Source organism: Bradyrhizobium sp. SZCCHNR1053, assembly GCF_032381235.1.
Classification (GTDB): domain Bacteria; phylum Pseudomonadota; class Alphaproteobacteria; order Rhizobiales; family Xanthobacteraceae; genus Bradyrhizobium.
Genome location: NZ_JAUHJM010000002.1, coordinates 341,883 through 455,115 on the forward strand (window position 1 = coordinate 341,883; position 113,233 = coordinate 455,115).

Genomic DNA, 113,233 nt, shown 5'->3' on the forward strand with positions numbered 1-113,233 from the left:
GCATCGTCGAGATCGCCCGCGCGCTGTGCGTCGATCCGATGCTGCTCTTGCTCGACGAACCGGCCGCGGGCCTGCGCCACATGGAGAAGCAGCGCCTCGGCGCGCTGCTGCGCGACCTCCGCGCCGGCGGCATGTCGGTGCTGCTGGTCGAACACGACATGGGATTTGTCATGGACCTCGCCGACCGCATCGTGGTGCTCGATTTCGGCACCAAGATCGCCGAGGGCACACCAGCCGCGATCAAGACCAATCCCGAGGTCATCAAGGCGTATCTCGGAGCCACCGCATGAGCACGCTGCTGGAAGTCACCGACGCCCACGTCTCCTACGGCAAGGTCGAGGCGGTCCGCTCGGTCTCGCTCACCGTCGCCGAGAACGAGATCGTCACCATCATCGGCGCCAACGGCGCCGGCAAGACCACGCTGCTCAGTGCCATCATGGGCGTGTTTCCGCTGAAGGGCCGCGTCGCGTTCCTCGGCGAGGACATGGCCCGGCTGGAGATCGAGGACCGCGTCGCGCGCGGTCTCTGTCTGGTGCCGGAGCATCGCGAGCTGTTCGCCACCATGAACGTCGAGGATAATCTGCAGCTCGGCGCTTTCAGAATGTCGAAGGCGCACGCCGCACGCGGCTTCGAGCACGTCTACACGCTGTTTCCGAAGCTGAAGGAGCGGCGCAAGCAGCTCGCCGGCACGCTCTCCGGCGGCGAGCAGCAGATGCTGGCGATGGGCCGTGCCTTGATGGGCGCGCCGAAGATGCTGATGCTGGACGAGCCGAGCCTGGGCCTCGCGCCGATCATCGTCGCCGGCATCTTCGAGATCGTCGCCAAGCTGCGCCAGGAAGGCGTCTCGGTGCTGCTGGTCGAGCAGAACGCCAAGGCCGCGCTGAACGTCGCCGATCGCGCCTATGTCATGGAGCTCGGCGAGTTCGTGCTCAACGGCAAGGCCAGCGAGATCGCCACCGACGAGCGCGTGGCGGCGAGCTATCTCGGCTTTGCCGAGACGGCCGCGAGCTGAGCCTGATGTCGATGGGGTGAGGCGCTGCTTCAGGAGGGCGCCTCCTTCGACAGCAGGAAATCGACCATCACGCGCTCCAGCGCCCGGTACATGTCGGTGCCGGTCGCCGTCAGGCAGCCGCGCTGGCGCGCAGCGGCGATGAAGGGCGAGACCTCGGGCCGGGTGATGACACAGCCGCAATAGGCCGACGGGCTGACGGTCGTCATATCGACCGGCAGAGGATCGCCGGGCTGCATGCCTGCCGGCGTGGCGTTGGCAACCATGTCGAAGCCTGTTGCGTTCATCGAGCCGACAACGGCGCGGCCTTTGCCCCGCTCGTTGAGGCGCGCGATCAGCACATCGCGGCGTCCGGCATCGCTGTCGTGAATGGCAAGCTCGCGCACGCCGGAATCGATCAGTGCGAGCGCAATCGCCGAGCCGGCACCACCCGCGCCGATTTGCAGGGCACGCGCACCATTGGGATCAAATCCCCCAGCTTTCGCAGCACCGACAAAGCCGAGACCGTCGACCATGTCGCCATGCCAGCCGCCGTCCGGGCTGCGGCGCATCAGATTGACGGCGCCGATGAAACGCGCGCGCTCGGTCGCGGTTGCACAGGCGCGATAGCAGGCGAATTTGTGCGGAATGGTCGCGACGATGCCGTCGAGATTCTTCACGCGGGTCATCGTCGCCAGGAAGTCGGCGAGATCGGCCGGCGCAATCTGCACCGCGACCAGGATCGCATCGCTGCCGCGATCGGCAAAGGCCTGGCTGACGCCGGCCGGCGCGCGCACCTGAGCGATCGGATCGCCGATGATGATGTGGAGCCGGGTGACTCCAGTGGGCGCAGGGATCATGGCGGGCTTTCCGGCAAAAACTCTAAAAGTCATGGTCCTGATGGCCGAAAGGCCGGCTCACCGAGCCGGCCTTTCCTGATCGAAGCTATGGTCCCCGCAAGCTCACTTCGCCGGGACGTATTTTCCGTCCTTCACGGTCAGGATGATGCGGGCGCGGTCGTCGAGGCCGGAGCGATCCTTTTCGGTGAAGTTGTAGACGCCCTGCGAGGCCGCCAGGTCCTTCTCGGTCAGCAGCGCCTGGCGGATGGCCTCGCGGAACTCCGGCGTGCCGGGCTTGGCGGTCTTCAGCGCCACCGGAATCACGCGCTTGAGGATCTCGAACGCGTCGAACGAGTGGCCGGCGAACTGGCTGCGGCTGTTCGGGCCATATTTGCCCTCATAGGCCTTGTTGAGCTCCATGCCCGGCTTCTTGGTGAGCGCGCTGTCGTCCTGCGTCTCCGGCGACATCACCGGACCGGACGCCATGATCACACCCTCCGCCGCCTTGCCGGCGATGCGGATGAAGTCCATGCTCGCGGCACCGTGGGTCTGATAGATCAGGCCCTGATAGCCGCGTTCGCGCAACTCGGTCTGCGGCAGCGCCGCCGCGGTGCCGGAAGCGCCGACCAGGATGGCGTCCGGATTGGCGGCAACCAGCTTCAGCACCTGGCCGGTGACCGAAGTATCGGGACGCGCGAACCGCTCCTCATCGGCAATCGTGATGCCCATCGGCACCGCCTGGTTCTTCAGATCGTTGAACCAGAGATCGCCGTAGGAGTCGGAGTAGCCGATGTAGCCGACGGTCTTGATGTTGTGCGCCCTCATGTGCTCGTACAACACCTTGCCCATGATCGGCACCGGCTGCGGCATCACCACCGACCATTTGGTGCGCTCGGGCGTGACCGGGAACGGCGCCAGGCCGAAATGCGGAATGCCGGCTTCATTGGCGACGTTGGAGACCGCGATGGTCGGCGGCGTCAGCGCCGAGCCCATGATGATGTCGGCTTTCGACTCCGTCACGAAGCGCCGCGCATTCGTCGTCGCCGTGGTCGGATCGCCGCCGTCGTCGAGCACGATCACCTTGAGCGGCACGCCGCCGATCTCCTTCGGCACGAACTCGAGCGCATTGCGCTCGGGGATGCCGAGCGCCGCGCCCGGCCCCGTCGTGGTCGTGGTGATGCCGATGGTGATCTCGCTGGTCTGCGCCAGCGCCGGCGCTGATGCCAGCATCGCGATGACGCCAGCCGCCGCCAGATAGGCCTTCCTCATAAAATCCTCCCTCAATCTTTTCGGTTCAGCTCGTGATCCGCCGATCCTGTTTGCAGTCCAGCCCCGACAGGGGCGTCTTCCATCTCGGACGGCCGATGCGTGTCCAAACGTGATCATAGCATTGAACACGAGAAGATCACCTCTCACCAGTCGACCAAAGCACGACGACGATTCATCCTTAAGACGGCCGCATGTCGCACCCAATGCCGCGCGTCAGCCCTCGAGAAACTTGGCCCGCATCTCCTCTGGAAAAGGCGCCGATTTCAGCTTGTCCGGGTCAACCGGATCGCGCCCGACCAGCACCCGGGTCTCGAACCCCTCGAGCGCCAGCGCCTCGCCCTTGAACACCTTGTGGGTGACGTCGAACGAGGAGCGCTTGATGCTCTCGATCCGGCTCTCGATCGTGATCCAGTCGCCATAGGTCGAGGGGATGTAGAACTTGGCGCGGGTGTCGACCATGGGGATCCCGACCAGGCCGTAGCGGCGGACGATGTCCTGCTTGGAAAACCCGGCCGCCTCGAACATGACAGAGGTCGCATCGTCGAACATCGCGAAATAGCGCGGGTAGTAGACGATGTTGGCGGGATCGCAGTCGCCCCACTGGATCTGCACGTCGCGGCGGTGAACGAACATCGATTAAGCCTCGCTACGCCAACAACAACGATCGGTAGGGTGGGCAAAGGCGCGACGCGCCGTGCCCACCATTTTCCGGGCCGGTGGGCACGCTGCGCTTTGCCCACCCTACGGCTCTCTCCGTCATTGCGAGCGAAGCGAAGCAATCCAGGGCCGGGTCGGGACTCTGGATTGCTTCCGCCTTCGCCCGATGGGCTGCGGCGGATACGTCGTCGCTACGCTGCTCGCAATGACGGAAAATCACTTCGGCGCCATGCGCAGCGAGCCGTCGAGGCGGACGACCTCGCCGTTCAGATAGGCGTTCTCGACCATATGCAGCGCAAGTGCGGCGAACTCATCGGCGTGACCGAGGCGGCGAGGGAACGGGATCGCGGCGGCGAGCGAGTCCTGGGCCTCCTGCGGCAGGTTGGCGAGCAGCGGCGTCAGGAATAGGCCGGGCGCAATGGTCAGCACGCGGATGCCGAACTGTGCGAGCTCACGCGCGATCGGCAGGGTCATGCCGACAATGCCGCCCTTCGAGGCCGAATAGGCGGACTGTCCGATCTGGCCGTCATAGGCCGCGACCGAGGCGGTGTTGATGACGACACCACGCTCGCCGGTCGCCTGCGGCTCCAGCTTGGTCATGCCGTTGGTGACCAGACGCAGCATGTTGAACGAGCCGATCAGGTTGACCTTGATGACCTTCTCGAAATCGGCCAGCGGCATCGGACCGTCGCGGCCGACGACGCGCTTGGCGACGCCGATGCCGGCGCAGTTCACCAGCACGCGCGGCTGCTGGCCGAGCGCCTCGACCGCCTTGGCGACGGCGGCTTCCGCGCCGGCGGCATCGGAAACGTCGCAAACCACGGCCACGCCCTTGATCTCGGCGGCGACCTCCTCGGCCAGCTTGGCATTGAGATCGAACACGGCGACCTTGGCGCCCTGGGCAGCGAGCTTGCGGGCGGTGGCGGCCCCGAGGCCGGAAGCGCCGCCGGTGACGATGGCGGCCTGATCCTTCAACAACATGTCGTTTCTCCCTTGGATGCGTCGATCAGCCGGCGATGATGATGTCGTCGTCCGGCGTCGCGGCGTAGATGCGTTCGATCAGGTCCTTGCGGTGCTCCAGCACGGCGCGCTGGTTGATCGATCCCTTGTCGGTGACCTCGCCCTTGTCGATCGACAGCGGCACGCCGAGCAGGACGGCGCGCGTGATGCGCGTCGACGAGCCGGTCGCGGTCTGCAGGAATTTTGCGAAGCGCTCACGGAAGGCCTCGATGATCAGCGGATCGGCCGCCGTGGCGGCGAGATCGTCGAACGGCAAGGTCGCGTTGATCAGCCGGCAGCCGTCGGGATCGAGCACGACGATGGCAGCGATCTCGTCGCGGTTGATGCCGGCAATGATCACGTCGCGCGCCAGCGGCGCGCAGGCCGCGACGAAGCGCGCCCGCAACGGGCCGACCGAGACCCAGGTGCCGGACGCCAGCTTGAAGTCCTCGGCGACACGGCCGTCGAAGTCGAAGCCGGCATTGAAGTCGTCGGGATCGACGGGCTTCAGCGCGTCGCCCATCTTGTAGTAGCCTTCGTCATCGAAGGCCGCGGCCGAGACCTCAGGCAGGCGCCAATAGCCCGGCGTCACGTTCGGCCCCTTGGCCCGCACCTCCATCTTGCCGTTGTTGGGCACGAGCTTGGCCTCGTTGCCCGACACCGGCAGGCCGACATGGCCGGAGCGGCTGGTGCGCGGATTGACCGACATGAAGAACGGTGCGGTCTCGGTCGAGCCGAGGCCCGTCAGCATCGGCACGCGAGTGCCGGTCTCGGCCACCGAGAGCTCATCGAGCTCGTTCCAGACATGCGGCGCCAGCGCGGCGCCGGAGAAGAACATCGCATGCAGCCGCTGGAAGAAGGACTTCCGCAACGCCGCGTCCTCGCGGAAATAGGGCAGCAGCGACTCGTAGCCCTTGGGGACGTTGAAATAGACCGTCGGCGAGATCTCGCGCAGGTTTCGCACGGTCTCCTCGATCCCGCCCGGCACCGGCTTGCCCTGGTCGAGATACATCGAGCCGCCATTGAACAGCGTCAGCCCGATGTTGTGGTTGCCGCCGAAGGTGTGATTCCAGGGCAGCCAGTCGATGATGACGGGCGGCTCGTCCTTCAGGAACGCGAGCGTCTCGCGGATCATCACCTGGTTGGCGCAGATCATGCGCTGGGTGTTGATCACGGCCTTCGGGTTGCCGGTCGAGCCCGAGGTCAGCAGGAACTTCGCGATCGTGTCGGGGCCGATCTTGTCGTGGGCGGCGTCGAGGCCGGGGAACAGCGGCGATGCGATCAGATCGGCGAGCATCGTGATCTTGCGGCCCGGCACCGAGCCGAACGACGCCACGATCTCGGTGCCCTCGGGCACGTTGGCGACGAGCGCGTCGGCGAACTTGTCGGCGTCGTCGACGAAGACGAGGCCCGGCGTCAGCAGCTTCATCAGATAAGCGAGCTTGCCGTAGTCGCGCGACACCAGCGAATAGGCCGGCGACACCGGGCAGAACGGCACGCCGGCATAGAGCGAGCCGAACGCGACCAGCGCATGATCGATCGAATTGCCCGACAGGATCATCACCGGCCGGTCCGGCGACAGCCCGCGTGCGAGCAGCCCCGACGCGATGTGCCGGCTCGCCGCCAGCAGCGTGGCATAGGTCAGCTCGCGCCAGCCCTCGGGCCCGACGCGCTCGGCCATGAACACGCGCTGCGGCGTGGTCTTGGCGAAGTGATGCAGCCGATCCGTGATCCGCGGTGGATAGTCGCCGAGCGGCTGCTTCGGCCGGAGATAGATGGTGCCGTCGTCGCGGCGGTCGACCGTGACGGCCGGGTCGTTGAACGAGATCGCGCGCAACGGATGAACACTGGCGGTGCGCGCCGTGTTGTCCGTTCCTCCCTGTGTGCTTGTTATTGTTTGTGCGGTCATGTCACGTCGGCTTCACTTTTGCGGTCTTGTGATCGAGGAAGGCGCGGATGCGATTTTTGGCCTCCTTGTCGCTCTGCGCGACGGTGGCCATCAGCGATTCCATCAGCAGGCCGGTCTGCGGATTGGCCTCGGCGATCATCGGCAGCGCCTGCAGCACCGCGAAATTCGTCAGCGGCGCGTTGTTCGCGATCTTCGCCGCCAGCTCCATCGCCTTGGTCATCGAGGCGCCGGCCTCGACGAGATATTGCGCGAAGCCGTAGGACGAGCCTTCGGTCGCCGAATAGACCCGTCCGGTCAGCATCATGTCCATCATGCGGGCGACGCCGATCAGGCGCGGCAACCTGACGGAGCCGCCGCCGCCGACGAAGATGCCGCGCTGGCCCTCGGGCAGCGCGAAGTAGGCCGACGGCTCGGCGACACGGATATGCGCGGCGCAGGCGAGCTCGAGGCCGCCGCCGATGACGGCGCCCTTCAGCGCGGCGATCACCGGCACGCGGCAGTACTGGATGCGGTCGAACACGCGATGCCACATCTGCGAATGCACCAATCCCTCGGTCGCGTCGCGCTCGCGCAATTCGGAGAGATCGAGGCCGGAGGAGAAATTGTCGCCGATGCCGTGGATCACGACACAGCGGACGTCTTCGGGCAGGCTGGTGAAGCAATCGCCGATGGCGAGGATGATGCCGTCATTCAGCGCATTGCGCTTGGCCGGGCGGTTGAGCCCGATCGTCAGGACGGCGCCCTGCTGTTCGATCTGCAGCAGAGACGGATCGCCCGCTGGCGTGGCGGTGTCGGCGTTTCCCATCGCTTGATTGTGTCCTGTTCAGAATAGTTATGTTTTATAACGATCTTCGCGGGAGTCAACAAGCGGCGCCCGACATCATGTTGTGCGATGCAAAAGAACAAGCCGCCGAGGGGCTCGGTCACGCGCAGCATCGTAAGACCCGCCTGCGCGCAAAGGCAAATGACATGATCCGGCGTTCCCGCGGCGAAATCACGCCCGGGGCTTGCTGATATGGTTCGCCCTCTCATGCGGAGGGCGCAGGGAAGGCCAGGCGTCGGCTGACGCCTGCGGCCCGCCTGCGAGAAAAAATGCAGGCGGCAGGTACCACAGGTGCAGCCGAAAACGCCCGGCGGGCTCAAGCGGTGGTCTTCACGCTTATACGCAGTCTCCCTGGTGCACCGGCTTGTTGGCCACCATGATCCGCGCGGCGCGTTAGCGCCGTCGCGAACGTAACACCGGCAACGGGGTGTCAGGACGCTGCGACTTCACGTCCGCGACACATCGTTCGTCCGCGCGCCCGTAGACACGCTGCGACATGATCGCGGCCACCGCTCCCCGCCCCGCGTGTCGTGACGATCGCGCGCTACGCCCCTCGGCTTGGGACGGGATGCCGGTAAAGAACCATAATTTCCGATAAAGCGCAAGATATTTATTTTTATCAGAATATGCTGGGAGGATGCCGCTTAGGCCGAAGCCCCCGGGGGCGACATCCGAGATGAACGGCCAACAACATTGCATTCAGGCTGGCTTCAAAGCCCGCGATGTAGAACGTCCCTACACTTCCCAATGGAGGGGACCATGGTTTCGCTGAAGACATCTCTCGCAGGCGGCGTCGCCGCGCTCGCTGTGACCGCAACCCTGTTCGCCGCGCCGGCGCCCGCTCAAGCCCATGACGGCCGCAATGCGGCGTTGATCGGCGGCCTGGTGGCCGGAGCCCTCATCGGCGGCGCGCTGGCGTCGGAAGCGCAAGCGTATGAGGCGGCGCCGGTCTACCGCTCCCACTACCGCGACGCCACGTATGACGGCTACGGCTACGAGCGCTACCGTTACGTGCCGGCTCACCGCTATCGCGATTGCGACCACGGCGGCTACGGCCGGGTTTCGGATTGGGACGACGAGGATTAGTCGTACGTCTGCCCGGGATCCGGGCGTCCCGATTTTCTTGCTCGACGCCATGGCTTCCGGACGGCGCCACCACTAGCTGCGCTGTCGTCCCGGGTCGGCGCCTCGACCGCGCTGCGCGCCGCCGAGGCTTACCCGGGACGACAATGGTGTATGAGGCGAGAGCCCGCGGCCACAGATTCCGGTGTCGTCCCTGCGAACGCAGGGACCCACAACCACCGGCTTCGATGGGACGATGACTGGCAGTCATGCCTCACCGATCGATTCCGCGGTATGGATCCCTGCGTTCGCAGGGACGACAGCGGTGGTTGCAGCAACAGCTGGCGCCGCACCGTCATTGCGAGCGACGCGAAGCAATCCAGACTGCCTGCGAGGAGATACTCTGGATTGCTTCGTCGCTCTGCTCCTCACTATGACGAAGCGTGACGCAAGCCGCCCGGCCTACAGCACCACGTGCACGTCGATGACGACGCGATCGGCATGCCGGGCGGCGGAGCCTATGAAGACGTGCTCCATCAGCCAGCGATACTTCTCGTGGCCGGTCTCGAAGCGCGGGTGGGTGCGGAAGTAGATCAGCCTGGGGTCCACGGGCTCGCCGCGCTTAAGCTTCTGCAGGAGGTCGACCGGCCCGAAGCGGATGCCGCGGTTCTCGACATAGATGGTCGCGCCGTCATCGGTCTCGAAGGCGTACTTCGCTTCGAGGTCGATCAGCTCGTTGGGACGGATGATCTGGAAGTCGGCGCCGAAGTTGCAGATCTTGCCGCTGATGCCTTCGCCCCCGAGGCCCGGCCCCTTCACCTCGCCGCCATGGATCGGGATGATCCGGCGCACGCCGATGCCGGTCTCGCCGGCGGAGGTCACCTCGCCGATCATGACGGTGAGGGTGAAGACGTAGCGGGTATCGAGGATGGGCGTCGTCATCAGCGGTTCATCATCTGTTGCGGCAGCCAGGTGGCGAGCAGCGGAAAGGCGATCAGGATCACCAGCCGGATCAGGTCGGTGGCCACGAACGGCAGCACGCCCTTGAAGATCGTGGAGAAGGATACGTCCTTCACCACGCTCTTGATGACGAAGACGTTCATGCCGACCGGCGGATGGATCAGGCCGAGCTCGACCGTCATCACGATGATGACGCCGAACCAGATCGGATCGAAGCCGAGATGCGAGATCACCGGGAATATGATCGGCACGGTCAGGATGATCATCGCCATCGCGTCCATCAGGCAGCCCAGCACCAGATACATCACCATGATTAGCGCCAGCACACCGTACGGCCCGAGGCCGAGGCCGGTGAGGAACTCGGTCACCTTCTGCGGCGTCTGCGTCACCGTCAGGAAGTAGCCGAAGATCAGCGCGCCGATCAGCACGGTGAACACGGCCGCCGCGGTGCGCGTCGCCTGCAGCAGCGAGGCCAGGATCTTGTCCTTGTTCAGCCGTCCCGTAAACACGCCAATCAGGAACGCGCCGGTGGCGCCGACGCCGCCGGCCTCGGTCGGCGTGAAGCGCGGCAGGAACGGAAGACCATAGAGACCGCCGATCACGAACAGGAACAGCAGCATCGGCGCCCAGATGCCCTTCAATCCCTTGATGCGCTCGGCCCATGGCAGCGCCTCGCCCTTGGGCAGGAAATCCGGCCGGACGCGGCCGATCACCGTGATGGTGATCATGTACATGGTCATGGCGAGCAGGCCGGGGATGATGCCGGCGATGAACAGCTTGCCGATGTCCTGCTCGGTGATGATGCCGTAGACCGCGAGCACGGTGGAGGGCGGCAGCATCGCGCCCAAGGTGCCGCCGGCGGCGATGACGCCGGTGGCGAAGGATTGCGGATAGCCGAAGCGGCGCATCTCCGGATAGGCCACGGCCGAGAACGTCGCGGCGGTCGCCACCGACGAGCCGCAGATCGCGGCGAAGCCGCCGCAGGCCGCGACCGTGGCGATGCCGAGCCCGCCGCGCAGATGGCCGACGAAGCCGTTGGCGGCACGGAACAGCTCGCGGCTCATGCCGGAGTTGGACACGAACGTTCCCATCAGCAGGAACATCGGGATCACGCCGAACGTGTAGTCCGTGACCGTGCGCATCGAGGTCTGGCCGACCAGCTTCAACGCCGCCGTGCCGTTGACGAGATAGGCGAAGCCGGACACGCCGACGAGCCCCATCGCCATGCCCACCGGCACGCGCAGCAGCATCAGCGCAAACAGCGCAACGAAGCCGATGACGGCAACCGCATCCGTGCTCATGCGGCGCTACTCCGTGGGCTTGACTTGAGGGTCATGAATCTCCTCGGGGTGGAAAATCAGGCGATAGGTCCGGATGGCGATCAGGAGCACCGCCGAAACGTCGCCGATCCAGGCGATGGCGAAGAACGGCCAGGTCGGCATGTGCAGATCGAAGGTGAGGACGTTGTCCTCATAGGTGCCGCGCACCTTGTCGAACAGGGTCCAGGTCTGCACCGTGACGACGAACAGCAGCACCAGCGTTGCGAAGATGTCGATCCAGCGCTGATAGCGCGGGCCGACATTGCCCCAGATCAGATCCACGGTGATGTGGGTGCCGCGGTACGATGTCGCGGCGATGCCCCAGAAGATCAGGATGCCGAGCAGCATCCGCCCGATGTCGAAGGAATCGGGGATCGAATAGTTCAGCGTGTTGCGGAGCAGCACCGACAGGAAGATGTCGAGCGCGACGATGCCGACGAAGAACGCGGCGATCCACTCGATCCCGTCGATGATCCGGTCCATGAAGGCGCGCTGCATGGCGTCCCCGTTTGATCTTAGTCGTAAACCTGAAGATTGAGCGCGAGCTGTTGCTCAGCAGGCGGTGGGCCCCCTCGCCCCGCTCTTGTCCGCCGTAGCTCGAAGAGCGAAGGCGGATGCGGGGAGAGAGTTGGGGTGAGGAGCGCGCGTCGAGGGCGCGCCTGTTGCCGCATCCATCGGAATGAGGCGGGAGGCGCGGCATCTGCGATGATCTCGATCGCTACTGCGCCAGCGCCTTGTACTTGGCGAGCGAGGCCTTCAGCTCGGTCATGGCGGCCTCGGCGTCGACGCCGGTCTTCTTGACGCCATCGGCCCAGGTCTTGAACAGCGGCTCGGAGGCCTTTTTCCACAAGGCGGTCTGCTCCGGCGACAGCTTGTAGACCTCCTGGCCGGACTCGGCCTTGATCTTGTCGACGCCGGCGTCCTCGAACTTGCCCCAGGGCTCGCCGACCCGGCCGGCAGCTTCGGTGTTGCAATTGTCGTCGATCGCCTTCTTCTGCGTCGCCGACATCTGGTTGTACTTGTCCTTGTTCATGACGAAGACGAAGGTCGTCACGTAGAACGGCGCATCCATGTGGTACTTCGTGACCTTGTCGACGCCGAACAGCACCAGCGAGCCGGCCGGGAAGGTGACGCCGTCGGCAACGCCGCGCTCGATGATGTCGCGCACTTCCGGTGCCGACGACTGCACATTGGTGCCGCCGAGCAGGGTGACGAAATTGGCGATCGTCGCATCGGCCGGGCGGATCTTCATGCCCTTGACGTCGTCGGGCACGACGACCTTCTTGGTGCGGGTGTGGAAAGCCGACGGCGTGTGGACGAAGGCGAGGCAGTACTTGACGTCCTTCATCTCCTTCTCGGCATATTTGCGATACCACGCGTCCAAACCTTCCGAGCCCCCCTTGGCGTCGGAAATCAGGAACGGCAACTCGCCGGCGCCGATGATCGGGAAACGGCCGGGCTGATAGCCGGGATTCACATAAGTGACATCAGCGATGCCGTCGCGCGCCATGTCGTAATGATCGAAGGCCTTGCCGAGCTGCTGGGCCGGGAACACCTTGCCCTTGATGGTGCCACCCGAGGCCTTCTCCACCGACGCCGCCCAATCCTCCAGCGCCTTCTGCAGCGGATGGCTCGCCGGCACCCAGTGCGAGATCTTCAATTCGAATGTCTTGTCCTGCGCGAGCGCGGGGGTCACACCGGCGGCCAGAGCCAACGCCAGAAGCGTCTTCCTCATCGGGATCGTCTCCTCCATCAGTGGGCCTTCGAGGGCCCTTTGCTTCATTGTTATAGCATATAAGCATCATTGCAAGCGCGGCGGCAGGTTGGCCACCAGTGCACGCGCCAAGCGGAGCCTATCGCGCCCGCCAGCGCAAGTCTGGCAGACGAAAGTTGCAGGCACATGGCCATTTCATTAACACGTTAAGGATCTCGCCTGCACCCGAAATTGCACGGCGGGAGCATAGCACCACGAAATTGCCGCAGGGCCGCACCGGACGCCCGGCGACATCGCGCGCGGCCCATCCCGTGCATCCGATGCGCAACGTCAAACGCCCGCGCAAAAGACGTTTGAAACTTTGTAGGCGGTGCAAAATCCGCGCTGATGTCGTTGACTGCGGACATCGCCAGCAACGATCGAGACACGCATGAGCAGCATCCCCGCCGGATTCGAACCGCATTTCCGCAAGAGCCCGTTCACCGATCCCTGGGAGCCGCTCTATGCGAAGAAGACGGACAAGGCCGTCATCCTCGGCCTGCGGCTTGCCACGCCGCACACCAATTCGCGCGGGCTGATCCATGGCGGGCTGATCGCATCGCTGGCCGACAATGCGATGGGCTATAGCTGCGCCCAGGCGCTTGGCTGGGAGGCGTCGCTGGTGACGATCAACCTCGCGGTGGACTACATCGGCAGCGCCGGGACCGGACAGTGGCTCAGCGTCGAGAGCGACGTCATCAAGAGCGGACGCACCGTCTGCTTCGTGCAGAGCCTGGTGCTGGCCGACGACGCCGTGATCGCGCGTGCGAACGCGACCTTTCGCGTGGTGCCGAAGAAGGAGTGACCGAAACCGCCGGTCTTTCACATCAAGACGAGTGTCGCACCAAGGTCGGCGCAATCGCATCCACTCGTCATTCCGGGGCAATCGGCAACGCGCATCTGCGCGTTGTCGATTGAACCCGGAATCTCGAGATGATGAAGAACAGAGGCAAGACAACATCGGGATTCCGGGTTCAAGGCCTTCGGCCTTGCCCCGGAATGACGGGGTGTGGCGTTGTAGTCGCTTTCAGCCGAAGCGCCAGTCGCAGGTCGTGGTCACTAGGTCGATGAAGGCGCGCACTTTGGCGGAGAGGAGGCGGGAGCTCGGGAACACGATGTGGATCGGGAGCGGCGGCGGCTCGTATTTCGCCAGCACCCGCTTGAGGCGGCCGCCGCGCAGCATGTCCGCTGCCTGATAGGCCATCACCCGTGTCACGCCGCCGCCCGCCTCGGCATATTGGATCGCGGCGTCGGCATTGTTGGTGACAAGGCGCGGGCTGACCGCAATCCGCAGCTCCCTGCCCTCCTTGACGAAGCGCCATTCGTCGGACGGGCCGAACTGGATGGTCTGGTGCTTCGTCAGCGCCTCGGGCGTCCGCGGCTCACCATGGACCTTGAAGTAGGCGGGAGCGCCGACCACGATGCGGCGCATGCTGCCGACCTGGCGGGCCACGAGCGACGAATCGCCGAGATGGCCGATACGGACGGCACAGTCGACGCCGTCCTCCACCAGATTGATCTGACGGTCCTCGAGGCGCAGCTCGGCCGCGACCTCGGCATAGCGGCTCAGATACGCAGCCATGACAGGACCGACATGGAGCCGGCCGAAGCCGACGGGCGCCGAGACCACCAACCGCCCCACCGGCTGCAGGCGCTCGCTCTCCGCGGCGCGCTCCGCCTCTGCCAGATCGGCCAAGATGCGGCTAGCGCGCTCGAGATAGCGTCGTCCGGAATCGGTCAACGTCACCGAGCGCGTCGTCCGTTGGAGCAGGCGGACGCCAAGATGCGATTCGAGCGCGGCGACCAAACGAGTGACCGCCGATGGTGACAACTTGAGCCGGCGCGCCGCCGGCGCGAAGCCGTTCAGCTCGGCGACGGTGACGAAAGCCTGCATGGCGTCGATGCGGTCCATGGGATTATTGCAACATCTGCAACGATCCAATGTCAACTGGCCAGATTATTTCCCGGGGGGATTGGGACCATATTGACGTGATGGCGGCCGTCACTGCCGCAGCGACAAGGAGTCATTGCGATGACCCAGACATCCATCGAGGCACCGGGCAATGTCATGTTCTCACCCGCCGTGAAGGCGATCCAGGCGCGCAAGGGGTCGCGCGAGAGCTACGCGCATGTGGAGCAGAGCCGCGGCTTTCGCCACGCGGTCGACGCCGATCTCGCCGGCCGCCTCGCCGAGGCCACGAGCTTCTATCTCGCGACCGCCTCGGCCGACGGCCAGCCCTACATCCAGCACCGCGGCGGACCGAAGGGCTTTCTCAAGGTGCTGGACAGCCACACGCTGGCCTTCGCCGACTTCAGCGGCAACCGGCAATATATCACCCAGGGCAATCTGTCGGAGAACCCGCACGCCTACATCTTCATCATGGACTACGCGCATCGCCGCCGGGTGAAGATCTGGGGGACGGCGCGGGTGGTGGAGGACGACGCCGCGCTGACGGCCTCGCTGATGCCGGGAGGCTACAAGGCGCGGCCCGAGCACGTCATCCTGTTCACGATCAGCGCGTGGGACACCAACTGCCCGCAGCACATCCCGCAGAAGTTCGACGCGGCCGACGTCGCGGAAGCGCTGGCCTTTCGCGATGCTCGCATCGCGGAGCTCGAGGCCGAGCTCGCGAAGTTGAAGGGCGAGAGCAAGCCCTCCGCCTAGGTCCTGCGCGCTGCGGGCCGCGCCTTTGGCTTGTTAGTCATTCCGGGGCAATCGTCAGTGCGCAGCGGCGCACTGGCGATTGAACCCGGAATCTCGAGATTGTTAACAACGAACGTAAGACGACATCGAGATTCCGGGTTCAAGGCCTGCGGCCCTGCCCCGGAATGACGGTGAGTGGGACTCGACTGATCAGCTCACGCCGCCTCGGCTGCCCCGCCCCACTCGAACTCGGGGTAATATTGCGCCATCATCCGGTCGGCATAGGCGACGAGGTTGGCAAAGCCTTCGGTGCGCCGGCGCAGCTCGGATTCGAAGAACGGGGTGAGAATGCCGGCGATGACGGCGAACGCCGTCGCATCGGTGCCGCACAGACGGTCGCCCATCAGATAAGGCCGGTCGCCGAGCTGCACCGACAGCGCGCGCAGCGAGCGCGCGGCGAGATCGACGTCCTCGTCCGGCGCATGGCGGCCGAGCCCGGAGATCAGATAGTTCTCGGCGACGCGAAACTGCGCGTCCTCGCGCAGCTTCTCGCGCTTGTCGGCCGGCACGCCGTCGAAGAAATGCGCCGGCCCCTTGGCGAAGTTGACCGGGTCGACCCAGCGCGCTCCGACCAGCGCGAAATACAGGTGATGCTCGATCATGCGCTCGAACCCCCAGGCCTGCGCCCGCGCGCGCACGTCGAGTCCATGATCGAAGTCGAAGCCATATTTGCGCTCGACATGGGCGCGGATGAAGGTCGAATCGGCGATCAGCTCGCCGCCGTCGTCGATGAAGGGCAGTTGCCCCTTCGGCGAGGCCGGCGGCATCGCCCGCTGCTTCCGAAAAGCGAGGCCCGCCATCTTCAATTGCACCTCCGTCTTGGTGACGAAGGGGCTGATCTCCGGCAGGCCGAAGCCCGCGCCCAAACCGAACAATGTGATCATGACAGCACTCCCGACTTCCTGAGCAGACGCCGGACGCTACGAACATGCTGCTGCCACCATGGTGTCAGCAGCGGCAGTAGCGTGGTGGCAAGGCCAAGGCCATAAAACATCATCATCGACATCACCCCTTCAATCTCGTTGTTGACCCGGTATAAAGGCGGGCTGCTGCCAGCATCCTGTCAGCATCGGCGGGGGTGCTCGCCCATGCAGGACACACCATGAGACGCGCCGACCGGCTATTCCAGATCATCCAGGTGCTGAGACGCACGCGCCGCCCCTTGACGGCGGACGCGATCGCGGCCGAGCTCGAGACCTCGAAGCGCACGATCTATCGCGACATCGCCACCCTGATCGGCCAGCGCGTGCCGATCCGCGGCGAGGCCGGCATGGGCTACATCCTGGAGAAAGGTTTCGATCTGCCGCCCTTGATGCTGACGCCGGACGAGATCGAGGCGGCGGTGCTCGGGGCGCAATGGGTCGCGGTCAATGCCGACCCGGTGCTGGCGCGCGCGGCGGAGGACCTGATGGCCAAGATCGCCGACACCGTGCCGGAGCGGCTGCGGCCGTTCGTGCTGGAGCCGGCGAGTCGCGCCCCGCGGCCGTGGATGCGCGAGCCGGACCACATCGACATGGCGCGCACACGCTCGCAGATCCACGAGGGCCGCAAGATCAGGTTGCGCTATCGCGACGAGCAGGGCCGCGACAGCGAGCGCGTGATCTGGCCGATCGCAATCGGCTATCATGACGCCGTCCGCATCCTCGCCGCCTGGTGCGAGCTGCGCCACGACTTCCGCAGCTTCAGGACCGACCGTGTCGTCGAGGCGGACTATCTCGACGACAAATATCCGGAAAGGCGCGAGGCGCTGCGCGCCAAATGGCGGCGCAGCCTGGTGTGGGAGGTTCCCAAGGATGTCTGAACCGATGCCCGATGACCTTGACGTCAGCCCCTGTCAGAGCTGCGGCGCGTGCTGCGCCTATTCGTCGAACTGGCCGCGCTTCACCATCGAGGAAGATGCCGCGCTCGACCTCATCCCGGCGGAACTGGTCAACGAGCGGCTGTCGGGCATGCGCTGCGACGGCGACCGCTGCTGCGCGCTCGATGGCGAAATCGCGCGTTCCGTCGCGTGCCGGATCTACGCGATCCGCCCCGAGGTGTGCCGGACCTGCATGCCCGGTGACGCCGAATGCGCGATGGCCCGACGCAAGTTCGGGCTGCAAGTGCTCGCCTGAGCCAAAGGCGAGGAAGACGGGAAGTCAGGCCATGACCGGCTCGGGGCTGTCGTCGAGATCATCCTCGAACGGCTTCATCACCGAGAGCGGCTTGGTCGACAGCGAGATCGGCTTGCGACTCGAGGTCGTGCTGGCCGGACCCGCCCGGCCCCCGCGGGATTGCGCATACAGCGCCGATCCGACCCGGCCGCCGAACTGCGACAGGTCCTGCTCGCTGCAGGTGGATGCAATCGCAAGCGCCAGCGGGTGAAGATGCGTGCGCCTGTAGCAGAACAGCGCCAGCATGGCCCTCACATCGGCGGACACGCTCTCGACCAGCGTGGGCAGCCCGTTGGCGTCGGCACGGTAGAGCTCGCCGAGAAGCTCGTCGCCGACCGGGCACGAATCGCTGTCGAACGCATCGCGGCTTTGAAGCATCGGTTTGATTGCCATGCCGCGACGATGCAGCGCGAATCGCTAACGGTCGGTTAACCAAACCGAACGGTCGTCCCACCCCCGGTTTGACACGGGGGCTGCCGCGGCCGGCGCGCCGAGACGCGCCGTGGCCGGGCTCAGCCGTTCGCGGCCATGAAGATCGAGAGACCGAAGCCGGTGAGGTGATGCAGCGCCTGATCGACGCCGATCAGGGTCCAGAACCAGGGGTGCTCGGTATTCATGCCGAACCGCGACGAGCAGATGCCCTTCAGGCGATCGATGGTGATGTGAATGGCGAAGTCGATCACGGCGACGAACCAGAATCTCGGCGCGACGATCAGGATCAGGACCATGGCGACGGCGAGATGGATCAGGCAGTGCACCAACAGCGGCAGCGCCCAGCCCTTCCGCTGGTCCTTGCCATAGGCCATCCAGGCGTTCTGCAGCACGAAGTCGCCAATGATGTGCTTGAAGGTCAGCAGCAGCATCCAGCCGACCAGCGCACCAACCGGAACCTGCGACGACAAAGAGGGAAAAGACAAAGCTGACGCTCTCGCTACGACTGACCCTTGGAACCCAACCTTGGACGCACGGGGAACTGGAGGCGTTCAGCGCAATCTGATGAGAATACCCGGCCAATTCGACGCGTATGCGACGCTTATGACATCTCCGGTAGCGAATTGCACGCGAAAGGGAACTTCAAATCGCACCCTGCTACCCTTCGCGGCAATCCCGCCGGGGGTAAGGTTACCCACGCCGCGGCAACCGTCGCTGCGGCGGCGTCATTCCGCGGCGTTGGCCTTCGGCACTGAGAGCGCCCTCGCCCGGATCTGCGCGATGGTCCGCTTCAGCGCCCCCTGTCCCGGCTCTGCCAGCGCAACGGCGCGCGCCTCAGCGATGGCGGAGGCAAGATCCGAGATCGGCAGGACGCCATCGAAGGTGGGCTTGGCCAGGCCATCGATGATGGCATGCCAATCGGCGAGACCCTGCCGGTAGCCGTCGCCCTGCCCCTGGATCATGGTCGCCGTCGCGATCACGGCGGGCGCCGCCGCAGGCTGCTTGTCCAGCGCGCGCGCGATCATGTGCAGCCACCGCTCGGCCCAGGCGCGCTCCTCGCCATAGCGCACCGACTGCAGCCGCCAGCGCCGCAGGCCGGCCATCAGCTTGAGGCGGCGAATGGCCAACCGCGATCGGACCGAAAAGCGGACCTTGACCCGGCGCCGACCCAGCCAGCCGATCTGCTCGAAGACTGCCAGCAACGATTCCGCCACGGCTTGCGGCAGCGCACCGATCAGCTCGTCGAGGCGGAACCTCCTGACGTCGTCGCTCTCGCGCCCCCCCGGGCGCCGCCCCATGTCGAGGCTGATCAATCTGAGCTGGGCGATCCGGATCGGATCCTCATAGGCCATGCGGGCGGCCAGCAGCTGCGCGATCTCGGACAGCATGCCGGCATCGACGTTCGATCTGCGCACGAACCGCTTGATGCGATCGACATAGAGCTGCGCGTAGCTCGCGCCCTGATACTCCATCAGCAGATGGATGCCATCGCTCACCGCCGGCACGGCGGCGTCAGGAAGGCCCTGAGGCAGAAAAGGCGGCTCGCCATCATCGCCGCCGATGACGTCGGCGAAGAGATATCGCAGCGAGGACCGGACGCTTTTCACTGGGCTTCAGGCTCCCGGATCACGCCGGCTTGGCGACGGGCGCCGGCGCGGTGGTCTGTTGCGCCAGACGCCGCTCGAGCGTTTCGATGTTCTGGAACAGCCGGGCGCTGGCGAGGCGCAGGAAGTAGAAGGCGAAGGCGGGGTTCTGGACGTAGAGCTGCTCGACCTGGTCATAGGAGACCGACAGGATCAGGCCGCCCTCGACGCATTCCAGTGTCTGCGTGCGCGTATTGGACGGCGAGATCATGCCGAACTCGCCGACGATCGCACCGACCGGCAGCTCGATACCGGATTCGACCAGGCGGAAGCGGCCGCTGACGATGTAGTACATGCTGTCGGCCTTCTCGTCCTTGTAGAACAGCACCTCGCCGGGACCGCATTTGCGCTCGGTCATGAACGGCTTCAGCCATTCCATGGAGAGGTCGCTGTTGACCGACTGCTTCACGTCGCGGACCAGCTGCAGCATCTGGTGGAGCCGGTAGCTGTTGAGCGGCAGCAGCACCCCGTGCAGGATCAGGACCGGATAGTTGTGCATCGGCACCGCAGTCGCGATCAGGACGATGTTGGTGAGGATGGCGAAAACCCGCAGCGGAATCATCGTCCGCATCGACAGCGTGGCGACCACGAAGATCGAGGCGAAGAGGCTGCCGGCGGCGCCCGCATGTTCGACCAGGTGTGAGGTATCCATCGGGATCAACCAGACTCTTGGGACGCGGGAGGGCGGACGCTCGGTTCCGGCCTCCTTTTGCCTAATTTAGCGTGTCCATGCCGACCTCTGATATACGGCGATCAGACGACGTTTGAACCGGTATTTGAGCCGGCACGGAAAAATTCCCCGCTCGAAGTAGAACGGCTGGACCTGCCGGATGACGCTGCCCAACCGACCGACCCGCATCGTTGACGGGATTTCCCCGATCGGGGCACCTTGACGCCGCCGCGATCTCCTGCGGCTCTGAGACCAGCGACTGACGCCCGCCGCCCATGACCAAACCGCAGCACCCTGCCATGGCGGCATTCGTCACCGCGTTGGCCGGGCGCAACATGACCAGAGCGGCCTATGTGGCCGTGGCGCTCGGCATGAGCGCCACGGTGCTGTTGACGATGGACCCGGCCTACGAAGCTGGACGGCGCTGGATCATCGCCCTGCTGTGGGGATGCCTTGTCTTTTTCGTCGTCGAATGGGCCGTTCGGGTTCAGCAGGCGGCGCGGGCGCAGCGCGCCGCCGCCTACCTGATGTCGGGCCGGGGGCTGCTGGACACGCTCTCCGGCCTTGCCGTTCCGGTCGCGCTGGTCTCGGGCATGGAGGTACGCACCGCGTGGCTGCTGGCGGTCATCTGGGTGCTCAAGGTGACCTCCGGCGTCCCGGGCCTACGCCAACTCCGCCGGGTGCTCGTGGTCGAAGCACGCCCGCTGCTGTCGGTGCTGGTGCTGTTCCTGCTGGTGCTGTTTCTCGGATCGGTCGCCGAATACGCGCTCGAGCACGACGAGCAGCCGGCCACCTTCGGCACCATCCCGTCCGCGCTATGGTGGGCCGTCGCGACCCTCACCACCACGGGCTATGGCGACGTGGTGCCGATCACGCCGCTCGGGCGGGTGGTCGCCGCCACGGTGATGATCTCCGGCCTCGGCGTCTTCGGCCTGTGGACCGGCATCCTGGCCACCGGCTTCGCCGCGGAAACCCGGCGCGACAACTTTCTGAAGACCTGGGAATCGGTCAGCAGGGTACCGTTCTTCGCCAGCCTCGGGCCCTCCACGATCGCCGACGTCGCGCAGATGCTGCGCACCATCGACCTGCCGCCGCGCGCCACCGTGATCCGCAAGGGCGAGCCGGGCGACTGCATGTATTTCATCGCCTCTGGCGAGGTCGAGGTCGACCTTCCCGGCAAGAAGGTCCGGCTCGGCGAGGGCGCGTTCTTCGGCGAGATGGCGCTGCTCGGGAACAACCTGCGCTCGGCCGACATCAGCACGACCAGGCTGTCGAAGCTGCTGGTCCTCGACCTCATCGATTTCCGCGTGCTGTTGGCACGCCACCCCGATCTGGCGCAGAGCATCGATGCCGAGGCCAAGCGCCGAACCATGGAGAACAGGACATGACGACCGGACGAACCACCCAGGCCGATGACGCGCCGAGCAAGCCGCTCCTGACCATCGACGGCGCCCGCGCCACCATTCGGCTCAACCGTCCGCGCCATCTCAACCGGCTGCAGCCGGAGGATCTCGGCGCGCTGCTGGCGCTGTTCGACCAGGTCGAGGCCGACCCGGCCTTGCGCCTGCTGGTGTTGACCGGCACCGGACGCGCCTTCAGCGCCGGCTTCGACCTTGGCGCCATCGGCGCAACGCCGGCGGATACGGCCGAGGCTTCCAGCCCGGCATTCGAGGAGGTCGTCGACCGGCTGGAGGACCTCGCTCTGCCGACGATCTGCCGGCTCAACGGCGGGGTCTATGGCGGTTCGACCGATCTGGCACTGGCCTGCGATTTCCGGATCGGGGTCGATACCAGCGAGATGTTCATGCCGGCGGCGCGGCTCGGGCTGCACTACTACCCGAATGGCATCAAGCGCTACGTGTCCCGCCTTGGTATCGACAATGCCAAGCGTCTGTTCCTGACGGCGGAGAAGATCAACGCGGCTGAGATGCTGCGCATCGGCTATCTCACCGGTGTGGCGACGGCCGATGCGCTCGACGCGGAGGTCGACCGGCTGGCGGCCATTCTAGCCGGCAACGCCCCGCAGGCCATGCGCGGCATGAAGCGCGCCATCAACGAGTTTGCACGCGGAGCCCTCGACGATGCGGCGGCTCGCCGCAGGCATCGGGACAGCATGAGCGGCGCAGAAATCCAGGAGGGCATGAGATCGTTTGCAGAGAAGAGAACGCCGACATTCTGAGCGCAGCCGCGCCCCGAACTGATAAATTTTGCATGCAAACGTCTGTATCCAGCCGGTGTTCTGACACACGCTCAACGAACTATCGACCTAAACCTCCAATTTGCGGTTGACAGCTTTTTGTCCGTGGCTAGCTTGAACCGCGGGCGGAGACTTTCACATGCAAGTGATGGACGCGTATTGGGGACGACGAGCTCTGGAGTACGTCGATGCGATCGAGGCGTCGAAGACCAGCGCAAGCGTGCTCTCCCAGTTCGAGAAGATGATCAGCGACCTGGGCTTTCACGCCTACATCATGGCCGGCGTGCCGACCTCGGGCCAATCGCTGCAGCAGACCATTCTCGCCAACGGCTGGCCGCGGGAATGGTTCGACATGTATGCGCGCGAGCAATTCCACCGCTGCGATCCGATTCCGCGGCACTGCATCTCGACATTGAATCCATTCGCGTGGACGGAGGTGCCCTACAACCGCGAGGACGAGCCCGGCGCGCATGAGGTGATGATGCGCGCGAAGGACTTCCGGTTGAACGAAGGCTTCTGCGTTCCCATCCACTACGACGATGCCGTGGGCGCCGTCAGCCTTGCAGGCGAAAATCCGAATCTCGCCCCGGACGCGCGGGGCGCGCTGCACCTGATCAGCATCTTCACGCACAGCAGGCTGCGCGCATTGGCGCGCTCCGCCGCGAGCAACCAGAGCCGACGCCTGTCGCGGATCGAGGCCGAGGTGCTGAGCTGGGCGGCGCGCGGCAAGACCGCGTGGGAGACGGCACGCATCCTCGGCGTCTCCGAACGCAACGTCCGTTGGCATCTGGAGGAGGCGCAGCGCAAGCTTTCGACCAAGAACAAGACGGCGACGGTTGCGACCGCTCTTGTCAACGGCGAGATCTCGATCTGATCTGGCGTTTCTCCCACTGGATCAATTCGAGCGCATCGGCAATCTGCAAACCCCAATTTGATTCAGACGACCGGGGGTTTCGATGCCTGAGATTCATGTCGTTCGAAAAGATAATCGCGCTCTGTACGAGAAATATTTCGATCCGTATTACCGGCTGCGCCACGAGATTTACGTCAAGCAGCGCAAGTGGACGGCGCTCGATCGTCCCGACGGGCGCGAGATCGATCAGTTCGACACCGAGGATTCGGTCTATCTGTTCTGCATCGACAACGGCCAGTTGATCGGCTCGATGCGCGCGGTGCCAACGCTGATGCCGACGCTGATGAGCGACATCTTCCCGTATCTGAATCTGCGCGGCACGATCCAGCGCCCGGACGTCTACGAGCTGTCGCGCATCTTCGTGATCCCCGAGCGCCGCGGCGAGCATGCGGGCCCGCGGATCGACATGCTGCTGCTGACTGCGATCATGGAGTACGGCATCTCGATCGGGTTGACCGGCTTTTCGATCGTGCTTGAAACCTGGTGGCTGCCGCGGTTCGAGAAGTGCGGCTGGAAGGCGCGGCCGCTCGGCGTACCTCACATGATGGATGGGATGTCGGTAATGGCCGTGCTCGTCGACTGCGATGAAACGACGTGGAAGTCACTCTGCAAGCAGATCGGCCTGACGCGGCCGACGCTGACGTGGCAAGGACTCGAAGACGTCAGCCGCCAGGCCCTGCCGGATATCTTTCTTCATCTTCCACGAGCCGCTCAGCCAGCGCAATGAGCTGTTCCCGGTGCCGCTTCAGCCTGAGCTTATGGAAAGCCTTCAAGAGGCGGTGACCAAGGAGCGTCGCCTCATCCACCTCGAGGACGTAAAGGTTGGAGGGCGTATTCATGGAATCCATCGCTGACACTTCAGGTTTTGAGCCGTGACTGAACCTTCAATCGAGAAGATCATCGAGCTACTACAATTTTGCATCGTTGACGCTCGGGCAATGCAACTCAAAATGTTGGAGAGGATTTTGTCAATATCATTGCTTGAAGCCCACGAGCTCAGGGAAAAATGCGCGCCCAAATCGAGCAACAGCAACCACTAGCGCTCCTGCACCGACCCTCGCCACCCCTCCGGTCCCCGCAGCAGTGAGCCTCGATTGGCGGATTGCGGACAAACTGTTGATTTCAGAGCGGCTTTCGATGTGAAGGTCGGGCAGGAGAGCGCGAGCATCGTTGCCGAAACGCGCTCGCCGAACGTGGACGACAGCTCGGCAAAATCATGGCACCGCCGCCCGAGCTGCTCCCTGTTCAGCAAACTCGGTTTACAAAAAGGGACTCGTGGGTCGTCCTGCCCCGTCCGGAGTCCCGCAAAACGGAACTCCGCCGGCAACAAATACGCGCGCACGACTTACGGACGCGAAGTTATTCGTCGTGAAAACGGACCGTCTCGGCAACCGCGGCGCGGCTGGTGCGGTAGGAGTTCGCCTTGTGACCGAGATCGGGATAACCGAACGAGATGCCGCAGACCACCTTGCGGTCGTCACCTAATCCGAAATGCTGCCGCACCACGTCGGAATGAAATGCCAGCGCCGCCTGCGGCACGGTGGCGATGCCGAGCGCCTGCGCCGCCAGCATGAAGCTCGTGACGTAGCCACCGCAGTCGATCGCGCCGTAGGTGCCGAGCGCCTCGTAGCTGTGGATGATCGCCACATGCGGCGCGCCGAAGAAGTTGTAGTTCTGCAGCGCCTGCCGGGCATAGCCGGCCTTGTCGCCGCGCGGGATGTCGAGCGCGTTGTAGAGCTGGAAACCACTCTCGCGCCGCCGGTCCAGATAGACGCCGGTGTATTCGCGCGGAAACGGGAAGTCGCCTGACGCCGGCTTGCCGCTGGAGGCCGCCGCATACATCACCTTCCGGAAAGCCTCGGTCGCCGGGCCCGACGTGATCTCGACCAGCCAGGGCTGGCTGTTGCACCAGGACGCGGTTTTCTGCGCCGCCGCCAGGATGCGCTCGATGGTGGCGCGCGGCACGGGCTCCGCGCGGAAGCTGCGGCAGGAGAAGCGCGCGGCCATCAGCTCTTCGAGAATGGTGATGGGATCTTGCTCTGACTTTGGCGCCGCTGATGACATGATAACCTTCCGTACAGTTCGACCGGAGGCGCTCGCGTTGTGCTCGCCCTCCACACCCCGCCATTCCGGGGGCGGTCGCCGCGGCGACCGCCCCCGGAATCTCGACATTGTTCAGAATAAACCCGAGCCGACATCGAGATTCCGGGTTCAAGGCCTGCGGCCTTGCCCCGGAATGACAGTCGTCGTGATGCCGTGGATTAGCTCCGCCCCTTGGTCGGCACCTTGTTGAACGGCACGTCCTTGTCGACCCGGATGTCACCGGGCAGGCCGAGCACGCGCTCGGCGATGATGTTGCGCAGGATCTCGTCAGTGCCACCGGCGATGCGCATCGAGGGCGAGGTCAGCAGCATCTGCTGAAACTGGCCCTGCGTCACCGCCTCGTCCGCGCCGGTCAGCACGCCGGCGCCGCCTTCGAGATCCATCGCGTAGGTTGCGATATCCTGCAGCATGACGCCGGCGACCAGCTTGCCGATGGAATTCTCAGGTCCCGGCCGCTCGCCCTTGGACAGCGCCGAGATCGCGCGATAGCTCGTGTATTTCAGCCCGCTGGCCTTGACCGCCCACGACGCCAGTCTCGAGCGCGTGGCGCGATCGTCGATGGCGAGTCCGCTCTCGGTCATCAGATTGGCGCAGAACTCGAACATCTCCGGGAAGCCGGTGGCGAGCCGCGCGCCGATCGACATGCGCTCGTTCATCAAGGTGGTCAGCGACACGTTCCAGCCGTCGCCGACCGCGCCGAGCCGCTGGCTGTCCGGGATCACCACGTCGGTGAAATAGACCTCGTTGAACTCCTGCATGCCGTTGGCCTGCTTGATCGGGCGGACCTCCACGCCCGGGCTCTTCATGTCCAGGAAGAACATCGTCAGGCCCTTGTGCTTGGGCACGGTGGGATCGGTGCGCGTGATCAGCAGGCCATAGTCGGAATAGTGCGCGCCCGAGGTCCAGATCTTCTGGCCGTTGATGAGCCAGTCGTCGCCGCGCTTCTCGGCGCGGGTGCGCAGACCCGCGACGTCGGAGCCGCCCGCCGGCTCAGAGAACAGCTGGCACCAGATCTCCTCGCCGGAAGCGAGCTTGGGCAGATGGCGCCGCTTGTGGTCCTCACTGCCATAGGCCATCACGGTCGGGCCGCACATGCCCTCGCCGATCTGGAACGGCTGCGTCAGCTTGCCGTACACGCCCTCCTCCTGCTGCCAGATCACGCGCTCGATCGGCGTCGCACCGCGGCCGCCATACTCCTTCGGCCAGTGCAGGCAGGCCCAACCGGCGTCGGACTTCTTCTTCTGCCAGGCCTTGCCGACCTCGACGATGTCGGCATGCTTGAGCCGGATACGCCCGAGCGAGGAGCTCGCCAGCTCCTCCTCCAGCTCCTTCGGCGCGTTGGCCGCGATCCAATCGCGCGCGGTGTCGCGAAAAGCGGCTTCCTGCGGGGTATCGTCGAAATTCATGGTCTAACCCTCACTCCCGATGCGTAGGGCGGGTTAGCCGAAGGCGTAACCCGCCACTTGATCAGCGTTGTACGAGCTGACGGCGGGTTACGCTGCGCTAACCCGCCCTACGACTGCACGTGTTAGTTTCGTCCCCGGGTCGGCACCTGATTGAACGGCACGTCCTTGTCGACCCGGATGTCACCCGGCAACCCGAGCACGCGCTCGGCGATGATGTTGCGCATGATCTCGTCGGTGCCGCCTTCGACGCGGGTGCCGGGCGCGCGCAGCAGCATCGCCTGGAATTTTCCGGCGAGCTCAGCCTCCGGGCCGCTCAGCACGCCGGCGGCGCCCTGCAGGTCCAGCGCGTAAGCCGCGACGTCCTGGATCATTGGTCCGGCGACCAGTTTGCCGATCGAGTTCTCAGGTCCCGGCCGCTCGCCCTTCGACAGCGCCGAGATGGCGCGGATGCTGGTGTATTTCAGTCCGCTCGCCTTCACCGCCCAGTTCGCCAGCTTCGAGCGAACGTTGCGGTCCTCGATCGCGGGCCGATCATCGAGCATGACGTTCGAGCAGAAGTCGAACAGCTCCGGGAAACCGGTGGAGACACCGGCGCCGATCGACATGCGCTCGTTCATCAGCGTTGTCAGCGCGACGTTCCAGCCGTCGTTGACGGCGCCGAGACGCTGCGAATCCGGGATCACGACGTCGGTGAAATAGACCTCATTGAAATCGGAGTGACCGCTGGCCTGCTTGATCGGCCTGATCTCGACGCCCGGGCTCTTCATGTCCAGGAAGAACATGGTGAGCCCCTTGTGTTTCGGCACCGTGGGATCGGTGCGCGTCAGCAGGATGCCGTAGTCGGAGTAATGCGCACCGGATGTCCAGATCTTCTGGCCGTTGATCACCCAGTCGTCGCCACGCTTCTCGGCTCGGGTGCGCAAACCGGCGACGTCGGAGCCGCCGGCCGGCTCGGAGAACAGCTGGCACCAGACCTTCTCCCCCGACGCGAGCGGCGGCAGATATTCACGCTTATGCTGCTCGGAGGCGTAGGCCATCATGGTCGGGCCGCACATGCCGTGGCCGATGATGAACATGCCGGAGAGCTTACCGAACGGCCCCTCCTCCTGCTGCCAGATCACGCGCTCGATCGGCGAGGCGCCGCGGCCGCCATAGTCTTTCGGCCAATGCAGGCAGGCCCAGCCGGCCTCCGCCTTCTTCTTCTGCCAAGCCTTGGCGACGTCGAGGATATTGGCGTCCTTCAGCGCGACGCGGCCGAGCGAGGAGGCGCGCAGCTCGTCCTCATACTGCTTTGGCGCATTGGCCGCGATCCAGGCGCGGGCTTCGGCGCGAAATGCAGCCTCCTGCGGGGTGTCATCGAAGTTCATGGTCAAACCCTGCTTTCGTAGGGTGGGCAAAGGCGCAGCGCGCCGTGCCCACCGTTGCAATCACATGACGCGATGGTGGGCACGCTTCGCTTTGCCCACCCTACGAGTTCTCACCTTGCCTCACGCCGCATTGCGCTTGCGGTCGATCAGCTGGTCCTCCCAATAGGACAGACTGCCGAGACCGAGCGCGAGCGCGTTGGCGCGTCGGTAGTACATGTGACAGTCGAACTCCCAGGTGAAGCCCATGCCGCCATGAACCTGGATGTTGTTCTTGGCGCAGTGTTGAAAGGCTTGCGTCGCGCTGATGCGCGCTGAGGCCGCGGCCTCCGGCAATTCCGGCGCATTGGTCGAGAGCGCCCAGGCGCCATAATAGGAGTTGGAGCGCGCCAAGGTCGCCGAGACGTACATGTCAGCCAGCATGTGCTTGACCGCCTGGAACGAGCCGATCGGCCGGCCAAAGGCGATCCGGTCGAGCGCGTAGTCGCGGCCCATCTCCAGCGCGCGGTCGGAGCCGCCGACCTGCTCGAACGCCGTCAGCACCGCGGCGCGATCGAGCACCTGGGTGATGATGCTCCAGCCCTCGCCGGCGGCGCCCAGCGGCTCCGCCTTGCAGTTGGTGAAGGTGAGCTCAGCCTGGCCGCGGGTCGGATCTAGGTTGGTGAGTTCCTTGGCCGCGACGCCACCGGCCTTCACGTCGACCAGGAACAGCGAGATGTCGCTGTCACGGCCGGTGGACGCGGTGCGCGCGGCAACGATGACGAGATCGGCAATGGCACCGTCGGCCACCGGCTTCTTGGTGCCGTTGAGCACGCCGTTGGCGGCCTCACACTTGATCGCCTTGGGCGACGGATTGCCGGTGCCCTCGAACAGCGCCAGCGTGCCGATGGCCTCGCCATTGGCGATCTTCGGCAGCCAGGCCTGCTTCTGCGCATCGCTGCCAGCCAGCATCAGCGCTTCGGCGGCGAGATAGACCGTCGACGAGAACGGCACCGGCGCCAGCGCGCGGCCGACCTCCTCGGCGATCACACAGAGCTCGAGATGACCGGCGCCCGCGCCGCCGTACTCTTCCGGAATGGCGACGCCGAGGAAGCCCATCTCGGCAAAGCCTTTCCACAGCGCGCGGTCATACGGCTCCTTGCCATCGAGCACGACACGCACCGCCTTGGGCGGACACTTCTCGGCGAGGAATTTCCGCGCCTGGTCCCGCAGCTGCTTCTGGTCGTCGGAGAAATCGAAGTTCATGGCCTCACCTGCTTCCTGATCGTCATTCCGGGGCGATGCGCAGCATCGAACCCGGAATCTCGATCTGATTTATCTCTGGATTCCGGGTTCACTCGCTGCGCGAGTGCCCCGGAATGACGGTTTCAAAATGCGTCATCACAGCACGATCACGTCGCTGTCGGGCTCGGCCGCGTAGAGCCGCTCGACCAGCGCGGCGCGGCGTTCGAGACCGGCGCGCTGGTTGATGTAGCCCTTGTCGGTCAGCTCATGGCCGTCGATCGAGGGCGGCTCGACCATCAACATGGCGCGGCCGATGCGCCGGCTGGTCGCGCCCTCGCACTCTTTATTATGGGCTTCGAGACCGCGGCGGACGCAGTCGATGACGGCCGGATGCTTCACCACGTCCTCGAACGTCGCATTGGGATCACCGACCAACTGGCGGCAGGCGTGCAGATTGGGCCAGGCCAGGAGACCGACATATTCGCGGTCCTGCCCCGTCACCAGCGCATCGTGGATCGCCGGCGTTGCGGCTGCAATCGCATCGGTGCGCAGCGAGCCGACATGGACGAAGGTGCCCGTCGTGAGCTTGAAATCCTCGACCACGCGGCCGGCGAAGATGATGCCTTGCGCCGGGTCATTGGGATCGACGAACACGCCGGCATCGCCGATGCAGTAGAACCCTTCCTCGTCGAACGCCTTCTTCGTCAGCTCGGGCTGACCGAAATAGCCGGGCATCACGTTGATGCCGCGCAGGCGCAGCTCGTACTTGTCGCCGGTCGGCACCATCTTCAGCTCGACGCCGGGGAACGGCAGGCCGATGAGGCCGACCCGCTCGGTGTTCCAATAGGTGCCGGTCGAGGTCGGCGCCGTCTCAGTCGAGCCCCAGCCGGTGTAGAACACGATGCGCTCGCCCGTGGTCTTCACCGCCAGCGCCTGCATCCGCTCATAGAGATCGTCAGGCAGCCGCGCGCCGCCATAGGCCATGATGCCCAGATCCTTGAAGAAGGAGCGGCACAGCGCGTCGTCCTTTTCCATCGCCGCCGCGAGCGCCGCATAGCCGGCGGGGACGTTGGCGTAATAGGTCGGCGAGACCTCGCGCAGGTTCCGGATGGTTTCGTCGAACATGCCGGGCATCGGCCGGCCGTCATCGATGTAAAGCGTGCCGCCCTCGATCAAGAGCGGATTGAACAGCGCGTTGCCGCCCATGGTGTGATTCCACGGCATCCAGTCGAGCACGGTAGAGACCGGCGCATCAGGCCCGCGGGGCCGCGTCTGCATCATCATCGCCGCATTGGCGCACATCATGCGCTGGGTGTTGATGACCGCCTTGGGCATGCCGGTCGAGCCGGAGGTGAACAAGAGCTTGCCGACGGTATCCGGCGTGATCTGCGCGATCGAGGCATCGACCTCGCCGGTGACCGGCGTCGCGGCGAGATCGGCGAAGCTGACGCTGGGGATGCCCTCGCACGGACGCGCGACATGAATGACGGTGACGCCGTCGAGATCGAGCGCCTTCAACGCCTTCTCGAAGGTCGGGCCGTCCTGCACCATGACAACGCCCGGCTTCACCAGCCCGAACAGATATTTGAGCTTCAGATGATCATGGCTCATCAACGAATAGGCCGGCGACACCGGAGCAGCCGGCGAACGGGCCTGCATCGCGGCCATGGTGATGAGCGCATGCTCGATCGAATTGCCGGAGAGGATCGCGACCGGGCGGCCGTCGAGTTTCAGATTGAGCAGACCCTGCGTCAGCCCGTCAACGGTCCGTTTCGCCTCGGCATAGGACAGCTTGCGCCAACGTCGATCGGGGCCGCTGCGTTGCGCGAGCCAGGTCCGCGTCGGCGCCTCCTTGGCCCAGCGGGCGAGCGGCGCCGCCAAATGCGGCTCATAGGCCTGCAGCGGAATGCGCGACTTGATGACGATGACGCCGTCACCGCGCCTGACGACATCGATGTCGCGCGCCAGCCAATTGACCTTGCGGAATGCCGGCTTCTCCAGCACCTTCGCTGCCGTCCCGTCCATTTTGCGTCTCCCGAAATATCGTCCTTTGCGGATCTTGATATCTAGCGGTTGGTATAGACCGGCTTTCGCTTCTCAAGAAAGGCTTGAATACCTTCCTTGAAATCTTCGGAGCGGCTGCACAGCACCTGGTTGCGATCCTCCATGGCGATCACGGCTTCGATCGACGACGCATCGACGCTCATGTTGAGGCATTCTTTCGACAGTCGAAGACCGACCGGCGATGCGGTCATCATCGCCTCGATGAACGGCGCGGCCGCGCTCTCGAGCATATCGTCCTCGACGATCTCCGACACCAGCCCGACCATGAGCGCGCGCTCGGCGCCGATGAAGCGGCCGGTGAGAATGAGCTCAGACGCGACGGAGACGCCGACGAGGCGCGGCAGGAAGTAGCTGGTGCCGATGTCGCAGCCCCCTAAGCCAAGCTTGATGAAGGCGCAGTTCATCCGCGCCGAGCGCGACGCGATGCGGATGTCGGCCGCGAGCGCCAGGGCGAAGCCGCCGCCGGCGGCTGCGCCCTGCACCAGCGCAATGATCGGCTGCGGACAGCGCCGCATCAGCATCACGATATCGGCGATGCGCCGCTGCGAATCCAAGGACTCGGTGACGCCAGGGGGCTCATTGACACCGCCGCGCCGCTGCATCGCGGCTTTCAGATCGAGCCCGGCGCAGAAGTTCTTGCCGGCGCCCTTCAGCACGACGACCCGCGTGGTACGATTGCGCTGCAGGCTTTCGAAATAGGCATTGAGCGCGTCGATCAGCGCCGGATCGAGCGCGTTGAGGCTGTCCGGACGGTTGAGCGTCACCCGGTCGACACCATTGTCGTGCTCGATCAGCAGCGGTTGGGACATGACGCGCGCTCCACCCTTATTATCATCCCGGCGAACGCCGGGATCCATAGCCACCGGCTTGTGTTGTACCTACGGCGTCTGTCAGATTGCCTGTTTCAGACGCCGCGGAGTATGGGTCCCGGCGCAAGGCCGGGACGACAGCGGAGCTTGCCGCTAGCGCGGCGCCATGCGGATGGCACCGTCGAGGCGGATGGTCTCGCCGTTCAGCATCGGATTCTCGACGATGTGAACCGCGAGGTTGCCGTACTCCGAGGCGTCGCCGAGGCGGGCCGGATGCGGCACCTGGGCGCCGAGGCTCTTTCGCGCCTCTTCGTTCAGGCCCATCAGCAGCGGCGTCAGGAACAGGCCCGGCGCGATGGTGTTGACACGGATCTTCTGGCTGGCGAGGTCGCGCGCCGCCGGCAAGGTCAGGCCGACGACGCCGCCCTTCGAGGCCGAATAGGCGATCTGGCCGATCTGGCCTTCATAGGCCGCGACGCTGGCCGTGTTGATGATGACGCCACGCTCCTCGCCGATCGGCTCGGCGGTGACGAGGCGCTCGGCGAACAGCCGCAGCACGTTGAAGGTGCCGATCAGGTTGACGTTGATGATGCGGGCGAACTTCGCGAGCGGATAGACGCCGTCCTTTCCGACGATGCGCTGCGAGCCGCCGATGCCGGCGCAGTTCACCAGCACGCGGGCGACGCCATGCGCCGCCTCTGCCTTGGCGATGCCGGCCTTGACCTGCTCCTCGTCGGTCACGTCGGCATGAACAGCAACGCCCTTCAGCTCGGCAGCGACCTTCTCCGCGTTCTCCTTGCTCTGGTCGAGCACGGCGATCTTGGCGCCCTTGGCAGCCATGGCGCGCGCCGTGGCGGCGCCCAGGCCCGAGCCACCGCCGGTGATGAGAACGGCAACGTTGTTCAACTGCATGATACGCTTCCTCCTTGGACGTTTTTTGTTTGCGAATAGCGAATGGTGAGTAGCGAATAGGGCGAACCTCTATTCGCTACTCCCTATTCGCCATTCGCCCTCTTCAATATTCCGCCGCAGATCAGCGCCTCCATGTGGGCGATGTACTGACGGCAGACATCATCGGTGACCGGGCCGACGCCGATCGCGCGCGACATCGCGTGGCGGCCGAAGAACAGATGATCGCAGGCGCCGATCAGGCTGGTATAGAACAGCACCGGATCCACGGCGCGGAACTCGCCCCTGGCGACGCCCTCCTCGATCAGTCGGCGATGGAAATCCAACAGCGGCGCGACGAAGAACTTCGACACTTCATCCGCGGCTTCGGCGCTGCTCTCGTGCAGCAGATAGTGGATCAGCCGGTTCATGTAGGGAAACCGGTGATAGGCGCGGATGATGCCGCTGATGTGCAGCTTGAGCTTGGCCGTCGGCGCAAGTGGCTGCGCCAGCAGATAATCGAGATTGGCGACCTCGGTCGCAGCATCGCGGGCGAGCAGCGCCAGCAGCAGCCCGTCCTTGTTGCCGAAATGATATTTGACCAGGGCGGCGTTGGCGCCGGACTTCTGGGCGATGTCGCTGAGCGAAATTTCGATCGAGGACCTCTGAATCATCAGCTCGCTCGCTGCGTCCAGCAGCTTCTCCGCGGTGGCATTCCGTCCCGCGGGAAGTTTTTCCGGCACGCTGTTCTGAAGCTGAGGTCCCAAGACGCATCTCGCTGATGATCGCGGCAGATAAGCCGAAGCCGGAGTTCATCTCAAGAGTTAATTGATCGATTGACTAACCGACATCGGAGCATTTAAATCGCGCGCAATCACGAACACCAAGTCTAGGGAGGACACGTCATGGCGGAAGCCTACATCGTCGCGGCCGCACGCACGGCCGGCGGCCGCAAGGGTGGCCGTCTGGCCGGCTGGCATCCTGCCGATCTCGCCGCGAAGGTGCTGGATACGCTGGTCGAGCGCTCCGGCGCCGCGCCGGACCAGGTTGAGGACGTGATCATGGGCTGCGTCATGCAGACCGGAGAGCAGTCCACCAACATCGCGCGCAACGCGGTGCTGGCGTCGAAGCTGCCGGAGAGCGTGCCCGGCACCTCGATCGACCGGCAGTGCGGCTCGTCGCAGCAGGCGCTCCACTTCGCTGCGCAGGCGGTGATGTCCGGCGCGATGGATGTCGTGATCGCCGCCGGCGTGGAGTCGATGACCCGGGTGCCGATGGGTCTCTCCTCCACGCTTCCGGCGAAGAACGGCTTCGGGCACTACAAGAGCCCTGGCATCGAGAGCCGCTATCCGAACATCCAGTTCAGCCAGTTCACCGGCGCGGAAATGATGGCGGAGAAGTACGGACTCTCGAAGGATGAGCTCGACGAATACGCCTATAACAGCCATCAGCGCGCGATTGCCGCCACGCAAGCAGGCCAATTCAAGGACGAGATCATCCCGCTCGAGATCACCCGTGCCGACGGCTCGACCGACACCCACTACATCGACGAGGGCATCCGCTTCGACGTCAGCCTCGACGGCATCAGAAACGTCAAGCTGATCGCCGAGAACGGCAAGCTGACGGCGGCCACGGCCAGCCAGATCTGCGACGGCGCCTCGGGCGTGATGGTCGTCAACGAGCGCGGCCTGAAGTCGCTCGGCGTCAAGCCGATCGCCCGCGTCCATCACATGACCATGATGGGCGGCGATCCCGTCATCATGCTGGAGGCGCCGTTGCCGGCGACACAGCGCGCGCTGCAGAAGGCCGGCATGTCGATCGACGACATCGATCTTTACGAGGTCAACGAGGCCTTCGCCTCGGTGCCGACCGCGTGGCTGAAGGCAACCCGCGCGGATCCTGACAGGCTCAACGTCAATGGCGGCGCCATCGCGCTCGGCCATCCGCTCGGCGGCTCCGGCACCAAGCTGATGACCACGCTGCTGCATGCGCTGAAGGCCCGCAACAAGCGCTATGGGTTGCAGACGATGTGCGAAGGCGGCGGCATGGCGAACGTGACGATCGTGGAGCGGCTGTAGTCCTCGCTACAGCAATGGTGTCGTCCCGGCCTTGCGCCGGGACCCATACTCCCACGTATTCGTGGTCGAGCTGAGCTGGAGCTCCAGCTCGCTTCCCAATTTCATTCGGTGGTTATGGGTCTCCGCTTTCGCGGGGACGACAGCCATCCTGATCAAGCGGTGTGCCCTCATGACCCACCCCTCCATCCACGCCCGAAGCCATCCCGACAAGATCGCCTATCAGATGGCCGGCAGCGGCAAGGCCATCACCTATCGCGAGCTCGACGAGCTCTCCAATCAGGGCGCGCAGCTGTTTCGTGCGCTGGGCCTGAAAGCCGGCGACCATATCGCCTTCCTGATGGAGAACCGGCTGGCCTTCATGGAGATCGCCTGGGCCGCGCAGCGTTCCGGTCTCTACTATACCGCGATCAGCCGCTATCTCACCAAGGACGAGATCGCCTACATCATCAAGGATTGCGGCGCCAAGGTCTTCATCACCTCGCCGAAATGCGCCGAGCAGGTCCGCGATCTCGTGAGCGGCACGGACGGCCCGCTGTTCTTCATGGTCGACGAGCCCGAGCCCGGCTTCCGCTCCTGGGACAAGGAGGCTGGTGCCCAGCCGACGACGCCGATTGCCGACCAGGTCGCCGGCTATGACATGCTGTACTCGTCGGGCACGACGGGACGGCCGAAGGGCATCAAGAAGGACTTCGAAGGCAATCCGATCGATCAGCCGAACCAGTTCCTGCGCGTGCTCTGCGCCGACATGTGCGGCATGAACGCCGACAGCATCTACCTGTCGCCGGCACCGCTCTATCACGCTGCGCCGCTGCGCTTCAACATGATGGTATCCGTGCTCGGCGGCACCTCGATCATCATGGAGCATTTCGACGCCGAGGAGTTCCTGAAGCTCGTCGAGACATACAAGGTCACGCAGTCACAGCTTGTGCCGACCATGTTCGTGCGCATGCTCAAGCTGCCGGAGGACGTCCGCAAGCGCTACGACGTCTCGACCTTGAAGGGTGCGATCCACGCCGCAGCGCCCTGCCCGGTCGACGTCAAGGCCAGGATGATCGAATGGTGGGGTCCGATCCTGATTGAATATTATGCCGGCTCCGAAGGCAACGGCGTCACCGTCTGCACCTCGAAGCAGTGGCTGGAGCACCGCGGCAGCGTCGGCCGTGCCGTCGTCGGCAAGATCAAGATCCTCGGCGAGGACGACCAGGAGCTGCCCATCGGGGAGATCGGCTCGGTCTACTTTGCCGACGCACCTGTGTTCTCCTATCACAACGATCCGGAGAAGACGAAGCGCGCTTATAATGACAAGGGCTGGTCGACCCTCGGCGATGTCGGCTATCTCGATGCCGACGGCTTCCTCTATCTCACCGACCGCAAGTCCTACATGATCATCTCCGGCGGCGTGAACATCTACCCGCAGGAGACCGAGGACGTCCTCATCACCCACCCGGAGGTGGCCGACGTCGCGGTGTTCGGCGTTCCCAACGAGGAGATGGGCGAGGAGGTCAAGGCGGTGGTGCAGCCGCACGACATGGCGCGCGCCGGCAAGGCGCTCGAAGAGCAATTGATCCTGTTCTGCCGCCAGCATCTGTCGCCGATCAAGTGCCCGCGCTCGATCGACTTCGAGCCGGAACTGCCGCGCACGCCGACCGGCAAGCTGGTCAAGCGCCACCTGCGCGAGCGCTACTGGCCGAAGAAGGGCGCGGCATAGCTCCAATAACGGTAGCTGTCGTCCCGGCCTTGCGCCGGGAACCATAGCCACCGCAGCCGATGATGCGAAGGGTATAAGCTCCAGCTTGGCGCCACATGAGCGCCTGTGGTTATGGATCCCTGGATCCCGGCTCGCGCTCGCTTCGCTCGCTTGGCCGGGACGACGCGAGGAGAGTGCACGCCATGTCCCAGTCCCTTCCCCCGCTTCCCCTCCCATCCACGATCCGCTCGCGCTTCGTCGACGGCATCAACGGCCTGCGCATGCACGTGCTGGAAGCCGGCTTCGAGACGCCCGGCCGCCCCTGTATGCTGCTGCTACACGGCTTTCCCGAGCTGGCCTATAGCTGGCGCAAGGTGATGCCGGCGCTGGCCGCCGCCGGATATCACGTGCTGGCGCCGGACCAGCGCGGCTATGGCCGCACCACGGGGTGGAGCGCCGACTATGACGGCGATCTCGCGCCGTTTCGATTCACCAATCTGGTGCGTGATGCGCTTGGCGTGGTCTATGCATTCGGCCATCGCCATGTTGCGTCTGTCATCGGCCACGACTTCGGCAGCCCCGTCGCGGCGTGGTGCGCGGTGATCCGCCCCGATGTCTTTCGATCGGTCGTGATGATGAGCGCACCGTTCCCGGGGCCACCGGCAGCACCGTTCGACATCGCCGGTCATCCCCTCGTGCCGCAGGAGGATCCCGTGCATCGCGAACTGGCCGCGCTGCCGCGGCCGCGCAAGCACTATCAATGGTACTACGCGACGCGGCAGGCCAATACGGACATGCATCGGGCGCCGCAGGGACTGCATGACTTCCTGCGCGCCTATTACCATCACAAGAGCGCGGACTGGGCGGGCAACGCCCCTTACCCGCTGCAGGCGTGGAGCGCGAGCGAGCTCGCGAAGCTACCGACCTACTACGTGATGGACCTCGGCAAGACGATGGCCGGGACCGTCGCCGAGGAGATGCCGGATGCGGCGGCGATCACGGCGAATCGCTGGCTGCCGGACCATGAGCTCGCCGTCTACACCGCCGAATATGAACGAAACGGCTTCCAGGGCGGACTGCAGTGGTACCGCTGCGGCACGTCTGGCCTATTCGACGCTGAATTGCAGACGTGGTCGGATCTCACGATCGACGTTCCGTCTGCATTCATCTCCGGCCTGCAAGACTGGGGCATCTACCAACGGCCCGGCGTGTTTGAGGCGATGCAATCCCGAGTGTGCACCAACATGATGCTGTGCGAGCTGATCGATCGCGCCGGTCATTGGGTGCAGCAGGAGCAACATGAACGAGTCAATGAGCTCCTGTTAACGTTCCTGAACAGACTGACAGCCTGATTTCGGACGCCGTTTCGAACTATCAGGCGAATCGAGGAACGAACATTCGGGGTTGACGTTTCTGCATCCGGGCGATGCGCATCAGGAGATGATTTATGGATAAGAAGATCGCAGGCTTGTTGGGCGCGGTCGCCGCTGTCGGCGCGCTCGGCACGGCGCAGGCGTCGGCGGCTCCCGCCCCGACCGATGTCCTGAAGGCCAATTCCTACGCCGACCTGCTCGAGCCGATTCCGAACGCCGCCAAGGTGCTTCAAGCACTCGACGAGCAGGGACCGCCGACGGCCGAGCCGAAGGTTCAGCTCGCGCAATGGTACCATCACCACCATCATCATCACCATCACCACCATGGCTACTGGCGCGGCTATGGCTATGGCTACGGCTATGGTCCGCGCGTCTACGTGGTGCCGCCGCGGCGCTGGTATCACCACCATCACCATCATCACCACCATCACTGGTACTACGATCGCTACTGATCGCATCGCGATGATGGTTTGACGGGGCGCCGGCCGCGAGGTCGGCGCCTCTTTCATGTCAGCAGGGCGTCCTCACGATTTGCGCGCCTTCTCCTTCGCTGCGCGATGCAGGTGGCGGTAGGTGCCGTCGAACACCGTATCGGTGCTCGACACCCATTCGGTGTCCTTGGCGAGGACCGGCCGGCTGGCATGGATCCGGCGCGACTGCAGCTCGCGTTCCGCCGCTTCGTCGGGGCTCATCGGCTCGACCGTGAAGTTCGCCTCCTCGGGAATCACGATCACCTGCGCGAACGGCTCGCCGGGGTGGAAGATATGGGTCCGGCCCTCGGCAGGCGCCTTGAACACGCAGAAGAACAGCATCGGCCAGAAACTGCGCACCAGCGCCGGCACGGCGATCGGGCAGGTATCGGTGCGGTCGGTGTAGAATCGCGGATGCGGCTCGGTCCGGATCGCAAAGCCGTTGGGCACCTTGAGATCGAGCAGGATCTGGTAGGTGTAGAAGGCATCGCCGAAATTGCGGAATGGCGGCCATTGCAGGCTCGGGCTCGGCGGCTCGCCCCATTCGCCGGACAGCTCCAGCCTGCCGTCGCGCGTGGTGACCTGCAGCTCGAAGTCGTAGGGATAAAACAGCTCGATGCCATATTGCGCACCTTCCGAGAATGGTACGCAATGCCAGACCTGCTCATGCGAGCCATTCGCGCGTGGCTGGCGTTCGCCCGCCCAGCCCGGGATGTCCATCCGGGTGCGGCGCGGCGCCAACCCTGGATCGTTGAGCCGATATTTGACGCTATCCATTGGAACTCCTTAGGTGGCTGAGCGGAACGCGAACGACGGACTATCCTCGCAGTTCCATGACTGGAGCTTGAATGCGACGTCACGAAAGGGTTTCGCGACCAATCTGCGGCCGGAGTTTGACCGCGGTGCAGCAAATCCATATAGACTTTAGAAACGTTCTAAATACTCGAATGTTGAGAGCGAAAGATCCGGGGACCTTGGAATGAAGAACTTCGCCGACCTCACCGAGCGCGAGATCCTGGCAATCGCGATCTCGGCCGAAGAGGAAGACGGCCGCATCTATATGAGCTTCGCGGAGGATCTGGCGGAACGTTATCCGGATTCGGCCAAGCTGTTCGAGCAGATGGCCGAGGAGGAGAAGGGCCACCGCCACATGCTGCTCGAGCTCTATGAGGAGCGCTTCGGCAAGAACCTGCCGCCGATCCGGCGCGAGAACGTCAAGGGCTTCATGCAGCGCCGGCCGATCTGGCTGACCAAGAACCTGTCGCTCGACGCCATCCGCCGCGAGGTCGGCACGATGGAGTTCGAGGCCGAGCGCTTCTACGCCAAGGCCGCCGAGCAGGCCAAGGACGTCGGCGTGCGCCGGCTGCTCGGCGATCTCGCCGAGGCCGAGAAGGGCCACGAGAAGGTCGCGGCGAAACTGACCGACAAGATCCTCAGCCCGGACGTCCGGCACAAGGAGGACGAGACGCGGCGGCGCGTGTTCGTGCTGCAATATGTCCAGCCCGGTCTCGCCGGCCTGATGGACGGCTCGGTCTCGACGCTGGCGCCGCTGTTCGCCGCCGCCTTCGCCACACATCAGAACTTCCAGACCTTCCTGGTCGGTCTCGCCGCCTCGATCGGTGCCGGCATCAGCATGGGCTTTGCCGAGGCGCTGTCCGACGACGGCTCGCTGACGGGCCGCGGCTCGCCGTGGCTGCGCGGCGCCGTGTGCGGCGCGATGACGACGCTCGGCGGATTGGGGCACACGATGCCCTATCTCGTCCCGGACTCCTGGACCAACGCGTTCTGGATTGCGACCGCGATCGCCAGTCTCGTCGTATTCTTCGAGCTGTGGGCGATCGCCTACATCCGCGCGCGCTACATGGACACGCCGTTCCTGCAGGCGGTGTTCCAGATCGTGCTCGGCGGCATCATCGTGCTCGGCGTCGGAATTCTCATAGGAGCGGCCTAGCATCCGCACCCCGGCGTCTTGCGAAACGTCCAGCCGCGAGGCTGATGGCGCCAGACCGATCACAACGGAAAACTCGTCATGACGCCACGCCTGCATTACGGCACGCCCGCGAAGATCCTGCACTGGCTGGTGGTGGCGCTGCTCGCCATCCAGTATCCGATCGGCTGGCTGATGCCGGACCTGCATGCCAACACGCCCCCCGGCGCGCCGATGATCCTGCACATTTCGTTCGGTCTCACCATCCTCGCGCTGATCCTGGTGCGCTTCTTCTGGCGGCTCACCCACCCGGTCGCACCGGAACGGTCACTGCCGCCCTGGCAGCGGCTGAGCTCGGAGGTCGTGCACTGGATGCTCTATGTGATGGTGCTGGCGAGCACCATCACCGGCTGGCTGTTCGCCTCCTTCCGCGGCTGGAGCGTGTCGTTCTTCTTCCTGCTTCCGGTGCCCATGCTGGCCGCGCGCAACCCGGCCGGGAACCGCGCCATCGACGGGCTGCACCAGGCCTCCGAATGGCTGCTGCTGATCCTGATCGTCGTTCACGTCGCCGCCGCGATCGCGCACGTCTTCATCTATCGCGACCGCGTCATGCAGCGGATGCTGCCGGGCTAGAGGATAGTCCGCAATTTTGGTCAAGCGATCGCCATCCGCATCGGATAAGACTCCCGGCAAACATCGTACCGGGAGGATCGACCTTGGCCGCACCGCAATGGACGTTCGCAACCGCCGTCGACACGGCGAAGGCATTGGCAGATCGTCAGATCTCGTCGGTGGAGCTGACCAAGCTCGCCATCGACCGCATCGAACGTCATGACTCCGAGATCAACGCCGTCTGCGTGCGCGATTTCGAGCGCGCGCTCGCTGCCGCTGACGTCGCCGACGCGGCGCTGGCGCGCGGCGAACGGCGGCCCCTGCTCGGCCTTCCGCTCACGGTGAAGGAATCCTACAACGTCGCCGGCCTGCCGACGACCTGGGGTTTTCCGCAGCATAGGGATTTCATCGCGGCCGAGGATGCGCTGACCGTGACGCGCGTGAAGGATGCCGGCGGCATCGTGCTCGGCAAGACCAACGTGCCGCTCGGGCTCGGCGACTGGCAGAGCTACAACGACATCTACGGCACCACCAACAATCCCTACGATCTCGACCGCACGCCAGGCGGTTCGTCCGGCGGATCGGCCGCGGCACTGGCGGCCGGCTACGGCTCGCTGTCGCTCGGCTCCGATATCGGCGGCTCGCTCCGGGTCCCCGCGTTTCATTGCGGCGTCACCGCGCACAAGCCGACCTACGGCCTCGCGGCCTCGCGCGGCCACACGCCACCGCCGTTTCAGCCGCTGCCGGGCGAGGCAGACCTCGCCGTCGTCGGCCCGATGGCCCGCTCGGCCGCTGATCTGTCGCTGCTGCTCGATGTGATCGCAGGCCCCGACCCGCTCGAGGCCGGCAAGGCGTTTCGCCTCGACCTGCCGCCGCCGCGTCACGGTCGCCTGCAGGATTTCCGCGTGCTGGTCGTCGCGAGCGATCCGCTGCTGCCGACCAACAGCGCCGTGCGCGGCGCGATCGAGCGGCTGGCGACCGACCTCGCGCGGGCCGGCGTCAGCGTCACGACGGAGAGCCCGCTGCTGCCGGACTTCGCCGCATCGAGCCGGCTCTACATGCGCATGCTGCTCGGCTTCATCGGCGCCACCATGCCGGCGGAGGTCCACGCCGGCGCCAGCCACGCGGCCGCGCAATTGCCGAAGGAGGCAGCGAGCCTCGCGGCCGAGCGGCTGCGCGGCATCGCGCTCAGCCATCGCGACTGGGTGCAGGCCGGCGGGGCGCGGGCGCGGCTGCGCGCGCAATGGCGAACGCTGTTCGAGAATTTCGATGCCGTGATTTGCCCGATCATGCCGACGCCGGCCTATCCGCACGACCATTCGCCCGACCAGGAGCAGCGCCGCATCAGCATCGACGGCGTCGAGCACTGCTACACCGATCAGCTCGCCTGGCCGGGCATCGCCACCTTGCCCGGACTGCCCGCCACCGCGATTCCGCTTGGGCTTGCCGACGGCCTGCCGGTCGGGGTGCAGATCGTCGGCCCGTACTTCGAGGACCGCACGCCGCTCAAGCTCGCCGAGCTGATCGAGCGCGAGTTCGGCGGCTTCGTTCCGCCGCCGCTGTTTGCGGACTAGTTAGCGATCGGGCTTCTTCAACAACGCCTCGCCAAATTCCGCCGTCGTCCTACATCGTCATGGCCGGGCTTGACCCGGCCATCCATCTTCCAGAGAGGCTGGATGCCCGGGTCAAGCCCGGGCATGACGGGTAACTAATAGGCAGACCCGCCGAACCTCATCACCTGCCTCACACCCGACCACCCACCTCACGCGTCGAACATGATCACGCTGCGCAGCGTCTTGCCGGCTTTCATGTTGGCAAAGCCCTCGTTGATCTCGGACAGCTTCAGCTTGGCGGAGATCCAGTCCTCCAGATGCAGCTTACCGCGCAGATAGAACTCAACGAGACGGGGCATGTCGACGCGGAAGTGGTTCGAGCCCATCGACGAGCCCTGGATTCGGCGCTCGCGCAGGAAGTCGAAGCCGTGCAGCTCGATCTTCTGGCCGAACGGGATCATGCCGACGATGGTCGCGGTGCCGCCAGGCGCCAGCATCGCGAAAGCCTGCTCGGCGGTCTCCTTGCGCCCGAGCACCTCGAAGGCGTGATGCACGCCGCCCTTGGTGAGCTCGCGCACCTGCGCCACGACGTCGCCCTCAGCGGGATTGATGATGTCAGTCGCACCCAGTTTCGTCGCAAGCTGCAGCTTGGCCGGATTGGTGTCGATGGCGATGATACGGCCCGCGCCCGCGATCTCGGCGCCGTTGATCGCAGCCATGCCGACGCCGCCGCAGCCGATCACGGCCACGGTCTCGCCGGCCTGCACCCGCGCCGTGTTGACGACGGCGCCATAGCCGGTGATGACGCCGCAGCCGATCAGCGCCGCGAGGTCGAGCGGCATGTCCGGGCGGATCTTCACGATCGCATTCTCGTGCACCAGCATCTGCTCGGCGAAGGACGAGAGGTTGAGAAACTGGTGCAGCTTCTCACTTCGTCCCCATGACAGCCGGTTGGAGGCGCCGGGCGGCATCTTCACCGTCGTATCGGTGCACAACACCGGGCGGCCCGTCGTGCAGTTGTCGCAGGTGCCGCAGAACACGGACAAGCACGTGACGACATGATCGCCCGGCTTCACATAGGTTACGTCGGCGCCGACCTGCTCGACGATCCCAGCCGATTCATGGCCGAGCACGGCGGGCAGCGGATGCGGATACAGGCCTTCGATGAAGTGCAGGTCGGAATGGCAGAGACCGGCCACCGCCGTGCGGATGAGCACTTCCCGCGGCCCCGGCTTGGGCACACTGATGTCCTCGATCACCAGCGGCTTGTTGACCTCCATCAGCACGGCGGCTTTCATTGGCGTTCTCCCGATCTTGTTTGTTGTTGGTCGCGGCAAGCCTACGCCGCTGACAGCAGTTCGCCAACCTCCTCCATGTCAGCGGTACGTTCGCCGAGCAGCAGCGTGGCGATCGCATCATCCATCCTATTTTCCGCAAGCCGGAACGGATCGGACGGCGTCAGCCGGTGCGCGACGACGAGCTTCGCCAGCAACAGCCTGCGCGCGTCGCCGCGCATCACGTGGATGCGCGCGCTTTCCCAGGTCGTCGAGACGGCGCTCGCCACGTGATACAGCAGGCTGGTGGCGCGGCGCGCTTCGGACTCATTGTCGGCGCGTCCAGCGACCTCGCGCGCAAAGCCGACGGCACGATCCACGAGTCGATGCAGCTGATCGCGCCAGGCCTGCGGCACGGCGGCGCTGTCGTCGAGCCGCGCATGCAGGTCGGCTGCCAGCGCGGCCTCCGCACCGTGCCGGCCCACGGCGCGCTTCAGCGCATCGAGCGCGACGATGTTGCCGGTGCCCTCCCAGATCGAGCCGAGATGGGCGTCGCGCAGCAGCCGCGCGGTGACGAACTCCTCGACATAGCCGATGCCGCCGCGCATCTCCAAGGCATCGCCGCAGACCTTGCGCGCGTCGCGCGTGGCACGGAACTTCAATGTCGGCGTCAGGATGCGCAGCAGCGCCGCGGCCTCCTGGCTGCCGGCCTCGGCACGGTCGAGCGCGTCGGCGGTGAGGAAGCTCATCGACAGCGCCTGCTCGGTCGCGAGCAGGATCTTCAGCAGTTGCCGCCGCCCGAGCGGCAGGTCGACGATGCGTTTTCCGAACACCACGCGGTTGCGCGCGACCGTGATCGCGTCGTGCCAAGCCCGCCGCATCAGCGCCGTCGACTTGACGCCGTTGGAGAGACGCGACGAGTTGACCATCTCGGCCATCTGCGCGAAGCCGCGATCGAGCCGCCCGACCGCATAGGCGATCGCGCCCTCCAGCTTGATCTCGCCCGAGGCCATCGAGCGGGTGCCGAGCTTGTCCTTGAGGTGCACGATCCGATAGTGGTTCTGGCTGCCGTCATCGAGGAAGCGCGGCATCAAGAACAGGCCGACGCCGCGCGTTCCCGCTTCGGCGCCTTGCGGCCGCGCCAGCAGCATCACCACTTTCGCATCGGCATTGGAGCAGAACCATTTCTCGCCATGCAGGCGCCAATGGTCGCCCTCCGGGACGGCGACCGTCGTCAAGGTGCCGACATCGGAGCCGCCCTCCTTCTCGGTCATGAACTGGCCACCCTGGGTCAGCTTTCTCATGTCGGTCTGCGTCAGGCCATCGAGGTACTTGGCCTTGAGCCCGTCGCTGCCGAAGCTCGCCAGCAGCTTGGCGCAGCCATCGGTGACATTGATCGGACATCCCAGACCGAACTCCGCCTGGTTGAACAGGAAGGTGAAGGCGTGCTTTGCCGCGACGGGATATTTGCTCGGCCAGCCGAGAATGCCCTTGCGGATCGACATCGCATGAATGCCGAACTCGCCAAAGGCGGCGCGCTCCAGCTCGCGATACGCGGGATGATACTCGACCCACTGCACGTCGCGGCCGAAGCGGTCGCGCTGGTGCAGCACGGGGCCATGACGGTCAGCCAAGCGGGCGCATTCGTCGAGATAGGAGCCGGCGAGCTCGCCGAGACGGTCGAGATGCGGCACGAGGTGCCGAAACAGCGTCTCGGGCAGATGGATGCGCAGGAGATCGGTGAGCGCCGGATCGGCGCGATAGAAGTTCAGCCCCGTGGTATCGGGCGCCAGCAACTCCGGCCTCGCGCCGCCGGTCATCACGTCATCGCGTTTCAGGAACTGATGCATGATCGTTAAGCCCTCGTTCGTTTCCGCAAGTCTCTGATGGACTCTTCGACAGGTTGCGCCTGATCGGATACACAACAAGCAGCGGCGTGCGCCGAACCGGGAGCAGATCCATGACCAATCAGCCGACGGAGGTTTATCGCATCTTCGGGGCGGAGATGTCGCCCTATTCGGTCAAGGTGCGATCGTATCTGCGTTACAAGGGCATTCCGCATCAATGGATATTGCGCAATGCGGAAAGCGAGGCGGAGTTCGCGCGGCACGCCAAGCTGCCGATCATTCCGCTGGTGGTCGGCCCCGGCGAGGTGCCGATGCAGGATTCGACGCCGATCATCGACGCGCTGGAGCTCGACTTTCCGCAACCCACGCTTCATCCCGGCGACGCGCTGACGAGCTTCATCTCGGCCTTGATCGAGGAGTTCGGCGACGAGTGGGGCAACAAGTGGATGTTCCATTATCGCTGGGCCCGCGATCTCGATCAGCGCGCCTCGGCCGGACGCATCGCCCGCATCCGCGCCCCCAGGGCGGACGAGGCCGAGTGCGGCAAAGTGGCGGATAAAGTCCGCGCCCGCATGGTCGAGCGGCTCTGGTATGTCGGCTCGAACGAGATCAACGCGCCGCAGATCGAGCAGGGCTTTGCCGAAATGCTCGACCTGCTCGAACGACATCTCTCGGTCAGGCCGTATCTGTTCGGCCACCGTCCGGCCTACGGCGATTTCGGACTGTGGGGCCAGCTCTACGAGCTGTGGACCGATCCGACCGCCGGCGCCCTGATCGAAGGCCGCGCGCCGCATGTGCTGGCCTGGATCCACCGCATGCTATGGCCGCGCGCCGAAGGCGAGTTCGAGCTGTGGCCGGAACTGTCACTGACCTTGATGCCGATCCTGACCCGCCAGGTCGGCGCGCTGTTCATGCCGTGGACGCTCGCCAACGAGCAGGCACTGGCGGGACAGCGCGACGTCTTCAGCGTGCAGCTGGGTGACTTCACGTGGACACAGAGGCCGCAGAAATATCATGCGCGCTCGTTGGCCATGCTCCGCGGCAAATACGCGTTCCTGCACGATCGCAGCCGACTCGACGTCGTGCTGGAGGAGATTGGTTGCCTCGCCGGATTGCAGCCGCACCCCACCTGAGGGCGCGTGGCAAAAATGTGGGGACGAGCCGTAGGAAGTCGGCCGCCGGTGCATTAGCTTGATTCCTGCGGACGCTTTGGCCCAAGGACCTGCCCATGGATATCCCAGCCTACAAGATCGCCCTCATCGTCGGTGCCGGCGAAGGGCTCTCGGCCTCGCTGGCGCGGCTGTTCGCGCGCGAGAAGATCCGCGTGGCGCTGGCTGCGCGCAAGATCGAGAAGCTCGGCGCGCTCTGCAACGAGACCGGCGCCCGCGCCTACCCCTGCGATGCGACCAATCCGGAGGAAGTCGAGCGGCTGTTCGGCATCGTCGAGCGCGAGATCGGCGCGCCTGATCTCGTGGTCTACAATGCCAGCGCGCGGGCGCGCGGAGCGCTCACCGATCTCGTGCCGGCCGACGTGCAGCAGTCGATTGCCGTCAGCGCCTTCGGCGGCTTCTTGGTGGCGCAGCAGGCGGCGCAGCGCATGCTGCCGAACAAGCACGGCGCCATCCTGTTCACCGGCGCCTCCGCCAGCGTGAAGGGCTACGCCCAGTCGGCGCCGTTCGCGATGGGCAAGTTCGCGCTGCGCGGCCTCGCCCAGAGCATGGCGCGCGAACTGTCGCCGCAGGGCATCCACGTCGCGCACTTCGTCATCGACGGCGGGATCAGGAGTGCGGCAAGGCAGGAGCCCGCCGAGCGCCCGGACTCGATGCTCGACCCGGACGCCATCGCTGCCAGCTATTGGAGCGTGCTTCAGCAGCCGCGCAGCGCCTGGAGCTGGGAGATCGAGCTCAGGCCGTGGGTGGAGATGTTTTGAGGCGCGGCGTAGTCATTCGATTGCCGATGCTCGCCTCACAACGACTGTCATCGCCCGGCTTGACCGGGCGATCCAGTACGCGCAGCTCGCGGAGAGGAACGTGGACAGACCGCAGCGCATGGGATACTCCGCCTGCGCGTGGCATGACGGACGTCATATCATGAATGTGCTATGATGCGCGGCTCACGGTCCACTACCCTCAGGCCGCCGCTTGGCGATTCCGTAGACCGGTGCCTCAGCTCCTTCTCGAACCGCACCAAGGTCCAGTCATCGGGATACTGGCGAAGATCGAAGCCGGACTTCCTGGCGAGCGCAATCATCACGTCGTTGGTACGCAGCGCATCGCCCGATAGCGTGACGCCGCCGAGCGCAACCGCGCGGCGCTCGAGATTCGCGATCAGCGCCGGGCCGATGCCGTGGCCCTGCCAGCGGTCCTGCACCGACAGGCCGAACTCGACGCGGCCGGTATCGCGGTCGAGCGCGTAGCGCGCCTCGGCCACGATGCTCTCGACGCCGTCGTGATCCATCACGCCGATCAGGCTGTAACGGTCGTTGCGGCCGAGCGCGACGAAATCGTCGAGCACAGCCGGAGGCAGTTCGCTCAGCGCGCCGAGGAAACGCTTGTGACGCGAGCGCGGGCTCAAGGAGCGCACATAGGTCTGCAGCGCCTCGGCATCAGCCGATGTCACGAAGCGCAGCCGCACCTCCTCGCCACGCCGGGTGTGAATGGCGTTGGACGCGGCGGCGAAATCGGCAACGGCGGACGTCGGCATGATGGACTCCGGCGGAGATCAAATTGCCGGCGCCCTCCTTTGCGGAGCGGCGCCGGCGCGACGGGACGAGTGAGGGGCTCAACCCCGCCAGAACGGCTTGTCGATCTCGGCGGCGATATCGCTACGGGACAGGCCGAGGTCGTGCAGGTCGCGCTCCGACCATTGCGCCAGCTCGTGCCGTGTGCGGTAGCGGAAGCGCCAGGCGGCGAGCAGCTCGGCCACCCCCAACCAGAAGCCGGGAGTATGATGTTTCGTCATTGACGAGGAGACGTAGAAAGACATGAAAGCCTCCTGTATTGCACTGAGCCTGCACTATTGGAGGCTTGCCTTTCATCTACAAACGACATTTACTACCGCTTCGGATGATATAACGTCATGTAAACGGGAGACCCTGAGTGACCCGGCTGCCGTCGCTGAATGGATTGCGGGCGTTCGAGGCCGCGGCGCGGCATCTGAGCTTCACCCGCGCGGCCTCCGAACTGAACGTGACGCAGACCGCGATCAGCCATCAGATCAAGCGCTTGGAGGATGAGCTCGGGCTGCGCCTTTTCGTCCGCCAGAACCGTAGCTTGGCGTTGACGCCGCAGGCCCGCGACTATCTCCCGCTGGTGCGGGCGGCGTTCGACGATCTCCGGCTGGCGACCGAGCGGCTGGTGCGCAAGGACAACGCCAAGGTGCTGACGGTCTCCACCATCGCCTCGCTGGCCGCCAAATGGCTGCTGCCGCGGCTGACGGCATTCCAGGAAGCCCATCCCGGCATCGACGTGCGGATCACGACCTCGACCACCCTGGTCGACTTCCGCAAGGACGACGTCGACGCTGCGATCCGCTATGGCCGCGGCCACTGGCCGGGCGTCCGGGCCGAATGGCTGATGGCCGACGAGCTGTTTCCGGTGTGCAGTCCGGCGCTGCTGCAGGGCGACAAGCCGCTACGTTGTCCGGAGGACCTCGCGCATCACACGCTGCTGCAGGCGAGCGGCGGCTATGACGACGACTGGCGGCTCTGGCTGACCGCGGCGGGTCTGCCGGTGGAGATGTCGAGGCCGGGCCGGCTGAGCTTCGACCTGTCGCTGATGACCGTCCAGGCTGCGATCGACGGGCTCGGCGTCGCGATCGGCCGCACGGCCTACGTCCAGGACGACATCGCCAAGGGCCGGCTGGTGGTGCCGTTCAAGATGGCGCTGCCGAGCGACGCCGGGTTCTATCTGGTGACCCCGGAGGGACGAACCGATCCGCCGAAGCTGAAGGCGTTCCGGCAATGGCTGAAGGATGCAACGCAGCAGAAGTCGGCCGCCGGCAATTCTGTTCAGGCCTAGGGCGCCTTGAGCGCAAAGCTATTGGCCGCCAGGGCCTGGTGTGGCAGATTGTCGCACCTTTCCCCTCGGCCGGCGTAGAAATCCTCCGCACGAGCCTCTCGACGGTAGGAGTTTCCCCGCGTGTCCTCAACGTCAATCCCGCAGCCGGCTACGATCCATTCGCGCATCGGCGCGATCCTGCGCGCCACCAGCGGCAATTTCCTCGAGCAGTTCGACTTCTTCCTGTTCGGGTTCTATGCCCCGATCATCGCCAAGGCGTTCTTCCCATCGGAGAACGAGACTGCATCTCTGCTGAACGCCTATGGCGTGTTCTGGCTCGGCGCCCTGATGCGGCCGGTCGGCGCGATCGTGCTCGGTGCCTATGTCGACAAGATCGGCCGGCGCCAGGGCCTGATCGTGACGCTCGGCATCATGGCGGTCGGCACCGTTGTCATCGCGTTCTGCCCGACCTATGCGACGATCGGCATCGCGGCCCCGATCATCGTGCTGCTCGGGCGGCTGTTGCAGGGCTTCTCGGCCGGCGTCGAGCTCGGCGGCGTGTCGGTCTATCTGTCCGAGATCTCCACGCCCGGCAATCGCGGCCTCTACACCTCGTTCCAGTCGTCCAGCCAGCAGGTCGCGATCTTCGTCGCGTCGGTCATCGGCTATGTGCTCAACCAGGCCATGCCGGCGGACATGGTGGCGGCCTGGGGCTGGCGCATCCCGTTCTTCATCGGTTGCCTGATCATTCCGCTGATCTTCTTCCTGCGCCGCACGCTGGAGGAGACGCCGGCCTTCCTCGCGATGAAGAAGCACCCGACCGCGCGCGAAGTATTCGCCTCGGCGCTGGAGAACTGGCGCATCGTGATCCTCGGCATGATGATCGCAGTGCTGACCACGACGATGTTCTACTTCATCACCGTCTACGGTCCCGGTTTCGGCAAGGAGCTGAAGCTGTCGGCGGCGGATTCACTGCTCGTCACCCTGCTGGTCGCCGTAACCAACTTCTTATGGAATCCGGTTGGCGGTGCGGTGTCGGATCGGATCGGACGCAAGCCGGTGCTGGTGACCATCGCGGCTCTGGCGTTGCTGACCGCCTATCCCGCCTTGCACTGGCTCGCGGCGGCGCCGAGCTTCGGCAAGCTGCTCGCGGTCGAAATGCTGTTCTCGTTCTATTTCGGCGTCTACAGCGGCACCATGCTGGGCTGCCTGGTCGAGATCGTGCCTGCGCATGTCCGCACCACCTGCTTCTCGATCGCCTTTGCGCTGGCGGCTGGGCTGTTCGGCACCGCGACGCCGGCGGTCTCGACCTGGCTCATCAACAAGACCGGCGACAAGGCCTCGCCCGGCTACTGGCTGATGTGCGCCGCCGTGCTCGGTATTATCGCAGCGATGACCGTCTATCGCGGCGGCCGCCAAGCCGTCGCGGCGCGCGAGCCGGTCATTGCGTGATCGCTGCGAGGGGCAGCGCCTTCCTTGGCGCGCGCTTTCGGCGCATGATGGTGGGAATGAACAGCAGCCGGCGGCAGCGGGTGTCGACGCTGCCGAAGGATGACCGCCATGCAGCACCTCATCGCTGTCGCCGAGAAGGTCGCGGCGCGGCTGATCGCCAACAAGCAGACCATTGCCGTTGCGGAGTCCTCCGCCGGCGGCCTGATCGCGGCGGCGCTGCTCGCGGTGCCCGGCGCCTCCGCCTATTTCCTCGGCGGCGCCGTGGTCTATACGCGCGACGCCCGCCGCGTGCTGATGGACATTCCGGACGAGGCGATGAAGGGCATTCGCTCGGCGTCGGAGCCTTATGCGGAGCTGCTGGCGCGGCAGATCAGGACACGCTTTGCGACCGATTGGGGCTTGTCGGAGACCGGCGCGGCCGGCCCGACCGGTAACCGCTATGGCGACGCCGCTGGCCATGCCTGTTTCGCGGTGGTCGGCCCCGCGACCGCTGTGGTCACTCTGGAGAGCGGCCGCAGCGACCGCTTTGCCAACATGCAGCTGTTCGCGAAAAGCGCGCTGGAGCTGTTGCTGACGAAGCTCGAACAGTAAGTGCTCCGGTGTCGTCCCGGGCAAGCAGCGGCGGCGCGGCAGCGCGGCCGATGCGCCGACCCGGGACCCATACCGCGTGATCCCGCTTGGGGCACGCTGCGCGTTGAACCTGCGACGCAAGCCAATGTCCGCCGGTGGTTATGGATCCCCGCGTTCGCGGGGATGACACTGAGTTTGGGGCAGCGCCAATGGTCTCGAAGCAGCGGCGTGTCGCCCTTGCCTCACTTCTCCCGGAACGCACGCATCAGCTGGTCGTGCAGCGGCTTCATCAGGTAGGAGATCACGGTGCGGTCGCCGGTCTGGACGAAGGCTTCGACCGGCATGCCCGGAATCAGCTTGACGTCGCCGAGCCGGGCGATCTCCTCGGGCGGCATCGAGACGCGGATGGTGTAATAGCTCTGGCCGGTGCGCTGGTCGGTGGTGACGTCGGGCGAGACGCGGCTGACGACGCCATTCAATTCCGGCGTGGTGCGCTGGTTGAAGGCGGAGAGCCGCAGCAAGGTCTTCTGGCCGACCTGCAGCTTGTCGATGTCCTGCGGATTGACCTTGGCTTCGACCTGGAGGTCGTCGCTCTGCGGCACGATCAGCATGATGGCGTCGCCCGCGGTGATGACGCCGCCCACGGTGTGGACGGTCGACTGCAGCACCATGCCGTCCTGCGGCGCGCGGATGTCGACGCGGCGCAGCTGGTCCTCGGCGGTGACCTTGCGCTCGACAAACTCGCCGATCTTGTCGGTGGTCTCGCGCAGGTCCTTGGACACCTCGCTCACCATGTCCTTGTCGACCTGGATGATCTGCAGCTCGGTCTCGCTGATCTTGCCCTTGGCCTGGGCGCGGGCCGCGATGAACTGCGCGCGCTCGCCATTGAGGCGGGCGGCGTCGCGCTCCAGGGCGGTCAGGCGCGACAGCTGCACCAGATGCTGCTCATACAGCTGGCGCACGCCATCGAGCTCCTTCTGCACCAGCGCGATCTCCTGGTCCTTGGCGCTGACCTGCGCCGAGAGGCCCTCGATCTCCTCGTTCAGCTGGGTGACGCGCTCGCGCAGCTGCGCCTTCTGCCCGACGCGGCCGTTGACGCGGACCTCGAACAGCTTGGTCTCGGAGGCGAGCAGGCTGTTGACGTCGGGATCGCTCAACCGCTGCAGCAGCTGCGGCGGGAACAGGATCTTGGCCCAGCCGCGCTGCTCCGCCTCGAGCCGGGCGGCGCGCGCCTGCAGCGCGTCGAGATTCTTGGTGACGATGGCGAGGCTCGCCTTGGTCACGGTGTCGTCCAACCTGACAACGACGTCGCCGGACTTGACGACGTCGCCGTCGCGCGCCCTGAGCTCGCCGACCACGCCGCCGGTCGGATGCTGCACCTTCTTGACGTTGGATTCGACCACGATCTGGCCCGGCGCGATCAGCGCGCCGGAGATCTGCTGCGTCGCGGCCCAGCCGCCGAGCCCGCCGGCGACTGCAACGACGACGCCCATGCCGACCAGCAGGTGACGCCTTATCGACTCGCGCACGCTCTCCGGCTTGCGCGCCCTCGGAAGAGGAGCAGCGACGACCTGACTGCTCATGACTTCGTCACTCCGGCCTCCGAGACGATCTTGATCGGTGCCGGCGGGCGCGGCTGAAGCACCTGCGCCAGCACCGTCTCCTTCGGACCGAAGGCCTGCGCGCGGCCGTCCTTCATCACCAGGACCTGATCGACCGCCTCGATGCCGATCGGCCGGTGTGCGACGATGACCACGATCGCGCCGCGCGCCCGCGCCGAGCGCACCGCGCGCGACAACGCCTCGTCGCCTTCGGTGTCGAGATTGGAGTTGGGCTCGTCGAGCACGATCAGGAACGGATTGCCATAGAGCGCGCGCGCCAGCGCCACGCGCTGCGCCTGGCCCGCCGACAGCGCTGCGCCCTGCTCGCCGATCTCTGTATCGTAGCCGTCGCGCATCTTGATGATCATGTCGTGCACGCCGGCCTCCTTGGCGGCGGCGATGATGCCGTCGGCGGAGGCTTTCGGATCGAAGCGGCAGATGTTCTGCGCCACGGTGCCGCCGAACAGCTCGACATCCTGCGGCAGATAGCCGATGTGTCGGCCGAGCTCGTCCGTCGACCATTGGTCAAGCGCCGCGCCGTCGAGCCGGACATGGCCGCGCACCGGACGCCAGACGCCGACCAGCGCGCGGACCAGCGACGACTTGCCCGACGCGCTCGGGCCGATGATGCCAAGGCCGTTGCCGGCGGACAGCGCGAAGCTCACGTCCTGCACGATCGCCTTCTGATCGCCGGGCGCGACGATCGAGATGGCCTCGACCGAGAGCTTGCCGACCGGCGGCTGCAACAGGGTCGGCGCCGGTCGCTGCGGCATCGTCTGCAACAGATGGCTGAGACGGCGCCAGCTCTGGCGCGCGGCAACGAAGCTCTTCCAATGCGCGATCGCGAGATCGACCGGCGCCAGCGCCCGCGCGCTCAGGATCGAGCCGGCGATGATGATGCCCGCGGTCGCCTCCTGATGGATCACGAGATAGGCGCCGACCGCGAGCACCGCGGACTGCAGCATCATGCGCAGCACCTTGGCGATGGCGCCGAGGCCGCCGGCGACGTCGCTGGCGCGCTGGTTGCCGGCGAGATATTTCTCGTTGGTCTCGCTCCAACGCGACAGCATGCGCCCGGTCATGCCCATCGCGACCAGCACCTCCGCGTTGCGCCGGCTTGCGGTGGCGAGATCATTGCGGCGGGCGGCGAGCCCCATCGCCTCCTTGGCGGGAGTGCGGGTGAGGAATTCGGTGATCAGCGTCAGGGTGACGAGGATGATGGCGCCGGCCAGCGCGGTGACGCCGAGCATCACGTGAAAGGCGAAGCAGATTGCCAGATACAGCGGCAGCCACGGCAGATCGAAGAACGCGCCCGGCCCCTGGCTGCCGAGAAAGCTCCTGATGTTGTCGAGGTCGCGCAACGGCTGCAGCCCTTCGTTGCGACCGCCGGCCGCCAGCGGCAACCGCACCACGGTGTCGAACACCCGCGCGTTCAGGCTCTCATCCAGGGCGGTGCCGATGCGGCCGAGAATACGGCTACGGATCATGTCGAGCGCGCCCTGAGCGGCGTAAAGCCCGGCGGCGATGATGATCAGGCCGATCAGGGTCGGCACGGACCGGCTGGGCAGCACCCGGTCGTAGACCTCGAGCATGAAGATCGAGCCGGTGAGGTACAGCAGGTTGATGATGCAGCTCATCGCCCCAACGCCGATGAAGGCGCTGCGGCAACCGCGCAAGGCATCGCTGAGCTCGGATTGCCTCACGTGAGGTGCGGCCGCCATCACCACCATCTCTTCAATTGATCAAATGAGCTGCATGACCGCCGATCAAAAGCACAAACTGGCGGCAAACAAGGCGAAATATACTGATTCCTGCGGTGAGCGTCCAACGATGCTCACTTTAGCGTAAATTAGCTATGTGCTTAGGTATGTCGCGTGGCGCAGTGCAAACGTTCAGCCGCGCCGGATCGCAAGCCCTAGAGCCGCCCGCCGGTCCGCACCAGCCGCACCACCAGCAGAAGAATGATGGCGCCGAGCGCGGAGTAGACGATTTCCGACACGAGGCCGGTCCCGATCCGGACGCCAAGCCGCGGGAAGATCAGGCTCGCGACCAAGGCGCCGAGCACGCCGATCACGATGTCGCCGACCAGCCCGAAGCCGGTGCCGCGCACGATCTTGCCCGCGAGCCAGCCTGCAACTAGGCCAACGAACAGAATGACCAGGATACCTTCGTTCGATACGTGCATGGCGCGTCCTCATCCGGCGCGGACGATCGGTCCCACGCGTGCCAGCACCTTAGCGAGGCCGCCGCGACGCTTCGACACGCGATGCACGGTTTCGGCCGGTGAGTAGCGCGTTTCGGGCGAACCGTTACGTCGCCGCCACACTTGCCGGCGCCTCGGCCAGGATACAGCGCGCCAGCCGCTGCGGCCCGAGCGCAATGTTCGGCGGCATCGCCTCCGAGCAGCGCGGCTGCGCCAGGCTGCAGCGCGGTGCGAACGAGCAGCTCCGCGGCGCCCGGTCGAGCGAGGGTGGCGTGCCGGGAATGGCCTGCAGCCGCTCGCCGCGCCTGGCACCGTGGATCGTCGAAGCCAGCAGGCCGCGCGCGTAGGGGTGCATGGGTTGGCGCACGATCTCGCGCAAGCTGCCCTGCTCCACGATCTCTCCGGCATACATCACGGCGAGGCGGTCGCAGATCTCGATCGCGACGCCGATGTCGTGGGTGACGAAGATGACGGACATGCCAAACTCGCGCTGCAGTTCGCGCAGCAGCAGCAGGATCTGGATCTGCACGGTGGCGTCGAGTGCGGTGGTGGGCTCGTCCGCCAGCAGCACTTTCGGCCGGCACGCCAGCGCCAGCGCGATCATCGCCCGCTGGCGCATGCCGCCGGACATCTCGTGCGGATAGGACTCCAGGCGACGCTTCGCCGAGGGAATCCTGACGACGTCGAGCATCTCCAGCGCCCGCGCCTGCGCTTCTGCAAAACTCTTGCCCTCGTGCCGCATGACAGTCTCGGCGATCTGCCGGCCGATGGTATAGACCGGATCGAGCGCAAGTCCCGGCTCCTGGAAGATCATCGACACGGAGCGGCCGCGAAACTGCGACAGCTCCTCGTCGTTCATCGCCAGCACGTCGCGGCCCAGCACCTTGACACTGCCGGAGATCTGCGTCCGCTTGTTCGGCAACAGCCGCATCAGCGCCCGCATGGTCACGCTCTTGCCCGAACCGGACTCGCCGAGCAGGCCGAGCACCTCGCCGTCGCCGAGCGACAGGCTGACGTCGTTCACCGCATGCACGGTGCGCTCGCCGGTGAAGCGGATGGTGAGATTGTCGATCTCGACGAGGTTGGTCATGGGGAGGCTATCTCACCTTGCCGTCAGGAACGCCGTGGCCAATTGCGAAGTGAGCTGCCACCCTCCCCTGGAGGGGGAGGGTCGGCTCGCATGAAGCGCAGCGGAATGCGAGACGGGGTGGGGTGACAGCCCCTCCATTGACTCGCTTCCAAGGGGAGAGACCGTCACCCCACCCCGATTGCGCATTGCATGCGCAATCGACCCTCCCCCTCCAGGGGAGGGCGAGACCATCGAGCGGCATGCACAGATCTCCCTCATGGCAGCGTCGGCACCCTGGCGTGGAAATCAGTCGCGCGCTGGAAGGCGGCGCCGATGGTCAGGATCGTCGCCTCATCGAACGCGCGGCCGATCAGTTGCATGCCGACCGGAAGACCCGTCGACGTGAAGCCGGTCGGGATCGCCAGCGATGGCAGGCCGAGATAGTTCACCGGGCGGGTGAAGCGGGTGATGCGCTGGATCACGGCCTCCGCACCCGGCGCGCCGCCAACATCGCTCTCGACGATCGAAGGTGTCACCAGCGGCGACACCGGTGCGACCACCGCATCGACGCCTGACGTCGCTGCGACATGCGCCGCCAGAGCCGCACCGCGCCAGCGCAGCGCTTCGAGATAGGTCACACCGGAGACCGCCAGCGCGTTCTGCAGCCGCATCAGCACCTGCGGGCCATAGTCCTGCGGACGCTCGATCATCCAGCGCTTGTGGAAGGCGGCCGCCTCGACCGCTAGCACGAGCTGGCAGGCCGCGGTGAGCTGGCGCTGATCCGGCAGCTCGACCTGAACCACATCGGCGCCCTCGGTCTTCAGGACCGCGATCGTCGCATCGAGACAGCGCGCCACCTCAGGATCGAGGTCGTCGACATAGAACGCCTTGGGCACGCCGATCCTGAGACCCTTGATCGAGGCCTGGGTGGCCGCGACATAGTCCGGCACGGTCGCGGCACTGGCGGTCGGATCCTCGGGATCAGGACCGGCCATCAGCCCGAGCAGCAACGCGCAATCCTCGGCAGTCTGAGCAAGAGGTCCGACCGTGTCGAGCGACTGCGACAGCGGCATCGCACCGGCGCGGCTGACGCGGCCCCAGGTGACCTTCAGGCCGGTGACGCCGCAGAAATTCGCGGGCATGCGGATCGAGCCGCCGGTGTCGGAGCCGAGCGCCGCAAAGGTGAGACGCGCGCCGACCGCCGAGCCGGAGCCGGACGACGAGCCGCCGGTGACGTAGCCGAGCTTCCAGGGATTGTGCACCGGACCGTAATGCGCGTTGTGGCCGGTCGGGCCATAGGCGAACTCGGCCATCTGCAAGGTGCCGAGCCGGATCGATCCGGCATCCTTCAGCCGCTGCAGCGCGGTCGACGTCGTCGTCGCCACGAAGTCGCGCCGGATCAGCGAGCCGCAGGTCGAGATGTGGCCGGCCTCGTAGTACATGTCCTTGTGGGCGAGCGGCACGCCATGCAGCGGGCCCTTCTGGCCGTCCTTGGCCAGGGCGGAATCGGCCTCGGCGGCCGCCTTCAACGCCGGCTCGGACTCGATCGCCATGAAGGCGTTCAGCTTCGGCTGCCACTGCGCGATGCGGTGCAGGCAGGAGCGCGTCACCTCGACCGAAGAGAGCTTCCTGTCCGCGATCGCCTTCGCGACGTCGGTCAGGGTCATCAAGGCAGGTTCGGTGCTCATCGGCCCACCTTCAGCGTCTGCGCCACGACGTAGCTCGCAGGCTCCAGGTCGAACGGCAGGGTGCCGGCGACAGCGGCGAAGTTGTCGAAGGCCGGTCCGATCGACTCGGCGATGCGGGTCGCGACCTCCTTGTCGACGGGCAGCCCGGAGGCCTCCGCGATGGCACTGACTTGCTGGGGCGTGGGTCTGGTCATTCCGCTTCTCGCTGCTGGTGTCCGCTCGTCAGGCGGCCGGCGCCCGGCTGTGTCCCGAGCCGGATATCGCCATGTGGCAGGCGGCCTGATGGCCCATTGTATCCAGCTCCGTCAATCTTGGCGCGACATTCGAGCAGAGCAGCTCCGCGAACGGACAGCGGGTATGAAACCGGCAGCCGGCCGGCGGATCGATCGGATTCGGCGGATCGCCCGAGAGCGGCGGCAGCTCGGTGCGCCGGTCCGGATCGGACGACGGCATCGCCGCCAGCAGCGCCCGCGTATAGGGATGCGCCGGCCTGGCCCAGACCTGCTCGACCGGGCCGAGCTCGACGACCTCGCCGAGATACATCACCAGCACGCGATCGGAGATGTAGTTGATGACGTTGAGATCGTGGCTGATGAACAGATAGGTCAGGCCGAACTCGCGCTTCAGGTCCATCAGCAGGTTCAGCACCTGCGCCTCGACCGATTTGTCGAGCGCCGACACCGCCTCGTCGAGGATCACCAGGCGCGGCGACAGCGCGAGCGCGCGGGCGATGTTGACGCGCTGGCGCTGACCACCGGAGATCTCGTGCGGATAACGGTTGGCGAAGGTTTCGGACCTCAGGCCGACCTTGCCGAGCAGTTCGCGGGCGAACGCCCGTGCCGCGATGTCGGTCATGCCGTGCACCTTCGGCCCGAACGCGATCGACTCCTCGATCGTCAGCCGCGGATTGAGCGAGGCATAGGAATCCTGGAACACCATCTGCATGCCGCGACGCAGCTCGCGCAGTGACATCTCATGCCCGACCTGGCGGCCGTCGAAGATGATCTCGCCGGCATCCCGCTCCATCAGGTGCATCAAAAGCCGCGCCGTCGTCGACTTGCCGCAGCCGGATTCGCCGACGATGCCGACGGTCTCGCCCTTGCCAATGACAAACGAGACATCGTCGACCGCGCGCACCGTCTTGCGTGCGCCGAACAGGCCGCCACGCACCGGGAAATGTTTGGTCAGGCCATCGACCCGCAGCAGCGGCTGCGCCTTGCCGCCGAGGTCCTCGATCGGCTCCAGGCCGGTGACTGCCGTTGCTTCACTCATGATCATCAGCTCCGGATGTCCATGGCGCTGCGCAGGCCGTCGCTGAGCAGGTTGAAGCAGATGGAGACAGCAAAAATCATCACGCCCGGCAGCGCCGCCACCCACGGATTGACGTAGATCGCGGTGCGGAGCGTGTTCAGCATCAGGCCCCATTCCGGCTCCGGCGGCTTGGTGCCGAGACCAAGGAACGAGAGACCCGCAGCGAGGATCATCGATACCGAGATCAGGCCGGTGGCGTAGACGAAGATCGGCCCGAGCACGTTGCCGAGCATGTGCGCGCGCATGATCGTGAACGATGAGGCACCGGAGGCCCGCGCCGCCTCGACGAAATCGCGGTTGCGCACACCCGTGGTGACGCTCTCGGCGACGCGGGTGATCTGCGGCACGAACACGATGGTGAGCGAGACGATGGAGTTGGTGATGCCGGCGCCGAGCGCGCCGGAGATCGCGATCGCCAGCAGCACCGAGGGGAAGGCGTAGAACACGTCGATGGTGCGCATGATCGCGGTGTTGACCCAGCCGCCGACATAGCCGGCGACGAGGCCCAACGTGGTGCCGATGCCGAAGGCGAGAATGACCGGCGAGATGCCGATCAGCAGCGACAGCCGCCCGCCATAGATCAGCCGCGCCAGCATGTCGCGTCCGAGCTCGTCGGTGCCGAGCGGATAGCTCGCCGTGCCGATGTGGCGCAGGCGGCGGATCATCGAGCCCTGATAGGGATCGGCGAGATGCAGATAGGGCGCGAGCAAAGCGGAGAGCAGGATCAGCAGCAGGATCGCGACGCAGACCATGCTGACCTTGTCCCTGACGATGCGGCGGCCGACCGTCGCCCAATAGCCGCGCGCGTTCGCCACCGGCGCGGCCTGCAGAGAGGTGTCGTTCATCGTGCTCGTGGGACTGACGCTCACCGCACTAGCCTCGCTTGATGCGCGGATCGATCGCGGCCTGCGCGATGTCGACCACGAGGTTGAGGATGACGAAGAACATCGCCAGCACCAGGATCGTGCCCTGCAGCAGCGGCAGGTCGCGCTGGAAGATCGCCGAGTTCAACAGCAGGCCCGAGCCTGGCCATGAGAACACGGTCTCGATCAGGATCGAGCCGCCGAGCATGTAGCCGAGCTGCAGCCCCATGATCGCCAGCGCCGTCGGTGCGGCGTTCTTCAGCACATGGCGGAACACATGGGTCTCGCGCAGCCCCTTGGCGCGCAGCGCCTCGACGAAATCCTGGCTCAGGATGTCGCCCGTCAGCGCGCGCACGGTGCGGGTGATGATGCCCATCGGGATCACCGACGTGGTGATCGCGGGCAGCACCAGGAAGCGGATATGCGCCCAGTCCCATGACCACGCGCCCGAGCCGGACGGACCCGCGCCGACCGCGGGCAGCCAGTTCAGCTCGACCGAGAAGATGATGACGAGCACCATGCCGAGCCAGTAATGCGGCACCGAGACGCCGGCGATCGCGATCGAGGTCGCGACCTTGTCGATCCAGCTATCGCGGAAATAACCGGCGACGAGGCCGAAGAACAGGCCGAGCGAGAAGCCGATGATGGCGGCCGCGATCGCGAGCGTGACAGTGTTGGACACCGCGCGCAGCACTTCCGCCAGCACGGGGCGACCGGTCGCGATCGAGCTGCCGAGATCACCATTGACCGCGCGCCACAGCCATAGCCCGAACTGCACCGGCAGCGGCTTGTCGAAGCCATAGGCGACGCGGAGCTGCTGCGCGAGCTCCTGCGACGCGTCGGCCGGCAGCACCGCGACCAAGGGATCACCGGGCGTGATGTGAACGAGCATGAAGCAGACGAGCGCGACGCCGATGATGATCGGAATCGCATAGACCATCCGCCTGGCAGCATAAGAGAGCACGAGTCACCTTGTTCTTACCTTCTCCCCTTGTGGGAGAAGGTGGCGCGGACGCAGTCCGCGACGGATGAGGGGGCTTTATCCGCGGACTGTGCCCTGAGTGAGAGATCCGATTCGCGGAGACAACCCCTCACCCGGCTTCGCTTCGCGAAGCCACCCTCTCCCACAAGGGGAGAGGGTAAGCACCGCCTGATGCTACGGCTCCACCGAGATCGGCGAGAAGTCGATGAACCAGCTCTTCGGCTGCACCACGCCCTTGACCTTCGGGCTCATGGCGCGCGGGCCGACGTCGTGGGCGACGTAGAGGAACGCCGCGTCGTCGACCGAGGCCGCATGCAGCTCGGCCAGCGCCTTGTCGCGCTCGGCGGGGTCGAAGGTCTGGCGCGCCTTCTTCACCAGCTCGTCGAACTTCGGGTTGTTGATGAAGCCCCAGTTGTTGGAGACCGGCGGCGCCATCGAGGACTGCAGGAAGCGCACCAGCGCAAAGAAGGGGTCCATCGCTGCGTAGGTCACGTTGGTGGCGTTGGCGCCGTTGGCGGACGGATCCTTGGCGCCGCGGCGCCAGTTGGTGAACAGCGTGTTCCACTCGATGACGTCGAGCTTGACGTCGAAATAGCACTCGGCCAGTGCCTGCTGCAGATATTCGTTCATCGGCAGCGGCTGCATCTGGCCCGATCCCGACGCCGAGGTCTGCGTCTTGACCTCGAGCTTCTTGTTCGGACCGTAGCCGGCCTCCTGCATCAGCTTCTGCGCAGCCGCCTTGTCGTACTTGATCTCGAAGGTGACGTTGCCGCGCCAGGGATGGCCCTGCTCGAAGGTGCCGGTCGCGGGCACCATCAGGCCAGCGAGCAGTCCGTCGCGCAGGCCCTCGCGATCGACGCAGAGATTGGCCGCCTTGCGAACGCGGATGTCGTTCCACGGCGAGCCGTCGACGCGCGAGAACTGCCAGGGCCAGACATGCGGCTGCTCATTGGCGTAGAGATTGAAGCCGCGCTGCTTGATCTCGGGTAGCGCATCCGGCGCCGGCGCCTCGACCCAGTCGACCTGACCCGACAGCAGCGCCGCGGTGCGCGCATTGGCTTCCGGCATCGGCAGCAGGATCATCTTGTCGGACTTCGGCACGCGCGCCTTGTCCCAATAGGCGTCGTTCTTCGCCAGTTCCAGCCGCTCGCGCGGCGTGAACTTGGTCATCTTCCACGGGCCGGTGCCAGAGGCGTTCTTGGCAAACGCGGCCCAGGCGGCTTGCGACTTCGCCTTGTCGTCGGCGCCGGTCGCGGCCTCATAGAGCTTCTGCCACTTCGTCGGGCTCGCCATGAACAGGTTGGTGAGGTTGATCGGCAGGAAGCTGTCCGGCTCCTTGGTCGTCAGCTCGACCGTGAGGTCGTCGATCTTGCGCGCAGACGCCAGCGTCGGCATGCGCGAGGCGGTGACGCCGACCTGGCTCGGATCGAATTGCGGCGCGTCCTGCTTCAGCACCTTCTCGACGTTCCACACCACGGCATCGGCATTGAATGGCGCGCCGTCATGGAAGGTGACGCCGGGACGCAGCTTGAACGTCCATTTGGTCTTGTCGGCGTCATCGACCTTCCACTCGGTGGCGAGGCCGGGAATGACGACGCTCGGCTTGTCCGCCGACGACAGGTCCCACATCGTCAGCGCGTCGTACATCGTGAGGCCGGTGAAGCGGTTGCCCTCGAAGCCTTGATCGGGCTGGCCGAGCGTGCGCGGAATGTCTGCGGCAGTCATGCCGATGCGCAGCACGGATTCCGCGCAGGCTTGCGCCGGCAGCGCGAGGACCGAGACCGTCGTCATCATGGCAGCCGCAACAGCCGCACGTTCCTTCATTGAGGTCGCAATACGCGAAAGCACGATCAACATCTCCGATCAAGCTGGCTAAATTCTGTGCATCGTTATGCAACGGCTATGCCAGCGGTGCCTTCGCGCACGGCCCTGCGACGCGAGGTCACAACCGTTTGTACTCAAATGATCACGACCGGGGCTTGGCACCCGGATTGCAGGTTTCGCGGATCGAATTGATCCGATTGCCACGGAGCTTCACCCGCATGCGTATCCTCAACTCACTGCTTGCCACCGCGCTTGTGCTCGGCCTCTCGGCCGGCGCGGCGCGGGCCGAAACCGTTCTACGCTACGGCATCTCGATGGCCGACATCCCGCTGACGACCGGCCAGCCCGATCGCGGCGCCGGCGCCTATCAGTTTACCGGCTATACGATCTATGATCCGCTGGTCGCGTGGGACATGAGCACAGCCGACAAGCCCGGCAAGCTGATCCCGGGCCTCGCCAGCGAGTGGAAGTTCGATGACGCCGACAAGACCAAGTGGCGCTTCACCCTGCGCAAGGGCGTCAAGTTCCACGACGGCAGCGACTTCAATGCCGATGCGGTGATCTGGAATCTGGACAAGGTGCTCAACGATAAGGCACCGCAGTTCGACAAGCGGCAGAGCGCACAGGTCAAGACGCGCCTTCCGTCGGTGGCAAGCTACGCCAAGATCGACGACTCCACGGTCGAGATCACCACCAAGACGGTCGACTCGTTCTTTCCCTATCAGATGCTGTGGTTCCTGATTTCGAGCCCGGCGCAGTATGAGAAGCTCGGCAAGGACTGGGACAAGTTCGCCAGCCAGCCCTCCGGCACCGGGCCGTTCAAGCTGACCAAGTTCGTGCCGCGCGAGCTCGCCGAGCTGACGAAGAATTCCGAATATTGGAACAAGGACCGGCTGCCGAAGACGGACAAGCTGGTGCTGGTGCCGATGCCGGAAGCGCTGACCCGCACCAATGCGCTGCTCGCCGGCCAGGTCGACCTGATCGAGACGCCGGCGCCGGACGCCGTGCCGCAGCTCAAGGCCGCCGGCATGAAGCTCGTCGACAACGTCACGCCGCATGTCTGGAACTATCATCTCAGCGTGCTGCCGGGATCGCCCTGGACCGATATCCGCCTGCGCAAGGCGCTCAATCTTGCCATCAACCGCGACGAGGTCGTGGGTCTGATGAACGGCCTCGCCAAGCCGGCCAAGGGCCAGGTCGACCCGTCGAGCCCGTGGTTCGGCAAGCCGAGCTTCGAGCTGAAATATGATGTCGCCGCCGCCAAGAAGCTGGTCGAGGAGGCCGGCTACTCCAAGGACAAGCCGCTCAAGACCACCTTCATCATCGCGCAGGGCGGCACCGGCCAGATGCTGTCGCTGCCGATGAACGAATATCTGCAGCAGAGCTTCAAGGAAATCGGCATCGACATCGACTTCAAGGTCGTCGAGTTGGAGACGCTGTACACGCATTGGCGCAAGGGCGCGGCGGACGAGATGAACGCCGGCATCACCGCCAACAACATCGCCTATGTCACATCGGACCCGCTCTACGCGATCGTCCGCTTCTTCGCCTCCGACCAGATCGCGCCCGTTGGCGTCAACTGGGGCGGCTACAAGAACCCCAAGGTCGATGCGCTGATTGCTGAAGCCAAGCAGACGTTCGATCCGGCCAAGCAGGACGAGTTGATCGCGCAGGCGCATGCGGCTGTGGTCGACGATGCGGTGCTGGTCTGGGTCGTGCACGACACCAACCCGCACGCGCTAGCGCCGAAGGTCAAGAAGTTCGTGCAGGCGCAACACTGGTTCCAGGACCTGACGACGATCGGGGCGGAATAACTGACCGGGCCGGCTGCTGTCGCGCTCGCAAAGCAAGAAGCCCGGCGTTTTGCCGGGCTTTCTCTTCAGCACGATAGCCAATATTTCATTTCCCGAAGGCGCCCGAGTCAAATTTGTAGGAGGCCTGGAGAAAGCCGCCGTACCGCTCGTAGCTGAAGGTCGTGGGCGACCCCGGGACTCCAGGAAATTGGGTGGTCCCACTGGTCGTCCGGGCGTACCAATAGCGGCCACCGACGCCGACGCTGAAATTTCTCGTCACGTCGTATGACACAATGCCCTCGAGCTGGTAGCCCCAGCCATTTCCAGATTGCGGAAGCGGATTGATGTCGGGCCGCAGCCAGTGATTGTCGAATCCGCTCAGCCGGACATAGGGCAGAACGGCGCCATCGAGGGTGACGTTCCAGTTCTGGCCGAGCTTGAAGACGCCGTTCAAACCCACACGGAGCGAATCCCAGTTCTCGGTCTTGCTGAGCACCAGCACGCCCCCCGCAACAGGTTCGAGACCACAGATAAACGGATTGGTCGCGACCTGGATACATCCGTATGCGTTGACGGTTTCGTAGAAATGGTTGTAGCCGATGAAGCCGCCGACCTTGAACGCCGGCCCCCTCCAGAAATTGTAGCCGGCGTCGATCGTGCCGTACCAAAGCCTGCCGCTGTTCACGCTGCTGTCCGTATTCGAGTACGGAATGACGGCTGGCGGGAAGTCTTCGTCGTTGAGCCTGCCGCTGAAGATGTTGCCACCGCCCGCAAAGCCCTTGGCGAAGAAACCCAGACTGTGATCGGCCCTGGCGAACCCCTCGCCGGCATGGCTGTTGAGATTCTTGTAGGTCAGCAGAGAATTGGTTTGGCCAGCGACGAAAGGATCGCCCAACGTGTAGCGGGTGCGGCCCGAACTGTAGAAATAGCGGGCGCCGACCTCAAACTCCCACAGCGAGACCGGCGGAGGCGGCGCCTTGACCGGGAGATCCGCGGCCGACGCCGCGCCGGCGCCGAGCACACAAGCCACAGCAGTGATGAGGCTGCCCGCAACTGGTAGAGTGAAACGCTTGATCGCACCCCGTGCCGGCCTGGCCTGCGTCAAACCAGCCGCACTCCTGTCCTCAGAAGACTGCATCGATGCCCCCCTCTGCTACTCTTTCTATCTTGAGTAGAGGTATGCTACAAGTTCGCGCAGATTCATGCAATCGACGTCACATGACACAAGTTGCTTCTTATCCCCCTGTTGCAACCTCGCAACAAACGCAATGCGCTCGACGCCTGCTCGATTGCGCTATCCTTGTACCCGTCCCGCGGACTGGAGCGCGCTATCGTTCGGTCAAGCTCGTCATCCTGTCGCTCGCATTCATCGGCAAGCTCGCGGCGGTGGACGCCCAGACATCATCCAATGGGCCTGGAAACCCCTTCGTCCCATCGTCATCGAAGCACGATGCGGGCAAGCTGCCGCGTGCCAAGCGAAGCCTCCCGCCACGGCATTCCACCCGCCCCGTCCCCGGCACGGAAGAACGCAGCAAGCGTTGCCCGCCCTATTCGGCTTATGTGGTCTGCAAGTGATGAGCATACTCATCGCGCGGGCACCGAACCTGGCAAACGAGGCCGCCGCGATCTGATGCGAACTCGGGAACGGGGCACCGGCTACTTCGTCAGCAGTGCGTACGCCCCGTTCCAATCCTCGGGCGGCGGATTGACCTGGTAGTTGCGGATGCGTGCGTCATAGAGATCATAGAGCTTGGCCAAGTCTTGTCCCTGGTCGCTCTTGCGGCCGCGCTCGATCGCGGCCAGCGCCCCTTCCCAATCGCGGCTGCGATAGCTCGCCAGCATCTCGATGGTGAGGTTGCGGAGCAACTGGAAGCGCTCGGAATACATCACGTCCTCGCGGCCGGCGATGGCGTAGATCACCTCCGGCTCGGTCTTACCCTTGACCATGATGAAGTCGAGCTCGAGAATCGCGAGCCGGTCCTTCACGGCCATCGCAGTCGCCGAGCCGACGATGATCGGAAAGCCGTACTCCTTGGTCTGGCCCTCCAGGCGCGAGGCGAGGTTTACGCTGTCGCCAAGCGCCGAATAGTTGAACTTCAGGTCAGAGCCCATGTTGCCGACCACGCCGATGCCGGTGTTGAGGCCGATTCCGACCTTGAGCGGAATGTAGACGTGGCCGCCATGCTCGGCCTCCTGCTCGCGTTCGCCGTTCACCTGATCGATCCGCTCGAGCATGTCGAGCGCCGCCTCGCAGGCATTTATCTGATGATCCTTGTCGGCGAGCGGCGCGTTCCAGAACGCCATGATGGCGTCGCCCATGTATTTGTCGACATAGCCCTTGCGAGCGATGATCGCGTTGGTCAGCGGCGTGAGGAAGCGGTTCATCAGCTGTGTCAAGCCCTGCGGATCGTGCTTGTAGCTCTCCGAGATCGTGGTGAAGCCGCGCACGTCCGAGAACATCACCGTGATCTCGCGCTCCTCGCCGCCCAGCGTCGGCGGTGATTGGGCAAGCTGCTCGACCAGCACCGGCGACAGATATTGTCCGAACACCGAGCGCATCTGCCGACGCTGGTTCTGCTCGCGGACGAAGTTCGCGAAGATCAGCGTCAGATAGATCGCCGTCGTCGACAGCATCGGATAGGTGAAGTCGATCAGCAGCCGATGCTGGGTGTAGAAGTACCAGGAGATCCCGAGCAGAGCGGCCGCGAACAGCGCCCCGACCACCACGAGTGTGACGGCGCCGAGTTGCGGCGCGAAGACGATCACGAGCAGGCCGAGAAGGAGCGCACCGAAGAACTCGGCCGGGAGTCCCCAATAGGGCGGCGTCAGAATCGCACCGGTCAGAGCACTCTCGAGCACCTGAGCATGCACCTCGACGCCCGGCATGGCCGGAGAAATGGGCGTGGTCTTGATGTCGTTCAGGCCGGTGGCCGATGGCCCGATCAGCACCAGTTTGCCGGCGATCTTCTCCGGCGGCACCCGACCCTCCAGAACGTCAATGGCCGACACGTAGATCGATGGGTCACTCTCGGCATAATGCAGCCAGAGCTGCCCATTCGCGTCGGTCGGAATCTGTACAGCACCCAGACCAAGACCGATGATGCCACTCTTGTCAGTCCTGATCCGAATCGTATCCGTGCGGGTCGCGACCCGCAGCATCTCGAAGCTCAGGGAAGGCATGATATCCCCCTGAGCCAGCATGATCATCGGCACCCGGCGAATGATGCCATCGCGCTCCGGTTTGATGGTGAACAGGCCGCGACCAGCGGCCGCATGCTCGATCACGGGGACGTTGCGCAGCAGCCCGGGAAAATTCCACATGAATGGCGTTGCATCCTGGCTGTGGCCCAGCGTCGCGATGCCTGTCACAGGCAAAGTCTTGTCGAGGCCTGCACGAGCCTCAGGACCACCGGATTCGCCGAGCACTACGCGCGACCGCTTCAGCGCGTCGGCGAGCACCTGGTCATTGGATGGCAATATCCTCAGCTTCTCGCGCGTCGGCTCGTCGAGATTTGAAAAAGTCTCGGCCGCGAGCCCGGGATTGAGCCGGTCCGGCTCGGCAAACACGACGTCGAAGGCAATTACCACGGCGCCGAGTCGGGTCAGAGTGTCGATGATCTCGGCGATCCGCGTGCGCGGCCAGGGCCACTGACCGAGCTTGGGATTCGCGAGACTCTTCTCGTCGATATCGACGATGGTCACCGGCCGCAGCGTCTTGATCCGCGGACTCAGCACCTGGAAATTATCGAAGGTCCGGACGCGCAGCTCCTGCACCAGGGCAGGGTCTGCGACGCGTAGCGCCGCGAAGCCGATCAGCAGCAGCAGGCAGATCATGCGCGCATAGCCGAACTTGCGGGCGAACCACCGAGGTACTGCTCTCAATCGTTTCATGCAGCATCCGATATCACGCCGAAGCCGGCGATCCGAGTCGTCCGGTTATCCGGACCGCGTTCCGCTCGGCGACGCCGCCGTCCGCATCGCGCGGCGGACGCGCGGGCTCAGACGAGGTGAAAACCGTCGTGATGCGCCTTGAACTGCTCAAGCGTCACCCCCTTGAGGGTGAGCGTATCGTGGGCTGCGTCGGTGATGATCGTGTCGTGGCCGCCATTGGCGGACTGCGCCGAGGCCACGAGCGCAGCAACGCCGGCGAACAGCGAGTGATCGATCTCGACGATGTCCTTGTTGACGTCGAAATCGCCGATCGTGGCGCTGCCGAAATGCGGGTTGAAGACGAAGGTGTCGTTGCCGTCCTTGCCGAAGATCGTCACGCCACCGCCGACATTGACGAAATTGTCGCTCTGGTCCGTGCCGTTGACCGTCGATGCACCATTGCCCGCCAAGGTGACGGTCAGTGCCTTGGTCGCCGTGCCGCCGTGGCCGTCGCTGACCTTCGCCTGATAGGTGATGGTCAGCGTGTCGCCGGAATTGAGGAAATCCAGGTTCACGTCGGCCGGATGATATGTCCAGTGCAGGACATCGGAGCCGCCATCGGAGCTCGTGCTGTCGAAGGTGATCGCGTGGGCATCGGCCAGCGCCTGGACGTGGGCATTCGAAGGCAGGCTCAGAGAGCCATTGTATTTGATCACGCCATTTTCGACCACCGAAGCGGTCAGCGTGTCGCCGACATCCCCGTCGAGCACCGTCAAGGTGCCGGACATGCCGCTCGCCAATTTCACCGGCTGATCCGGGATGTAGCCCGCCGAGACGTTGTCGAGCTCGAACGCATTCTGGCTGCTGGCAAGCACCACCTTGTTGAACGGGGACAGGCCGAGGAACTCGACATAGCCGTTCGAGGCCAGCGAAGTCTGTCCGCCATTGGCGAGCAGCGGCGCGACGTCGCTGCCCGAGTAGGAGGCGACCAGCTTGTTGCCGTTGTAGAAGGAGATGCTGTTGTAGTTGTCGACCGAGCCCCAATACAGCCCGAAGCTGTTCTTGACGCTGTCGAAGGTGATGGTCTCCTGGGCGTGGCTGCCGATGCTGAGATAGTTGGTCTTGTCCACACCGTCGACCATGTAGGGCGCCGCCGACACCGGCGAGGAGCCGTGCACGATCCCCGCATTGCCGCTGGCCGTGAACGTCGCGTGCAGCGCCTGGCTGTAGAAGCTGCCATGGCCGCGCCCGTTGTCGGAGATGTTGCCGGCCGACACGCGATCGAACGTTTCGGTCGGCAGGCCCTCGGCATTGGTGCTGGCGGTGCTTGCGAGCACCCTCGCCTGCTCGGCCAGGATAACGGTCTGGACCGTCGGGTTCGTTTCACCTGTGATGACGGGCGCATCCTCTGCGCCGTTGACCGTGATGGTGACGGGCACATCGACCACGACGCCGTGACCGTCGTCGATCGCGACCGTGTAGGTCAGCGTGACATGCTCGTCGACACCGAGATAGTCGAACACCTTGTCATTGGCAGCGAAGGTCCAGGCCTGCGATCCCGCACCACTGCCGGATTCTGTGAGCGAGCCGAGCGACAGCCAGCTCTTGAGCACGGACAGATCCGACGGCAGCCCGTGGTCGTTGCCGGAGGTCGCGACGCCGGTCACCTTCAAGACATGCGCATCGGTGATGTCCGCATCCTCGAAAGCGATCGTGCCGCTTACAGTGTCGAGCAGATCCGAGCCGGACATCGCCGCGCGCTCGGCGATTTCGGCCGACTGCACCTCGCTCGTCACGACCGGCAGGTCGTTGGTCCCGGTGATGTTGACGACGATCGTCGAGGTCGCGCTCTTGCCCTGATGGTCGTCGAGCGTCACCGTGGTGGTGACCGTGACGGTCTGGCCGGCGCCGAGGAAATCGAGCGAGCCGTCGGTGATGGCATAAGTCCAGTCGACCTTGCCATTGTTGGCGTTGCCGCCCTGGCTCAAGTGCAGCGCCTGTTCCAGCGCTGCGATCTGGTCCGGCGTCAGCTGACTCGACAAATCTTTCTGCTGATCGGCCGCAGTCCAAGTCACGCTCTGCGCCCCGATCGATGCGGTTGGCCGATCGGTCAGGTCGACATCGGTGAACTTGACGCTGCCGGCGACGCTGTGCTGATCGGACGACCCTGTTTGCGCGGCCGCTTCGGTGATTGTGCCGGGCCGGCCGGAATCCGCGATCACAGGCGCCGTGTCTTCGGCCGTCAGCGTGATCAGCGTTCCGTCATGCCCGTCATTGCTGCCCGCGAAATGCAAGTCGCTGAAGTCGCCTTCGAGCGTCAGGGCAATGCTGTGCCCTTCGCCGTCGATGACGGTGAGCACGCCCGTCTCGACATCGTAAGACGCCGTTGTCGCCTCGCTCCACTTGATCGTCTGCAGATCGATCCTGTCGTCGACGCCGAGGCCGGCGATCTTGGCGGAGAAGCCGGCATCATCGATCACGAGTTCGCTGCTCCCCTCGCTGCTGAAGTCGATCGTCTGGTCCACGTGACCATCGACCGTCAGCGTTGCGCCGGCATCGACCTTGATTATCCCGGAGCCTTCGACGTCGCCGGCGATCTCGAACTTGCCCGCCGTGATCTCGATCGTGCCATAGTTGAAGATCGTTCCGCCGATGCCGCTCAGCCCGCTCGCGGAGATCGTGCCGTAGATGTAGAGCGTGCCGTCATGACTCACCTTGGTATCGGCAAGGTCGAGGATCGCACCGAGGTCGACGGTGCAGACGCCGAAATTCCAGACGTCCATTCCGGACAGGGTCACATCGTTGCCGGCGATCTCCAGCGTGCCGACGCTCCGAATTTCCAACGTGCCGCCGGTGAGCGTCGTGCTCCCGTCGAGCACCAGGGTCGATTCCACCGGCATCTCACCATCCTCATCGATGATGATCTGACCGTCCGTGTTATCGATAGTAACGTTGTCGAAGGTGGTCGCAGCCGCGGTCTCGACATGAACGATGCCGTGGTTGACGAGATCGCCGCCGGTGATCGTGCTGTCCTCGATCAGCAGCAGCGCGCCGTCGTCCACCTGGACAGTGCCGCCGTTGTCGACGCTGACGCCGATCAGTGTTGCGCTCTCCTCTGCAGCGACCTGAAGCATCGAGCCGTCGCCGATGACGATATCGACGTCGGTCAATGACGCGCTGCCCTGGACCGTCAGGATGGCCGTGATCTCCGCGAACGCGCCGGTCTCGCCGATCAGCAGCGTACCGCCCGCGACGGCGCTGCCCTCGATCGTGCTGTCGCCGTCGACGGAGATCGTCCCTTCGTTGCTGACAGCGCCGCCGGCGATGCTTGTGCCGGACAGAGACAACGCGCTGCCCGCCGCAATGGTGATGGCGGCGGCGTTCGCATTCGTGATCGTCTCGTCTTCGAACGCGTTGCCGCTGCCGGACACGGCGATCGTCTCGAAATTGTCGAGCGTGCCGCCGCTCAGCGCGGCGTGGCCGGTCAGGGCTATCGTTCCGCCGGACTCGTTGGTCAGCGTGCCGCCAGTAATATCCGCATGCGATAGCGTCAGGGTCGCGGAGCCCTCGACCGTGATATTGCCACCCGCATTATCGATGCTGGTGCCGCCGTTTAGCGTAAGCTCACCATCGGCCGCGACATCGATCAGGCCGGCATTCGTGACGGCTTCGTCCGAGAGGGTGTTGCCGCTGCCGGAGACCTCGATCGAGCCAAAATTTTTCAGCTCGCCATCACTGATCGCGGCTCCGCCCTTCAGAACGAGCAGGCCGTTGGCAGGTTGGGGTGTCTCCCCGCCGCTCTCCAACGTTCCGAAGTTCTGAACGATCGGCGCGCCCTGGATGACGATGGCGCCGCCATCGATGCTGCCGCCATCCAGAGTCAGCGTCGCGCCGAGGTCGACCTCGATGAGACCGGAGCTGTCCTCATCGGCGTTCGCAACGTCACCATGCACGGTCAGCGTGCCGCCGGACAGCTCGATCATTCCGGTGTTGACGATGCCGGCGTTCGCCCCGAAGACTCCGCCGCCAGCCAGCAGCACGGTGCCGGCATTGTGCAGCTCGCTTTGCTCGAGAATCTGCGCCGAGCCGCCGACGGTGATCGTCGCACCCGAGAAGTTGTAGATGCGCGAGTCGGCCTTGGCCGTCAGTGCGCCGCTGATCGTCAGCGTGCCGTTATTGTCGAGCTCCGGAACGGCGCCGCCGCCGAAATCATTCAGCGTGACCGATTTGGCGTAGGCGGCGTCGTCATCGATCGTCACCGGAAAGGCCGGCGTCAGGCCGTGCAGCTGATCGGTGATGATGATGACGTCATCATCGGCGGTCGGAGCCAGGCCGGTTGCCCAGTTCGCGCCGTCGCTCCACAGATGAACCTGGCCGCCGCTGCTTTCGCCGGGCTGGGTCGTGGCGATCCAGACCACGGCCGGATCGTCGGTGCCGGTGATCGTCACCGTGATCGTCTGGGTCGACGTCGCGCCATGCGAGTCCGTCACGGTCACCGTGTAGGTGAGCGTCACCTTCTGACCCGCGGGAATGAAATCGGCGACATAGACCGGTAGGTTGGCGAAGCTCCAGTTGATCTTGCCGGTGCCGCTGCCGGTGCTGTCGGAGGCCAGGGATGCCGTCAGCGCCTGCTCGAACAGCGCCAGTGGCGCCGGCGGAATGCTGCCGCCGCCTTCAAGAACCGCGCCGGTCAGCTTGGCCGACACGCTATGGGTGTCGGTGAGGTCGACATCCTTGAACGTCAGCGTGCCGGAGGTCGGGTCCTCGGAGGTGAGCGGCCCGCCGGGCACGCTGGTGCCGCCCTCGAACGCGATGGTCGGGACGTTCGCCGTGATCTCGGGCTTGTCGTTGGTGCCGGTCACCGTGATCGTGATCGGCACCTCGGTAAACTCGTTCGACGGCGCGAAATTGTTGTCGACGCGCACGACGTAGGTCAGCGTCAGCGTCTCGCCCGCGGCCAGAAAGTCGAAGTAGTTGTCGGGAACACTGTAGCTCAGCATTGCCGAGCCGAAATTCTTGTTGGTCGGATCCGGCACCACCGTGATCTTCACGGCCGTCGCCATGACATCCTGCAACTGCAGGGCGTTCAGCGATGCCGTGACGTCGGCCTGCTGCGCGCTCTTGAACGCATAGGACTTGAAGCTCACCGAGACCGTCGGCCGGTCGATGTTATTGACGTCGAGGAAATTGACGCGGGTGAGGACGGTGTCGAGGTCGGCGCCGTTGCCCGTCTGACCGGCCCGCTCGGCCAGACCGAAGGTCGTGGTCAGCCGGCCGCCGGCGTCGAGAATCCTGACCTCCGGCGCACCCGGAATGTGCGACGGCTGCTCGGACGTCGAGCTCGTCGTGGGTGTCGAGCCCGTATTGTCGGTCACCTGATAGGTCGGCGTCGCGCTGGTGCCATTGGGCAAGGTCAACGGCGTCAGCGTCTGCGGCACCCCGATGTCGGTGAAATGGGTTGTCGACTTCGGATTGGTGTTGTCGGTGAACTTCAGCGTGAAGACGTCGTTGATGAGCTTCTGGATGTCCGGCGTGAGCGGCACAGCGCTCTGATTCACGATTCCGTTGCTGATCTGGATCTGCTGTCCGGCCTGATTCACCACAGCGATCGGCTGCAGCGTCGTCTTGTCGAACAGCACGTAGGAGCCGGTGCGGCCATCGGGCTCGACCAGCACCTGGAACTTGGCATCGGGCAGACCGCCCTGCCCCGGCACCGTGAAGTCGATCTCGACCAGCACGGCGGTGCCGCGAATGCCCATGGTCGCCACGGGCGTGTCGACCTTCATGTCGCCGTGCTTGGCGGTCTCGCCGGCCACGAACGAGATCGTGCCGGCAACGAGGCTGATCAGCGAGGAATTGTTCGACCCGTTGGGGTCGTACACCATTTCATTCAGCACCATCCGCGCATTGGACGACAGGCCGAACACGGTGCCGTCGATGAAGGTGATGCCGAGCGTCGAATCCGAGCCGGACTGGACCACGTCGCCCTTCTCGACGTTGTCGCCGTTGTGAAGGAGGATCGAAACGCCGTTGCGGATGACGGTCGCGGTGCCCTGCAGCTTGGTCACATGGCCGATGACCTTGCTCACGCTCGCAGCCGCCCCGGCTTGGCTGACCTGCACCGCGCCGGAGAGCGCATTGACGAGGTCGCCGGTCAGATGCGCGCCGTCCGGCGAGGCCAGCGGCGCGCGTTTCTCGCCCTTGAAATAGTCCGGCAGCACCATCTCGCGTCCGTCGGACGACAGGATCAGGTCGAGACCAGACCGCTTGAAATCGGCATTGAACAGAAAATGCGCGTCCGGAACGACGATGGCGTCCGTCGGCGCATGGGCATGCGGTGCCTCCAGCCGCACGTGACCGTGCGAAGAGGCGCCCCGGCCTTCGGAGAAAAGCGCGGCGTCAGAATTGCCAGCGTAATTCACGGGGCCACCGACTATGGTTAATGAATACATAAGAATGAGTGTTCAAGGCGTGCATATCACTGGCAAGTGTCTGGCGGAACCACCTTCAGCTTGTGCTTCAGGTGGCCAAAAACGGCGACTTCCGCGGGATCGCTACGATGTTGTCGAGTTTTCGCCCTCTTTAAAGTTGGCGCCGGCCGAGGCCTTCCAAGTCAAAATTCGCATCGCTTCAGAAAACAAAAGTAATTCCAAGTATTCATAGACCATCCAATACCTTTGCCGACATCAACATCCGCACCGGCTTACCCCTGACAACGGATTTCAAGTGGAGGACTGCGGGTGGGAGAACAAGAATCGGCGAATTGCATCAATTTGGCAGGAGCTGCAGCTGAGTTCGAAGCACAACTTCACCGCGAACCCTCCTGACCTTCGCGACCCTCGCTCAGCTTTCGCTAGGATTTGTCGCATCGGAGCAACACAACGTTCAGCGTAAATCCTGCGATTTGGTCGCCGGATTGCCGGTTTTAAGCAGAGGCCAAGCCTCCGCACCCATGCTGACCCCCAACAAGCATCCGGTTCCGTCAGGCGCTGCGTCGCGCCGGCCGAGATCCGGGCACGGGGCGTCACATGAATTTTCTCGCGCTGATGCGCGCATCGCTGGCGGTCGCGGCCGCCAGCGCCGCCATGTGGATCGGCAGCCCAGCGAGCGCCGGTCCTGTCGCGCAGCCATTGGGGCTTGCAGCCGCCATCGAGGATACGGCGGAGCCATTCGGCCTGCCGCGGGTCGGCCTGGAGGCCGGCGCGTTGCGCGACAAGTGGTTGGCGCTCGCGCGCAAGCTCGAAGACGAGCGCGTGCAGCTTGCGCTGTGCGACGGCGACCGCGAGCGCTGCGTCTCCCCCGCCGCCCTCAGCCTGCTGGCGATCATCGATCAAGGCCGTCTCCGCGCGGGACGGGCCAGGCTCGGCGAGATCAATCGCGCGGTCAATCTGGCCATCCGGCCGGCCAGTGATCTCGCTCAATATGGCCAGATGGACGTGTGGGCCTCCCCTCTCACTACGTTCGAACGCCGTGCCGGCGACTGCGAGGACTACGCGATCGCCAAGTTCGTCGCACTTCGGATGGCTGGCATTGCCTCCGACGATCTGCGGATCGTGATCCTGCACGATGTCGTCCGGGGCGAGGATCATGCCGTCGCGGCGGCGCGCCTCGACGGGCATTGGCTCATGCTCGACAATCAGCGCATGGCGATGATCCAGGACAGCGATGCGCGGCAGGTGCGGCCGTTGTTCGTGATCGACGAGACAGGAATCTCCCGGTATCAGGCCTTGCCCCTGATGGCGGAGGTCCGAGCGCTGTCGCCTGAGGGGACGGCTTCCGTGAACCATTGACGATCGCCGCATCGTTGCCGCGCGCCCACAACTTGAGACGTGGCCGGGAGTTCGCGGGACGAGCACGGCAGGAATGCGGACGGTGCGCCGACGGAACCGGCCGGCACCGAAGGACGCGATGCGGCGGCTCGTTCACCGCGCCGCAACGAGTTGCATCCACATTGCAGACGCGAACCGATCGAGGCGATAGTGCCGTCATGACCCCAGGCAGCCCCGCCCTCGCCGTGCGAGGATTGACGAAGTGTTTCGAACGGCCAGCGGTCGATGCACTCGACCTCGTGGTGCGCTCGGGCGAATTCTATGCACTGGTCGGCCCGAACGGCGCCGGCAAGACGACGACGCTGCGCATGGTCGCGGGCCTGCTGCGCCCGGATGCCGGGTGGATCGAGATCTTCGGCATCGATGCGCTGCGCGACCCGATCGCGGCCAAGCAGGTGATGGCCTGGGTCTCCGACGAGCCCATGATCTACGACAAGCTCACGCCGCTCGAATATCTCGAGTTCGTCGCCGGACTGTGGGGCATCGATCCCGCGACCTCGAGTAACGCGGCAACCGAACTTCTGGCCTCGCTCGGGCTGGAGCCGCATCTGCACGAGCGCTGCGAAGGCTTTTCCAAGGGCATGCGCCAGAAGGTGGCGCTCGCCGGCGCGCTGATCCACGACCCGCGGCTGATCATCCTGGACGAGCCGCTGACGGGCCTGGATGCGGTGTCGGCGCGGCACGTCAAGGGCCTGCTCGCCGAGCGCGTCCGCCGCGGCGGCACGGTGATCATGACCACGCACATTCTCGAAGTCGCCGAGCGCATGGCCGACCGGATCGGCGTGATCGCCGCCGGGCGCGTCGTCGCCGAGGGCACTCTCGCCGAGCTGCGCCAGCAGAACGGACGCACCGACACCAGCCTGGAGGAGCTGTTCATCGCGCTGGTCGACGTCGAGTCCGCGGCATGACGCGGGCGGCGACGCTCGCCTGGTTCGCCCGTCACGAGCTCAGGCTCGCCTGGCGGGAATGGCTCGGCATGATCACGGCCGGCAGGCGCCGCCGCACGCGGGCCGCCGTCATCGGTCTCGTGCTGTTCGGCGCCCTCATGCATCTGCCGGCCTGGGTCGTAGTCGGTCGCTACGCCGATCTCGAGCTGCCGCTCGACAAGACCGCGCTGATCGTCATCACCGCGACCATCATGCTGTCCTGGGCGCTGATGCTGTCGCAGGCGATCGAATCCGTCACCCGCGTGTTCTACGCGCGCGCCGACCTCGATCTCATCATGTCGTCGCCGGTGCGGTTGGCCGAGATCTTCTCCGTTCGGATCGCGGCGATCGCGCTCTCCGTGACCAGCATGGCGCTGCTGCTCGCGACGCCCTTCGTCGACGTGCTGCTGATCGAGGGCGGCGCACGCTGGCTCGCGGCGTTCGTCGTGGTCGCGGCCGTCGGCCTGTCGGCGGCGGCGATCGCCATTGCGATCACGATCGTCCTGTTCCGCCTGATTGGCCCGGCGCGAACGCGGCTGGTCGCCCAGATCCTGGCCGCCGTGATCGGCGCCGGCTTCGTCATCGTGCTGCAGATCGCCGCGATCGTGTCCTACGGCACGCTGTCGCGCTTCGCCGTGCTCACCTCGGATGCCGCAGCCGCCATCGCGCCCGATCCCGACAGCATCCTTTGGCTGCCGGCCCGCGCGGCGCTCGGCGACGGCCAGGCGCTGCTGATCCTGCTGGCCGCGGGCCTGCTGTTGCTCGGCGTCGTCATGGCGGTGTTCTCGCCGCGCTTCGCCGACACCGCGATCAGCGCCGCGGCCCAGGGCATCTCCAGCCGCGCCGGCGCACGCGTCAGGTCGTTTCGGGGCGGCTCGCAGCAGCAGGCGCTGCGGCGCAAGGAGTTCCTGCTGCTGCGGCGCGATCCCTGGCTGATCTCGCAGACGCTGATGCAACTGCTCTATCTGGTGCCTCCGGCGCTGCTGCTGTGGCGCAGCTACTCCGACAGCTCGCAGGCGGTGTTCCTGATCACGCCGGTCGTCGTGATGGCGGCGGGCCAGCTCGCGGGCGGCCTCGCCTGGCTCACCATCTCCGGCGAGGACGCGCCCGAACTGGTGGCGACGGCGCCGCTGCCGGCGACGCGCATCGTGCGCGCCAAGGTCGAGGTCGTGCTGATCACGATCGCGGTGATCTTCGCGCCTCTCGTGCTCGCGCTCGGCTGGGTCGCGCCGGCGCAGGCGGTGATCACGGCCGTTGCCGTTCTGGTCGCGACCGTCTCCTCCACGGCCATCCAGCTCTGGTTCCGGATCCAGGCGCGGCGCAGCCAGTTCCGCCGCCGCCAGACCTCGTCGCGGCTGGCGACCTTTGCCGAGGCGTTCTCCTCGATCGGCTGGGCGGCGACCGCTGCACTGGCGCTCGCGCTGCCCGAGGCTGCCATCGTCTGCGGCCTGATGACCGCGGGCCTCTTGCTCGCAGCCTGGAAGCTGAGGCCGGCACGAACCTGAAGCGTTCAGCGCAGCACCTCCATCACGGCGGCGGCGAACGCCGCCGGCTCTTCCTGCGGCAAATTGTGGCCGGCCCGCGCGATCACGCGATGGCCGATCCGGTTGCTGAACTTCGCAGCATGCGCCTGACCGTCCGTTGCCGGGATCACGCCGTCGGCGTCGCCATCGAGCGTGATCGTGGGCACGGTGATGACGGGCAGGGTCGCCAGTCGCCGCTCCAGCCCCTGATAGCGCGGATCCCCATCGGCCAGCCCGTAGCGATGGCGATAGCTGTGGATCACGACGTCGACGTGATCGGGATTGTCGAACGCCTCCGCCGCGCGCGCGAAGGTCGCGTCGTCGAAGCGCCAGTGCGGCGACCATTGCTGCCACAGCAGCCGGGCGATCTCGGCGCGGTGGGCGGCAAGCCCGGCGCGGCCGCGCTCGGTCTGGAAGTACCATTGATACCAGAACGCGAACTCGCGCGGCACCGGCGCCGGCTCCAATGCCCGCGCAATGTCCTGGATCAGATAGCCGTTCACGGAGACCAGGCCCGTACAGCGCTCGGGCCACAGCGCCGCGCCGACGCAAGCCGCGCGGCCCCCCCAATCATAGCCGGCGAACACCGCGCGCGGGGCCGCCAGCGCATCCATCAGCGCGATCAGGTCGGCGCCAATCGCAGCCTGCTGCCCCGAGCGCGGCGTCGATGCGTCGCGGAACCGCGTCGGGCCATAGCCGCGCACATAGGGGACGATGACGCGGCAGCCATGAGCTGCAAGGCGCGGCGCGACCTCGACGTAGGAGTGGATGTCGTAGGGATAGCCGTGCAGCAGGATGACGACGGGGCCGTCGGCCGGCCCGCTCTCGAAATAGGCGATGCGGAGCACGCCTGCATCGATCTCCCGCAGCGGCCCCAACACCCGATCCGTCATGCCATGCTCCCGCAACGTTGCGCCGCCCTGTCCAGCCGGACGTCGCGCCGAGGATAGTTCTGATCCGGATTCCTCGCTACACTCACACGCGCTGTTGAAGAGGAACCGCCATGCTGCGCCCGCTGGTCTCGCTGCTTGCCGTCCTGGTCGCGTTCGCATCGCCCGCTGTGGCGCAATCGGGGCCGCGCACCAGCGAGTGCCTGGCGATGGCCAGCGCCCCGCCGCGCGCCACGCCCGTCAGCTTGCGCCGGACGGCGGCGGCCGGCAACGAGGTGACGATCACCTATGCCGGCCACTCGACCTACTTCATCGACACGCCGATGGGCATCCGCATCGCCACCGACTACAGCGGCGCCTATCAGGTCGGACGGCTGCCCGACGTGATCACCATGAACCGGGCGCATTCGACGCACTACACGCTGGCGCCCGATCCGCGCATCCCGCACGTGCTGCGCGGCTGGGGCGACGACGGCAAGCCGGCCCAGATCTTCGAGCGGATCGGCGACGTGCTGATCCGCAACATCACCACCGACATCCGCCGCTATTTCAGCGATTCCATCGGCGCCGACATGATCAAGGACGGCAACTCGATCTTCATCTTCGAGGTCGCCGGCCTGTGCATCGGCCATCTCGGCCATTTGCACGTCAAGCTGGACGAGACGCATTTCGCCGCGATCGGCCGGCTCGACGTGGTGATGGTGCCGATCGACGGCACCTACACGATGTCGCTCGACGGCATCTCGGAGATCACCAAGCGGCTGCGCGCCTCCGTGGTGCTGCCGATGCACCGCTTCGCGACGCCGCTCGACGAGTTCATGCGCAAGATCGGCCAGCAGTTCGAGATCGACCGCCGCGCCGAGCGCAGCTTGAAGATGTCGCGCGAGCTGCTGCCACAGGTCCCGACCGTGATCATCCTCGACGGGGTCTAAGCGCCCGCGAGGCTGGTGCCGCGGCGGCCTTCCGGCGTCAGGAACATGCGCTTGAGCTTGTTGATCACGCGCACCGCGAGGCCGAGCAGGTAGGGCTGCGTCTTCAGGCAGAAGGCGAGCTTCTTGACGTGGCCCTCGACATGCCATTTGGCATGGGCGCCGTCGCGGAAGAAGATCACGTCGCCCGGCCCATAGCGCTTCGCCGGCATGCCCTCGCTCTCCAGCACGATCGCGCCTTCGAGGATCAGGATCGTCTCGTCGAAATCGTAGTACCAGTTGAACTTGCCCTCGGTGCAATGCCAGACGATGGTCGAGCCCAGCCCGTCGCTGCTGCGCGCGATGGTGCAGGAGGTCGCGGTCGGACTGCCCTCGATGATCCAGGACGGCTCGATCGGAGCGGGCGCCAGGTCGACGGCGAGATTGGCGGTTTCGATCAAGGACGGGGACATCTTGGACCTCAAATGCATCGGATTGAAATGACCGGCTGAACGGCGGCGTGAGCCCGCGACCGTAGCCGATTGCACCTAATGGCTGCTTTCCGAAGTCGTTAAGATTTGAACCGATCGCCGCGACCAGCCGTCGCATCACAAACACGCAAGCGCTATAAACTCCACGCGAACGCCGCAATTTGTTCGCGGCCTCGCCAAACCTGCTGATCTACTGTTTGACCGCACTGCAAGATGCGGACAGGCTTCCCGCTGGTCGCCCTGCCCATCCTGAGTTGTGCCGTCGCCTTTAAAGATTTGCCGCCTTCGCAGAGATAAGGATTTCCCAGGATGCGCCGACTGAGCCTCGCACTCGCCCTCACGCTGTCCGCCGCCACCCTTGCAACCGCCAGCCTCGTCATGGCGGGCGAAACGCCCGCCCCCGACAACGCCAAGGCCTACTTCATCAACCTGAAGGACGGCGACACCGTCTCCTCGCCGGTCCTGATCCGCTTCGGCCTGTCCGGCATGGGCGTTGCCCCGTCCGGCACCGAGGCCCCCAACACCGGCCACCACCACCTGCTGATCGACGCGCCCGCTCTCGAGGGCGACTCGCTCAACGAGGCGATCCCGGTCGATGCCGGCCACGTGCATTTCGGCAAGGGCCAGACCGAAGCCTCGGTCAATCTCACGCCGGGCAAGCACACCTTGCAGCTCGTGCTCGGCGACTGGAGCCACATCCCGCACAACAAGCCGGTCATGTCGGAGCGGATCACGATCGACGTGCAGGCCACCACCGGCAGCGCCAAGCAGTAGGCACGTTCGGCCGACGACGACACCGCCGCGAGCATCGCTCGCGGCTCGTTTCGGGCCGGTGCACGCGTGACGCCGGCCCGTCATGCGTCAGGCCCACTCGCCCTTGCGGAACACCGGCACGCGACGACCATCTTCATGGAGGCCGTCGATGTCGGTGTCGGCCGCGCCGATCATCCAGTCGATGTGGATCAGGCTTCGGTTGCCGCCCTGGGCGGCGATCTGCTCCGGCGACAGCGAGGTGCCGTTGATGAAGCATTTCGAGTAGCACTGGCCGAGCGCGATGTGCGAGGCGGCGTTCTCGTCGAACAGCGTGTTGTAGAACAACAGGCCGCTCTTGGAGATCGGCGAGGAGTGCGGCACCAGCGCGACCTCGCCGAGCCGGCGCGCGCCCTCGTCGGTGTCGAGCACCTTGTTCAGGACCTCCTCGCCCTTCGAGGCCCTGGCCTCGACGATGCGGCCCTCCTCGAACCTGACCTGGATGTTGTCGATCAGCGTGCCCTGATAGGACAGCGGCTTGGAGCTGACGACGTGACCCGACACACGGCGGCAATGCGGCGTCGTGAACACTTCCTCGGTCGGAATGTTGGCATTGCAGGTGATGCCGTTCTTGGCGGTCGAGGCGCCGCCCTCCCATTCGTGGTCGTCGGCGAGACCGATCGTCAGGTCCATGCCGGGTCCGGTGTAATGCAGCGCGCTGAAGCGCTGGCCGTTGAGCCACCCGGTGCGCTCGCGCAGCACCGCGTTGTGGCGCTCCCAGGCGGACACGGCATCCTCGCGATCGACGCGCGACGCGGCGAAGATCGCATCGGCGAGCTTCGCCACCGCGACCTCCTCTGGCACGTCCGGGAAAACCAGCTTGGCCCAGGACGGGCTCGGATAGGCGATGATGTTCCAGTTGGTCTCGAAATTGGTGATCTTCTCCAGCGCCGGCTGGTAGGCCTTGGAGTTCGCCTTGCTGGCACGTGCCACCTTGGCCGGATCCTGTCCCGACAGCAGCATCGGATTGTCGCCGACGATGGCGAGCCGCGCCGTATTCTCAGAGAATGCCTTGGCCATGCCCTGGTAGAGCCAGTCGGCGGCGCGATCGAAGCTGTTGTCATGACCGAAACGGTAGCGCGCCAGGGTCAGCTCCTCGTCGGAGAAGAACGAGGTCACGATTCCCGCACCGGCCTTGTAGGCGTGCTCGGCGACCTTGCGCACCAGCGGCAGCGCCACCGACGGCGCGGTCAGCAGCAGATCCTGACCCGGCTGCAATTGCAGGCCAACCTTCACCGCCACCTCGGCCAGGCGGTCGAGCTTGACGGGATCGATGGCGGCATCGAAGTTGCGCGGATGTGCGGTCATCAGGGTATCCAGTTCCGTTTCTTTGCGGTGTTGAAGAGATAGGCCAATCGAGAAGGGGGTCAATGGGAAAGGGGCTTCCGTGCCGCGTTGTCATCGCTCGCCGTATCCTCCGCTGTCTTCCCGGCGAACGCCGGGATCCATACTCCGCGGCGTCTGTGATGATGCGCGGCTGTGGCTCCAGCTCGGTCCAGCGCAGGCTTCGGTGTTTATGGGTTCCCGCTTTCGCGGGGACGACACGGGAGTATTCGGTGGGCCTGTCACCTTATCACTGCGTCATCGCTGCGCGGGATGGCCACGAAGTTTGCCGGCGTGGCAGCTCATCCTCGCACCCGCTTTCGCGTCCGAGTATTGCTCTTGCAGTCACCCTCTCCAAAGCGAGGGTGCAGGGAAGGCCGGACCTCGACTGAGGCCCGTGGCCCGCCTGCTCAAAAAATGCAGGCGGCAGGTACCACAGGTCCAGCCGGACGATCCGGCCCTCCCTGCGCGATGGCTTTAACGGCTGCTTCGCATTCTCCCCGGTGCGCCGGGCTTTCTGGTCACCGTCACCCACGCGGCGCCGTTGGCGCCGGCGCAGGCTTGATACTGGCATCGGAGTATCAGGACCACGCGACTTGACCGTGCGAGCCGATGTTGTTCGTCCGCGCGAATGACCACGCTGCAAACCGGCCCGCCCATCACATCCCACCTCCACGCTTCGTGACGACCGCGCAGCGCCCCTCGTCGATGAGGCGGGACAGCGACAAACAATCATGATTTTCCGAAATTGCCAAGCGGGATATTTTTTCTGCCGGGACTGGACAGCCCAAATCAGCCTGAACTTGCTCGTGAAATCGGATTCCGGACGCAGCGGCGATCGGGCGTATCTGACGCCTCGACAGGCTTGTCCGATCTCGGCGTGAGGGGCATGAGTCGCCCGACGAGCGGCATTCTTGATCGCGTCAGTCCTCGGCGCGCAGCCCATCACCATCGACGTACCAGTCGGCGCGGGACGCCCAATGCACGTGGCGATCGGGAACGGCGCCGAGCGGCTCATCGAAGCCTCCGGCGGGAATGATCGCCTCGCCGCCGCTGCGCGTCAGATGTGGCATCGGGCTGCCGCAAGTGCTGCAGAAGGCGGTGGCGAAACTGCGCGCCCGGGGCAAGTCGAACCGCGTGACGTTCGCCTCGCCGCGCAGCCAGCGCAGCGCCGACGCCTTGACGATGACCTCACAGGAGTGCGCCGTGCCGCTGGCCTTGCGACAGCGCGAGCAATGGCAATTGAGGAATTTGTCGAACGGCCCGTCGACCTCGAAGCCGACCTGGCCGCAGAGGCAGCTGCCGCGGAACGTGGTCATGACGATCTCCTGTCGTGGTCTGGAATGGAATGTCCAAGAGCGCCGCACGCGTGGAGGATGTTACTTGTCCTGATTGCTTATCCTGATTGCATCCTTGCAGCTATCAGGACGACTGAAGGCCAGCTGCGGTCGCCGCGCTGTTAGTCGGTAGTCTGACCTTCCCAAAGCGGAACATTCATTTGTTGTGAGTCATCCTCGACGTCGAGAGTCAATCATTCCGAATGATTTGGAACCAGTCTGAGCGGGCAGCGCCGTCCCGCATTTGCATGGCTCAGGGGTGATTCGGTCACCTTGAAGACATGTTTAGACGTTGATTGGCGCGCGGCAGGGGGATTTCACAGCGTACAGGAGTCCTCCGAATGTACCGCGTTGTTATTGTCGTCGCCGCATTGCTGGCTCTCTCCGTTCAAGCCGAGGCGCGTCCTCGTCACCATCATCATCACTACTCGCACCGTCACCACTCCTACATGAACGCGATGGCCTCGATTCCCGGCGAAGGTCGCGTCGTCGGCGGCCGCCCATCGGGATGTCCGCATGCCTTTTGCGGCTGCGAAGCGTCGCTATACACGTTCGGCCGGGTCGTTCCCGAGCTGAATCTCGCATCGAACTGGCGTCGCTTTCCGCGCGCAGCTCCCGCACCGGGAATGGCTGCCGTCCGGTCCGGCCACGTCATGATCCTGCAGCAGCAGGTCGCCGGCAACATCTGGTATGTGCATGACGGCAATTCCGGCGGCCACGTCACCCGCGAACATCCCCGCTCGATCGCCGGCTACACGATCGTGAACCCGAATGGCGGTTCCGCGATGTTCGGCGCGGCGGCTCGTGTCACGCGCGAGGCCCGTGCGCCGAGCTACCAGCGGCTCGCCCGCAACACGCGGCCGGACGGCTGGATGGCCAGCGCGGCGCCGATGGCCTTCAACTAGGTCCTTCATAGCTTCGCGACGCGGCCTGCGGCATCCGGATCGAATGCTGCAGGCCGCGTCGTCTAGCCTGCGCGCGCGTCCGCTGGCAGCACCAGTAACAAGCGGAACCGCTCACAGCGCGCCAAGGGCGGGCGCCAGGATCACACAGGCCAGCAGCGCCAGGGCCGCAGCGCTGCAGCGATAGCCGAGCGACGCCGGCACGACATGCCCGAGGCCGCAGCGCAGCGTCGCGCCGAGCACGATCCAGGCTCCTCCGATCGTCGCAGTCGAGAGTCCGAGCACGACCAAGAACGGCCATAGGCTCGCCGCATCGCCTTCCGGCGGCAGCAAGGTGAAAGCGAAGATGATGGCCTTTGGATTGAACAGCGTCGTGATGAACACGCCGCGCAGGGTGACCGGCGCCGCATCGCTTGCGCTGCTGCTGCTGCCGTGGCGCCAGAGCGCGGCAGCGAGGTGCAGCAGATAGAGCACGACCACGACACGGAGAGCCTGTCCGACCAGCGGCGCGGTCGCGACGAGCGGACCGAGCGTGATGCGCAGCGTCGCGATCGCGAGCAGATAGCCGGCAAGCTCGGCGAGCAGCAGATGAACGGAGGCGCGCACGCCACGACTCGCACCGGCAGTGGCGAGCAGCGTATTCGTTGGGCCGGGCGTAACGAGCAGCGCTGCGCCCGCCGCACCGAAGGTCAGGATATCCATGACCGCATCAAGCACGCGCGCCATGCGCTGGCCTTGACGCGCGTCAACGTCCGGCGCCGCGGGCTGCGGTCCCGTTTTCCGGAACGGCTCGTATGTCGGCTTCATTGCGGACGGTGGTCGGCCGCGCCGCATGATAGGATCGTATGGCAGCATGCAGGGCGACTGATTGACTTGGCTCTCGTGCAAACTAAGGTTCGCGGCGCCGGAAGTGGAACAGCGCCTGATCATCGCACCGTTCGAACGCGTAGCATCGATGGTCGGCGCGCAAGGATCGGAAGACAGATGACGTTGGCGATGAGCTGGGACGAGTGGGCCCGGCATGATGGCATGGCGCTGGCGGCGCGCGTTCGCAGCGGCGAGCTGACGGCGGCGGAGCTGGCAAGGCAGGCCGCCGAGGCAATCGCAAAAGTCGATCCCGCGCTGTCCGGCGTGGTCGAGGTCTTCGCCGATGCCGTGGAAGATCCGGGCAAGGCCGGCGCCGATCTCGCAGGCCCCTTCGCCGGCCTGCCGTTCCTGATGAAGGATCTCGGGCCGACGATGGCCGGACGGCTGCAGGAGCAGGGCTCGCTGTTCATGCGCGGCAACCGTCCCGCCGCCGACACGCACCTGACGGCGAAGATGCGCAAGGCCGGCCTCAATCTGATGGGCCGCACCACGACGCCGGAGTTCGGCGTCTGCAGCTCGGCCGAGAACCCGGCCGTCTACGTCACGCGCAACCCGTGGAATACCGACTACACGACCTGCGGCTCGTCGGCGGGCAGCGCGGCGATGGTCGCCGCCGGCGTCGTGCCGATCGCCCATGCGACCGACGGCGGCGGCTCGATCCGCATTCCCGCCGGCGTCAACGGCAATATCGGGCTGAAGGTCTCGCGCGGCGTGTTTTCGATCGCGCCGCATCTGTCGGATCTAAGCGGCCTGGTCTCGATCCAGGGCTGCCAGTCGCGCAGCGTGCGCGACACCGCGGCATTCGTCGATCATTGCCGCGGCGGCGCGCCCGGCGAGTTCATGCCGTATTGGACCACGCCGGAGCCCTATGTCGAGTTGATCAAGCGCGATCCCGGCAAGCTCAGGATCGCGCTGTCGCATCAATGGGGCGACTACCGCGCCACGCCGCATATTGCTTCTGAGCTGGAGCGTGTGGGCAAAATCCTCGAGGGCCTCGGCCACCACATCGGCTACGCGCTGCCCGACGTCGATTACCGCCAGGCGTTCGCGGCGCAGACCACCTGCTACATCTCGAACTTCGCGATCGTCATCAACAACCTGCTCGCGGCGCGCAAGCTCGGGCGGCCGCCGGCCGACCTGATCGAGCCGATCAACATCCGGATCTGGGAAGCGGGCAAGGGCACCAGCTTCGCCGAGCGTGCGGCGATGCAGGCGGTGTTCAATACGACGTCGCGCGCCTTCGGCGCGTTCTTCGAGGACTGGGACATCATCCTGACGCCGATCACGGCACTGCCGACGCCGAAGATCGGTACCACCGAATACCTGACCATCAGCGACAATCCCGACGTGCTCGACTGGTTCGAGAATCTGTGGCGCAACTTCGCCTTCACGCCCCTCGCCAACCTCTGCGGCGTCCCGGCGATCTCGCTGCCGCTCGCCACCAATGAGCACGGCCTGCCGCTCGGCATCCAGGCGATCGGCAAGCAGGCCGACGACGGCCTGCTGCTGCAGCTCGCGGCCCAGATCGAGCGCGCGATCGGCGGTCAATGGAACGGCGGCGCGACGCCGGCCGTGCATGTGACCAGCAAGTGAGCGACTCACGCGCCTGATCCTGATGACATGATCGGCTGCGCCGGGCGTGGACAAGGCGCTCGCATTTCCGGCAATCTTGCATTTCCGACCATCAGGCGCGCCCGATGAACATCCTGCTGCTCAATCCCAACATCCGCTCCGACATCACCGACCTGATGCTGCAGGTCGGCCGCGACGCCGCCGCGCCCGGCACGACCCTGATCCCCTGCACCGCGCCGCGCGGTGTGCCCTATATCGCGACCCGCGCGGAGGCGCAGATCGGCGGCGCCGTCGCGCTGGAGATGCTGGCGGAGCGCAACGGCAGCTTCGACGCCGCGATCATCGCCGCATTCGGCGATCCCGGCCTGTTCGCGGCCCGCGAGCTGTTCGACGTGCCGGTGATCGGGCTTGCCGAGGCGGCGATGCTGACCGCCTGCATGGCCGGACGCCGCTTCGCCATCGTCACCTTCGCGCAGGCGCTGGGTCCCTGGTACGAGGAGTGCGTGCGCATGCACGGCCTGATGGAGCGCTGCGCCGGCATCCGCATGCTCGACGGCAGCTTCAAGCAGATCTCCGACGTGCAGCACGAGAAGGAAGAGCTGCTGGTCGAGCTGGCGCTGCGCGCGGTGGAGGAGAACGAGGCCGACGTGCTGATCTTCGCCGGCGCACCGCTCTCCGGGCTCGCGGCCCGCGTCGCGCACCGCATTCCCGTGCCCGTGGTCGATCAGGTGATCGCCGCGGTGAAGCAGGCCGAGGCACTGCTGGCGTTGAAGATGCGCAAGGCCACCGCCGGCACCTTCCGCCGCCCGGCCGCGAAGCCGACGACGGGCCTGACGGAAGCGCTCGCGGCGCGGCTGGAGCATCGCGACGGGTAGTTGGGCCGTGTGAGTCGCAACGCTCTCTCCCCACGTCATTCCGGGACGCTGTCGGCGCGAGCCCGGAATGACGTGGGGAGAGAGCGAGCCAGATCTTGTTAGCTGCGAGCTCGGGCGAACCCCGTCATACTCCCATACCCCCACTTCCTCTTCTGTACACAAGCCGCCTTCGTTGCCTGAAAAGGCGGCACGCTTCTTGCTTTTTCATATCAGTTGAGCAGGAAGCCCATGGCCAGCGTATCGGAAGCCAAGTCGCTCGTTCTGGATCGGATCACCCACCGCTTCGCCAGCGGCACGATGGCCGTATCCGATATCAATCTCGACGTGAAAGGCGGCGAGATCATCGCCCTGCTCGGCCCGTCCGGCTGCGGCAAGACAACCTTGCTGCGCATCATCGCCGGCTTCATCGGCCAGAGCGAGGGGCGCGTCATCATCGGCAACGACGTCGTCGATGCGCTGCCGCCCAACCGGCGCGCGGTCGGCATCGTGTTCCAGAACTACGCGCTGTTCCCGCATCTCTCGATCACCGAGAATGTCGGCTACGGCCTCGCCGCGCGCGGCGTCGACAAGGCCACGCGCAATAGGGAGGCGCAGCGGCTGCTCGACATGGTGCAGCTCGGCCCGTTCGGTGAGCGGCTGCCGCGGCAATTGTCGGGCGGCCAGCAACAGCGCGTGGCCCTGGCTCGCGCGCTCGCGATCAAACCGTCGATCCTGCTGCTCGACGAGCCGTTCGCCGCGCTCGACAAGAATTTGCGGTTGGACATGCAGATCGAGGTCAAGCGGCTGCAGCGCATGGCCGGGATCACAACTTTGATCGTGACCCACGACCAGGAGGAGGCGCTGTCGATGGCCGACCGCGTCGCCGTTCTGAGCCATGGTCATCTCGAGCAGTTCGGCACGCCCTCCGAGATCTACGATCAGCCGCAGACGCTGTTCGTGAACAGCTTCGTCGGCACCGCGAACAAGATGAAGGGGACGGTGATCGCGACCGACGCTGATAGCGTCAAGGTCGGCCTCGAGGCCGGCGGCGAGATCATCGCGCGCGCCCCCACCCCGGTACGTGCCTCAGACAAGGTCACCGTGTGCCTGCGTCCCGAGCATCTCACCTTCGTCAGCGACGACACCGGCTTTGCCGGCGAGATCGGCATGGCGCTGCCGCTCGGCGCGACCGTGGTCCATGAGATCAAGGCCAGCGACGGCTCGAGCATCAAGATTTCGCAGGCCCGCACCGGCGACACGCCACTGCGCGATGCCGGCGCGCCGGTGCGGGTCGCACCGATCGCACCCGGCCTCGCCACCGTCTTCCCGCAATAGACCAACAGACACATCGGAGTGAAACATGATGCTTGATCGCCGCCGGCTCCTGACCAGCGCCTTGACGCTGGGAGCCATGCACGCCTTCCCGGGCCTGAGCCTCGCGCAGGCGCGGCCGCTGGTGTTCGCGACCTTCACCGGCAGTTGGGAGGAGGCGCACAAGGCGGTCCTGGTGCCGGCGTTCCGCAAGGCCAATGCCGATGCCGCCATCGTGCTCGACCCGATGCTGTCGGTCGATCAGATCGCCAAGGTCAATGCGGCCAAGGCCAATCCGCCGATCGACGTCATGCTGCACGATCCGGGTCCGGCGCTGGTCGCGATCGGCCAGGATCTCGTCGATCCGTTCCCGGCCGACAAGAGCGCGTACTTCAAGGACCTGATTCCGGAAGCGCAGGACGCGATGGGCCCGGCGCCGTTCTTCCAGGTCGTCGGCCTCACCTACAATCCAGAGACGGTGAAGACGCCGCCAACTTCCTGGGCCGACCTGTGGAAGCCCGAGTTCAAGGGCAAGGTCGGCATCACCAATCTGAACTCGACGCTCGGCACCGGCTGGCTGGTCGAGATCGCGCGCATGCGCGGCGGCTCCGAGGCCAATGTCGACGAGGGCTTCAAGGCGCTGGAGGAGCTGAAGCCGAACCTCGCCGCGGTCGCCGCCAATCCCGGCGCCCTGGCGACCCTGTTCCAGCAAGGCCAGATCGACATCTCGCCCGGCAATTTCAACGCCATCCAGATCCTGAAAGCGCGTGGCGTGCCGGTCGAGTTCGTGGCGCCCAAGGAAGGCGCCATCGCCTTCAAGACCACGATCCACATCGTCAAGAACTCGCCGAACAAGGAGCTCGCCTTCAAGCTGATCGAGGCGGCGCTGTCGCCGGAAGTGCAGACCACGCTGATGAACTCGCCCTATCTGATCGTGCCGACCAACACCAAGGTGGCCATGACCGGCGAGATCGCCAAGGTGCTGGCCAAGGACACCGCGGAGCTGAAGAAGAAGTTCGTGTTCCAGGACTGGAAGAAGATCAACGAGCAGCGCGCGTCCTGGATCGAGAAGTTCAATCGCGACATCAAGATCTAGCCATGAAGAGCGCCACGACCGCACCGGGAGACGTGACCAGCTTCAGCCTGGGGCTTGCGCTGCCCCTCGCTGCTGCGTTCGCGATCTTCTTCGTGCTGCCGTTGGCGCAACTGCTCTATCTCTCGCTGCACAACGACACCGCCGCGACGGTGTGGGGGCTCGGCCAGTACATCAAGTTCCTGACCGATCCCTTCAGCCTCGCCGTGCTCGGCTCGACCTTGCTGCTCGGCGCCGAGGTGACGCTCGCCTGCCTCGTGCTCGGCTATCCCATTGCCTGGCTGTACCAGCGCTCCGGCAGCCGGATGCAGACCCTGATCATCATGATCGTGCTGCTGCCCCTGCTCACCAGCGTCGTCGTCCGCACCTTTGCCTGGATCGTGATCCTCGGGCGGCAGGGCATCATCAACTCCGTGCTGCAATCGCTCGGCCTGATCGGCACGCCGCTGCGCATGATCTACACCCAGGGCGGACTGATCGCGGCGCTGGCGCAGGTGCAGATGCCGCTGATGGTGCTGCCACTGATCACCGCGATCGGCCGCATCGATCCCAATCTTTCCGACGCCTCGGCCTCACTCGGCGCCGGAAGCTGGCGCACCTTCGTCAAGGTGATGCTGCCGCTGTCGATGCCCGGCATCATCGCCGGCTGCACCCTGACCTATGCGGCTGCGATCACCGCCTTCATCACGCAGTCCCTGGTCGGCGGCGGGCAGATGCTGTTCATGCCGATGTATCTCTACCAGCAGGCCTCGACCCTGCAGAACTGGCCGTTCGCCGCGGCGATCTCGATCATCTTCCTGTTCGCGGTGCTGGCGATCGTCGCGCTGTTCTCGACACTCGGCCGCCGTGCTCGCGGCTACGGAGACGCGCGATGAGCGGCCGGCAGCGGAACTGGGAAGCGCTGAGCTTCCAGATCGTGATGACGGTCATCGCCGTGCTGGCGCTCATCCTGATCGTGTCGCCGTCGCTGGTCGTGGTGATCGTCTCGTTCACCTCGGGCTTCTCGCTGAAATTCCCGCCACCGGGCTATTCGACGCGATGGTATGTCGAATTGTGGAACGCTTGGCAGCTGCAGTTCGCAGCACGCAACAGCGTCGTCGTCGCACTGTGGTCGACGGGCCTGTCGGTCGTGCTCGGGGTCGCCGCGGCACTGGCGATCTCGCGCTCGAAGACGCTCACGGCGAAGCTCCTGGACTCGTTGTTCATGTCGCCGCTGGTACTGCCGGCACTCGCCTTCGGCCTGGCGGCGCTGATGTTCTTCTCGCTGATCGGCCTGCCGGTGTCGCTGCTGACGCTGGTGATCGGCCACACCATCGTCTGCGTGCCCTATGTCGTGCGTAACACCGTTGCCGCGCTGGCGCAGCTCGAGCCGACCCTGCTCGAAAGCTCGGCGATCCTCGGCGCCAGCAGGCTCTATACTTTCCGCCGCATCGTGCTGCCGCTGATCCGCCCCGGCATCATCTCCGGTGCGTTCATCGCCTTCATGTCGTCGTTCGACAACGTGCCGGTGTCGCTGTTCCTGCGCGATGCCGCCACCGACATGCTGCCGATCCGGATGTGGCAGGACCTCGAAGGCAGGCTCGACGTCACCATCGCCGCGCTGTCGAGCGTGCTGATCATTGGCACTATCGCGCTGATGGCGATCATGGAGCGCGCCACCGGCCTGTCGAAGCGGCTGACGGGCTGATCAATCCGACAGCGTCGCAAGGAGCTGAATAGTTGCGATTTGGCCGTCATTCCGGGGCAATCACCAATGCGACGGCGCGAAGCGGCGGCGCGTTGACGATTGAACCCGGAATGACGGTGGTCATGGCGTAGTAGGATTCATCCACTCGCTGCGACGAGCCCGCCGCAGGCGGGCGTCTCGAAGGACGGCCACACGCTCTAAGCGCCACGGAAGATCGAATAGCCCCAGGGGGTGAATTTCAGCGGCAGGTGAAAGTGCTCCTCGACCTTGTCGATCGCGAAGCGAAACGGCACTGTGGTGAGGAATTTCGTCTGAGCGCCAACCCCGAAGAACTCGCCGACATGAAACAGCACCTCATACTCGCCGGCGATAACGCCGTCGCCCTTGACGACCGGCGCCTGCAAGGTGCCGTCGGCGCCGAGCTGTCCCTCCGCGAGCAGCGTGCGATCGGGCGTCACGCGCCAGATCGCGACGCGCAGGCCACGCGCGGGGCGCCCGTTCGCCACGTCAACCGCATGAACCGAGATTCCACCGGCCATTTCGTGCTCCGCCATCAGGTTGTCGCGGCATGATAGCCGCGAAGCAAGTGTCAGCACCAGCGGCGCCGCTGTGGCCTGCGATCGCTGCGATGACCGCGCTGCAGGCCCTGGTGTCGCTGGCGCTGTTCGCGCCGGGCGTCGTCGCACCGCGCGCCGGCCTCGGCATCGAGCAGCTGTCGCTGTTTTCCACCGCGGCCTTCACCATCAGCCTCGTCTCCTCGTTCTGGGGCGGCACGCTGGTCCAACGCGTCGGCTCGCTGCGCGTCGCAGCGCTGTGCGCGGTCGCCGTCTGCGCCGGCATGTCGCTGGCCCTGTTCGAGGGTGGATGGGCCCTGCTCGGCGCCGGGCTGATGCTGGGGCTCGCGGTCGGACCGGAGACACCGGCAAGCTCAGAGCTGCTCGGACGTCTCGTACCGGCCGAGAAGCGCGCGATGGTGTTTTCGATCCGGCAGACCGGCAGCCAGATCGGCGCCGTCGTCGGCTCGCTGCTGCTGCCGCCGATCGCCGTGCTGCTGGCACCGAGCTCCGCCTATGCCGCCGTGATCGTCTGCGCCGCCATCGCCTTCGCCGGCTTCGAGCGTCTGCGGCCGGCCTATGCGATCACGCCGCCGGCCATGCCGCGGCTCGGCCTGTCCGATCGGCTGCGACTGATCAGCGCCGACCGCCGCATGGCCGCGCTCGCGGTCGCCTCGATTCCGTTCAGTGGCATGCAGGTCATCCTCAACACCTGCTTCGTCAGCTTCGGCACGGCGGAGCTCGGGCTCAGCCATGTCGAGGCCGGCTGGGTGCTGGCCTCGGCGCAAGGCGCCGGCCTGATGGGACGGCTGGGCTGGGGCGTGGTCGCGACGCGGCTGCGCTCGGCGCGGGCCGTGCTGGTGATGGCGGGCGTCGGCATGGCGGTCTGCGCGCTGCTGCTCGGTCTCTGGGGGCCGCTGCTGAGCCGGTCGATCCTGGTCCTGCTCACGATCGTGTTCGGGCTGACGGCGAGCGGCTGGAACGGCGTGTTCATCGCCGAGATCGCCAATCTCGCCAAGCCCGGACGCGTCGCCGAGGCGACCGGTGCGGTGCTCACCGCCTCGTTTCTCGGCCTCGTCGCCGCGCCGCTGCTCGTCGCCTTGCTGACGCCCCGCGTGGGACTCGGCGGCAGCTTCGTCGCACTCGGATTGACGGCGGCCGCGGGCGCGGCCGTGCTGCTGATGGAGCGATCCCATGCGCGCAAGTGACATCGCACGCGCCGTCATGGCGCGGCAAAGCACCGCCAGAGAGATGGCCGAGCAGGCACTGGCGCGCATCGCCGCGGCCCGTGACCTCAACGCCGTCGTCACGACAGATCCGGCGCGAACGTGCGCCGAGGCCGATGCCGTCGATGCGCGCGTGGCCGCCGGCGAAGCAATGCCGCTCGCCGGCGTGCCGATCGTGGTCAAGGACAATATCTGGGTCGGCGGCTGGCGCATCACGCAGGGCTCGCGGCTGTTCGCTGATTTCATCGCGCCCGAGGATGCGATCGCGATCGCGCGGCTGCGCCGCGCTGGCGCCGTGATCGTTGGCGTCGGCGCAACCTCCGAGTTCGCCTGCAAGGGCGTGACGACCTCGCAGCTGTTCGGACCGACTGTTCATCCGCAGGACCGGCAGCTCACGCCCGGCGGCTCGTCGGGCGGTCCCGCCGTTGCGGTGGCGGCTGGGCTCGTGCCGCTCGCGATCGGCACCGATGCCGGCGGCTCGAGCCGCCGGCCGCCGGCCCATGTCGGCGTGGTCGGCTTCAAGCCGTCGTTCGGTGCCATTCCCTACGGGCCGGGATTCCCCGAGCCATTCTGGCGCATCTCGGTGATTGCGCCAATTGCGGCCGATGTCGGCGATGCCAGGCTTGCGTTCGAGATCATGGCCGGCGCCGAGCCGCGCGATCCTGATACGTTCGATGTGGCCGCGGCGGATCATGCAACGCCGCTGCGCGTGGCGTTCTCGCCGCGGCTCGGGCTGGACGTCGCGGTCGATGGCGACATCAGCGCTGGCCTGCAGCGGGCGGTCGACCGCCTCCGCGCCGGCGGCATGCCGATTGTCGACAAGTATCCCGTCTGGCCGGCGGGCCTTGCCGAGGACGCGGTGATGCCGCTCCAGCATGCCGGGCTGGCCGCGCTCTACGGCGACGCCTTCCACAATGATCCGGCGCAATTCGATCCAGATATCGCCAAGCAGATCGAGCGCGGGCTCGGCCTGAGCGGCGCCGATGTCGCGCGTGCGCTCGAGGCAAGCGCGCAGATCGCGCGGGCCTTCGCAAGCTTCTTCACGCAGGCCGACGTGCTGCTGGCGCCGACCGTGCCCTGCGTCGCCTGGCCATTCACGCAGCTCGGCCCATCCAAGATCGGCGGCAAGCCGGTGAGCCCGCGCGCGCATGCGGTGTTCACGCCTTACGCCAATCACGCCGGCGTGCCGGCGATCTCGATCCCCTGCGGCACCAACGTTCACGGACTGCCATTCGGTCTGCAACTCATCGCGGCCCGCGGCCGCGACCGCCTGCTGCTCGATGTCGCTGCCGACGCAGAGCGGATCCTCGCTCAGTCCTGATCGAACTTCTTCGCCAGCCGGGCCCGGGTGATGTGACCGATCTGGTCGATGGCGTTGGCGATCTCGGTGTCCGGGTCGCTGCCGATGCGACGCTCCATCTCGGCGATGACCGAGGGGCGGTCGGCGTGCAGCGCCAGAGCGACGATCAGCGGCATGCCGAACTTGTCGCGATAGCGGCGGTTGATGTCGGCGACGCGCTCGAACTCGGAGCGCGACAGCGAGGTGAAGCCGAGCCGACCCTGCTCGCCGATCGAATCGTTCGTCATCTCACCCGCCAGCGCCTCGCGGCCGGCGAGCTCCGGATGGGCGCGGATCAGCTTCAGCTTCTCGTCGCGGCTCATGGCGCGAACGACGTTCATGAGCGTCGTATGCAGCGCATCCGCGGCGTCGTCGAAGGCGGACAGGCCGGCGCGATAGGCGCGGTCGGCAATCTCCGGGGAGTGCTCGAAGATGTCGCCATAGCGCTCGACGAACAGCACGCGCGACATCTGCGACGGCCGCCATGCGCCGGCCGGCGGATGCGTCCGGATCCAGTGCCGGGCGATGTCGAGCCGGGTCGCGACCCAGACCTTGTCATGACCCGTGATATAGTCAAGGAAGCGCGCCAGCGCGGCCGCGCGCCCGGGGCGGCCGACCAGCCGGCAGTGCAACCCGACCGACATCATGCGCGGGCTCTCCGCCCCCTCTGCGTAGAGCGTATCAAAACTGTCCTTCAGATAGGCGAAGAACTGGTCGCCGGAATTGAAGCCCTGCGGGGTGGCGAAGCGCATGTCGTTGGCATCGAGCGTATAGGGCACGATCAGTTGCGGGCCGTGCGGCCCCGAGATCCAGTACGGCAATTCGTCGGCATAGGAATCGGCGCTGTAGACGAAGCCCTGCTCATTCAACACGATGTCGAGCGTGCGCTCCGACGTGCGGCCCTGGTAGAAGCCGAGCGGCCGCTCGCCCGTCAGCTCGGTATGGAGCCGGATCGCCTCCTCGATATCGGCGCGCTCGTCGGCCTCGGGGACATCGCGGTAGTCGATCCATTTCAGGCCGTGGGAGGCGATCTCCCAGCCGGCTTCCTTCATCGCGGCCACGGCGTCTGGATTGCGGGCCATCGCGGTGGCGATCGCGAACACCGTCACCGGCAGCTTGCGCGCGGTGAACATCCGCCACAACCGCCAGAAGCCGGCGCGCGAGCCGAACTCGTAGATCGACTCCATGTTCATGTGGCGCTGGCCCGGCCAGGGCTGGGCGCCGACGATCTCGGACAGGAAGGCTTCGGAGGCGGCGTCACCGTGGAGGATGTTGTTCTCGCCGCCCTCCTCGTAGTTGATCACGAACTGCACGGCGACGCGGGCATCGCCCGGCCAGCGCGGATGCGGCGGCGTGCGGCCGTAGCCGACCATGTCGCGGGGATAGACGTCAGCACTCATCCGGCTCAGCTCCCGCGATAGGTCTGGTAGCTCCAGGGCGTCGCGAGCAGCGGCACATGGTAGTGCGCGCCAGCATCGGCGACGGAAAAGCGGAGCGGGATCAGATCGAGAAACAGCGGATCGCCCGAGGCGAGGCCGTGGGTCCTGAAATAAGCGCCCATATGGAAGGTCAGCATGTAGGTGCCGATGGCGAAGTCATCGTCCGCCAGCATCGGCTGGTCGGTGCGCCCGTCGGCATTGCTCCGGACCTGCTTGACGCGGCGCCAGGAGCCGTCCGGTTCGAGGACATCGAGATCGATCGCGACGCCGGCCGCGGGCTTGCCCCTGACCGTATCCAGAATATGCGTGCTCAGCCGCCCCATGCATCGTTACCTCTCTGCTGCCGGCTCGGAACACTATCAGCGCCCGGTTAAAGGTTCGAGGCGATTTCCAGTTCAGTTGCAGCCTACGGTCTGGTCACGTCGCGCTCCTTGCCGAAGCGCTCGACCAGGAAGTCGATGAACAGCCGCACCTTCACCGAGAGGTGCCGCGTCGGCGGATAGATCGCATAGAGCGCGAGCGGCGGCGCGGCGTAATCGGCGAGGATCGCGGTCAGCTCGCCGCTCTCGAGCGCGTCCGCCGCGATGAAGCGCGGGATCAGCGCAATGCCCTGTCCCTTGATGGCGACGTCGCGCAGCACCTCGGCATTGTTGACGCACAACGACCACGCCGGCTGGACCCAGTGGTCGCCGTCGCGGCCGGTGAGCTTCCACTGATTGCCGGTCAGCAGGAAACCGTAGGTGAGAGAGGTGTGGCGACGCAGCTCCTCCGGGCTGCCAGGCGTGCCGTGCCGCGCGAGATAGGCCGGCGCGGCGCAGATCACGCGCTCCACCGGCATGATCCGCCGCGCCACCAGGCTCGACGATTCCAGCTCGGCGATCCGCAACGTCACGTCGAAGCCGTCCTGCACGGGATCCAGCAGATCGTCGCTCAGCACGATCTGCAACTGCAGCTCGGGATAGCGGGCCATGAAATCGGCGACGACGGGACCGAGCCGCATGGTGCCGAACGACATCGGCGCGTTGACGCGCAAGAGCCCGCGCGGCGCGGCCTGCGACTGACTGACGGCCTGATCGGCGGCGTCGAGCTCCGCGAGGATCGAGACCGCGCGCTCGAAATAGAGCTGGCCGGTCTCGGTCGGGCTGGCATGGCGCGTGGTGCGGACGATCAACTGGACGCCGAGGCTCGCCTCCAGCTCGCCGATATATTTCGAGATCGCCGAGCGCGACAGCCGCAGCTGCCGGCCGGCCTCGGCGAAGCTGCCGCTCTCGACCACCTTCACGAAGGCCCGCAGGCTGCTCAGCTTGTCCATAGGGACGCCATTGTCGCCAAATCGTAGACAGAGACGTCACAAGAGCACGGATTGTCTCCAAATCAAAGCGAGCCAATATTGCACCCAGGAATTCAACGGCCCTTTCGGGGGTCCATCGACAGGAGACCCATATGCCCGGACTGCACCACGTGACTGCGATTGCCGGCGATCCGATCCGCAATTTCGGCTTCTACACCCGCGACCTCGGGCTGCGCTTCGTCAAGAAGACAGTCAATTTCGACGATCCCGGCACCTATCATTTCTACTACGGCGATGAGACCGGCCGCCCCGGCACCATCCTGACCTTCTTCCCCTGGGCCGGCGTGCGGCCGGGCCGCCGCGGCGTCGGCGAGACCCACCAGACCGCGTTCCGGGTGCCGCAGCGCTCCCTTAGCTACTGGACGCAGCGCCTCACCGAGAAGGGCATCGCCTATGAGGCGCTGGAGAAGCGCTTTGGTGAATCCGTGCTGCCGTTCACCGATCCGGACGGCATGGCGCTGGCGCTGGTCGGCGTCCCCGGCGCGGAGAACGAGCCCGGCTACAGCAACGGCGACATCCCGGCGGAGCACGCGATCCGCGGCTTCCACGGCGTGACCCTGCTGCTCGACTCCGCCGAGAGGACTGCCGCCGTGCTGACCGACGTGTTCGGCTTCGAAGAGACGGGCCGCGAAGGCTCGGTGATCCGCTTCAAGGCGCCGGGCGACGCCGAGGGCAGCGTGGTCGACATCTACGAGGCCAGGGGCTTTCTGCGCGGCGCGCAGGGCGCCGGCTCGGTGCATCACATCGCCTTCCGCGCCGCCGACGATGCCGCACAGGGCGTGATGGCACAGCGGCTGGTCGATCGCCACGGCCTGCATCCGACCGAGCAGAAGGACCGCAACTACTTCCGCTCGATCTACTTCCGCGAGCCGGGCGGCGTGCTGTTCGAGATCGCAACCGATATCCCGGGCTTCGCGATCGACGAGCCGGTCGCCGAGCTCGGACGAAACCTCAAGCTGCCCGCTTTCCTCGAATCGCACCGCAAGCAGATCGAAGGCGTGCTGCCCAATCTCGAGGAGGCCGCATCATGACCGAGGCATTGTCCTTCACCCACCGCTTCCAGCCCGCAACCACGCCGGGAGCAGCGCCGCTGCTGCTCCTGCACGGCACCGGCGGCGACGAGAACGATCTGCTGCCGCTCGGCGCTACGCTGTCTCCCGGCGCCGCCCTGCTGTCGCCACGCGGCCAGGTGCTCGAGCATGGCATGCCGCGCTTCTTCCGCCGGCTTGCCGAGGGCGTGTTCGACGAGGACGACGTCCGCCGGCGCGCGCTGGAGCTCGGCGCCTTCATCGACGCGGCGCGTCAGCACTACGGGATCGGAGCGCCGCTCGCGGTCGGCTACTCCAACGGCGCCAACATCGCCGCCGCGCTGCTGCTACTGCAGCCGGAAGCGCTGGCCGGTGCAGTGCTGTTCCGCGCCATGGTGCCGCTGGCGCATCCTCCAGCCGCCAGGCTCGCGCGCCGGCCGGTGCTGATGCTGTCGGGGCTCGCTGATCCGATTGTACCCGTCAGCAATTCGGCGAAGCTGTGCACGCAGCTCACCGAGGCCGGCGCCGACGTGACCCACACGACGCTTCCGGCGGGGCACCAGTTGTCGCAGGCGGATGTGACGCTGGCGCGCGACTGGCTCGCCGGACTGCCGCAGGCGATCGCCGCCTGAAGACGCTTGCGGCTGTCGCGGCTCCTGGCCAAGAATGTGGTCTCATCGGCACCAGCATCGGACCGCCCTCCGGCGGCTCCGATGCTGGCGGATAGATGGGAAGGATGTTGCGCATGGCCGTCGACAAGCTGTTCATCAATGCGCGGCTCGACCGCAGCGCGCGCCATGCGATCACGGTCGACGGCGGCCGCATCAGCGGGCTTCTCGCTGAGACCGAGCGCCCTGAGGCGCGCGAGGTGATCGATCTCGGCGGCGCGCTGGTCGTGCCCGGCTTCGTCGAGGGCCACATCCATCTCGACACCAGCTTCTACGGCGATGCCTGGAAGCCGCACAAGCCCTGCACCAACGGCTTCGACGTGCATGAGCGCGTCACGTTCCAGGCGCAGAACATGGCCGCGGCTGCACCGATGGACGTGCGCGCCCGCAACCAGCTCGATCTCTGTATCGGCCACGGCACGACACGGATGCGCAGCCACGTGATGGTGGACGGCTCCGTCGGCCTCACATCGCTGGAAACGATCCTGCGCGTCCGCGACGATTATCGCGAGCTGATCGAGATCCAGCTCGTCGCCTTTCCGCAGAGCGGCATCCTCAAGAGCCCGGGCACACCCGAGCTGCTCGACGAGGCCATCAGGCTCGGCGCCAACCTCGTCGGCGGGCTCGATCCCGCCAGCTTCGACCGCGACGTCGAAAGGCATCTCGACGTCGTGTTCGGCACAGCCCACAAGCACGGCGTCGATGTCGATATCCATCTGCACGATCCGGGCATGCTCGGCCTGTTCGAGCTGGAGCAGATCGCAGCGCGCACGCGCGCCCTCGGCATGCAAGGTCGCGTCGCGGTCAGCCACGCCTACGCCCTCGGCGACCTGCCTGCTGACCCGCTGAAGAAGATTGCCGACGTCCTGGCGGCGTCTGGCGTCGCCATCATGACCAACGCGCCGGGCGCGCGGCCCTTCCCGCCCGTGGCGCTGTTGCGTGCGGCGGGGGTCACCGTGTTCAGCGGCAACGACAACATCCGCGACTCCTGGTGGCCCTATGGCGACGGCGATCTGTTGAACCGCGCCATGACGGTCGGCTATCGCTCCGGCTTCTATGTCGATGACGAGCTGCGGATGGCCTTTGACCTCGTCACCGAGGCCGGCGCCAAGGCCTTGAGGCTTGCGGACTACGGCCTGCGCGTCGGTGCGCGGGCCGACTTCGTCACCCTCGATGCCGAGCACGTTCCGCAGGCTGTCGTCGCCGTGCCAAAGGGCCGCTCAGTCTACAAGGACGGCCGCCTCATCGCGCGCGACGGCCATGTGATCAGGCAGCCGACCTAGGCCCGCGTCATTGTGCCGGCTCGACCGGTGCCTGTGAGCGCGGCGGCTCGGCGCGCGACACCGTCGCCGCCTCGATCCAGCGCGTCACGGCCGACAACTGTCCGCCGGACTCGCGATAGGCCTGCAGCTGATAGTCAGCCGAGCTGCCGAACTGCATGATGATGCGGCAGTGCTCGACCTCGGCGAGACATTCCAGAGCCTCCGCATGCGGTGCGACATCCGCGATCATGCGGTTGAGGATCTCCTGGCCCGTCACGGGACCGTCCTCGGTCACGAACAGACAGTCGGTGCCATAGCGCTGCGCCCGCCACTTGTTCTCGACCGCGATCGCGCGCTCGACATTGCCGACGGTCTCCGCAAGATCGGGATTGAGATAGAGGTAGCGTGCCAAAGCGCGATAGAGCGAGGCAATCGCCACGGCGTCATCCACCGACGTGCAGACGTCGGGCGCACGCAACTCCAAGGTCGGATGCCGCAGCGACGGCCGCATCGCCCACCAGACATGACTCTCGTCCGGCATCACGCCGGACTTCGTCAGCGCCGCAACATAGCGATCATATTGCTGCTTCGAGGTGAACAGCTCGGGCAGGCCGCTGCGCGGCAGCTCGTCATAGGCGGCAAGCCGATAGCCCTTCAGGCCCGTCTCGCGCGAATTCCAGAACGGCGAGGACGCAGATAGCGCGACGAACACCGGGATATGCGGGATCATCGCCCGCATGACCGCGAACCGCCGCTCGGGGTCCGGCAATTGGACGTGCACGTGCATGCCGCACAGCATGTTGCGCTGGCCGACGATGCGGAGGTCCTCCATCATCTCCGCGTAGCGCGGCTTGGGGCTCGGCTGTGAGCTGCGCCACCTCGCGGTCGGATGCGTGGAGCAGGCCAGGATCGTCAGGCCATACTGACGCGCCACGCTGGCAACCTCGCGCCGCAGGAACTTCATCTCCTCGCGCGCGTCGCCGACATCGACATGGACGTTGGTGGCGACCTCGAGCTGCGCCTGCAGCATCTCGCGCATGGCCTGCCCGCCGGTCGACCAGTTGGCGGCCTCGAACAGATCGTCGGGCGTGCGGATCGCGACATCGCGCGTCTGCGCATCGACGAGAAAGTACTCCTCCTCGATGCCGAACGAATATTCCGTGACTTCCTCGCTGCCGCTGGCCGAGCGGATCACCAGACGACGCTCGTCATCGCTCAGGCCGAGCCGCAGCTTCTCCAAGATGCGTGGATCCAATCCCATGTGATCAATCCTGTCAGACGTCAAATGCCGTGAGTCTGCAGCCATGCCTCGAGCAGGGCCGCCTGCCACAGCCGCGAATGTCCCTTGGGGCTCATCTCGGCTTCGGGGTTTTGCAGCATGTGGTCGATAAGGTCGCGCTGGTAGAGGCCGCGTGCGCGCGCCTTCTCGTCGTTGAGAACGTCGCGGACATAGTCGAGGAACGGGCCGCGCAGATAGCGCAGCGACGGCACCGGAAAGTATCCCTTGGGACGGTCGATCACCTCCGCCGGCACGCAGCGGCGTGCCGCCTCCTTGAGAATGTGCTTGCCGCCGTTCTTCACCTTCAGCTCGGCGGGCATGCGCGCGGCGAGCTCCACCACGTCGTGATCGAGGAACGGCACGCGGGCCTCCAGCCCGAACGCCATCGTCATGTTGTCGACCCGCTTCACGGGATCGTCGACCAGCATGATCTCGGCATCGATCTGCAGCACCTTGTCCGCCGCCGAGGCGCCGGCATGATCTCCGAAGAAGCGCTCCACGAATGCCAGGCTCACGTCGTCGCCGAGCAACTCCGGCGCCAGCAGCCGCTGCAGATCCGAATGCGTCCAGTCGAAATAGGCATTCTGATATTGCTGAACGGGATCGTTGGCCGAGAGGAAGCCTGGATACCAGCTGTAGCCACCGAACACCTCGTCGGCGCCCTGCCCGCTCTGCACCACCTTGACGCGCTTGGCGACCTCCGACGACAAGAGATGGAACGCGACCGCGTCGTGGCTGACCATCGGCTCAGACATGGCGGCGATGGCATGGGGCAAGGCGTCGAGCGCGCGGTTGCCGCCGATCCTGATCTGCTCGTGGCTGGTGCCGAACGTCCGTGCAATGATGTCGGAGTAGTGGAATTCATCGCCGGTGTGCTTGCCCACCGCGTCAAAGCCGATCGAGAAGGTGCGGATGTCCTCGTGTCCCAGCTTGGACAGCAGCGCGACCAGCAGCGACGAATCCAGCCCGCCTGACAACAGCACACCGACGGGCACGTCAGCGACACGGCGACGGTCCACCGCCGATGTCATCGCGTCCAGCAATGCATCCGACCATTCTTCTTGACTCATGGCGCGATCGGTCGGACGCGGCGCGCCGACGCTGAACTGCCAGTAGCGTTCGCGGCGCTGCGCTCCATCGGGCTCGATCGTCAGCAACGTCGCCGGCTCGAGCTTCTTCACGCCATTGAGGATCGTACGGGGCGCCGGAACGGCGGCGTGAAAACTGAAGAAATGATGCAGCGCCGTTCGGTCGATCGAGGTGTCGACATCACCACCGGCGAGCAGCGCCGGCAGGGACGAGGCAAAGCGGAGGAAGCCCGGCCCCTCGGTGTAGTACAGCGGCTTGATGCCGAGACGGTCGCGCGCGATCACGACGCGTCCGCTGTCGCGCTCCCACAGCGCGAAGGCGAACATGCCCTTGAAGCGCTGAACACAGGTCTTGCCCCAGGCATGATAGGCCTTGAGGATCACCTCGGTATCGCCGTCGGAGAAGAAGCGATAGCCCTTCGCCTGCAGCTCGGCGCGCAGCTCGCGGAAATTATAGATGCACCCATTGAACACGATGCCGAGACCGAGCGCGGCATCGATCATCGGCTGCTGCGCGGCGGCTGATAGATCGAGAATGCTGAGACGACGGTGGCCGAGCGCGATTCCGCCCTGCACGTAGAGGCCGGCGGCGTCGGGACCGCGCGCCTGCAACGCATCGTTGACTCGGCCGAGCGCCGCGAGCGCGGGCTGTCCGGAAGTCCTGACTTCACCACAAATGCCGCACATCGCGGATCATCCAGTTTCTGTTGTGTTATGTGCCGCCGACAACCCTCTGTGATCGTTTGCGTTCCGCGACGAAGCCGGCAGAGTCCGTGGCAAATAGCGGAACGATTTCGGCGGGTCTGGACGCGCGCGCGACCAGCACGTGATCGGGCGGAACCTCGATCCAGTCCGGCTCCTTGTCAAAAGGCTCGGAGACGACGATCACTTGATCGCCATCTTCCCGGTAGTAGAGCGAGTTGGCGCGATCATTCTCAGCGAAGCGAAACGCGTAGAGATCGTGGCCGTTCGACAGGGCGGACGTGAAGCGCAGATGCTCACGCAGGCCGTCCTCGTTGACCAGCTGGCGGAGCGCGCGTAGCACGTTCGATGTCGCACCGATCGGGTCCTGATCGATGCCGGCGCCGACGATGGCGAGGAACACGGCTTCGGAATCGGTGGTGCCGAGCCGCGAAGGATACAGCGCGTCCGGAATCATAGCCTCGATCTTGCGGCGCAGCCTGTTCCAGCACCCGACGAAGCCGTTGTGCATGAACAGCCAGCGGCCGCAGGCAAACGGATGGCAGTTCTGACGGGTCACGGCCGTGCCGGTCGCGGCGCGCACATGCGCGAAGAACAGATGTGAATGCAGGTGCCGGCACAGATAGCGGAGATTCTCATCGGACCACGCCGGACGTGTCTCGCGATACAGGCCGGGCTCGGGATGATCGCCGTACCAACCGAGACCGAAACCATCGCCATTTGTGCCTGCGGTGGATTCCAGCGCGCGGATGCTCTGCGTCACCAGCGAGTGTTCCGGCTCGGTCACATAGTGCTCGAAGGCGGTCGTCTCACCGCGGTACGCGATCCAGCGGCACATCCTTGCCCTCCGGTTCAATCAATGAGCGCGCGGCACGCCTGCGCGTGTCACGTTCTTTCGGAGCAGGCGGAAACGCGTCAAAGCACCCCTGGTTCCCGCGCAGTCAGTCACGCACGGGACGTCAGCCTGTGGGACTGGGATTGGCGTCGCCCGGCTCCGGCAACATGCCAGTGCCGGGAGTCTTGTCCTTGTCGGTCAGGTCGGGCCGCGCATGTGGGCCAGAGCATGCTTTCCGGGCCTGGCCGCTTCGCCGCCGGAGCGTCCGCGTCGCGCAGCTCCCTGCGATCTCGCGGTTTGCGATCTGGGTGCTCGTGATCTTCCTCACTCATCGATTGTCCTCTCGCGCAGATCAACGAGTCAGCGCGCGAAGGCAACCTTCGTCAGCTCTTGCCGTTCCCGTCCGCACGTTCGAGATCGCCTCTCCGGGCTCCGCTTTCGCGTCGTTGCGACAGGTGCTCGATCATTGCGAGTTGTGCGTAGAGCTCAGGTCCTCGCCAATCGCCATGGCGACACCGACCGTCTCGCCGCACGTTCCTCGCAGATGAAGCGACATCGCCGCACTCGTGCTCACGCCTCGCCGCGCTCGCGCACCAACCGGAGCCACGCCGCCGCGGCCGGCGACAGATAGGCGCCACGACGCCAGGCCATCGCCAACGTCCATTCGGTGCCGGGCTCGTCGAGCAGGACGAGACTGATCGGCACCTGCGTGCGCTGGGTCGCGATCATGCGCGGCAGGAAGGCGACCCCGAGACCGGCGCCGGCGAGCTCGGCAATGAAATCGATCTGCGTGCTGCGTGCAGCAACCACCGGCTCGAAGCCATTGCGGCGGCAGGCCTCGCGGAGAATACGATTGAGCGCGAAGCCGGCTTCGAACAGCACGAACGGCGTGTCGCGCAGCTCGGCGAGCGTGATCGTTTTGCGGCGGGCCAGCGAATGATTGACAGAGACGAGCGCCATCAGCGGCTCGCGGCGCACGATCTGCGCGGCAAACTCATCGGCGATGGGCGGCAGCAGGCCGGCAAAATCGATATCGCCTGCAGCCAGCAATTCGCTGAGCCGGTCGCTGCCGTGCTCCACCAGGCGGATCTCGATCTCGGGATAAAGCTGGCGGTAGAGCGCGAACAACGGCGCGAACAGCGTGCTCGACCCGATCGGCGGCAGGCCGAGGCGCAGCACGCCGCGCTTCAGGCCGCGCAGTTCGGCAAGCTCTGCCTGCAGGTCGTCGCGCTCCGCCAGCAGCCGGATCGCGCGGCGATAGACGATCTCGCCGGCCGCGGTCATGCGGCTCTTGTGGCCGAGCCGGTCCAGAAGGGGTAGGCCGAGCTCGTCCTCGAGCTGCTTGACGGCCTTGCTGACGGTCGACTGGGTCGCAAACACCACCTTGGCAGCCTGCGAGAAGCCGCCTTGGCGGACGACCTCGACGAAGTTCCTGAGGGTTCGAAGTTCCATAATCAGGCTCAGTATTCGATTTTCGACTTGATATCATTCATTCAATTCGCTTTCTACATGTTGCGATGCGGCATACGTTGATCGCGCAATCACTTACGGACGCCGCCACATGATGCATCGCAGCATTTCCATTGGGGCTCATCGCCTGCTCCGCCGCAACCGGCTGGTGCAGATCGGTCTGCTCGGCCTGTTCTGGGCTGCCGGCGAGGCGCTGGCCCGGGCGACCGGCCTGCCGCTGCCAGGCGGCATCATCGGAATGGCGCTGGCGCTCACTCTGGTCCTGGCAGGCGGATTGAAGGTCGCCAGCATCAAGCGCGGCGCAAATTGGATGCTGGCCGAGATGCTGTTGTTCTTCGTGCCGGCGGTGCTGGCGCTGCTCGACCATCGCGAGCTGTTCGGCCTGCTCGGCCTGAAGATCTTCGCCTTGATCGTCGTCAGCACCACCGCCGTGATGTGCGTGACCGCGCTCACCGTCGACCTCTGCTACCGTTGGACCGAGCGTCATGACCCTCGCCGCGCTGTGGCGTGAGCCGCTGATCCAGGCGGCGGTCTGGTCGCTCGCGACGATCCTGCTCTATCTGCTGGCGAAGCGCGTGCACCGGCGCTGGCCGCGCTGGTGGCTGATGCCGCTCGCGGTGGCGCCCGCGCTGCTGATGATCGCGGCGCTCGCGCTCAACGTCTCCTATCGCGACTACATCCGCGGCACGCATTGGCTGGTGGCGCTGCTCGGCCCGGCCACCGTCGCCTTCGCCGTGCCGATCTATGAGCAACGCGCGCTGATCCGCCGCCGCTGGCCGCTGCTGTTGGCCGGCATGGTCGCGGGCAGCCTCACCGCCGTGGCGACCAGTTGGGCACTGGCCTATGTCCTCGGCATCGATGGCGAGCTGCGTCTGAGCCTGTTGCCGCGCTCGATGAGCACGCCGTTCGCGATGGAAGTCTCAGGCGAGATCGGCGGCATCCCCGATCTCACCGCCGTGTTCGTCGTGCTCACCGGCATCATCGGCGCCGCCGTCGGCGACGTCGTGCTGGCGCGGCTGCCGCTGCGCTCGACGCTCGCCAGAGGCGCGCTGTTCGGCGTCGGCGCGCATGGTGCGGGCACCGCGCGCGCCCACCAGATCGGGCGCGAGGAAGGCGCGATCGCCGGCCTCGTGATGGTGCTGGTCGGGCTGATGAACGTGGCGCTGGCGCCGCTCATCATTCAGTTCATGCGGTAGCGTTCTCAGCGTCACGCGAGCGAGGCGATCCAGTTGCTGATCTCGGCCTGCCGCATCCCGTCATTCGCGACGTCCTGGTCGAGCCCGAGCCGCCACAGAATGTCGCGCCGGGCGCGGTCGTGGTGCAGGGTGGCGAGATCGGCTGCGTAGCGCTCGAGCTCCGCCGGATCGACGAAGAAGCCCTCCTCGACCAGCGGCTGGCCGATGCGGCGAATCACCCAGGCAACGTCCTGCAGGCTGAATTCCGGATGATATTGGACGCCCCAGAACCGGCCGTGGCCGCTGCGGATCTCCGCGGCCTGCACCTCGCTCATGGCATTGTGCGCGGTGATCGTCGCATCCGACGGCAGCCGGGTGACGATGTCGCTGTGAATCGCCGGTGCATCGAACACGGCGCTCCGCGCCGCATGCATCGGGTGATCGCGGCCCGCATCCGTCAGCGCGATCTTGCGCGCAAAGCCGACCTCGCGGCCGGCCGGATTGAGCGACACCTCGCCGCCGGCCGCCACGGTTGCGAGCTGGAGTCCCCAGCATGAGCCGAACATCGGCACGCCCCGCGCGAAGATCGTCCGCACCAGCTCGATCTGGCGCAGCGCTTCCGGCTCGCGCTGATAGATGTTGAGCGCTGATCCCGTGATGACGATGCCCTGATAGGCCTCGATCGGCTGCGGCAGGCGCGCATCGGCATCGGCGGGTGTGGCGATGTCAATCGCCGCGTCCGGCGCCAGCGCGCGCAGCACGGCCGCGTAGCTCTCCGACGGCGTGGCGCCGGCGACCTCGGCCCAGCGGCGCCGGCCGTCCAGCGAGTTGCCTTCGAGCACGAGCAGTCTCAGCACTCGTCAATCCTCCGCCCGCCCGATCAGGGCTCCAGCACGCCGCGCAGGAATCGAGCGCTCCGCTCGCGCACCTCCGGCCGGTTCAGGATCGTGTGCACGTCGGCATCGATCACCATCACCTCCGCCTTCGCATCGTCTTTGAGCGCGGCGGCGCAGGAGCCGGTGACGGCGCGGTCCTTGTTCCAGGGATTGGCAGCCGAGAAATACGGATCGCGCGCCGAGATCGCGTTCAGCACCGGCTCCTTTGGGCCGATGCCGAGCCTGGGCGCGGTGACGAAGTAGTTGTCCTCGCACGACCACGAATAGATCAGCCGCGCCGCCACATCCTTGCCGGCGTAGCGGCCGACCGCCACCGCGCCCTCGCTGGTGCCTGCCAGCACGATCCGCAGCCGGTCCACCCAGCTCCAATCGCGCGACGCCTTCAGCGCGTTCTCCAGTTCGGCCAGCCGCAAGGCGTGGACGCGCTCATAGATCGCGACGTCGACCGGCGAGGCGTAGGTCAGCCGGTCGGGAATCGCGAGGCTGTCGGGCGCCACCGACGCCACGCCGAGCTCATCGGCGAGCCAGGCCTGGAACTCCTTCACCGCCGGCGCGACGCCGCTCGACCCGTGCATCACGATCACGAGCGGCGCGATCCCGATCACGTCGGGCGCGTCCTCCGCATGCCCCTCCCAGCGCCGTCCGCCGACGAGCGCCGCCGGCAACACCAGATGGGCCAGGCTCCAGGTCAGCGCGAGATTCGCCGACGATGGCTCCAGCACCGTGCCTCTGGTCTCGCCGGGCGTGTCGGCCGCGAGGCAAGCGGTCACGAGCAGCAGGGCGGCAGCCACCGACAGGACACGCGCCACGAACATGATCGATCCGTCCTCCTGCGAGGCGAGCACAGCGAGCCTGGCGCGCACCGTCCGTTTCAATCACGGCATCGGGCTGCGGACAAGCAAGGTGCGACGGACAGAGCATGCAGGGCACGCATGCGGTGACGCGATCAGCGCGCGCGCAGCCGCCGGCGCTGGGCGCGTGGCGTGTCCATCGACCGGACGTGATGACGAGGCGTGGCCGCAGCGCAGAAGATCGCATTGGGCGCGGCGGCCGGCACGGCGGCGGCCTCGCGCGCTCCTCCGCAGCCGCTGACGACGCGAAGCCGCGGCACAACCGGCGACATGTCCCGCAAGCTCTCCTGCCGTACGCTCCCATCGCTCGGGATCTCCACGGGAGAGAGAGCCAGCAGCGTCGCCCGCAAGCCGCGAAGGATGGCGGCCATTGCGCGCAACGGCCGCGCCCAGCGAAACCGCCGGGCCGACCGCTTGGCGCGGCCCTCGGCGCGCTTGGCTCGCCCGGCTCCGCTGCCGCGCCGGCCGCGCTGACTGGACGCGGATCCCTCTTCATCGACCTGCAGCATCGGCCGGAACGACAGTTCCGAGGGACCAGCCGCGATCAACAACTTGCGCATGCGTCTCACCTTGATCTCGTGACGGCCAACCCGGCGGCCGCGTTCGTCGAGACCATCGCGCAAGGACGGTGACCGCAAGCTGTTGCCCGATGTCAGCGACATGTCAGCTCCGCCGCCGGCGGTATCGTCGCCGGAAGCGGGTCATGGCTCACATTCTCTCTCCCAGCCGCGCCATCACCAGATCCAGCACGTCGGCCTCGTCGAACGCCGCCGCAGTGAGCGCCGCGCCCGCCGCGATCAGTTCGTCGTGACCGAGGTTGGTGCGCATGCCGACGGTGGCGATGCCGGCCGCCGTCGCCGCCGCGATGCCGGCGCGGGAATCCTCGAAGGCGACCGACCTTTCCGGCACGGCATCGATCGCACGCAGGCCTTCCAGATAGGGCAGCGGGTGCGGCTTGCCGTGCGGCAGCTCGTCGCCGATGATCACGGCGCGAAACCGGTCCATCAGCCCGAGCCCGTGCAGGATCAGCTCGGCATTGGCCCGCGGCGCGTTGGTCACGGCCACCACCGGAATCGCCGCCGCCGCAGCCCGATCGAGCAGCGCCGTCAGGCCCGGCAGCGGCTGCACCGCGCCGGCGGCGAGGCTGCGAAACACCTCCTCCTTCTGCGCCATGACCGCCGCGCGCCGCGCGGGCTCCTCATCCGGCAGAAATTGGGCGGAGATCGAAAGATTGGAGCGGCCGAGCAGTTCGCGGGCCGCCCGCGCGCGGTCGAACACGTGGCCATACGGCCCAAACACCGCGTTGAAGGCCTGCAGATGCAGCGCATCGGTGTCGGCGAGCGTGCCGTCGATGTCGAACAGCAAAGCCCGATCCTTATTAATAACGCCTCGCATCAGCAAATTGACCTCAACTCATCCGGATGTTGACGCGATCTGATCCAACTCTCGACCATTCCGCCTGTCGTTATTCCCCAAACGGCGTGAAACCGCGACGGGGGAAATTGCGATGATCGGCCAGTTGAGCGCATTGCCTGTTTTGACATCGTCGAGGCTCGGAGCGGCCGCCGCGCTGGTCTCAGTCATCTGGATTGCCGCACCCGGCGCCGCGCAGGCCGGATCCGCCAACGGCGACATGGTCAACGGCCAGTACTGCAACGATCTCTGCAAGGCCTATATGGCCTGGTCCAACCGCATGCTGGCCGTCACCCAGCCGGCGTCCTATTCGCGGCCGCAGGTGCGGGTCGCGGTGCCGCAGAGCATGACGCCCAAGAAGATGGACAAGGCCGAGAAGCCGGACCGGATGGCGCAGCACGGACCGAAGCCGCATCGGCCCGCCAACCTGAACTCCTTCGCCCAACTGCCCTCCGGCAGCCAGGCCACGCAGTCTTCGATGGAGCCGCCGCCGAGCGACCTCGCCGCGTCCGACGCGCCGGCGACAGGTCGGCTGTTCGCCGCCGACCCGCTGCCCCACTCCGCCATCGCCGACATGCGCCGCGCGACCGACGCCGCCGGCCTGCGGCTGGTGTCGATGACCGAGCCCGTCACGGTCGGCGAGGCCGGCGGCAGCCCGCGCTCGAAGATGCCCTCGATCTGGATCATGCTCGCGGCAGCCGCGCTGCTGGCCTATTTCGGGCACGGCTGGCTCAAGCGCCGCAACGGCGCGTCGCACCACCTCAACTGAGACGGCAGGAACTGCGACGTCAGGTCGCCCGCGCAACGCCGCGGGAACCATTCCGGACAAATTGACCACCTGCCCTCGTCTGCGACCGGAGCTTCGGTTGAACTCGCAGCGCCGCGGCTCTATGCGTGGGCGATGAACATCGCCCTCACCGCTCCACCGCTGAGTTCCTGGCCGCGCCATCGCGCGGACCTGAAGCCTGCGCCGTTCCTGCCGATGAGCCGCAAGGAGATGGACGCGCTCGGCTGGGACGCGTGCGACATCGTGCTGGTGACCGGCGACGCCTATGTCGACCATCCTTCCTTCGGCATGGCGATCATCGGCCGGCTGCTCGAGGCCCAGGGCTTTCGCGTCGGCATCATCTCGCAGCCCGAC

The 113,233-nt window shown here is 65.8% G+C and carries 104 protein-coding genes (2 of these 104 only partly in view); 45 read left to right on the plus strand and 59 right to left on the minus strand.

The features are described 5' to 3' along the window. Together QX051_RS06500 and QX051_RS06505 are read left to right on the plus strand one after the other, a co-directional pair. Positions 1 to 290, plus strand: the final stretch of a protein-coding gene (locus QX051_RS06500; RefSeq protein WP_315775514.1) for a branched-chain amino acid ABC transporter ATP-binding protein/permease. Its footprint begins 1,480 nt before the window's first position; 290 of the gene's 1,770 nt are visible here — the last part of the coding sequence; its start codon lies beyond the left edge, outside the window; its stop codon occupies positions 288 to 290. Then, the gene (locus QX051_RS06505; protein ID WP_315734720.1) at positions 287 to 1,012 is read left to right on the plus strand and encodes an ABC transporter ATP-binding protein; all 726 of its coding nucleotides are present in this window, start codon (positions 287 to 289) and stop codon (positions 1,010 to 1,012) included. The genes QX051_RS06500 and QX051_RS06505 overlap by 4 nt, the downstream gene beginning before the upstream one ends. Before the next feature lie 29 nt (positions 1,013 to 1,041). On the opposite strand, the gene QX051_RS06510 is transcribed toward QX051_RS06505, so the two are convergent. From QX051_RS06510 to QX051_RS06535, 6 genes are all read right to left on the minus strand, one after another. Beyond that, positions 1,042 to 1,848 (minus strand): shikimate dehydrogenase, encoded by an 807-nt coding sequence (locus QX051_RS06510; RefSeq protein ID WP_315775515.1) that lies wholly within the window; start codon positions 1,846 to 1,848, stop codon positions 1,042 to 1,044. 102 nt (positions 1,849 to 1,950) lie between these two features. Continuing rightward, a complete protein-coding gene (locus QX051_RS06515; protein ID WP_315775516.1) occupies positions 1,951 to 3,096 on the minus strand; it encodes an ABC transporter substrate-binding protein in 1,146 nt (381 codons plus the stop codon). A gap of 213 nt (positions 3,097 to 3,309) precedes the next feature. Then, on the minus strand, positions 3,310 to 3,729 hold the full coding sequence (locus tag QX051_RS06520; protein ID WP_315753531.1) for a thioesterase family protein: 420 nt from the start codon (positions 3,727 to 3,729) through the stop codon (positions 3,310 to 3,312). Between the two features lie 240 nt (positions 3,730 to 3,969). After that, a complete protein-coding gene (locus QX051_RS06525) occupies positions 3,970 to 4,734 on the minus strand; it encodes an SDR family NAD(P)-dependent oxidoreductase (protein ID WP_315734728.1) in 765 nt (254 codons plus the stop codon). Positions 4,735 to 4,759: 25 nt separating this feature from the next. Next, positions 4,760 to 6,661, minus strand: a complete 1,902-nt coding sequence (locus QX051_RS06530) for a feruloyl-CoA synthase (protein WP_315775517.1) — start codon at positions 6,659 to 6,661, stop codon at positions 4,760 to 4,762. A 1-nt stretch (position 6,662) separates the two neighbouring features. Further along, entirely contained in the window at positions 6,663 to 7,466 is an 804-nt protein-coding gene (locus QX051_RS06535; RefSeq protein ID WP_315772634.1) for a crotonase/enoyl-CoA hydratase family protein, read from the minus strand. A 777-nt stretch (positions 7,467 to 8,243) separates the two neighbouring features. Here QX051_RS06535 and QX051_RS06540 point away from each other — a divergent pair. Further along, positions 8,244 to 8,570 carry a hypothetical protein gene (locus QX051_RS06540; RefSeq protein ID WP_315775518.1) on the plus strand — a complete coding sequence of 109 codons (327 nt, stop codon included), beginning with the start codon at positions 8,244 to 8,246 and terminating at the stop codon, positions 8,568 to 8,570. Between the two features lie 438 nt (positions 8,571 to 9,008). Here QX051_RS06540 and QX051_RS06545 read toward each other — a convergent pair whose 3' ends face one another. The 4 genes from QX051_RS06545 to QX051_RS06560 all read right to left on the minus strand — a co-directional run bounded on the left by QX051_RS06545 (position 9,009) and on the right by QX051_RS06560 (position 12,560). Further along, positions 9,009 to 9,488: a DUF3237 domain-containing protein gene (locus tag QX051_RS06545; RefSeq protein ID WP_315775519.1), complete on the minus strand. Its 480-nt coding sequence runs from the start codon at positions 9,486 to 9,488 to the stop codon at positions 9,009 to 9,011. Next, complete coding sequence (locus QX051_RS06550) at positions 9,488 to 10,807, minus strand: TRAP transporter permease (RefSeq protein ID WP_315775520.1); 1,320 nt, start codon at positions 10,805 to 10,807, stop codon at positions 9,488 to 9,490. Before QX051_RS06550 ends, QX051_RS06545 begins: the two co-directional genes overlap by 1 nt. A 6-nt stretch (positions 10,808 to 10,813) precedes the next feature. Beyond that, positions 10,814 to 11,323, minus strand: a complete 510-nt coding sequence (locus tag QX051_RS06555; protein ID WP_315753543.1) for a TRAP transporter small permease — start codon at positions 11,321 to 11,323, stop codon at positions 10,814 to 10,816. A gap of 220 nt (positions 11,324 to 11,543) precedes the next feature. Next, positions 11,544 to 12,560 carry a TRAP transporter substrate-binding protein gene (locus QX051_RS06560; protein ID WP_315734744.1) on the minus strand — a complete coding sequence of 339 codons (1,017 nt, stop codon included), beginning with the start codon at positions 12,558 to 12,560 and terminating at the stop codon, positions 11,544 to 11,546. Positions 12,561 to 12,969: 409 nt separating this feature from the next. Here QX051_RS06560 and QX051_RS06565 point away from each other — a divergent pair, with 409 nt between their 5' ends. Next, the gene (locus QX051_RS06565; RefSeq protein WP_315772637.1) at positions 12,970 to 13,383 is read left to right on the plus strand and encodes a PaaI family thioesterase; all 414 of its coding nucleotides are present in this window, start codon (positions 12,970 to 12,972) and stop codon (positions 13,381 to 13,383) included. Between the two features lie 222 nt (positions 13,384 to 13,605). Here QX051_RS06565 and QX051_RS06570 read toward each other — a convergent pair whose 3' ends face one another. Continuing rightward, positions 13,606 to 14,490, minus strand: a complete 885-nt coding sequence (locus QX051_RS06570; protein ID WP_315775521.1) for a LysR family transcriptional regulator — start codon at positions 14,488 to 14,490, stop codon at positions 13,606 to 13,608. Between the two features lie 120 nt (positions 14,491 to 14,610). Here QX051_RS06570 and QX051_RS06575 point away from each other — a divergent pair, with 120 nt between their 5' ends. Then, on the plus strand, positions 14,611 to 15,243 hold the full coding sequence (locus QX051_RS06575; RefSeq protein WP_315775522.1) for a pyridoxamine 5'-phosphate oxidase family protein: 633 nt from the start codon (positions 14,611 to 14,613) through the stop codon (positions 15,241 to 15,243). A 194-nt stretch (positions 15,244 to 15,437) separates the two neighbouring features. Here QX051_RS06575 and QX051_RS06580 read toward each other — a convergent pair whose 3' ends face one another. Then, complete coding sequence (locus QX051_RS06580; RefSeq protein WP_315775523.1) at positions 15,438 to 16,166, minus strand: glutathione S-transferase family protein; 729 nt, start codon at positions 16,164 to 16,166, stop codon at positions 15,438 to 15,440. Positions 16,167 to 16,384: 218 nt separating this feature from the next. Between QX051_RS06580 and QX051_RS06585 the strand changes: the two genes are divergently transcribed. Next, positions 16,385 to 17,083: a YafY family protein gene (locus tag QX051_RS06585; protein WP_315734755.1), complete on the plus strand. Its 699-nt coding sequence runs from the start codon at positions 16,385 to 16,387 to the stop codon at positions 17,081 to 17,083. After that, positions 17,076 to 17,396 carry a YkgJ family cysteine cluster protein gene (locus QX051_RS06590; RefSeq protein ID WP_315734757.1) on the plus strand — a complete coding sequence of 107 codons (321 nt, stop codon included), beginning with the start codon at positions 17,076 to 17,078 and terminating at the stop codon, positions 17,394 to 17,396. Before QX051_RS06585 ends, QX051_RS06590 begins: the two co-directional genes overlap by 8 nt. A 24-nt stretch (positions 17,397 to 17,420) precedes the next feature. On the opposite strand, the gene QX051_RS06595 is transcribed toward QX051_RS06590, so the two are convergent. From QX051_RS06595 to QX051_RS06610, 4 genes are all read right to left on the minus strand, one after another. Then, positions 17,421 to 17,813, minus strand: coding sequence for a hypothetical protein (locus QX051_RS06595; RefSeq protein ID WP_315775847.1), 393 nt, complete (start codon positions 17,811 to 17,813; stop codon positions 17,421 to 17,423). Between the two features lie 134 nt (positions 17,814 to 17,947). Further along, entirely contained in the window at positions 17,948 to 18,298 is a 351-nt protein-coding gene (locus tag QX051_RS06600; protein WP_315735691.1) for a DUF3307 domain-containing protein, read from the minus strand. A gap of 294 nt (positions 18,299 to 18,592) precedes the next feature. Next, on the minus strand, positions 18,593 to 19,474 hold the full coding sequence (locus QX051_RS06605; protein WP_315772641.1) for a DUF6537 domain-containing protein: 882 nt from the start codon (positions 19,472 to 19,474) through the stop codon (positions 18,593 to 18,595). Between the two features lie 19 nt (positions 19,475 to 19,493). Then, on the minus strand, positions 19,494 to 20,162 hold the full coding sequence (locus QX051_RS06610; protein ID WP_315713745.1) for a cyclic nucleotide-binding domain-containing protein: 669 nt from the start codon (positions 20,160 to 20,162) through the stop codon (positions 19,494 to 19,496). Between the two features lie 293 nt (positions 20,163 to 20,455). Between QX051_RS06610 and QX051_RS06615 the strand changes: the two genes are divergently transcribed. From QX051_RS06615 to QX051_RS06630, 4 genes are all read left to right on the plus strand, one after another. Then, complete coding sequence (locus tag QX051_RS06615) at positions 20,456 to 21,568, plus strand: cyclic nucleotide-gated ion channel (protein ID WP_315775524.1); 1,113 nt, start codon at positions 20,456 to 20,458, stop codon at positions 21,566 to 21,568. Then, positions 21,565 to 22,359, plus strand: coding sequence for an enoyl-CoA hydratase/isomerase family protein (locus tag QX051_RS06620; RefSeq protein WP_315775525.1), 795 nt, complete (start codon positions 21,565 to 21,567; stop codon positions 22,357 to 22,359). Before QX051_RS06615 ends, QX051_RS06620 begins: the two co-directional genes overlap by 4 nt. Before the next feature lie 157 nt (positions 22,360 to 22,516). Further along, positions 22,517 to 23,251, plus strand: a complete 735-nt coding sequence (locus QX051_RS06625; RefSeq protein ID WP_315734766.1) for a LuxR family transcriptional regulator — start codon at positions 22,517 to 22,519, stop codon at positions 23,249 to 23,251. 82 nt (positions 23,252 to 23,333) lie between these two features. Beyond that, entirely contained in the window at positions 23,334 to 24,017 is a 684-nt protein-coding gene (locus tag QX051_RS06630; protein WP_315734768.1) for an acyl-homoserine-lactone synthase, read from the plus strand. A gap of 632 nt (positions 24,018 to 24,649) precedes the next feature. Here the strand turns inward: QX051_RS06630 and QX051_RS06635 are convergent. The 8 genes from QX051_RS06635 to QX051_RS06670 form a co-directional block, all read right to left on the minus strand. Continuing rightward, on the minus strand, positions 24,650 to 25,297 hold the full coding sequence (locus tag QX051_RS06635; protein WP_315775848.1) for a nitroreductase: 648 nt from the start codon (positions 25,295 to 25,297) through the stop codon (positions 24,650 to 24,652). A gap of 254 nt (positions 25,298 to 25,551) precedes the next feature. Beyond that, entirely contained in the window at positions 25,552 to 26,799 is a 1,248-nt protein-coding gene (locus tag QX051_RS06640; RefSeq protein WP_315775526.1) for an acyl-CoA dehydrogenase, read from the minus strand. 122 nt (positions 26,800 to 26,921) lie between these two features. Next, on the minus strand, positions 26,922 to 28,166 hold the full coding sequence (locus QX051_RS06645) for an acyl-CoA dehydrogenase (protein ID WP_315775527.1): 1,245 nt from the start codon (positions 28,164 to 28,166) through the stop codon (positions 26,922 to 26,924). 120 nt (positions 28,167 to 28,286) lie between these two features. Then, positions 28,287 to 29,408, minus strand: a complete 1,122-nt coding sequence (locus QX051_RS06650; protein ID WP_315775528.1) for an acyl-CoA dehydrogenase family protein — start codon at positions 29,406 to 29,408, stop codon at positions 28,287 to 28,289. Positions 29,409 to 29,543: 135 nt separating this feature from the next. Next, positions 29,544 to 31,412 carry an AMP-binding protein gene (locus QX051_RS06655; RefSeq protein WP_315775529.1) on the minus strand — a complete coding sequence of 623 codons (1,869 nt, stop codon included), beginning with the start codon at positions 31,410 to 31,412 and terminating at the stop codon, positions 29,544 to 29,546. Between the two features lie 41 nt (positions 31,413 to 31,453). After that, positions 31,454 to 32,260, minus strand: coding sequence for an enoyl-CoA hydratase/isomerase family protein (locus QX051_RS06660; RefSeq protein WP_315775530.1), 807 nt, complete (start codon positions 32,258 to 32,260; stop codon positions 31,454 to 31,456). 153 nt (positions 32,261 to 32,413) lie between these two features. After that, entirely contained in the window at positions 32,414 to 33,172 is a 759-nt protein-coding gene (locus QX051_RS06665) for an SDR family NAD(P)-dependent oxidoreductase (RefSeq protein WP_315775531.1), read from the minus strand. Between the two features lie 83 nt (positions 33,173 to 33,255). Further along, positions 33,256 to 33,915 carry a TetR family transcriptional regulator gene (locus QX051_RS06670; RefSeq protein WP_315775532.1) on the minus strand — a complete coding sequence of 220 codons (660 nt, stop codon included), beginning with the start codon at positions 33,913 to 33,915 and terminating at the stop codon, positions 33,256 to 33,258. 138 nt (positions 33,916 to 34,053) lie between these two features. Between QX051_RS06670 and QX051_RS06675 the strand changes: the two genes are divergently transcribed. From QX051_RS06675 to QX051_RS06690, 4 genes are all read left to right on the plus strand, one after another. Next, positions 34,054 to 35,226, plus strand: coding sequence for an acetyl-CoA C-acetyltransferase (locus QX051_RS06675; protein WP_315775533.1), 1,173 nt, complete (start codon positions 34,054 to 34,056; stop codon positions 35,224 to 35,226). Positions 35,227 to 35,395: 169 nt separating this feature from the next. Continuing rightward, positions 35,396 to 36,934, plus strand: coding sequence for an acyl-CoA synthetase (locus QX051_RS06680; protein ID WP_315734786.1), 1,539 nt, complete (start codon positions 35,396 to 35,398; stop codon positions 36,932 to 36,934). Positions 36,935 to 37,194: 260 nt separating this feature from the next. Further along, a complete protein-coding gene (locus QX051_RS06685) occupies positions 37,195 to 38,265 on the plus strand; it encodes an alpha/beta hydrolase (protein WP_315775849.1) in 1,071 nt (356 codons plus the stop codon). Between the two features lie 95 nt (positions 38,266 to 38,360). After that, positions 38,361 to 38,738 carry a hypothetical protein gene (locus tag QX051_RS06690; RefSeq protein ID WP_315734788.1) on the plus strand — a complete coding sequence of 126 codons (378 nt, stop codon included), beginning with the start codon at positions 38,361 to 38,363 and terminating at the stop codon, positions 38,736 to 38,738. Positions 38,739 to 38,810: 72 nt separating this feature from the next. Here the strand turns inward: QX051_RS06690 and QX051_RS06695 are convergent, their stop codons facing one another. Further along, on the minus strand, positions 38,811 to 39,533 hold the full coding sequence (locus QX051_RS06695; protein ID WP_315775534.1) for a hypothetical protein: 723 nt from the start codon (positions 39,531 to 39,533) through the stop codon (positions 38,811 to 38,813). 202 nt (positions 39,534 to 39,735) lie between these two features. Between QX051_RS06695 and mbfA the strand changes: the two genes are divergently transcribed. From mbfA to QX051_RS06710, 3 genes are all read left to right on the plus strand, one after another. Continuing rightward, positions 39,736 to 40,707 (plus strand): iron exporter MbfA, encoded by a 972-nt coding sequence (mbfA, locus tag QX051_RS06700; protein WP_315713729.1) that lies wholly within the window; start codon positions 39,736 to 39,738, stop codon positions 40,705 to 40,707. 78 nt (positions 40,708 to 40,785) lie between these two features. After that, positions 40,786 to 41,316: a cytochrome b gene (locus QX051_RS06705; protein ID WP_315775535.1), complete on the plus strand. Its 531-nt coding sequence runs from the start codon at positions 40,786 to 40,788 to the stop codon at positions 41,314 to 41,316. An 83-nt stretch (positions 41,317 to 41,399) separates the two neighbouring features. After that, positions 41,400 to 42,869, plus strand: coding sequence for an amidase (locus tag QX051_RS06710; protein ID WP_315775536.1), 1,470 nt, complete (start codon positions 41,400 to 41,402; stop codon positions 42,867 to 42,869). Between the two features lie 188 nt (positions 42,870 to 43,057). On the opposite strand, the gene QX051_RS06715 is transcribed toward QX051_RS06710, so the two are convergent. Together QX051_RS06715 and QX051_RS06720 are read right to left on the minus strand one after the other, a co-directional pair. Then, positions 43,058 to 44,146: a Zn-dependent alcohol dehydrogenase gene (locus tag QX051_RS06715; protein ID WP_315734796.1), complete on the minus strand. Its 1,089-nt coding sequence runs from the start codon at positions 44,144 to 44,146 to the stop codon at positions 43,058 to 43,060. Positions 44,147 to 44,187: 41 nt separating this feature from the next. After that, on the minus strand, positions 44,188 to 45,972 hold the full coding sequence (locus tag QX051_RS06720) for an acyl-CoA dehydrogenase family protein (RefSeq protein WP_315775537.1): 1,785 nt from the start codon (positions 45,970 to 45,972) through the stop codon (positions 44,188 to 44,190). Positions 45,973 to 46,082: 110 nt separating this feature from the next. Here QX051_RS06720 and QX051_RS06725 point away from each other — a divergent pair, with 110 nt between their 5' ends. Together QX051_RS06725 and QX051_RS06730 are read left to right on the plus strand one after the other, a co-directional pair. After that, complete coding sequence (locus tag QX051_RS06725) at positions 46,083 to 47,102, plus strand: glutathione S-transferase family protein (protein WP_315775538.1); 1,020 nt, start codon at positions 46,083 to 46,085, stop codon at positions 47,100 to 47,102. A 95-nt stretch (positions 47,103 to 47,197) separates the two neighbouring features. Next, a complete protein-coding gene (locus tag QX051_RS06730) occupies positions 47,198 to 47,899 on the plus strand; it encodes an SDR family NAD(P)-dependent oxidoreductase (protein ID WP_315734802.1) in 702 nt (233 codons plus the stop codon). A 158-nt stretch (positions 47,900 to 48,057) separates the two neighbouring features. On the opposite strand, the gene QX051_RS06735 is transcribed toward QX051_RS06730, so the two are convergent. Beyond that, on the minus strand, positions 48,058 to 48,672 hold the full coding sequence (locus QX051_RS06735; protein ID WP_315775539.1) for a GNAT family N-acetyltransferase: 615 nt from the start codon (positions 48,670 to 48,672) through the stop codon (positions 48,058 to 48,060). A gap of 78 nt (positions 48,673 to 48,750) precedes the next feature. Beyond that, entirely contained in the window at positions 48,751 to 48,954 is a 204-nt protein-coding gene (locus QX051_RS06740) for a DUF1127 domain-containing protein (protein WP_315775540.1), read from the minus strand. Between the two features lie 113 nt (positions 48,955 to 49,067). Here QX051_RS06740 and QX051_RS06745 point away from each other — a divergent pair, with 113 nt between their 5' ends. The 3 genes from QX051_RS06745 to QX051_RS06755 all read left to right on the plus strand — a co-directional run bounded on the left by QX051_RS06745 (position 49,068) and on the right by QX051_RS06755 (position 52,010). Further along, entirely contained in the window at positions 49,068 to 49,988 is a 921-nt protein-coding gene (locus QX051_RS06745; RefSeq protein WP_315775541.1) for a transcriptional regulator GcvA, read from the plus strand. A 120-nt stretch (positions 49,989 to 50,108) separates the two neighbouring features. Further along, entirely contained in the window at positions 50,109 to 51,419 is a 1,311-nt protein-coding gene (locus QX051_RS06750) for an MFS transporter (RefSeq protein ID WP_315775542.1), read from the plus strand. Between the two features lie 108 nt (positions 51,420 to 51,527). Continuing rightward, positions 51,528 to 52,010 carry a CinA family protein gene (locus QX051_RS06755; protein WP_315775543.1) on the plus strand — a complete coding sequence of 161 codons (483 nt, stop codon included), beginning with the start codon at positions 51,528 to 51,530 and terminating at the stop codon, positions 52,008 to 52,010. 221 nt (positions 52,011 to 52,231) lie between these two features. Here the strand turns inward: QX051_RS06755 and QX051_RS06760 are convergent, their stop codons facing one another. The 10 genes from QX051_RS06760 to QX051_RS06805 all read right to left on the minus strand — a co-directional run bounded on the left by QX051_RS06760 (position 52,232) and on the right by QX051_RS06805 (position 63,530). Further along, positions 52,232 to 53,572 (minus strand): HlyD family type I secretion periplasmic adaptor subunit, encoded by a 1,341-nt coding sequence (locus QX051_RS06760; RefSeq protein WP_315775544.1) that lies wholly within the window; start codon positions 53,570 to 53,572, stop codon positions 52,232 to 52,234. After that, positions 53,569 to 55,311 carry a type I secretion system permease/ATPase gene (locus QX051_RS06765; RefSeq protein ID WP_315734816.1) on the minus strand — a complete coding sequence of 581 codons (1,743 nt, stop codon included), beginning with the start codon at positions 55,309 to 55,311 and terminating at the stop codon, positions 53,569 to 53,571. The genes QX051_RS06760 and QX051_RS06765 overlap by 4 nt, the downstream gene beginning before the upstream one ends. Before the next feature lie 194 nt (positions 55,312 to 55,505). Further along, positions 55,506 to 55,775, minus strand: a complete 270-nt coding sequence (locus QX051_RS06770; protein WP_315713716.1) for a GlsB/YeaQ/YmgE family stress response membrane protein — start codon at positions 55,773 to 55,775, stop codon at positions 55,506 to 55,508. Positions 55,776 to 55,899: 124 nt separating this feature from the next. Then, positions 55,900 to 56,883 (minus strand): ABC transporter ATP-binding protein, encoded by a 984-nt coding sequence (locus QX051_RS06775; protein WP_315775545.1) that lies wholly within the window; start codon positions 56,881 to 56,883, stop codon positions 55,900 to 55,902. Between the two features lie 254 nt (positions 56,884 to 57,137). After that, positions 57,138 to 58,550 carry an amidase gene (locus QX051_RS06780; RefSeq protein WP_315775546.1) on the minus strand — a complete coding sequence of 471 codons (1,413 nt, stop codon included), beginning with the start codon at positions 58,548 to 58,550 and terminating at the stop codon, positions 57,138 to 57,140. Next, on the minus strand, positions 58,547 to 58,744 hold the full coding sequence (locus QX051_RS06785; RefSeq protein ID WP_315775547.1) for a hypothetical protein: 198 nt from the start codon (positions 58,742 to 58,744) through the stop codon (positions 58,547 to 58,549). The genes QX051_RS06780 and QX051_RS06785 overlap by 4 nt, the downstream gene beginning before the upstream one ends. A gap of 28 nt (positions 58,745 to 58,772) precedes the next feature. Then, positions 58,773 to 59,822, minus strand: a complete 1,050-nt coding sequence (locus QX051_RS06790) for an oligopeptide/dipeptide ABC transporter ATP-binding protein (protein ID WP_315775548.1) — start codon at positions 59,820 to 59,822, stop codon at positions 58,773 to 58,775. A gap of 5 nt (positions 59,823 to 59,827) precedes the next feature. Then, the gene (locus QX051_RS06795; RefSeq protein WP_315775549.1) at positions 59,828 to 60,706 is read right to left on the minus strand and encodes an ABC transporter permease; all 879 of its coding nucleotides are present in this window, start codon (positions 60,704 to 60,706) and stop codon (positions 59,828 to 59,830) included. A 28-nt stretch (positions 60,707 to 60,734) separates the two neighbouring features. Beyond that, positions 60,735 to 61,688 carry an ABC transporter permease gene (locus QX051_RS06800; protein ID WP_315775550.1) on the minus strand — a complete coding sequence of 318 codons (954 nt, stop codon included), beginning with the start codon at positions 61,686 to 61,688 and terminating at the stop codon, positions 60,735 to 60,737. Between the two features lie 192 nt (positions 61,689 to 61,880). Then, on the minus strand, positions 61,881 to 63,530 hold the full coding sequence (locus QX051_RS06805; protein ID WP_409998071.1) for an ABC transporter substrate-binding protein: 1,650 nt from the start codon (positions 63,528 to 63,530) through the stop codon (positions 61,881 to 61,883). A 218-nt stretch (positions 63,531 to 63,748) separates the two neighbouring features. Between QX051_RS06805 and QX051_RS06810 the strand changes: the two genes are divergently transcribed. Continuing rightward, complete coding sequence (locus QX051_RS06810; RefSeq protein WP_315775551.1) at positions 63,749 to 65,344, plus strand: ABC transporter substrate-binding protein; 1,596 nt, start codon at positions 63,749 to 63,751, stop codon at positions 65,342 to 65,344. An 85-nt stretch (positions 65,345 to 65,429) separates the two neighbouring features. Here QX051_RS06810 and QX051_RS06815 read toward each other — a convergent pair whose 3' ends face one another. The 3 genes from QX051_RS06815 to QX051_RS06825 form a co-directional block, all read right to left on the minus strand. Continuing rightward, positions 65,430 to 66,461, minus strand: coding sequence for a hypothetical protein (locus QX051_RS06815; protein WP_315775552.1), 1,032 nt, complete (start codon positions 66,459 to 66,461; stop codon positions 65,430 to 65,432). A 518-nt stretch (positions 66,462 to 66,979) separates the two neighbouring features. Further along, a complete protein-coding gene (locus QX051_RS06820; protein ID WP_315775553.1) occupies positions 66,980 to 69,214 on the minus strand; it encodes an adenylate/guanylate cyclase domain-containing protein in 2,235 nt (744 codons plus the stop codon). A 107-nt stretch (positions 69,215 to 69,321) separates the two neighbouring features. Further along, positions 69,322 to 75,615: a VCBS domain-containing protein gene (locus QX051_RS06825; protein ID WP_315775554.1), complete on the minus strand. Its 6,294-nt coding sequence runs from the start codon at positions 75,613 to 75,615 to the stop codon at positions 69,322 to 69,324. A gap of 606 nt (positions 75,616 to 76,221) precedes the next feature. Here QX051_RS06825 and QX051_RS06830 point away from each other — a divergent pair. The 3 genes from QX051_RS06830 to QX051_RS06840 all read left to right on the plus strand — a co-directional run bounded on the left by QX051_RS06830 (position 76,222) and on the right by QX051_RS06840 (position 79,453). Continuing rightward, the gene (locus QX051_RS06830; protein WP_315775555.1) at positions 76,222 to 76,983 is read left to right on the plus strand and encodes a transglutaminase-like cysteine peptidase; all 762 of its coding nucleotides are present in this window, start codon (positions 76,222 to 76,224) and stop codon (positions 76,981 to 76,983) included. A gap of 197 nt (positions 76,984 to 77,180) precedes the next feature. Next, positions 77,181 to 77,930 (plus strand): ABC transporter ATP-binding protein, encoded by a 750-nt coding sequence (locus tag QX051_RS06835; protein WP_315775556.1) that lies wholly within the window; start codon positions 77,181 to 77,183, stop codon positions 77,928 to 77,930. Then, on the plus strand, positions 77,927 to 79,453 hold the full coding sequence (locus QX051_RS06840) for a permease (protein WP_315775557.1): 1,527 nt from the start codon (positions 77,927 to 77,929) through the stop codon (positions 79,451 to 79,453). Before QX051_RS06835 ends, QX051_RS06840 begins: the two co-directional genes overlap by 4 nt. Before the next feature lie 5 nt (positions 79,454 to 79,458). Here QX051_RS06840 and QX051_RS06845 read toward each other — a convergent pair whose 3' ends face one another. Continuing rightward, positions 79,459 to 80,364, minus strand: coding sequence for an alpha/beta hydrolase (locus QX051_RS06845; RefSeq protein ID WP_315775558.1), 906 nt, complete (start codon positions 80,362 to 80,364; stop codon positions 79,459 to 79,461). A 110-nt stretch (positions 80,365 to 80,474) separates the two neighbouring features. Here QX051_RS06845 and QX051_RS06850 point away from each other — a divergent pair, with 110 nt between their 5' ends. Then, positions 80,475 to 81,293, plus strand: a complete 819-nt coding sequence (locus tag QX051_RS06850; protein WP_315775559.1) for an MBL fold metallo-hydrolase — start codon at positions 80,475 to 80,477, stop codon at positions 81,291 to 81,293. Here the strand turns inward: QX051_RS06850 and QX051_RS06855 are convergent. After that, positions 81,290 to 81,742, minus strand: a complete 453-nt coding sequence (locus QX051_RS06855) for a cupin domain-containing protein (RefSeq protein WP_315734852.1) — start codon at positions 81,740 to 81,742, stop codon at positions 81,290 to 81,292. The genes QX051_RS06850 and QX051_RS06855 overlap by 4 nt on opposite strands. Positions 81,743 to 82,069: 327 nt before the next feature. Between QX051_RS06855 and QX051_RS06860 the strand changes: the two genes are divergently transcribed. Then, positions 82,070 to 82,534, plus strand: coding sequence for a DUF4399 domain-containing protein (locus tag QX051_RS06860; RefSeq protein ID WP_315734855.1), 465 nt, complete (start codon positions 82,070 to 82,072; stop codon positions 82,532 to 82,534). A gap of 87 nt (positions 82,535 to 82,621) precedes the next feature. Here QX051_RS06860 and QX051_RS06865 read toward each other — a convergent pair whose 3' ends face one another. Both QX051_RS06865 and QX051_RS06870 read right to left on the minus strand, forming a co-directional pair. Continuing rightward, positions 82,622 to 83,878 (minus strand): aminopeptidase, encoded by a 1,257-nt coding sequence (locus QX051_RS06865; RefSeq protein ID WP_315734857.1) that lies wholly within the window; start codon positions 83,876 to 83,878, stop codon positions 82,622 to 82,624. Between the two features lie 938 nt (positions 83,879 to 84,816). Further along, complete coding sequence (locus QX051_RS06870; protein WP_315775560.1) at positions 84,817 to 85,212, minus strand: GFA family protein; 396 nt, start codon at positions 85,210 to 85,212, stop codon at positions 84,817 to 84,819. A gap of 359 nt (positions 85,213 to 85,571) precedes the next feature. On the opposite strand from QX051_RS06870, the gene QX051_RS06875 reads away from it, so the two are divergent. After that, the gene (locus QX051_RS06875) at positions 85,572 to 86,135 is read left to right on the plus strand and encodes a hypothetical protein (protein ID WP_315734861.1); all 564 of its coding nucleotides are present in this window, start codon (positions 85,572 to 85,574) and stop codon (positions 86,133 to 86,135) included. Positions 86,136 to 86,246: 111 nt separating this feature from the next. On the opposite strand, the gene QX051_RS06880 is transcribed toward QX051_RS06875, so the two are convergent. Next, a complete protein-coding gene (locus QX051_RS06880; RefSeq protein ID WP_315772663.1) occupies positions 86,247 to 86,834 on the minus strand; it encodes a LysE family transporter in 588 nt (195 codons plus the stop codon). Between the two features lie 282 nt (positions 86,835 to 87,116). On the opposite strand from QX051_RS06880, the gene QX051_RS06885 reads away from it, so the two are divergent. The 6 genes from QX051_RS06885 to QX051_RS06910 all read left to right on the plus strand — a co-directional run bounded on the left by QX051_RS06885 (position 87,117) and on the right by QX051_RS06910 (position 93,516). Beyond that, positions 87,117 to 88,592, plus strand: a complete 1,476-nt coding sequence (locus tag QX051_RS06885; RefSeq protein WP_315753663.1) for an amidase — start codon at positions 87,117 to 87,119, stop codon at positions 88,590 to 88,592. A 104-nt stretch (positions 88,593 to 88,696) separates the two neighbouring features. After that, complete coding sequence (locus QX051_RS06890) at positions 88,697 to 89,446, plus strand: aspartate/glutamate racemase family protein (protein WP_315775561.1); 750 nt, start codon at positions 88,697 to 88,699, stop codon at positions 89,444 to 89,446. Positions 89,447 to 89,674: 228 nt separating this feature from the next. Then, entirely contained in the window at positions 89,675 to 90,760 is a 1,086-nt protein-coding gene (locus QX051_RS06895; protein ID WP_315734869.1) for an ABC transporter ATP-binding protein, read from the plus strand. Between the two features lie 25 nt (positions 90,761 to 90,785). Beyond that, positions 90,786 to 91,832 carry an ABC transporter substrate-binding protein gene (locus tag QX051_RS06900; RefSeq protein WP_315772671.1) on the plus strand — a complete coding sequence of 349 codons (1,047 nt, stop codon included), beginning with the start codon at positions 90,786 to 90,788 and terminating at the stop codon, positions 91,830 to 91,832. A 2-nt stretch (positions 91,833 to 91,834) separates the two neighbouring features. Further along, positions 91,835 to 92,704, plus strand: a complete 870-nt coding sequence (locus tag QX051_RS06905; protein ID WP_315775562.1) for an ABC transporter permease — start codon at positions 91,835 to 91,837, stop codon at positions 92,702 to 92,704. After that, positions 92,701 to 93,516, plus strand: coding sequence for an ABC transporter permease (locus QX051_RS06910; protein WP_315775563.1), 816 nt, complete (start codon positions 92,701 to 92,703; stop codon positions 93,514 to 93,516). Before QX051_RS06905 ends, QX051_RS06910 begins: the two co-directional genes overlap by 4 nt. 197 nt (positions 93,517 to 93,713) lie before the next feature. Here the strand turns inward: QX051_RS06910 and QX051_RS06915 are convergent, their stop codons facing one another. Continuing rightward, positions 93,714 to 94,055 carry a hydroxyisourate hydrolase gene (locus tag QX051_RS06915; RefSeq protein WP_315772685.1) on the minus strand — a complete coding sequence of 114 codons (342 nt, stop codon included), beginning with the start codon at positions 94,053 to 94,055 and terminating at the stop codon, positions 93,714 to 93,716. A 29-nt stretch (positions 94,056 to 94,084) separates the two neighbouring features. On the opposite strand from QX051_RS06915, the gene QX051_RS06920 reads away from it, so the two are divergent. Then, a complete protein-coding gene (locus QX051_RS06920) occupies positions 94,085 to 95,278 on the plus strand; it encodes an MFS transporter (RefSeq protein WP_315775564.1) in 1,194 nt (397 codons plus the stop codon). Then, complete coding sequence (locus QX051_RS06925; protein WP_315775565.1) at positions 95,265 to 96,617, plus strand: amidase; 1,353 nt, start codon at positions 95,265 to 95,267, stop codon at positions 96,615 to 96,617. The genes QX051_RS06920 and QX051_RS06925 overlap by 14 nt, the downstream gene beginning before the upstream one ends. On the opposite strand, the gene puuE is transcribed toward QX051_RS06925, so the two are convergent. From puuE to QX051_RS06940, 3 genes are all read right to left on the minus strand, one after another. Beyond that, positions 96,608 to 98,035 carry an allantoinase PuuE gene (puuE, locus tag QX051_RS06930; protein WP_315775566.1) on the minus strand — a complete coding sequence of 476 codons (1,428 nt, stop codon included), beginning with the start codon at positions 98,033 to 98,035 and terminating at the stop codon, positions 96,608 to 96,610. The genes QX051_RS06925 and puuE overlap by 10 nt on opposite strands. 5 nt (positions 98,036 to 98,040) lie before the next feature. Then, on the minus strand, positions 98,041 to 98,397 hold the full coding sequence (gene uraH / locus QX051_RS06935; protein ID WP_315775567.1) for a hydroxyisourate hydrolase: 357 nt from the start codon (positions 98,395 to 98,397) through the stop codon (positions 98,041 to 98,043). 83 nt (positions 98,398 to 98,480) lie between these two features. Next, the gene (locus QX051_RS06940; RefSeq protein WP_315775568.1) at positions 98,481 to 99,386 is read right to left on the minus strand and encodes a LysR family transcriptional regulator; all 906 of its coding nucleotides are present in this window, start codon (positions 99,384 to 99,386) and stop codon (positions 98,481 to 98,483) included. Positions 99,387 to 99,517: 131 nt separating this feature from the next. Between QX051_RS06940 and QX051_RS06945 the strand changes: the two genes are divergently transcribed. The 3 genes from QX051_RS06945 (at position 99,518) to QX051_RS06955 (ending at position 102,404) form a co-directional block, all read left to right on the plus strand. Then, positions 99,518 to 100,456 carry a ring-cleaving dioxygenase gene (locus tag QX051_RS06945; protein ID WP_315775569.1) on the plus strand — a complete coding sequence of 313 codons (939 nt, stop codon included), beginning with the start codon at positions 99,518 to 99,520 and terminating at the stop codon, positions 100,454 to 100,456. Further along, positions 100,453 to 101,085 (plus strand): alpha/beta hydrolase, encoded by a 633-nt coding sequence (locus tag QX051_RS06950; RefSeq protein ID WP_315775570.1) that lies wholly within the window; start codon positions 100,453 to 100,455, stop codon positions 101,083 to 101,085. Before QX051_RS06945 ends, QX051_RS06950 begins: the two co-directional genes overlap by 4 nt. Positions 101,086 to 101,198: 113 nt before the next feature. Further along, a complete protein-coding gene (locus QX051_RS06955) occupies positions 101,199 to 102,404 on the plus strand; it encodes an amidohydrolase family protein (protein WP_315775571.1) in 1,206 nt (401 codons plus the stop codon). Positions 102,405 to 102,411: 7 nt separating this feature from the next. On the opposite strand, the gene QX051_RS06960 is transcribed toward QX051_RS06955, so the two are convergent. The 4 genes from QX051_RS06960 to QX051_RS06975 all read right to left on the minus strand — a co-directional run bounded on the left by QX051_RS06960 (position 102,412) and on the right by QX051_RS06975 (position 107,739). Further along, positions 102,412 to 103,644, minus strand: a complete 1,233-nt coding sequence (locus QX051_RS06960) for a carboxylate-amine ligase (protein WP_315775572.1) — start codon at positions 103,642 to 103,644, stop codon at positions 102,412 to 102,414. A 20-nt stretch (positions 103,645 to 103,664) separates the two neighbouring features. Beyond that, the gene (locus tag QX051_RS06965) at positions 103,665 to 105,437 is read right to left on the minus strand and encodes an N-acetylglutaminylglutamine amidotransferase (protein WP_315775573.1); all 1,773 of its coding nucleotides are present in this window, start codon (positions 105,435 to 105,437) and stop codon (positions 103,665 to 103,667) included. 25 nt (positions 105,438 to 105,462) lie between these two features. Beyond that, positions 105,463 to 106,290 carry a class II glutamine amidotransferase gene (locus tag QX051_RS06970; RefSeq protein ID WP_315775574.1) on the minus strand — a complete coding sequence of 276 codons (828 nt, stop codon included), beginning with the start codon at positions 106,288 to 106,290 and terminating at the stop codon, positions 105,463 to 105,465. 567 nt (positions 106,291 to 106,857) lie between these two features. After that, positions 106,858 to 107,739, minus strand: coding sequence for a LysR family transcriptional regulator (locus QX051_RS06975; protein ID WP_315775575.1), 882 nt, complete (start codon positions 107,737 to 107,739; stop codon positions 106,858 to 106,860). A gap of 109 nt (positions 107,740 to 107,848) precedes the next feature. On the opposite strand from QX051_RS06975, the gene QX051_RS06980 reads away from it, so the two are divergent. Continuing rightward, positions 107,849 to 108,268 carry a CidA/LrgA family protein gene (locus QX051_RS06980; protein ID WP_315734889.1) on the plus strand — a complete coding sequence of 140 codons (420 nt, stop codon included), beginning with the start codon at positions 107,849 to 107,851 and terminating at the stop codon, positions 108,266 to 108,268. Beyond that, positions 108,243 to 108,953: an LrgB family protein gene (locus QX051_RS06985; RefSeq protein WP_315775576.1), complete on the plus strand. Its 711-nt coding sequence runs from the start codon at positions 108,243 to 108,245 to the stop codon at positions 108,951 to 108,953. The genes QX051_RS06980 and QX051_RS06985 overlap by 26 nt, the downstream gene beginning before the upstream one ends. An 11-nt stretch (positions 108,954 to 108,964) precedes the next feature. On the opposite strand, the gene QX051_RS06990 is transcribed toward QX051_RS06985, so the two are convergent. From QX051_RS06990 to QX051_RS07005, 4 genes are all read right to left on the minus strand, one after another. Beyond that, positions 108,965 to 109,789: a type 1 glutamine amidotransferase gene (locus tag QX051_RS06990; RefSeq protein ID WP_315775577.1), complete on the minus strand. Its 825-nt coding sequence runs from the start codon at positions 109,787 to 109,789 to the stop codon at positions 108,965 to 108,967. A 23-nt stretch (positions 109,790 to 109,812) separates the two neighbouring features. Then, positions 109,813 to 110,643: a hypothetical protein gene (locus QX051_RS06995; protein WP_315775851.1), complete on the minus strand. Its 831-nt coding sequence runs from the start codon at positions 110,641 to 110,643 to the stop codon at positions 109,813 to 109,815. A 131-nt stretch (positions 110,644 to 110,774) separates the two neighbouring features. Further along, complete coding sequence (locus QX051_RS07000) at positions 110,775 to 111,302, minus strand: hypothetical protein (RefSeq protein WP_315775578.1); 528 nt, start codon at positions 111,300 to 111,302, stop codon at positions 110,775 to 110,777. 85 nt (positions 111,303 to 111,387) lie between these two features. Beyond that, positions 111,388 to 112,080, minus strand: coding sequence for an HAD-IA family hydrolase (locus QX051_RS07005; protein WP_315775579.1), 693 nt, complete (start codon positions 112,078 to 112,080; stop codon positions 111,388 to 111,390). Between the two features lie 106 nt (positions 112,081 to 112,186). Between QX051_RS07005 and QX051_RS07010 the strand changes: the two genes are divergently transcribed. Together QX051_RS07010 and QX051_RS07015 are read left to right on the plus strand one after the other, a co-directional pair. Next, on the plus strand, positions 112,187 to 112,861 hold the full coding sequence (locus QX051_RS07010; RefSeq protein ID WP_315775580.1) for a hypothetical protein: 675 nt from the start codon (positions 112,187 to 112,189) through the stop codon (positions 112,859 to 112,861). A 132-nt stretch (positions 112,862 to 112,993) separates the two neighbouring features. Beyond that, on the plus strand, positions 112,994 to 113,233 hold the 5' end (the start) of the coding sequence (locus tag QX051_RS07015) for a YgiQ family radical SAM protein (protein ID WP_315775581.1). Its footprint extends 1,785 nt past the window's final position; only the first 240 of its 2,025 coding nucleotides appear in the window; the start codon lies at positions 112,994 to 112,996; its stop codon lies beyond the right edge, outside the window.

What these genes read in the sequence shown, in the direction of transcription:
- QX051_RS06505 (WP_315734720.1), top strand. Translation starts at nt 287, where the DNA reads ATGAGCACGCTGCTGGAAGTCACCGACGCCCACGTCTCCTACGGCAAG.
- QX051_RS06510 (WP_315775515.1), bottom strand. Translation starts at nt 1,848, where the DNA reads ATGATCCCTGCGCCCACTGGAGTCACCCGGCTCCACATCATCATCGGC.
- QX051_RS06515 (WP_315775516.1), bottom strand. Translation starts at nt 3,096, where the DNA reads ATGAGGAAGGCCTATCTGGCGGCGGCTGGCGTCATCGCGATGCTGGCA.
- QX051_RS06520 (WP_315753531.1), bottom strand. Translation starts at nt 3,729, where the DNA reads ATGTTCGTTCACCGCCGCGACGTGCAGATCCAGTGGGGCGACTGCGAT.
- QX051_RS06525 (WP_315734728.1), bottom strand. Translation starts at nt 4,734, where the DNA reads ATGTTGTTGAAGGATCAGGCCGCCATCGTCACCGGCGGCGCTTCCGGC.
- QX051_RS06530 (WP_315775517.1), bottom strand. Translation starts at nt 6,661, where the DNA reads ATGACCGCACAAACAATAACAAGCACACAGGGAGGAACGGACAACACG.
- QX051_RS06535 (WP_315772634.1), bottom strand. Translation starts at nt 7,466, where the DNA reads ATGGGAAACGCCGACACCGCCACGCCAGCGGGCGATCCGTCTCTGCTG.
- QX051_RS06540 (WP_315775518.1), top strand. Translation starts at nt 8,244, where the DNA reads ATGGTTTCGCTGAAGACATCTCTCGCAGGCGGCGTCGCCGCGCTCGCT.
- QX051_RS06545 (WP_315775519.1), bottom strand. Translation starts at nt 9,488, where the DNA reads ATGACGACGCCCATCCTCGATACCCGCTACGTCTTCACCCTCACCGTC.
- QX051_RS06550 (WP_315775520.1), bottom strand. Translation starts at nt 10,807, where the DNA reads ATGAGCACGGATGCGGTTGCCGTCATCGGCTTCGTTGCGCTGTTTGCG.
- QX051_RS06555 (WP_315753543.1), bottom strand. Translation starts at nt 11,323, where the DNA reads ATGCAGCGCGCCTTCATGGACCGGATCATCGACGGGATCGAGTGGATC.
- QX051_RS06560 (WP_315734744.1), bottom strand. Translation starts at nt 12,560, where the DNA reads ATGAGGAAGACGCTTCTGGCGTTGGCTCTGGCCGCCGGTGTGACCCCC.
- QX051_RS06565 (WP_315772637.1), top strand. Translation starts at nt 12,970, where the DNA reads ATGAGCAGCATCCCCGCCGGATTCGAACCGCATTTCCGCAAGAGCCCG.
- QX051_RS06570 (WP_315775521.1), bottom strand. Translation starts at nt 14,490, where the DNA reads ATGGACCGCATCGACGCCATGCAGGCTTTCGTCACCGTCGCCGAGCTG.
- QX051_RS06575 (WP_315775522.1), top strand. Translation starts at nt 14,611, where the DNA reads ATGACCCAGACATCCATCGAGGCACCGGGCAATGTCATGTTCTCACCC.
- QX051_RS06580 (WP_315775523.1), bottom strand. Translation starts at nt 16,166, where the DNA reads ATGATCACATTGTTCGGTTTGGGCGCGGGCTTCGGCCTGCCGGAGATC.
- QX051_RS06585 (WP_315734755.1), top strand. Translation starts at nt 16,385, where the DNA reads ATGAGACGCGCCGACCGGCTATTCCAGATCATCCAGGTGCTGAGACGC.
- QX051_RS06590 (WP_315734757.1), top strand. Translation starts at nt 17,076, where the DNA reads ATGTCTGAACCGATGCCCGATGACCTTGACGTCAGCCCCTGTCAGAGC.
- QX051_RS06595 (WP_315775847.1), bottom strand. Translation starts at nt 17,813, where the DNA reads ATGCTTCAAAGCCGCGATGCGTTCGACAGCGATTCGTGCCCGGTCGGC.
- QX051_RS06600 (WP_315735691.1), bottom strand. Translation starts at nt 18,298, where the DNA reads ATGCTGCTGCTGACCTTCAAGCACATCATTGGCGACTTCGTGCTGCAG.
- QX051_RS06610 (WP_315713745.1), bottom strand. Translation starts at nt 20,162, where the DNA reads ATGGATACCTCACACCTGGTCGAACATGCGGGCGCCGCCGGCAGCCTC.
- QX051_RS06615 (WP_315775524.1), top strand. Translation starts at nt 20,456, where the DNA reads ATGACCAAACCGCAGCACCCTGCCATGGCGGCATTCGTCACCGCGTTG.
- QX051_RS06620 (WP_315775525.1), top strand. Translation starts at nt 21,565, where the DNA reads ATGACGACCGGACGAACCACCCAGGCCGATGACGCGCCGAGCAAGCCG.
- QX051_RS06625 (WP_315734766.1), top strand. Translation starts at nt 22,517, where the DNA reads ATGCAAGTGATGGACGCGTATTGGGGACGACGAGCTCTGGAGTACGTC.
- QX051_RS06630 (WP_315734768.1), top strand. Translation starts at nt 23,334, where the DNA reads ATGCCTGAGATTCATGTCGTTCGAAAAGATAATCGCGCTCTGTACGAG.
- QX051_RS06635 (WP_315775848.1), bottom strand. Translation starts at nt 25,297, where the DNA reads ATGGCCGCGCGCTTCTCCTGCCGCAGCTTCCGCGCGGAGCCCGTGCCG.
- QX051_RS06640 (WP_315775526.1), bottom strand. Translation starts at nt 26,799, where the DNA reads ATGAATTTCGACGATACCCCGCAGGAAGCCGCTTTTCGCGACACCGCG.
- QX051_RS06645 (WP_315775527.1), bottom strand. Translation starts at nt 28,166, where the DNA reads ATGAACTTCGATGACACCCCGCAGGAGGCTGCATTTCGCGCCGAAGCC.
- QX051_RS06650 (WP_315775528.1), bottom strand. Translation starts at nt 29,408, where the DNA reads ATGAACTTCGATTTCTCCGACGACCAGAAGCAGCTGCGGGACCAGGCG.
- QX051_RS06655 (WP_315775529.1), bottom strand. Translation starts at nt 31,412, where the DNA reads ATGGACGGGACGGCAGCGAAGGTGCTGGAGAAGCCGGCATTCCGCAAG.
- QX051_RS06660 (WP_315775530.1), bottom strand. Translation starts at nt 32,260, where the DNA reads ATGTCCCAACCGCTGCTGATCGAGCACGACAATGGTGTCGACCGGGTG.
- QX051_RS06665 (WP_315775531.1), bottom strand. Translation starts at nt 33,172, where the DNA reads ATGCAGTTGAACAACGTTGCCGTTCTCATCACCGGCGGTGGCTCGGGC.
- QX051_RS06675 (WP_315775533.1), top strand. Translation starts at nt 34,054, where the DNA reads ATGGCGGAAGCCTACATCGTCGCGGCCGCACGCACGGCCGGCGGCCGC.
- QX051_RS06680 (WP_315734786.1), top strand. Translation starts at nt 35,396, where the DNA reads ATGACCCACCCCTCCATCCACGCCCGAAGCCATCCCGACAAGATCGCC.
- QX051_RS06685 (WP_315775849.1), top strand. Translation starts at nt 37,195, where the DNA reads ATGCACGTGCTGGAAGCCGGCTTCGAGACGCCCGGCCGCCCCTGTATG.
- QX051_RS06690 (WP_315734788.1), top strand. Translation starts at nt 38,361, where the DNA reads ATGGATAAGAAGATCGCAGGCTTGTTGGGCGCGGTCGCCGCTGTCGGC.
- QX051_RS06695 (WP_315775534.1), bottom strand. Translation starts at nt 39,533, where the DNA reads ATGGATAGCGTCAAATATCGGCTCAACGATCCAGGGTTGGCGCCGCGC.
- mbfA (WP_315713729.1), top strand. Translation starts at nt 39,736, where the DNA reads ATGAAGAACTTCGCCGACCTCACCGAGCGCGAGATCCTGGCAATCGCG.
- QX051_RS06705 (WP_315775535.1), top strand. Translation starts at nt 40,786, where the DNA reads ATGACGCCACGCCTGCATTACGGCACGCCCGCGAAGATCCTGCACTGG.
- QX051_RS06715 (WP_315734796.1), bottom strand. Translation starts at nt 44,146, where the DNA reads ATGAAAGCCGCCGTGCTGATGGAGGTCAACAAGCCGCTGGTGATCGAG.
- QX051_RS06720 (WP_315775537.1), bottom strand. Translation starts at nt 45,972, where the DNA reads ATGCATCAGTTCCTGAAACGCGATGACGTGATGACCGGCGGCGCGAGG.
- QX051_RS06725 (WP_315775538.1), top strand. Translation starts at nt 46,083, where the DNA reads ATGACCAATCAGCCGACGGAGGTTTATCGCATCTTCGGGGCGGAGATG.
- QX051_RS06730 (WP_315734802.1), top strand. Translation starts at nt 47,198, where the DNA reads ATGGATATCCCAGCCTACAAGATCGCCCTCATCGTCGGTGCCGGCGAA.
- QX051_RS06735 (WP_315775539.1), bottom strand. Translation starts at nt 48,672, where the DNA reads ATGCCGACGTCCGCCGTTGCCGATTTCGCCGCCGCGTCCAACGCCATT.
- QX051_RS06740 (WP_315775540.1), bottom strand. Translation starts at nt 48,954, where the DNA reads ATGTCTTTCTACGTCTCCTCGTCAATGACGAAACATCATACTCCCGGC.
- QX051_RS06755 (WP_315775543.1), top strand. Translation starts at nt 51,528, where the DNA reads ATGCAGCACCTCATCGCTGTCGCCGAGAAGGTCGCGGCGCGGCTGATC.
- QX051_RS06760 (WP_315775544.1), bottom strand. Translation starts at nt 53,572, where the DNA reads ATGAGCAGTCAGGTCGTCGCTGCTCCTCTTCCGAGGGCGCGCAAGCCG.
- QX051_RS06765 (WP_315734816.1), bottom strand. Translation starts at nt 55,311, where the DNA reads ATGGCGGCCGCACCTCACGTGAGGCAATCCGAGCTCAGCGATGCCTTG.
- QX051_RS06770 (WP_315713716.1), bottom strand. Translation starts at nt 55,775, where the DNA reads ATGCACGTATCGAACGAAGGTATCCTGGTCATTCTGTTCGTTGGCCTA.
- QX051_RS06775 (WP_315775545.1), bottom strand. Translation starts at nt 56,883, where the DNA reads ATGACCAACCTCGTCGAGATCGACAATCTCACCATCCGCTTCACCGGC.
- QX051_RS06780 (WP_315775546.1), bottom strand. Translation starts at nt 58,550, where the DNA reads ATGAGCACCGAACCTGCCTTGATGACCCTGACCGACGTCGCGAAGGCG.
- QX051_RS06785 (WP_315775547.1), bottom strand. Translation starts at nt 58,744, where the DNA reads ATGACCAGACCCACGCCCCAGCAAGTCAGTGCCATCGCGGAGGCCTCC.
- QX051_RS06790 (WP_315775548.1), bottom strand. Translation starts at nt 59,822, where the DNA reads ATGAGTGAAGCAACGGCAGTCACCGGCCTGGAGCCGATCGAGGACCTC.
- QX051_RS06795 (WP_315775549.1), bottom strand. Translation starts at nt 60,706, where the DNA reads ATGAACGACACCTCTCTGCAGGCCGCGCCGGTGGCGAACGCGCGCGGC.
- QX051_RS06805 (WP_409998071.1), bottom strand. Translation starts at nt 63,530, where the DNA reads ATGAAGGAACGTGCGGCTGTTGCGGCTGCCATGATGACGACGGTCTCG.
- QX051_RS06810 (WP_315775551.1), top strand. Translation starts at nt 63,749, where the DNA reads ATGCGTATCCTCAACTCACTGCTTGCCACCGCGCTTGTGCTCGGCCTC.
- QX051_RS06815 (WP_315775552.1), bottom strand. Translation starts at nt 66,461, where the DNA reads ATGCAGTCTTCTGAGGACAGGAGTGCGGCTGGTTTGACGCAGGCCAGG.
- QX051_RS06820 (WP_315775553.1), bottom strand. Translation starts at nt 69,214, where the DNA reads ATGAAACGATTGAGAGCAGTACCTCGGTGGTTCGCCCGCAAGTTCGGC.
- QX051_RS06830 (WP_315775555.1), top strand. Translation starts at nt 76,222, where the DNA reads ATGAATTTTCTCGCGCTGATGCGCGCATCGCTGGCGGTCGCGGCCGCC.
- QX051_RS06835 (WP_315775556.1), top strand. Translation starts at nt 77,181, where the DNA reads ATGACCCCAGGCAGCCCCGCCCTCGCCGTGCGAGGATTGACGAAGTGT.
- QX051_RS06840 (WP_315775557.1), top strand. Translation starts at nt 77,927, where the DNA reads ATGACGCGGGCGGCGACGCTCGCCTGGTTCGCCCGTCACGAGCTCAGG.
- QX051_RS06845 (WP_315775558.1), bottom strand. Translation starts at nt 80,364, where the DNA reads ATGACGGATCGGGTGTTGGGGCCGCTGCGGGAGATCGATGCAGGCGTG.
- QX051_RS06850 (WP_315775559.1), top strand. Translation starts at nt 80,475, where the DNA reads ATGCTGCGCCCGCTGGTCTCGCTGCTTGCCGTCCTGGTCGCGTTCGCA.
- QX051_RS06855 (WP_315734852.1), bottom strand. Translation starts at nt 81,742, where the DNA reads ATGTCCCCGTCCTTGATCGAAACCGCCAATCTCGCCGTCGACCTGGCG.
- QX051_RS06860 (WP_315734855.1), top strand. Translation starts at nt 82,070, where the DNA reads ATGCGCCGACTGAGCCTCGCACTCGCCCTCACGCTGTCCGCCGCCACC.
- QX051_RS06865 (WP_315734857.1), bottom strand. Translation starts at nt 83,878, where the DNA reads ATGACCGCACATCCGCGCAACTTCGATGCCGCCATCGATCCCGTCAAG.
- QX051_RS06870 (WP_315775560.1), bottom strand. Translation starts at nt 85,212, where the DNA reads ATGACCACGTTCCGCGGCAGCTGCCTCTGCGGCCAGGTCGGCTTCGAG.
- QX051_RS06875 (WP_315734861.1), top strand. Translation starts at nt 85,572, where the DNA reads ATGTACCGCGTTGTTATTGTCGTCGCCGCATTGCTGGCTCTCTCCGTT.
- QX051_RS06880 (WP_315772663.1), bottom strand. Translation starts at nt 86,834, where the DNA reads ATGGATATCCTGACCTTCGGTGCGGCGGGCGCAGCGCTGCTCGTTACG.
- QX051_RS06885 (WP_315753663.1), top strand. Translation starts at nt 87,117, where the DNA reads ATGACGTTGGCGATGAGCTGGGACGAGTGGGCCCGGCATGATGGCATG.
- QX051_RS06890 (WP_315775561.1), top strand. Translation starts at nt 88,697, where the DNA reads ATGAACATCCTGCTGCTCAATCCCAACATCCGCTCCGACATCACCGAC.
- QX051_RS06895 (WP_315734869.1), top strand. Translation starts at nt 89,675, where the DNA reads ATGGCCAGCGTATCGGAAGCCAAGTCGCTCGTTCTGGATCGGATCACC.
- QX051_RS06900 (WP_315772671.1), top strand. Translation starts at nt 90,786, where the DNA reads ATGATGCTTGATCGCCGCCGGCTCCTGACCAGCGCCTTGACGCTGGGA.
- QX051_RS06905 (WP_315775562.1), top strand. Translation starts at nt 91,835, where the DNA reads ATGAAGAGCGCCACGACCGCACCGGGAGACGTGACCAGCTTCAGCCTG.
- QX051_RS06910 (WP_315775563.1), top strand. Translation starts at nt 92,701, where the DNA reads ATGAGCGGCCGGCAGCGGAACTGGGAAGCGCTGAGCTTCCAGATCGTG.
- QX051_RS06915 (WP_315772685.1), bottom strand. Translation starts at nt 94,055, where the DNA reads ATGGCCGGTGGAATCTCGGTTCATGCGGTTGACGTGGCGAACGGGCGC.
- QX051_RS06920 (WP_315775564.1), top strand. Translation starts at nt 94,085, where the DNA reads ATGATAGCCGCGAAGCAAGTGTCAGCACCAGCGGCGCCGCTGTGGCCT.
- QX051_RS06925 (WP_315775565.1), top strand. Translation starts at nt 95,265, where the DNA reads ATGCGCGCAAGTGACATCGCACGCGCCGTCATGGCGCGGCAAAGCACC.
- puuE (WP_315775566.1), bottom strand. Translation starts at nt 98,035, where the DNA reads ATGAGTGCTGACGTCTATCCCCGCGACATGGTCGGCTACGGCCGCACG.
- uraH (WP_315775567.1), bottom strand. Translation starts at nt 98,397, where the DNA reads ATGGGGCGGCTGAGCACGCATATTCTGGATACGGTCAGGGGCAAGCCC.
- QX051_RS06940 (WP_315775568.1), bottom strand. Translation starts at nt 99,386, where the DNA reads ATGGACAAGCTGAGCAGCCTGCGGGCCTTCGTGAAGGTGGTCGAGAGC.
- QX051_RS06945 (WP_315775569.1), top strand. Translation starts at nt 99,518, where the DNA reads ATGCCCGGACTGCACCACGTGACTGCGATTGCCGGCGATCCGATCCGC.
- QX051_RS06950 (WP_315775570.1), top strand. Translation starts at nt 100,453, where the DNA reads ATGACCGAGGCATTGTCCTTCACCCACCGCTTCCAGCCCGCAACCACG.
- QX051_RS06955 (WP_315775571.1), top strand. Translation starts at nt 101,199, where the DNA reads ATGGCCGTCGACAAGCTGTTCATCAATGCGCGGCTCGACCGCAGCGCG.
- QX051_RS06960 (WP_315775572.1), bottom strand. Translation starts at nt 103,644, where the DNA reads ATGGGATTGGATCCACGCATCTTGGAGAAGCTGCGGCTCGGCCTGAGC.
- QX051_RS06965 (WP_315775573.1), bottom strand. Translation starts at nt 105,437, where the DNA reads ATGTGCGGCATTTGTGGTGAAGTCAGGACTTCCGGACAGCCCGCGCTC.
- QX051_RS06970 (WP_315775574.1), bottom strand. Translation starts at nt 106,290, where the DNA reads ATGTGCCGCTGGATCGCGTACCGCGGTGAGACGACCGCCTTCGAGCAC.
- QX051_RS06975 (WP_315775575.1), bottom strand. Translation starts at nt 107,739, where the DNA reads ATGGAACTTCGAACCCTCAGGAACTTCGTCGAGGTCGTCCGCCAAGGC.
- QX051_RS06980 (WP_315734889.1), top strand. Translation starts at nt 107,849, where the DNA reads ATGATGCATCGCAGCATTTCCATTGGGGCTCATCGCCTGCTCCGCCGC.
- QX051_RS06985 (WP_315775576.1), top strand. Translation starts at nt 108,243, where the DNA reads ATGACCCTCGCCGCGCTGTGGCGTGAGCCGCTGATCCAGGCGGCGGTC.
- QX051_RS06995 (WP_315775851.1), bottom strand. Translation starts at nt 110,643, where the DNA reads ATGTTCGTGGCGCGTGTCCTGTCGGTGGCTGCCGCCCTGCTGCTCGTG.
- QX051_RS07010 (WP_315775580.1), top strand. Translation starts at nt 112,187, where the DNA reads ATGATCGGCCAGTTGAGCGCATTGCCTGTTTTGACATCGTCGAGGCTC.